Below are 115,343 nucleotides of genomic sequence, written 5' to 3' on the forward strand. Positions count from 1 at the left end.
TACCAGGTGGAAGGACTGTTCATGAAGAACTGGGAAGAGGACGACGGCACCGAGTACTGCACCGCCATGACCGACCTCGCTGACGCCCAGGCCGTCTGCGACCGCATCGGCGTCAAGCTGCACACCGCCAACTTCGCCGCGGAATACTGGGACAACGTCTTCGAGCACTTCCTCGAAGAATACAAGGCCGGCCGCACGCCGAACCCGGACATCCTCTGCAACCGCGAAATCAAGTTCAAGGCCTTCCTCGACTACGCCGTCGCCCTGGGCGCCGACCTGATCGCCACCGGCCACTACGTGCGCCGCCGCGACATCGACGGCCGCAGCGAACTGCTCAAGGGCCTGGACCCGAACAAGGACCAGAGCTACTTCCTCCACGCCGTGGGCGGCGAGCAGATCGGCAAGACCCTGTTCCCGGTCGGCGAACTGGAAAAGCCCGAGGTCCGCGCCATCGCCGAGAAATACGGCCTGGCCACCGCGAAGAAGAAAGACTCCACCGGCATCTGCTTCATCGGTGAACGACGTTTCAGCGACTTCCTCAAGCAGTACCTGCCAGCCCAGCCGGGCAACATCGAGACCACCGACGGCACGGTCATCGGCAAGCACGTCGGCCTGATGTACCACACCATCGGCCAGCGCCAGGGCCTGGGCATCGGCGGCCTGAAGAATGCCGACGACAGCCCCTGGTACGTACTGGAGAAGGACCTGGTGCGCAACGTCCTGGTCGTCGGCCAGGGCAACGACCACCCATGGCTGTTCTCCCGCGCCCTGCACGCCTCGCACATCTATTGGGTCAACCCCATCGACCTGGACCAGCCCAAGACCCTGCGCGCCAAGGTGCGCTACCGCCAGGCCGACCAGGACTGCGTGCTTGAACGCACCGGGAACGGCTACCGCGCCGTCTTCGACGAGCCGCAGCGCGCCGTCACCCCTGGCCAGTCCGTCGTCTTCTATGACGGCGAAGTCTGCCTCGGTGGCGGCGTCATCGAATCCGCTGAACCCGCGTTCGCTAAGGACCGTAAATGAGCGATCTGCACGACCAGATCATCGCCCTCTCCGGCGTCTTCGAAGCCGCCTCCCTGGTAGACCGCCTCGCCCGCACCGGGCAGATCCCCGAGGCGCCACTGGGCTGCATGCTCGGCAGCCTGCTGGTACGCGACCCGAAGACCACCCTCGACGTCTACGGCGGCGACACCGCCAACCTGCGCGAAGGCTTCCGCGCCCTGGTCAGCGCCCTCGAGCGTGACCCCAACAGCCTGCAACGCGAGCCCCTGCGTTACGCCCTGTCGCTGATCGGACTGGAACGCCAGCTCAACAAGCGTCCCGACATGCTCGACATCATGGGCACGCGCCTGGATCAGGTTCAGCAGCAGGTGCAGCACTTCGGCCTGGTCCATGAGAACGTCATCGCCTCCTGCGCCGGCCTCTACCAGGACACCCTGAGCACCTTCCGCCAGCGCATCCAGGTGCACGGCGACATGCGCCACCTGCAGATCAACGCCAACGCCGCGCGCATCCGCGCCCTGCTGCTGGCTGGCATCCGCTCCGCGCGCCTGTGGCGACAGCTCGGCGGCAACCGCTGGCAGATGCTGTTCAGCCGGAAGAAGATGCTGAACGAACTGCGCCCGCTGCTGCGCGGCTGAAACACGCCCTTCCGGTCGTCGCAAGGGCGACCGGCTCGCGCCATTCATGTATGATGTGCGCCCTTTTCGTTGACCGACAGCTACGAGAACGCCCCATGCAGCTTTCCTCCCTTACCGCGGTATCCCCCGTTGACGGCCGTTACGGCAGCAAGACCAGCGCCCTGCGTCCGATTTTCAGCGAATACGGCCTGATCCGTTTCCGCGTCCTGGTGGAGGTTCGCTGGCTCCAGCGTCTCGCCGCCCACGCCGGCGTTCCTGAAGTCGCGCCCTTCTCCGCCGAAGCCAACGCCCTGCTGAACCAACTGGCGGACGACTTCCAGCTGGAGCACGCGCAGCGCATCAAGGACATCGAGCGCACCACCAACCACGACGTCAAAGCCGTGGAGTACCTGCTCAAGGAACAAGCCGCCAAGCTGCCGGAACTGGCCAAGGTCAGCGAGTTCATCCACTTCGCCTGCACCTCCGAGGACATCAACAACCTGTCCCACGCCCTGATGCTGCGCGAAGGCCGTGACACCGTACTGCTGCCGCTGATGCGCCAGATCGCCGACTCCATCCGCGAGCTCGCGGTGAAGTTCGCCGACGTGCCGATGCTCTCGCGCACCCACGGCCAGCCGGCCTCCCCGACCACCCTGGGCAAGGAACTGGCCAACGTCGTCTACCGCCTGGAGCGCCAGATCAAGCAGGTCGCCTCGGTAGAACTGCTGGGCAAGATCAACGGCGCCGTGGGCAACTACAACGCCCACCTGTCGGCCTATCCGCAAGTGGACTGGGAAGCCAACGCCCGCGAATTCATCGAAGGCGATCTCGGCCTGAACTGGAACCCCTACACTACCCAGATCGAGCCGCACGACTACATCGCCGAGCTGTTCGACGCCGTGGCGCGCTTCAACACCATCCTCATCGATTTCGACCGCGACATCTGGGGTTACATCTCCCTGGGCTACTTCAAGCAGAAGACCGTCGCTGGCGAGATCGGCTCCTCGACCATGCCGCACAAGGTCAACCCGATCGACTTCGAGAACTCCGAAGGCAACCTGGGTATCGCCAACGCCCTGCTCCAGCACCTGGCCAGCAAGCTACCGATCTCCCGCTGGCAGCGCGACCTTACCGACTCCACCGTGCTGCGCAACCTGGGCGTCGGTTTCGCCCACAGCGTCATCGCCTACGAAGCCAGCCTCAAGGGCATCGGCAAGCTGGAGCTGAACGCTGCGCGCATCGCCGACGACCTGGACGCCTGCTGGGAAGTCCTCGCCGAGCCGGTACAGACCGTCATGCGTCGCTACGGCATCGAGAACCCCTACGAGAAGCTCAAGGAGCTGACCCGCGGCAAAGGCATCAGCGCCGAGGCCCTGCAGGTGTTCATCGAAGGCCTCGACATGCCGGCAGAAGCCAAGGCCGAGCTGAAGAAACTGACCCCCGCGAACTACATCGGTAACGCTGTCGCCCAGGCCAAGCGCATCTGAGATTCGCCCTGACTTTGCACGCCCGGCTGTGCCGGGCGTTTTTGTTTCAAGGACTTAACCATGAATCCTGCTATTCCTCTTCAGCTTTTGGGCGGCATCAGCGCCGAAGAATTCCTCCGCGATTACTGGCAGAAAAAGCCCCTGCTGGTGCGCCAGGCCATCCCCGATTTCAAGAGCCCGCTGGACCCTGACGAACTGGCCGGCCTCGCCCTGGAAGAGATGATCGAATCGCGCATCGTCCTCGAACACGGCGACAGCCCGTGGGAGCTGCGCCGCGGCCCCTTCCAGGAAGACACCTTCAGCCAGATGCCCGAGCGCGACTGGACCCTGCTGGTGCAGGCTGTCGACCAGTTCATCCCGGAAGTCGCCGAACTGCTGGAACACTTCAAGTTCCTGCCCAGCTGGCGTATCGACGACGTGATGATCAGCTACGCAGCCCCCGGCGGCGGCGTTGGCCCGCACTTCGACAACTACGACGTGTTCCTGCTGCAGGGCCATGGCCGCCGCCGCTGGAAAGTCGGCCAGACCTGCGACGCCAGCAGCCCGATGCTGCCCCACGCCGATCTGCGCATCCTCGCCGAATTCGAAGAGAGCGCCGACTGGGTGCTGGAACCCGGCGACATGCTCTACCTGCCGCCGCGCGTGGCCCACTACGGCATCGCCGAGGACGACTGCATGACCTACTCGGTCGGCTTCCGCGCGCCCAGCGCCGCCGAAGTGCTGACCCACTTCACCGACTTCCTCGCCCAGTTCCTCTCCGACGAGGAGCGCTACAGCGATGCCGGCATGGCGGCGATGAAAGGCGACTTCGACCAGCACCAGATCCAGCGCGACGCTCTCGATCGCCTGAAGAACCTGCTGCAGGAGCACATGAGCGACGAGCGCCTGCTGCTCACCTGGTTCGGCCAGTTCATGACCGAGCCGCGCTACCCGGAACTGGTGGCTGGGGAAGAGATCGAGGAAGACGACCTGACCGCAGCCATCGAAGACGGCGAAGTACTGATCCGCAACCCCAGCGCCCGCATGGCCTGGAGCGAAGTGGACGTCGGCCTGCTGCTGTTCGCCAGCGGCCAGACCGTGGTCCTGCCGGAAAAGCTGCGCGACCTGCTCAAGCTGGTGTGCTCGGCGGAGTCGCTGCACGAAGGGAATCTCGGCCAATGGCTGGCCGACGACGATGGGCGTAAGCTCATCGGAGAACTGATCAAACAGGGCAGTCTGGAGTTTGCCGATGAGTAGCAAGATCAGGGTTCGCGTCGCGGACTGGCAGAAGGATAATGCCGATCTGCGGCGCATTCGCGAGGCGGTGTTCATCGCCGAGCAATCGGTCCCGCCGGAACTCGAATGGGACGCCGAGGATGTCGAAGCCGTGCACTTCCTGGCCTTCGAAGGCGACTACGCCATCGGTACCGCCCGCCTCCTGCCGGACGGGCACATCGGCCGGGTGTCGGTCCTCAAGGACTGGCGTGGCCTGAAGGTCGGTGACCTGCTGATGCGCGCCGCCATCGAGCAGGCCGAGAGCCAGGGCCTGCAGCGCCAGTTGCTGACGGCGCAGGTCTACGCCATTCCCTTCTACGAACGGCTAGGCTTCCAGGTGGCCAGCGGCGAATTCCTCGACGCCGGCCTCCCCCACGTGGACATGGTGCGCGAGAGCGCCTGAGCAACGACTCAAAGGAGCGACATGGAAAACGCCCCGGACCAAGACGATCTCCCGGTAGAACTGCCGGACATCGAGTTTCAGTCACCGGGGCGTTTTGCCGTCCACAACCCGCCCAGCGAAGCGCTGTCGCCCGAAGCCCTGGAGCCGGCGCCTTTCCGCCTCGGTGAGGGTGACCAGCTGCACCGTTTCAGCAAGCCGGATGACGCCCGCGCCCATGCGCTGGCACTGATCCAGCAGGCGCGCCGCACGCTCTACCTCTATACCCCCGACCTGGAGCCCTGGCTGTATCACCACAGCAGCATCCAGGAAGCCTGCACCCAGCTGCTACTGGGCAATCCGCGCAATCGCCTGATGATCCTGGTGCGCGACAGCACCCGCGCCGTGAAGGAAGGCCATCGCCTGCTCAACCTCAGCCGGCGGCTGTCCAGCTACTGCCAGATTCGCCGGATCAACCCCGACTACCCGAGCGACGAGCACGCCTTCCTCCTCGCCGACGATTGCGGCCTGCTGCTGCGCCCGGAGCCTGGCGAATACGCTGGTTACGCGCACTACAACAACGCCGGCCGCGTTCGCCAACTGATCGCGCAATTCGAACAGACCTGGAACACCAGTGTCCTCGACCCGAACCTGCGGAGTTTCCTGATTTGAGCCGACACCCTCTCGCCCTGATGCTCGCCTGCGCGATCAGCCTCACCGCCACCGCAGCGCCGCGCACCGAGATCATCCCGCTCAACTACCGCACCGCCGAAGACGTGCTGCCGGTGGCGCAGCAGGTACTGGGCAACGAAGGCCGGGTCAGCGCCTACGGCAACCAGCTGGTGGTGAACGCCGAGCTGGCGAAGATCCGCGAACTGCAGCAGGTGCTCGAACAACTGGATACGCGCCCGCATCAGCTACTGATCAGCGTCGACACGCTCGACGGCAGCCAGGGTAGCCAGAACGGCTACTCGGTGAATGGCTCGGTCAGTGCCGGCAATGTGGAAATCCAGGCCGGCCGCGGGGAGGTCAACGGCCGCGACCAGGTGCGCATTATCAACCGCTCCACCAATAGTCGCGGCGGCGGCACCCAGCAAGTGCGCACCACCGAGGGCTCTCCAGCCTTCATCCAGGTCGGCCAGAGCCAGCCGGTGACCAACGCCGGCATCGGCCCCTACGGCCAGGTCTACAGCCAGACCGAATACCGCGACGCCAACCAGGGCATGTACGTGACCGCCAGCCTCACCGGCAACCTCGTGCACATCACCCTGAGCACCCGCAACGACCGCTTCAACGGCAATTACCAGGGTTCGATGAACACCAGCTCAGCCGACACCAGCGTCAGCGGCCCCATCGGCCAGTGGATCGAGGTCGGCGGCGTCAGCCAGAGCAACCAGAGCACCCAGAACGGTTTCGCCCGCCAGTACAGCACCCAGGGACGCAGCGACAGCAGCCTGCGGGTGAAGGTCGAAGTGCTCGACTAATCCTTCCGTAGGTGACTCACCGGTCCTCGTTAGACCTTCGTGTAGTAGCCCAAAAAAAACACTACAAAACGTTTGACGAACGCTCGTTTGAAAGGGCATGATGGCCTCGCTCCCGCTAACCAGAGGGTCTCAAAGCCCTCCGGACCGAGCCTGTGGCCCACCCGCCGCGCTGGTCCGTGTTGTTAAGCCCACAAGGCGGATCGACGAGGTTGCGACTGGCAAGAGGTTGTCCTGAGGGACGGGGAAGCAAGCCTTAGCAACAGTACGAAGTGACGGATTCAGCCGTCCACCATCGCCCAACGGCTGCCACGAGCCGGCAAGCGATTCTGGATGTCACCGCTGCAGTCACCCGTCTGTACGCCGCTCTACCCCACTCCTCCAGCGTCACTCCTTCTTTCGGTCGTGCCTTCGCCATCCCGCGGCGAGCAATCCACAGTCAATTCCGTGCAGATACGGGCTTGAGTGGGGAAGTCGGTGCTCAACCACACACATACTTTGAAGGATTGACCATGTCCGCTTATCAAAATGACATCAAGGCCGTTGCCGCTCTGAAAGAGAAAACCGGTAACAGCTGGAGCGCTATCAACCCCGAGTCGGTTGCCCGCATGCGCGCTCAGAACCGCTTCAAGACTGGTCTGGACATCGCCAAGTACACTGCGGCCATCATGCGCAAGGACATGGCCGAGTATGACGCCGACACTTCCGTCTACACCCAGTCCCTGGGCTGCTGGCACGGCTTCATCGGTCAGCAGAAGCTGATCTCGATCAAGAAGCACCTGAAGACCACCAACAAGCGCTACCTCTACCTGTCCGGCTGGATGGTTGCCGCGCTGCGTTCCGATTTCGGCCCGCTGCCCGACCAGTCCATGCACGAGAAGACTGCCGTTTCCGGCCTGATCGAAGAGCTGTACACCTTCCTGCGCCAGGCTGACGCCCGCGAACTGGACCTGCTCTTCACCGCCCTGGACAGCGCTCGCGCCGCCGGCGACAAAGTCAAGCAGGACGAAATCCAGGCTCAGATCGACGGCTACGAAACCCACGTAGTACCGATCATCGCCGACATCGACGCCGGCTTCGGTAACCCTGAAGCAACCTACCTGCTGGCCAAGAAAATGATCGAAGCCGGTGCCTGCTGCATCCAGATCGAGAACCAGGTTTCCGACGAGAAGCAGTGCGGCCACCAGGACGGCAAAGTGACCGTTCCGCACGAAGACTTCCTCGCCAAGATCAACGCTGTTCGCTACGCGTTCCTCGAACTGGGCGTTGACGACGGCGTGATCGTTGCCCGTACCGACTCCCTGGGCGCCGGCCTGACCAAGCAGATCGCCGTGACCAAAGAGCCGGGCGACCTGGGCGACCAGTACAACTCCTTCCTGGACTGCGAAGAAGTGTCCGCTGCCGAACTGCAGAACGGCGACGTGGTGATCAACCGCGGCGGCAAGCTGCTGCGTCCCAAGCGCCTGGCTTCCAACCTGTTCCAGTTCCGCAAGGGCACCGGCGAAGACCGCTGCGTCCTGGACTGCATCACCTCGCTGCAGAACGGCGCCGACCTGCTGTGGATCGAAACCGAGAAGCCGCACGTTGGCCAGATCAAGGGCATGGTTGACCGCATTCGTCAGGTCATCCCGAACGCCAAGCTGGTTTACAACAACAGCCCGTCGTTCAACTGGACCCTGAACTTCCGCCAGCAGGTGTTCGATGCGTTCGTCGCCGAAGGCAAGGACGTCTCCGCCTACGACCGCGCCAAACTGATGAGCGTCGAGTACGACGAGACCGAACTGGCTCAGATCGCTGACGAGAAGATCCGCACCTTCCAGCGTGACGGCTCGGCCCACGCCGGCATCTTCCACCACCTGATCACCCTGCCGACCTACCACACCGCCGCGCTGTCCACCGACAACCTGGCCAAGGGCTACTTCGCCGACCAGGGCATGCTGGCCTACGTGAAGGGCGTTCAGCGTCAGGAACTGCGTCAGGGCATCGCCTGCGTCAAGCACCAGAACATGGCTGGCTCGGACATCGGCGACAACCACAAAGAGTACTTCGCTGGCGAAGCCGCTCTGAAAGCCTCGGGTAAAGACAACACCATGAACCAGTTCCACTAAGAACTGGCTCACCGGCCCCTCGGGGCCGGCAGGCACCGCAAAACCCCGGCCCCGGCCGGGGTTTTGCTTTTGCGCTTGGCCGAATCGCGCTTGGCCGAACCGCCAGCCAGCCCCTCCCCGCCCGCCAAGGGCAGAACCGCTTCGACGTGCCAGCCTCGGGCTTCCCTTATATGCACGGAACGCCTTCCTATGAACGGTACGCCCAAGCGAAACCGCCTCGCCCTCGCCGCCCACCTCATCCAGCGCCTGCCACGCCGCCTCCACGAGCCACTGCTGAGCCGCCTGTTCTGCTCCCAGGTGCGCTTTGCCGGAACCGCCGGCGTGCGCATCCAGAAGCTCACCAGCAATGAAGTGCGGATGAACCTGGCCAACCATCGCCGCGCCCGCAATCACATCGGCGGGGTTCATGCTGCAGCCATGGCACTGCTGGCCGAGTCCGCCAGCGGCTGCATGGTCGGCATGAACCTGCCGGATCACAAGCTGCCGTTGATCAAGACACTCAAGGTCGACTACCTGCGCCGAGCCAGCGGCAGCCTGCGCGCCATCGCCACGCTGACGTCGGAACAGCGCCGCGCCATGCAGGAAGACGATCGAGGCGAGGCACTGGTACAGGTGACTCTTCTGGACGACTCCGGGGCCGAACCGGTGCGCTGCGAGATGCACTGGGCATGGATTCGCAAGGGAAATTGAACCACCCGGAAGCGGGGGCGACCAACGAGTTCACAGAGGGATAATTCGAAGTCGGATACCCGGCGAAATAAAAGACGCGCCGCTTATATGTAGTAAAGTTACGGATATACGACACTGCAAATGATAATATTTATCATTTATAGCCTGCCGATTTATTGCGGCCAAATACCTCGAAAGTACTATTCGACCAAAGCCGAAGTGCCGTCACACTAGGCATCCAGAGCCCCGCAAACAGGGCGCTACGGGAAATGCAAAAGCCTTTTGCCCGAAATAGAAGCATCTGTTTGTGTTGGAAAAATTTACTTGCTGAAGGCTTTGGGCATAAAATTGGAAAGATGACCTGAACCCTTAGCTCACTATCCTTGAGTTGTCGGGTTCGCAGTAGTCGGGCGTTGCGCCCGAAACCCAAGACAATCGTTATTTGTAGGAAGGAGTATCGGCATGCCCAATCCAGCTGAACTTGCAGCTCAACACTGGGGACTCGCCGCCTTCCTTTTAGGAGTGCTGGGCCTGCTCGCCTTCATGCTAGGGGTTTCCAGCCTTCTTGGCAGTAAGGCATTTGGTCGCAGCAAGAACGAACCGTTCGAATCGGGGATCGTTCCTACCGGCAGCGCCCGCCTGCGTCTGTCGGCAAAATTCTATCTGGTCGCGATGCTCTTCGTGATCTTCGACGTCGAAGCCCTCTTCCTCTTCGCCTGGTCCGTGTCCGTCCGTGAAAGCGGTTGGGCAGGTCTGATCGAGGCAACCATTTTCATAGCAATTCTGTTGGCAGGTCTTGTCTACCTGTGGCGTATCGGCGCGCTCGATTGGGCGCCGGCGGCACGTCGCGCACGGCAGGCGAAGCTAAAACAATGAGGCTTTGGCGATGCAATACAAACTTACCCGGATCGATCCGGATGCGCCCAATGATCAATACCCGATCGGCGAACGCGAAACGGTAGAAGACCCGCTCATCGAAGGGCAGGTCCACAAGAACATCTTCATGGGCAAGCTCGAGGATGTTCTCAACGGTGCGGTGAACTGGGGTCGCAAGAACTCCCTGTGGCCGTACAACTTCGGGCTGTCCTGCTGCTACGTGGAGATGACCACGGCGTTCACCGCGCCGCACGACATCGCCCGTTTCGGCGCCGAAGTGATCCGTGCATCGCCACGCCAGGCTGACTTCATGGTCATCGCCGGCACCTGCTTCATCAAGATGGCTCCGGTCATCCAGCGCCTGTACGAGCAGATGCTGGAACCCAAGTGGGTGATCTCGATGGGGTCGTGCGCCAACTCCGGCGGCATGTACGACATCTACTCGGTCGTTCAGGGGGTCGACAAGTTCCTCCCCGTGGACGTGTACATCCCCGGCTGCCCGCCCCGTCCGGAGGCGTTCCTGCAAGGCCTGATGCTGCTGCAGGAATCCATCGGCCAGGAGCGTCGCCCGTTGTCCTGGGTTGTAGGCGATCAAGGCGTCTATCGCGCCGACATGCCTGCCCAGAAGGATCTCAAGCGCGAACAGCGCATTGCGGTCACCAACCTGCGCAGCCCCGACGAAGTGTGATCCGGCCCTCCACGAGAGGCCCGTTTTCACTCCACCGTTGACCGAGTGACTTAAAGACTATGAATGCAGACTCCGCTCTGTACATCCCGCCTTACAAGGCAGACGACCAAGATATCGTCGTCGAACTGAATTCCCGCTTTGGCGCCGAGACCTTCACCGTCCAGGCCACCCGCACCGGCATGCCGGTGCTCTGGGTTGCCCGTGAGCGCCTGATCGACGTCCTCACCTTCCTGCGCAATGTGCCCAAGCCGTACGTCATGCTCTATGACCTGCACGGTGTCGACGAGCGCCTGCGCACCCACCGTCGCGGCCTGCCGGGCGCCGACTTCAGCGTGTTCTACCACCTGATGTCGCTCGAGCGTAATAGTGACGTGATGATCAAGGTGGCCTTGTCCGAAGGCGACCTCAACGTGCCCACCGCCACCCGTATCTGGCCGAACGCCAACTGGTACGAGCGTGAGGTCTGGGACATGTACGGGATCACCTTCAATGGTCACCCGCACCTGACCCGCATGCTGATGCCTTCCACCTGGGAAGGCCACCCGCTGCGCAAGGACTACCCGGCGCGCGCCACCGAGTTCGACCCTTACGCGCTGTCCGCCGCCAAGCAGGACCTCGAGCAGGAAGCCCTGCGCTTCAAGCCCGAAGACTGGGGCATGAAGCGCCACGGCGAGAACGAGGACTTCATGTTCCTCAACCTCGGCCCGAACCACCCGTCCGCGCACGGTGCGTTCCGCATCATCCTGCAGCTGGACGGTGAAGAGATCCTCGATTGCGTTCCGGAGATCGGCTACCACCACCGTGGCGCCGAGAAGATGGCCGAGCGTCAGTCCTGGCACAGCTTCATTCCCTACACCGACCGTATCGACTACCTCGGCGGCGTGATGAACAACCTGCCGTACGTGCTCTCGGTCGAGAAGCTCGCCGGCATCAAGGTTCCGCAGCGCGTCGATGTCATCCGGATCATGATGTCGGAATTCTTCCGCATCCTGAACCACCTCCTCTACCTGGGCACCTACATCCAGGACGTGGGCGCGATGACCCCGGTGTTCTTCACCTTCACCGACCGCCAGCGCGCCTACAAGGTCGTCGAAGCCATCACCGGCTTCCGCCTGCACCCGGCCTGGTACCGCATCGGCGGCGTCGCCCACGACCTGCCGCGCGGCTGGGACAAGCTGGTCCGCGAGTTCCTCGACTGGATGCCCAAGCGCCTGGACGAGTACGAAACCGCCGCCCTGAAGAACAGCATCCTGCGTGGCCGTACCATCGGCGTTGCCCAGTACAACACCAAGGAAGCGCTGGAATGGGGCACCACCGGTGCCGGCCTGCGCGCCACCGGCTGTGATTTCGACCTACGTAAAGCCCGCCCCTACTCCGGCTATGAGAACTTCGAGTTCGAAGTGCCGCTGGCGGCCAACGGCGACGCCTACGACCGCTGCATGGTCAAGATGGGTGAGATGCGCCAGAGCCTGCGCATCATCGAGCAGTGCCTGAAGAACATGCCCGAAGGCCCGTACAAGGCCGACCACCCGCTGACCACGCCGCCGCCCAAAGAGCGCACGCTGCAGCACATCGAAACCCTGATCACCCACTTCCTGCAGGTTTCCTGGGGCCCGGTCATGCCGGCCAACGAAGCCTTCCAGATGGTGGAAGCGACCAAGGGCATCAACAGCTACTACCTGACGAGCGATGGCAGCACCATGAGCTACCGGACCCGCATCCGGACGCCCAGCTTCCCGCACCTGCAGCAGATTCCGTCGGTGATCAACGGCAGCATGATCGCTGACCTGATCGCCTATCTGGGCAGTATCGACTTCGTTATGGCCGACGTGGACCGCTGATCATGAGTACCCTTATCCAGACTGATCGTTTCGAACTCAGCGAAACCGAGCGCTCGGCCATCGAGCACGAAATGCATCACTACGAGGACTCCCGCGCGGCGTCCATCGAAGCCCTGAAGATCGTCCAGAAGCAGCGCGGCTGGGTGCCGGACGGCGCCATTCCGGCCATCGCCGACATCCTCGGCATTCCGGACAGCGACGTCGAAGGCGTGGCTACCTTCTATAGCCAGATCTTCCGCCAGCCGGTCGGCCGCCACATCATCCGCGTCTGCGACAGCATGGTCTGCTACATCGGCGGCCACGAGTCCGTGGTTGGCGAGATCCAGAAGCAACTGGGCATCGGCCTCGGCCAGACCACCGCCGACGGCCGCTTCACCCTGCTGCCGGTGTGCTGTCTGGGCAACTGCGACAAGGCCCCGGCGATGATGATCGACGACGACACCTTCGGTGACCTGCGTCCCGACGGCGTCGCCAAACTGCTGGAGGCCTACGCATGAGTCGCCTCACCTCCTACGGCACGCCCAACCGCACTGCGCGCGCGGCCGAAACCCACCCGCTGACCTGGCGCCTGCGTGACGACGGCGCCCCGGTCTGGCTGGAGGAGTACCAGTCGAAGAACGGCTACGCCGCCGCGCGCAAGGCGCTGGCGCAGATGGCCACCGACGACATCGTCCAGACCGTCAAGGACTCCGGCCTCAAGGGCCGCGGCGGTGCGGGCTTCCCCACCGGCGTGAAGTGGGGCCTGATGCCCAAGGACGAATCCCTCAACATCCGCTACCTGCTGTGCAACGCGGACGAGATGGAGCCCAACACCTGGAAGGACCGCATGCTCATGGAGCAGCTGCCGCACCTGCTGGTGGAAGGCATGCTGATCTCTGCACGCGCCCTCAAGGCCTACCGCGGCTACATCTTCCTGCGCGGCGAGTATGTCGACGCCGCCCGCAACCTGAACCGCGCCATCGATGAAGCCAAGGCCGCCGGCCTGCTGGGCAAGAACATCCTCGGCAGCGGCTTCGATTTCGAGCTGTTCGTGCACACCGGCGCCGGTCGCTACATCTGTGGTGAAGAAACCGCGCTGATCAACTCGCTGGAAGGCCGCCGCGCCAACCCGCGCTCCAAGCCGCCCTTCCCCGCCGCCGTTGGCGTCTGGGGCAAGCCGACCTGCGTGAACAACGTCGAGACCCTGTGCAACGTGCCGGCGATCGTCGAGCACGGTGTCGACTGGTACAAGGGCCTCGCCCGTCCGGGCAGCGAAGACATGGGCACCAAGCTCATGGGCTTCTCCGGCAAGGTGAAGAACCCCGGCATCTGGGAACTGCCCTTCGGCCTTCCGGCCCGCGAGCTGTTCGAGGACTACGCCGGCGGCATGCGCGACGGCTACAAGCTCAAGGCCTGGCAGCCGGGCGGTGCCGGTACCGGCTTCCTCCTGCCGGAACACCTGGACGCCCTGTTCTACGCCGGCGGCGTCGCCAAGGTCGGCACCCGTATGGGCACCGGCCTGGCCATGGCGGTGGACGACAGCGTCAACATGGTTTCCCTGCTGCGCAACATGGAAGAGTTCTTCGCCCGCGAATCCTGCGGCTGGTGTACTCCGTGCCGCGACGGCCTGCCGTGGAGCGTGAAGGTCCTGCGCGCACTGGAGAAAGGCGAAGGCGCCCAGGGCGACCTGGAAACCCTCGAGCAGCTCGTCAACTTCCTCGGCCCAGGCAAGACCTTCTGTGCCCACGCACCGGGTGCCGTCGAGCCGCTGGGCAGCGCACTGAAGTATTTCCGTCCCGAGTTCGAAGCGGGCATTTCCCGCCAGGCTCAGGCCGTACAAGCACCGCAGACCGTCGGCGCTTGATGCTTTGATCGTCGGGCGCGAGCCGCCCGGCGTTGTTTCGTTGCAGTGCCGCGGCGTGCCGCCGGCCCGATGAAACCGTGATTTCTATTAGCCACGCCCGCTGACAACGGGCCAACGAAGACTTAGACCCATGGCCACGATCCACGTAGACGGCAAGACGTTAGAAGTCGACGGAGCGGACAACCTGTTGCAGGCCTGCCTCTCCCTCGGTCTCGACATCCCCTACTTCTGCTGGCACCCGGCGCTCGGTAGCGTCGGCGCCTGCCGCCAGTGCGCGGTCAAGCAGTACACCGACGAGAACGACACCCGCGGTCGTATCGTCATGTCCTGCATGACTCCCGCCACCGACAACACCTGGATTTCCATCGAAGACGAAGAATCCAAGGCATTCCGTGCCAGCGTCGTCGAATGGCTGATGACCAACCACCCGCACGACTGCCCGGTCTGCGAGGAAGGCGGTCACTGCCACCTGCAGGACATGACGGTGATGACCGGCCACAACCAGCGCCGGTACCGCTTCACCAAGCGCACCCACCAGAACCAGGAACTCGGCCCGTTCATCGCCCACGAGATGAACCGCTGCATCGCCTGCTACCGCTGCGTCCGTTACTACAAGGACTACGCTGGCGGCACCGACCTGGGCGTCTATGGCGCGCACGACAACGTCTACTTCGGCCGTATCGAAGACGGTGTGCTGGAGAGCGAGTTCTCCGGCAACCTGACCGAGGTCTGCCCGACCGGCGTGTTCACCGACAAGACCCACTCCGAGCGCTACAACCGCAAGTGGGACATGCAGTTCGCCCCGAGCATCTGCCATGGCTGCTCCAGCGGCTGCAACATCAGCCCCGGCGAGCGTTACGGTGAAATCCGCCGCATCGAGAACCGCTACAACGGCTCGGTGAACCACTACTTCCTGTGCGACCGCGGCCGCTTCGGCTACGGCTATGTCAACCGCGAAGACCGCCCGCGCCAGCCGCAGCTGATGCTGAGCAAGCAGAAGCTCTCGCTGGACGGCGCCCTGGACCAGACCGCAGCGCTGCTCAAGGGTCGCAAGGTCATCGGCATCGGTTCGCCGCGCGCCAGCCTGGAAAGCAACTACGCCCTGTCCGCACTGGTCGGCGCGCAGAACTTCTACAGCGGCATCTCCGCTGACGAACTGCAACGCCTGCAGCTGGTCCTGAAAGTGATGCAGGACGGCCCGCTGCCGGTGCCGACCATCCGCGACATGGAAGACCACGACGCCGTATTCGTGCTCGGCGAAGACCTGACCCAGACCGCCGCCCGTATCGCCCTGGCCCTGCGCCAGTCGGTGAAGGGCAAAGGCGAGGACATGGCCGCGGCGATGAAGATCCAGCCGTGGCTCGACGCCGCGGTGAAGACCATCGCCCAGCACGAGATGAACCCGCTGTTCATCGCCAGCCTGGATGAAACCCGCCTGGACGACGTCGCCGCCGAGTGCGTGCACGCCGCTACCGAAGACCTGGCGCGCCTGGGCTTCGCCGTGGCCCACGCGATCGACTCGAGCGCTCCGGCCGTGGCCGGTCTCGACGCCGAAGCCGCCGCCCTCGCCCAGCGCATCGCCGATGCCCTGGTCGCCGCCAAGCGTCCGCTGGTCATCTCCGGCACCTCGCTGGGCAGCAACGCCCTGATCGAAGCCGCGGCCAACATCGCCAGCGCGCTGAAGAGTCGCGAGAAGAACGGTTCCCTGAGCCTGGTCGTGCCGGAAGCCAACAGCCTGGGCCTGGCCCTCTTCGGTGGTAACTCCGTCGAAGCCGCCCTGGAACAGCTGACCTCCGGTGCCGCCGATGCCGTGGTGATCCTGGAGAACGACCTGTACCGCCGCGCCGACGCTGCCGTTGTCGACGCCGCCCTGGCCGCCGCGAAGATCGTCGTCGTCGCCGATCACCAGCAGACCGCCACCAGCGCCAAGGCCACCGTCCTGCTGCCGGCCGCCAGCTTCGCCGAAGGCGATGGCACCCTGGTCAGCCAGGAAGGCCGCGCCCAGCGCTTCTTCCAGGTCTACGATCCGACCTACTACAACGCCGACAACCTCGTTCGCGAAGGCTGGCGCTGGCTGCACGCCCTGCACAGCACCCTCGAAGGCAAGCGTGTCGACTGGACCCAGCTGGACCACGTGATCGATGCCGTCGTCGCTGCCAAGCCGCAACTGGCGGGCATCAGCGAAGCCGCGCCGAACGCTGCATTCCGCATCAAGGGCCTGAAGCTGGCGCGCGAACCGCACCGCTACTCCGGCCGTACCTCGATGCGCGCCAACATCAATGTCAGCGAGCCGCGTCAGCCGCAGGACATCGACTCCGCGTTCGCCTTCTCCATGGAAGGCTACGCCGGCAGCGCCGAACCGCGTCAGCAGATTCCGTTCGCCTGGTCCCCGGGCTGGAACTCCCCGCAGGCCTGGAACAAGTTCCAGGACGAAGTCGGTGGTCATCTGCGCGCCGGCGATCCGGGCGTGCGCCTGATCGAAGCGAAGGGCGAAGCCCTGTGGTTCAGCGAGATTCCCGCGCCGTTCCACACCGCCGCCAGCCAGTTCAAGGTGGTGCCCTTCTATCACCTGTTCGGCAGCGAGGAGAACTCCTCGAAAGCCGCCCCGGTGCAGGAGCGCATCCCGCAGACCTACGTCACCCTGGCCAAGGCCGAGGCTGACCGTCTGGGCGTCAACGAAGGCGCGATCATCCGCCTGACCGTCAAGGGCCAGGAGCTGCGCCTGCCGCTGCGTGTGAGCGAAGAGCTCGGCGCCGGCCTGGTCGCCCTGCCGATCGGTCTGCAAGGCATTCCCGCCGGTGTCATCGGCGCCGTCGCTGAAGGTCTGCAGGAGGCTGCGCAATGAGTTTGATGAGCATGAGCTGGCTGACCCCCGCCGTCGTCGACATCATCATCGAAGTCATCAAGGCCATCGTCATCCTGCTCGCCGTAGTCGTCTGCGGCGCGCTGCTCAGCTGGGTCGAGCGTCGTCTGCTCGGCCTCTGGCAGGACCGCCACGGTCCGAACCGGGTCGGCCCCTTCGGTGCCTTCCAGCTCGGCGCCGACATGCTGAAGATGTTCTTCAAGGAAGACTGGACCCCGCCGTTCGCCGACAAGATGATCTTCACCCTCGCGCCCATGATCGCCATGGGTGCGCTGCTGGTGGCCTTCGCTGTCATCCCGATCACTCCGACCTGGGGCGTGGCGGACCTGAACATCGGCATCCTGTTCTTCTTCGCCATGGCGGGCCTGACCGTGTACGCGGTGCTGTTCGCCGGCTGGTCGAGCAACAACAAGTTCGCCCTGCTCGGTGCCTTGCGCGCCTCGGCCCAGACCATCTCCTACGAGGTGTTCCTGGCCCTGTCGCTGATGGGCATCGTCGCTCAGGTCGGCTCGTTCAGCCTGCGCGACATCGTCGAGTACCAGGCCCAGCACGTGTGGTTCATCATTCCGCAGTTCTTCGGCTTCATGACCTTCTTCGTCGCCGGCGTCGCCGTGACTCACCGTCACCCGTTCGACCAGCCCGAAGCCGAACAGGAACTGGCCGACGGTTACCACATCGAGTATGCCGGCATGAAATGGGGCATGTTCTTCGTCGGCGAGTACATCGGCATCGTGCTGGTGTCCGCGCTGCTGGCGACCCTGTTCTTCGGCGGCTGGCACGGTCCCTTCGGCATCCTGCCGCAGATCCCGTTCATCTGGTTCGCCCTGAAAACCGGCTTCTTCATCATGATGTTCATTTTGCTGCGGGCCTCCATCCCACGCCCGCGCTATGACCAGGTGATGGCCTTCAGCTGGAAGTTCTGCCTCCCGCTGACCCTGATCAACCTGCTGGTGACCGGCGCTATCGTGCTGGCCAGCCAGTAAGGAGTAGGACCATGATCAAGTACATTTTCGACGTGGTGCACGGCACCTACACCCAGCTGCGCAGCCTGGTGATGATCTTCGGTCACGCCTTCCGCAAGCGTGACACCCTGCAATACCCGGAAGAGGCCGTGTACCTGCCGCCGCGCTACCGCGGCCGCATCGTCCTCACCCGCGACCCCGACGGCGAAGAGCGCTGCGTAGCGTGCAACCTGTGCGCAGTAGCCTGCCCGGTCGGCTGCATCGCCCTGCAGAAGGCCGAGGCTGAAGACGGTCGCTGGTACCCCGAGTTCTTCCGCATCAACTTCTCCCGCTGCATCTTCTGCGGCCTGTGCGAAGAAGCCTGCCCGACCACCGCGATCCAGCTGACCCCGGATTTCGAGATGGGCGAGTTTAAGCGCCAGGACCTGGTCTACGAGAAGGAAGACCTGCTGATCTCCGGCCCCGGCAAGAACCCGGACTACAACTTCTACCGCGTTGCCGGCATGGCCATCGCCGGCAAGCCGAAAGGCGCCGCGCAGAACGAGGCCGAACCGATCAACGTCAAGAGCCTGCTGCCGTAAGGAGACGTCGCGTGGAATTCGCTTTCTACTTCGCCGCCGGCGTCGCCGTGCTGGCAACCTTCCGGGTCATCACCAACAGCAATCCGGTGCATGCCCTGCTCTACCTCGTCATTTCGCTGCTCGCGGTATCGATGACCTTCTTCAGCCTCGGCGCTCCGTTCGCCGGCGCCCTGGAAATCATCGTCTACGCCGGCGCGATCATGGTGCTGTTCGTCTTCGTGGTGATGATGCTGAACCTCGGTCCGGCCATCACCGAACAGGAACGCAAGTGGCTCAAGCCCGGCGTCTGGATCGGCCCCGGCGCCCTGGCTGCCGTGCTGCTGGTCGAGCTGCTGTGGATGCTCTCGCGCACCCCGAGCGGTGTCGGCATCGGCCACACCACCGTGGACGCCAAGGCCGTGGGCATCAGCCTGTTCGGCCCGTACCTGCTGGTCGTCGAATTGGCCTCGATGCTGCTGCTGGCAGCACTGGTCGCCGCCTACCACCTCGGCCGCCACGAAGCGAAGGACTAACACCATGAATGCAATCCCTCTCGAACACGGACTGGCACTCGCCGGTGTGCTGTTCTGCTTCGGCCTGGTGGGCCTGATGGTACGACGCAACATCCTGTTCGTACTGATGAGCCTGGAAGTGATGATGAACGCCGCCGCTCTGGCCTTCGTGGTCGGTGGCGCCCGCTGGGGCCAGCCTGACGGCCAGGTGATGTTCATCCTGGTGCTCAGCCTGGCTGCGGCCGAGGCCAGCATCGGCCTGGCGATCCTGCTCCAGCTGTATCGCCGCTTCCATACCCTCGATATCGACGCTGCCAGCGAGATGCGCGGATGAACCTGCTGCCCCTTACTTTCCTGTTCCCTCTGGTCGGCTTCCTGCTGCTCTCGTTCTCCCGTGGCAAGTGGTCGGAAAATCTCTCGGCACTGGTGGGTGTCGGCTCCGTGGGCCTGGCGGCTCTCTCCGCCTTCTGGGCGATCTGGAGCTTCCACAGCAACCCGCCCGAAGGTGGCGCCTACAGCCTGGTGCTGTGGCAATGGATGAGCGTTGGCGACTTCAAGACCAACTTCACCCTGTATCTGGACGGCCTGTCGGTCACCATGCTCGGCGTGGTCACCGGCGTTGGCTTCCTGATCCACCTGTTCGCCTCCTGGTACATGCGCGGTGAAACCGGCTACTCGCGTTTCTTCGCGTACACCAACCTGTTCATCGCCAGCATGCTGTTCCTGGTGCTGGGCGATAACCTGCTGTTCATGTACTTCGGCTGGGAAGGCGTGGGTCTCTGCTCCTACCTGCTGATCGGTTTCTATTACAACCACGTACCCAACGGCAACGCAGCGCTGAAGGCCTTCATCGTGACCCGCGTGGGTGACGTGTTCTTCGCCATCGGCATGTTCATCCTGTTCCAGCACCTGGGCACGCTGAACATCCAGGAGCTGCTGGTCCTGGCTCCGCAGCACTTCGCCAAGGGCGACCTGTGGATCAACCTGGCTGCCCTGATGCTGCTCGGCGGCGCCGTCGGCAAGTCCGCCCAGCTGCCGCTGCAGACCTGGCTGGCCGACGCGATGGCAGGCCCGACGCCGGTCTCCGCACTGATCCACGCCGCTACCATGGTGACCGCGGGCGTCTACCTGATCGCCCGCTGCCACGGCCTGTTCGAGCTGGCTCCGAACGTCCTCGAGCTGGTCGGCGTCATCGGTGCCGTGACCCTGGTCCTGGCCGGCTTCGCCGCCCTGGTGCAGACCGACATCAAGCGTATCCTCGCCTACTCGACCATGAGCCAGATCGGCTACATGTTCCTGGCCCTGGGCGTTGGCGCCTGGGATGGCGCGATCTTCCACCTGATGACCCACGCCTTCTTCAAGGCCCTGCTGTTCCTTGCTTCGGGTGCGGTGATCGTCGCCTGCCACCACGAGCAGAACATCTTCAAGATGGGTGGTCTGTGGAAGAAGCTGCCGCTGGCCTACGCGAGCTTCGTGGTCGGTGGTGCCGCCCTGTCTGCCCTGCCCTTCCTGACCGCCGGCTTCTACTCCAAGGACGAGATTCTCTGGGAAGCCTTCGCCAGCGGTCACCAGAACCTGCTGATTGCCGGTCTGGTCGGTGCGTTCATGACCTCGCTGTACACCTTCCGCCTGATCTTCATCGCCTTCCACGGCGAAGCGAAGACCGAAGCGCACGCTGGCCATGGCGTCAGCCACTGGCTGCCGCTGGGTGTCCTGATCGTGCTCTCCACCTTCATCGGCGCACTGATCACTCCGCCGTTGGCCGGCGTCCTGCCGGAAAGCGCCGGTCACGCCGGTGGTGAAGCCAAGCACAGCCTGGAAATCGCCTCGGGCGCCATCGCCATCGCCGGTATCCTGCTGGCGGGCCTGCTGTTCCTCGGCAAGCGCCGCTTCGTCACTGCCGTCGCCCAGAGCGCACCGGGCCGCTTCTTCGGTACCTGGTGGCTGCACGCCTGGGGCTTCGACTGGCTGTACGACAAGCTGTTCGTGAAACCCTATCTGCTGATCTGCCGCCTGCTGGCCGCGGACCCGATCGACAAGACCCTGGTCCTGGTCCCGCTCACCGCCCGCGGTGGTCACAAACTCCTCAGCCTCACCGAGAACGGCCGCCTGCGTTGGTATGCCGCTTCCCTGGTGGGTGGCGCCGCGCTGCTCCTCGGCGCGCTGCTGCTGGCTTAATGAATTCACGAAAGAGATTGAGCCCGACATGATTCTGCCCTGGCTAATCCTGATCCCCTTCATCGGCGGCTTCCTTTGCTGGATCGCCGAGTACACCAGCAAGACCCTGCCCCGCTGGGTCGCCCTGGGATCGATGGTCCTCACCCTGGCGCTGAGCCTGTGGGTGTGGCACACCGGTGACTTCCAGCTCGCCCCGGCACCCGGTGGCGAGCCGCAATGGACCCTGCAATTCCAGGTACCCTGGATCTCGCGCTTCGGCATCAGCGTGCACCTGGCAATGGACGGCCTGTCCCTGCTGATGGTCGCGCTGACCGGCCTGCTCGGCGTGCTGTCCGTCCTCTGCTCGTGGAACGAGATCCAGCGTCGCATCGGCTTCTTCCACCTGAACCTGCTGTGGATCCTGGGCGGTGTGATCGGCGTGTTCCTCGCCGTCGACCTGTTCCTGTTCTTCTTCTTCTGGGAAATGATGCTGGTGCCGATGTATTTCCTCATCGCACTCTGGGGTCATAGCTCGGACGACGGCAAGAAGACCCGCATCTACGCCGCCACCAAGTTCTTCATCTTCACCCAGGCCAGCGGCCTGGTGATGCTGGTGGCGATCCTGGGCCTGGTGTTCGTGCACTACAACAGCACCGGCGTGCTGACCTTCAACTACGCCGACCTGCTGAAGACCCAGCTGCCGCCGCACACCGAATGGCTGCTGATGCTCGGTTTCTTCGTCGCCTTCGCGGTGAAGATGCCGGTTGTACCGGTGCACTCCTGGCTGCCGGACGCCCACGCCCAGGCGCCGACCGCCGGTTCCGTGGACCTGGCCGGCATCCTGCTGAAGACCGCCGCCTACGGCCTGATCCGCTTCGCCTTGCCGCTGTTCCCCAACGCCTCGGCCGAGTTCGCCCCGATTGCCATGACCCTGGGTCTGATCGGCATCTTCTACGGCGCCTTCCTGTCGTTCGCACAGACCGACATCAAGCGCCTGGTGGCCTACTCCTCGGTGTCGCACATGGGCTTCGTGATGATCGGCATCTACTCCGGCAGCCCCCAGGCGCTGCAGGGTGTCGTCGTGCAGATGATCGCCCACGGCCTCTCCGCCGCCGCACTGTTCATCCTGTGTGGCCAGCTGTACGAGCGCCTGCACACCCGTGACATGCGCAAGATGGGCGGCCTGTGGTCGCGCATCCCGTACCTGCCGGCCGTGGCCCTGTTCTTCGCCACCGCGTCGCTGGGTCTGCCGGGCACCGGTAACTTCGTCGGCGAGTTCCTGATCCTGCTGGGCAGCTTCAAGGTCGTTCCGGTAATCACCGTGATCGCCACCTTCGGCCTGGTGTTCGGCTCGGTCTACTCGCTGATCATGATCCATCGTGCCTACTTCGGCCCGGCCAAGTCCGACACCGCCATCGCCGGTCTGAACTTCCGCGAGCTCTCCATGGCGCTCGGCCTGGCGGTGCTGCTGATCGTGCTCGGCGTCTACCCGCAGCCGGTCCTCGACACCTCCGCGGCAACCATGCACGGCGTCCAGCAATGGCTGGGTGCCGCCCTCTCCACTCTGGCAGCACGGTAAGCGCGAAATGACCTTTACGATTCAACACTTCATCGCGCTTCTGCCACTGCTCATCACCAGCGCCACCCTGGTGGTGGTGATGCTTGCGGTAGCCTGGAAGCGTAACCACTCGATGGCCGCCACCCTCTCGGTGATCGGTCTGAACCTGGCCCTGCTGTCGATCATCCCGGTGCTGAAAGTCACCCCGATCGAAGTCACCCCGCTCATGGTGGTCGACAACTTCGCCTGCTTCTACATGGCCCTGATCCTGATCGGCGCCCTGGCCTGCACCACTCTCGCCCACGCCTACATGGAAAGCTTCCCGGGCAACCGCGAGGAACTGTACCTGCTGCTCCTGCTCTCCACCGCAGGCGGCCTGGTACTGGTCAGCGCGCAGAACCTGGCCGGCCTGTTCATCGGTCTGGAGCTGCTGTCGGTGCCGGTCTACGGCATGGTGGCCTACGCCTTCTTCAACAAGCGCACCCTGGAAGCGGGCATCAAGTACACCGTACTGTCCGCCGCCGGCTCCGCGTTCCTGCTGTTCGGCATGGCCCTGCTCTACGCCGAGTCCGGCAACCTGGGCTTCTCCGCCATCGGCGCGTCGCTGGCCGAAGGCACCAGCCACGGCCCGCTGCTGGCCATCGGCGTCGGCATGATGGTCGTCGGCCTGGGCTTCAAACTGTCCCTGGCGCCGTTCCACCTGTGGACCCCGGACGTCTACGAAGGCGCCCCGGCTCCGGTCGCCACCTTCCTGGCCACCACCGCCAAGGTCGCCGTGTTCGCCGTGCTGCTGCGCCTGTTCCAGATCGCTCCGGCGGCCCTGAACAACGGCCTGCTGCATGACGCCATCGCGGTCATCGCTGTCGCCTCGATCCTGATCGGTAACCTGCTGGCGCTGACCCAGAGCAACATCAAGCGCCTGCTCGGCTACTCGTCCATCGCCCACTTCGGCTACCTGCTGATCGCCCTGGTGGCGAGCAAGGGTCTGGCCGTGGAAGCGGTCGGCGTCTACCTGACCACCTATGTCGTCACTACCCTGGGCGCCTTCGGCGTGGTCACCCTGATGTCCACCCCGTACAGCGGCCGCGATGCCGACGCGCTGTTCGAGTACCGCGGCCTGTTCTGGCGGCGCCCGGTGCTGACCGCCGTAATGACCGTGATGATGCTGTCCCTGGCCGGCATCCCGCTGACCGCCGGCTTCATCGGCAAGTTCTACATCGTCGCCACCGGTGTCGAGTCCCAGCACTGGTGGCTGGTCGGCGCCCTGGTACTGGGCAGCGCCATCGGCCTGTTCTACTACCTGCGTGTCATGGTGACCATGTTCCTGGTCGAGCCGAACATGAAGCGCCACGACGCTCCCCTGGACTGGGCCCAGCGCGCTGGCGGCATCATGCTGGTAGCCATCGCCCTGCTCGCCTTCTTCCTCGGCGTCTACCCGCAACCGCTGCTGGACATCCTCCAGCACAGCGGCCTGGTAGCCGTCGCCGGCTAAGGTCGACAGGCAATAAAAAACCCCGCTTCGGCGGGGTTTTTTATTGGGCGGTATCGAGTTTTCGTAGGGCGCATAACGCGCCAGCGTTATCCGCCGCATTGCCGACGGCGGATAACCTGTACCAGGTTATTCGCCCTACCCTCCTGCCCTATTCTACCGGCTTGGGCGCTTCACCTTCGCGGCCGGTGAACAGGTCCCATGAGGCCATGAACAGCGCGGCGATCAGCGGGCCGATAACGAAGCCGTTGAGGCCGAACAGCGACATGCCGCCGAGGGTGGAGATCAGCACCACGTAGTCGGGCATCTTGGTGTCCTTGCCCACCAGGATCGGGCGCAGGATGTTGTCCACCAGGCCGATCACCACCACGCAGAACAGCGTCAGCACCACGCCCTGCCAGATCGCCCCGGTGAGCAGGAAGTAAGCCGCCACCGGCACCCAGATCAGCCCCGCGCCAATCGCCGGCAGCAGCGAGAGGAAGGCCATCAGCGTGCCCCAGAGCAGCGAGCCCTGGATGCCGAGGAACCAGAAGATCAGCCCCCCCAGCGCGCCCTGGGTCGCAGCGACGGCAATGTTGCCCTTCACCGTGGCGCGGATCACCGTGGTGAACTTGGCGAACAGGTGTTGCTTGTGCTCCACGCTCAGCGGCACCGCCTGCTTGATGCGACGCCCCAGCGTCGGGCCATCGCGCAGGAGGAAGAACAGCAGGTACAGCATGATGCCGAAGCTGATGACAAACTCGAAGGTGTTCTGGCCGATGCTGAAGGCCTTGGTGGCCACCAGTTGGCTGGCCTGCATCGCGCCTGCCGAGAGCTTTTCCTGCAGGCTGGACAGGTCCGCCAGGTCGAAGCGCTCCAGCAACTGGTGCGCCCAGCCCGGCAGCGCGGCGACCGCCTGCTGGTAGTAGGCGATGAAGTTCAGCTCACCCGACTTCAACCGCTGGTAGACGGTCGCCCCCTCCTGCACCAGCGCCCCGGCGATGAAGGTCACCGGCAGGATCACGATCAGGAAGCACACAGCGAGGGAAAGCAGCGCGGCGAGGTTGTTGCGCCCGTTGAGTTTCACCCGCAGGCGGCGCTGCAGCGGCGCGAAGATGATCGCCAGGATGGTGCCCCAGAAGACCGCCCCGTAGAACGGCAGCAGGATCCAGCCGAAGGCGAGCGTCACCACCAGCAGCAGGGCGAGGAACGTCCGGTATTCCAGTTTCGATTCGAACATGAGCGGGTCCATGGATGGATAAACCTGCTCATTAGTCAGCAGTTGCCCCGCCAAGTGCAACTTTCAGCGCGCGTTCCGTGCGCGCGAGCGCTCTAGAGCACCATTGCGGCCACCCAGCCGAATACCAGCAGTGGCAGGTTGTAGTGCAGGAAGGTCGGCACCACGGTATCCCAGATGTGGTTGTGCTGGCCATCCACGTTCAGGCCGGAGGTCGGGCCGAGGGTGGAGTCCGACGCCGGCGAGCCCGCGTCGCCCAGCGCGCCCGCAGTCCCCACGATGCTGACGATGGCCAGCGGGCTGAAACCCAGGTGCACCGCCAGCGGCACGAAGATCGCCGCGATGATCGGCACCGTGGAGAAGGACGAGCCAATGCCCATGGTCACCAGCAGGCCCACCAGCAGCATCATGAAGGCGCCCAGCGCCTTGCTGCTGCCGATCCAGCCGGCGGCGCTGTCCACCAGGCTGGCGACCTGCCCGGTGGCGGTCATCACCGCAGCGAACCCCTGAGCGGCGATCATGATGAAGCCGATCATGGCCATCATCTTCATGCCTTCGGTGAACAGGTCGTCCGCTTCCTTCCAGCGCACCACGCCGGACAGCGAGAACACCAGGAAGCCCACCAGCGCGCCGAGGATCATCGAATCCAGCAGCAGCTGCACGGCAAAGGCCGCCGCGACCGCGACCCCCGCCACCACCAGGCTCATCCTGCTGTACGGCGTATCGACCCGCTCGGCCTGCTCGATGCGTTCCAGGTCGTAGTCACGCTTGCGCCGGTAGCTGAACAGCACCGCGATCAGCAGGCCGCAGACCATGCCCAGCGCCGGGATGAGCATGGCGTGGGTGACGTTGATGCCCTGCACGTCGACGCCCGCGCGGGCCACGTTGGCCAGCAGGATCTGGTTCAGGAAGATGTTGCCGAAGCCCACCGGCAGGAACATGTAGGGGGTGATCAGGCCGAAGGTGATGACGCAGGCGATCAGCCGGCGGTCGATCTGCAGGCGCGTCAGCACATAGAGCAGCGGCGGCACCAGCAGCGGGATGAAGGCGATGTGGATCGGCAGGATGTTCTGCGAGGAGATCGCCACCACCAGCAGCAGGCCGACCATCATCCACTTGAAGCCATTGGAGCCGTTCGCCTCATGCCGGCCGAGCATTGCCAGGGCGCGATCGGCCAGGGCGTGCGCCATTCCGGAGCGCGCGATGGCCACGGCAAAAGCGCCGAGCATGGCGTAGGACAGCGCCACTGTCGCACCGGCGCCCAGGCCTTCGTTGAACGCCTTGAGCGTGCCGTCCATGCCCAGGCCGCCCAGCAAACCACCGGCCACCGCGCCGGCGATCAATGCGACCACCACATGCACGCGACACAGGCTCAGCACCAGCATCAGGCCAATGGCGATCAGCACCGCATTCATCTTCACCACTCCTCTCACGGGTCGCCCTGCCTGCGCGCGGGCAAAAGGCGCGCACTCTGCCAAACCCCTGGCGGGGTGTCAAAACCCGTGTCGAATCAAGACGTTTCTGAAATCACCGGGGCGGGATTTTCACCGTAGTGCGCACGTTTTTTGCCTTAAAGTCGCCGCCCGTCGTAACGGCACGCCAGAATCGCCTGTTTTCCGGCGTTTCTCCCCGTCACGGGTCAAGAAGATGCGGGAAAGGCCGATATATCGGGCATCCCAGGGCTTAGTTCAAACAAGGATTCCCCTCCATGCTGCTGCGCCGTCTCTCCATCCAGTGGAAGATCACGTTGCTTGCCGGGCTGTGTCTGCTCGGCGTCGTCTCGCTGCTCTCCGGCCTGTCCGTCTACCGCACGCAAACCAGCACCGCGCTGGTCAAGCAATCGAGCACCGAAATGCTCGATGAAGCAGCCAAGGCCCGCCTGCAATCACGCGGCGAAGTCCAGGCCATGCGTATCCAGCGCTACATCATGGATGCCTACCAGTACGGCAAGGGCTTCTCGCGGCAGGTCCTGTTCCTGCGCGACCAGGCGCAGAAGCGTTTTCTCGACGCCTACGACCTGCGCGAGGACCTGACCCGCCAGGTGAAGACTGCGCTGGAAGGCAACCCGGAACTGCTGGGCCTCTACGTCGCCTTCGAACCCGACGCACTGGACGGCAAGGACAAGCTCTTCGCTGGCCAGGGCGAGCTGGGCAGCAACGACACCGGTCGCTTCTCCATCTACTGGTCGCAGGCCACCCCGGGCCACCTGGAATCCGAAGCCATGGCCGAGTCGCTGCTGCAGGACACCAGCCCCGGCCCGAGCGGCAGCGCCTACAACGCCTGGTTCACCTGCCCCAAGACCACCGGCCAGCCCTGCGTACTCGACCCGTACTTCGACGACGTCGGCAACAAGCGCATGCTGATGACCAGCATCGCCTTCCCGCTGGAGCTGGACGGCAAGGTCATCGGCGTCATGGGCCTGGACATCAGCATGGAGAAGCTGCAGGAAATCAGCGTCGAGGGCAGCCAGGAGCTGTACGACGGCCAGGGCCGCGTCAGCATCGTCAGCGCCGCCGGCCTGCTCGCCGGGCACAGCGCGGATGCCTCCAAGCTGAGCAAGAACCTCAAGGAGGTCTACCCCAACCAGGGCGCCGACCTGCTGCAGGCCATCGCCGCCAACCATGAGCAGGTATTCCGCCAGGACGACCAGCTGCGCGTGGTCGAGCCGCTGCAACCGATCCCCGGCTCCAAGCCCTGGGGCGTGCTGCTGGAAGTCCCGCAGAACGTCCTGCTCGGCCCGGCCATCGAGTTGCAGAACGAGCTGGACAACCAGCGCGTGCAGGGCACCGTCTCGCAACTCGGCTTCGGTTTGATCGCCATCCTGATCGGCCTGTTCGCCATGTGGCTCACCGCCCGCGGCGTAACCCGTCCGATCCTCAATGTCGCCGCCATGCTGCGTAACATCGCCAGCGGCGAAGGCGACCTGACCAGGCGCCTGGACTACAGCGGCAAGGACGAACTGGGCGAACTGGCCGGCTGGTTCAACCGCTTCCTCGACAAGCTGCAGCCGATCATCCGCGACGTGAAATCCTCGGTGCAGGACGCCCGCGCCACCGCCGACCAGTCCTCAGAAATCGCCAGCCAGACCAGCGCCGGCATGCAGCAGCAGTTCCGCGAAGTCGACCAGGTGGCCACCGCTTCCCAGGAAATGAGCGCCACCGCCCACGACGTCGCCAACAGCGCCGCCATGGCCGCCGATGCCGCACGTGGCGCCGACGGCGCGACCCGTGATGGCCTCAACGTGATCGACAACACCACCCGCCTGATCGACGAACTGGCCAGCGACATGAGCAGCGCCATGAGCCAGGTGGAAGGCCTTGCCGCCAGCAGCGAGCAGATCGGCTCGGTGCTGGAAGTGATTCGCGGCATCGCCGAGCAGACCAACCTGCTGGCTCTCAACGCCGCCATCGAAGCGGCCCGCGCCGGTGAAGCCGGGCGTGGCTTCGCGGTGGTCGCCGACGAGGTGCGCAACCTCGCCAAGCGCACCCAGGATTCGGTGGAGGAAATCCGCCAGGTCATCGAGGGCTTGCAGAACGGCACCCGCGATGTGGTCGGCGCGATGAGCAACAGCCACCGTCAGGCGCAGGACAGCGTTTCCCAGGTTGAGCAGGCCGTGGCCGCGCTGAAGCGCATCGGCGACGCCGTGGGTGTGATCACCGACATGAACCTGCAGATCGCCAGCGCCGCCGAGGAACAGAGCGCGGTGGCCGAGGAGATCAACCGCAACGTCGCCGGCATCCGCGACGTGACCGAATCGCTGTCCAGCCAGGCGCAGGAATCGGCGCAGGTCAGCCAGTCGCTGAACAAGCTGGCCAATCATCAGCAGGGGCTGATGGATCAGTTCCGCGTTTGAGCCCCGCAGCAGGATCGGTCGCGGGCATGGCCCGCTCCTACAGGTGAACGCCGAGCGATAACGGACCTTGTAGGAGCGGGGCATGCCCGCGATCCGCCGGCAAGGCCGGCGTCAGTTCAGGCCGTGCGGCGCGGCAGCTCCACCACCACTCGCAACCCGCCCAGCTCGCTGCTTTCCAGCGTCAGGCCACCGCCACAGGCCGCCGCGATATCCCGCGCGATGCCCAGGCCCAGGCCATGCCCGGCCACCTGTTCATCCAGCCGCGTGCCACGCTCCAGCACGCTGTCACGCTGGTCCTCGGCAATGCCGGGGCCATCGTCATCCACGCTCAGCCGGTAGGCATCAGCGCCCTTCTCAACCGTCAGGCGCACCTGGGCATCGGCCCATTTGCAGGCGTTGTCCAGCAGGTTGCCAAGCATCTCCAGCAGGTCCTCCCGGTCGTACGGCAGGCGCGTAGCAGGTGGCGCCTGCCAGTCGATGGCGAGGTGGTCGCCATGGATGAGCTTGAGCATGTCGCACAGGCTGGGCAGCTCCGCATCGCAATCGAAGTGGGCGCCGGGCAACGCCTCGCCCACCAGTCGCGCGCGCCCCAACTCGCGGGCCAGGCGCTGCTCGATCTGCTCCAGCTGTTCCTGCAGCACGCGCCGCAACTCGGGGTGCTCGCGCAGCTCCTCACGGTCGGCCAGGCTGATCAGCACGGCCAGCGGCGTCTTCAGTGCGTGACCGAGATTGCCCAACGCATTGCGCGAACGACGCAGCGTGTCCTCGGTATGCTGCAACAGGTGGTTAGTCTGCTCCACCAGCGGCTCCAGCTCGCGCGGCACCTGGCGGTCCAGCTGGCTGCGCTGGCCTTCCTGCAACTGCGCGATCTGCTGGCGAACGCGCTCCAGCGGACGCAACGCGCGGCGCACGGCGAAGCTCTGGAACACCAGGATCAGCAGCAACGCCAGCGCGCCGGCCCCAAGGCCGATGTTGCGCAGTCGGTTGAAGCTCTTGAGGACGGGTGTGTAATCCTGCGCGACGACAATGCTGAGCTTCTTGCCGTAGCGCTTGTAATCGCCGCGGAAGACCAGCAGGCGCTGGTCCTCCGGGCCTTTTTCCAGCTTGCTGGCCAGGCCCTTGTGCGAGGGCTGCTTCAGCTCGTTGTCCCATAGCGAGCGTGAACGCCAGGTCTGGTCATCGAAGCGGATCACGAAATAGCGCCCGGAGAACAGTCGCTCATAGGCCGCATCGACACGCTGGCCATCCAGTTGCAGCCCGGCCGGGCCGCGGGTGATCCCCACCAGCAGGCTTTCCGCCTCGTCCTGCAGGCCGTTCACCAGGTAACGGCGCAAGCCCTGGTCGAACAGCCAGAGCCCCGCCTGGGCCAGCACCAGGCCGACCACCACCAGTACCACGCCAAGCCCGAGTCCGAGCCGGCGCTGGATCGACATCAACGGCCGACACCGTTGCCGGTGAAACGGTAACCCTGGCCACGGCGGGTCTCGATGATTTCGCGGCCGAGCTTGCGGCGCAGATGATTGATATGTACCTCGATGACGTTGGAATCGCGTTCGCTTTCGCCGTCGTACAGGTGCTCGGCCAGGTGCGATTTCGACAGCAGCTGGCCGGGGTGCAGCATGAAGTAGCGCAGCAGGCGGAACTCGGCGGACGTCAGGTCGACCTCCTTGCCGCCCTGCTGCACGCACTGGCGCGACTCGTCCAGGCTCAGGCCGGCCACTTCCAGCTGGCTCTGGTTAGCCAACCCGCGGGCGCGACGCAGCAGCGCCTGGATGCGCAGCAACAGCTCCTCGGGATGGAACGGCTTGGTCAGGTAATCGTCCGCACCGGCCTTCAGGCCATCGATCCGCTCGGCCCAGGAGCCACGTGCGGTGAGGATCAGCACCGGTATCGAAAGCCCCATGCCGCGCCACTCCTGCAGCACTTCCAGGCCGGGACGACCCGGCAGGCCGAGGTCGAGGATCACCAGGTCGTACGGTTCGCTGGCTCCCTGTACGGCGGCGTCGCGGCCGTCGGCCAGCCAGTCCACCGCATAGCCCTGGCGGGTCAGGGTCGCCAGCAGCTCATCGGCCAGGGGTACGTGGTCTTCCACCAGCAGCAGGCGCATCAGTCGTCTTCCTTATCCTTGAGGATGCGGCCGTCGCGGGCATCCAGTTCCAGTTCGCGCACCACGCCTTCGGTGGTCAGCAGTTCCACCTCGTAGATATAGGTGTCGTGCTCCTTCTCCAGCTCGGCTTCGAGCAGGCGCGAGCCGGGGTAGCGACTCAGCGCGGCGGGGAGGATTTCCTCGAAGGGGCGGATCACCCCTTCCTTGCTCAGGCGCAGGGCTTCGTCCTGGCTCAGGTCATGGGCCTGCGCAACGCCAGCAATGGCGGCAAGCGCCAGGCCGAGCAGCGCTACGCGCGGCAGAACGGTCTTCATCAGTCATCCTGGTGATCGGTGAGGACTTCGCCGGTGACCGCATCCAGCTCGACATCCCACTTCACGCCCTGGGCGTCCTTGAGGTCGACCTTGTAGAGATAGCGGCCATGTTCCAGCTCGAGCTCGCTATCGTACACCGAACCACCGGCATGCTTGGCCAGCGCGGTGCGGTTTAGCTCCTCGAAGTTGCGGATGGTGCCGGCATCGCGCAGGCGCAGCGCCTCGTCCGGGCCGATGTCGTGGGCCGTGGCTACGCCTGCGCCCAGCAGCAGGGCGGAGAGCGCGGTCAGGATCAGCAGCCATTTCATGAGCGTACCTCGTCAGAATCTTCTTACCTCCAGATTAAGGTGAAGGACTTAATTCAAGCTGAATCGGCAACGATCATTCACCCCGTGAAGTATCATTGCTGCCTGCGTACAGGCTCTATAATCGCGGCCTGCCACAGCGAGGCCCGCATGACCGCCATCCAGATCAAGACCCCCGCCCTCACCCTCAAGGCCGGAAGCCGCGCGCTCCAGCACATCCGCGAACAGGGGCTGGCCCCCGCCGATGTAGGCATCCTCCCCGGCGCCGCCGGTGGCCCGAAGGCGCTGGGCATTCAGGGCCTGGACCTCGCCCTGTTCGGTGAATGGCTGCCGCGCGCGCCGCGCGAGCGCTCGCTGATCGGCGCCTCCATCGGTTCCTGGCGTTTCGCCAGTGCCTGCCTGCCCGACCCGGCCGCGGGAATCCGCCGCCTCGGCGAGCTCTACACCCAGCAACGTTTCGCCCGCAACGCGAGCATCAGTGACGTCTCGAAAAGCTGCGCGAAGATGCTCGACGATCTGCTCGATGGCCACGACGCCAGCGTGCTGGACAACCCCTGGTACCGTCTCAACGTGGTGGTGGTGAAGAGCCACGGCCGCCTCGCACAGGACGGCAAGGCCAACCTGGGCCTGGGCCTGGGCGCGGTGATCCGCGACAATCTCGTCGGCCGCCGCCACCTGCACCGGCACTTCGAGCGGCTGATCATCCACGACGCCCGCCGCGCACCGCCGCTGCAGGCGCTGTCGGACTTCCCCTCGCGCTACCTGCACCTGGACCTGGCCAACCTGCGCCACGCCCTGCTCGCCTCCGGATCCATCCCCATGGTCATGGAAGGCGTGCGCGACATCCCCGGCGCCGGCCCCGGCACCTACCGCGACGGCGGGCTGCTGGACTACCACCTGGACCTGCCCTATCAGCCCGAGGGCGTGGTGCTCTACCCGCACTTCACCGACAAGGTCATCCCCGGCTGGTTCGACAAGGGCCTGCCCTGGCGCCGTGGCGACGCCGGCCGCCTGCAGGACGTGCTGCTGCTTGCGCCGTCGAAGGAATACCTGGCACTCCTGCCGCACAACAAGCTGCCGGACCGCAAGGACTTCCACCGCTACCTCGGCGACGACGCAGGCCGCGAGCGCTACTGGCGCAAGGCAATGGATGAAAGCCGGCGAATGGGCGACGAGTTCCTTGAACTGGTAGACAGCGGCCGCCTCGGCGAACGCCTGCAGCCGCTGACATAATCGGCAGCTTCACGCCTGCGGCAAGGAATCGCTATGTCTCACTCCCGAAAGCTTCGCTCGCTTCTGGTCACTCTCCTGCTTGTCGGCACGGGCGCGCAGGCAGCCATGGACGCCAAGGCGCAGCAGGAAATCAGCCAGTTGCTGGACTTCGTCGAGCACAGCGGCTGCCAGTTCATCCGTAACGGCAGCGAGTACCCGGCCCCTGAGGCGCGCGCGCACCTGCAGAAGAAGCTGGACTACCTGGAAAACAAGGACATGGTGAGCAGCGCGGAAGACTTCATCGAGCGCGCCGCGACCAAGAGCAGCATGAGCGGCCAGCGCTATCAGGTGGATTGCCCGGCGGGCAAGCAGGACTCCAGCGCCTGGCTGGGCGATGAGCTCAATCGGTTGCGTCAGCCCCATTAAGGCTATCCCGCAAGTTCGTAGGAGCAACTGTCTTTCCCCAGATAGCTCCGTGTTTGCGCTTTCCCCCTCACCCCAGCCCTCTCCCTCAGGGAGAGGGAGCTATCCGTGCCGGCTGACGCTGTGGTTTCATCCTGCACCACACAGACCCCTCTCCCTCTGAGCGGGGCGCGCAGCCAGGGTTAGGGTGAGGGCCGATCCGTGCGCATAACCCGGAACGGGTTATGCGCCGATTGCTTCACGGCGCACAACGCTGGCGCGTTATGCGCCCTACGATTACTTCGCTGCTCTAACCCGGCTGCCCATCCAGCCGCGGCTTCCAGAACATCGGGCCGTAGTGCCAGGCGAACATCAGGAAAGCCACCACCCAGCACGCCGCCGCGATGCTCAGGCCTTCAAGCGGCCACCACATCACCAGCAGCACCCGCGCGACGACACCCAGGTTGAGCAGCGCGAAGGCCCAGGACATCACCTTCGGCGGTTGCAGCGGGCGACCGGTGTGGCCGAGGCTCACCCGTGCGACCATCGCCAGGATCAGCCCGCCGACGCCACCCACGGTGAGCGCATGGATCGCCAGGCTCACGTTGAAGCTCGGCGAGAAGTTCCACAGCGCCATGCCCGCCGGGGCGAGCATCATCCACAGGTAGGCCAGGTGCAGTGACCAGAGCAGCGGCACGCCCCAGTAGTCCCTGTCGTACCAGCGCCACAGGCGGATCAGGTGCCCCACCGCCAGCGCGGCGAACAGCAGGCCCACCAGCGGGTGCGGCGTCAGGCCGATGCCGACTGCGCTCAGCACCGCCACCAGCATGGTGCCGCCCAGCAGCGAATTGTCCAGCCAGTTCCAGGCCGGCACCTGGGCGGTGCGGCCCAGCCCGCGCTGGGTGAAGAAGGGAATCACGCGGCCGCCGATCAGGCCCATCAGCGCCGCCACCAGCCACAGCGCACCCAGCGCGCCGCCGCGCTGCCAGGCATCGTTGCCGGTCCAGACGCCGGCCATCACCAGCGCGTCGGCGAGCGTCAGCAGGCTGAGCACCGCGATGATCGGGTAGTTACGCTTCTGCCGGACCTGCCACAGGCTGCGGCCGATAAAGAAGGCCAGCGCCGGCATGAACGCCAGCTCCAGCAAGGTGACCAGCCACAGCGGCGCACCCACGAGCCAGCCCACCCGCGCCGCGAGCCAGACCAGCGACAGCACCATCAGCGGCTTGCCGCTGACGCCGGGGCGGCCGGTCCAGGTCTGCACCGCGGTCAGCAGGAAACCGGCGATGATCGCCGCCGCGAAGCCGAAGAGCATCTCATGACGGTGCCAGGCCAGCCAGCCGCCCAGCGGTTGCCAGGTCGGCAGCACACCGAGCAGCACCGCCGCCCAGGCCGCGATGGCGATCAGCGCGAACACCGCGCCACCGAGGAAGAACGGGCGGAACCCCAGGCGCCACAGGGGCGGTATGGTCAGCAGAGCCTTTCGATCAACCAGTAACACAGCAAGCCTCCCAGCCTTCCTTGCGCATCTGATGTTGGGCCACCAGCCGCAGCACGTAGCCCAGCTTCAATAGTGTCGGGCCGAGGATGGTGAAGGCATGCGCTGCGACAATGCTTTGCAGGTTCAGATGGCCATCGACGAAATAGGCTCCCACGACTCCCAACAGCAGTAGTACGAGCCCGCCGGTCAGCAGTGACCAGGACATCGACAGATTGCGTTGCGGGCAGGCGAACAGACTTTCCATCACACACCTCCTCGGGTTGCGCCGGCCCGCCATAGGGCCGGCGCTCAGGTTCAGGCCTCCAGCGCGCTGGCCGGGCCGAAGAACTCGTAGTGGGACTGTTGCTCGGGCACGCCGATATCGCGCAGGTGACGCTTCACCTGGGCCATGAACGGCTTGGGACCGAGGAAGTAGGCGTCCAGGTCACGGTCTTCCGGCAGCCAGTCCGCCAGCAGCTCGCGGCTGAGGAAGCCTTCGACGTGGGACGCGTCCTGCGCCCGCGGCTCGCTGTAGCAGAAGTAATGCTTGAGCTGCGGATGCACGTCGGACTGCGCCTCGACCCACTCGCGGAACGCATGCACGCCACCGTGGCGGGCGCAGTGGATGAAGTGCACTTCCCGACCGGACTCCAGAGCCGGCTTGAGCATGGCCAGTGCCGGGGTGATGCCGACACCGGCAGTAATCAGGGCCAGGGGCTTGTCGCCACCGCGCAGGACGAAATCGCCCGCCGGCGGGAACAGGTCCAGCTCGTCGCCCACGTTCAGGCGATCGTGCAGGTAGTTGGACACCTTGCCTGCGGGCTCTCGCTTCACGCTGATGCGGTACTCACGGCCGTTCGGCGCGTCGGATAGCGAATAGGTGCGGCGCACCTCTTCCCCGCCGATGTCGAGGGACAGGCCGATGTACTGGCCGGGCTGGAAGTCCAGCAGCGGCTCGCCATCCAGCGCCTGGAAGTAGAAAGAGGTGATTTCCTCGCTCTCGGCTTGCTTGCGTGCGATGCGGAAGCGCCGCGCGCCGCGCCAGCCGCCGTGTTGCTCGGCGTTCTGCTGGTAAACGGACTCCTCGGCGCCGATCAGGATATCGGCCAGCTGGCCGTAGGCGGCGGCCCAGGCGTCGATCACTTCCTGGGTAGCGATCTCCTCGCCCAGTACTTCGCGGATCGCTCGCAGCAGGCAGCTGCCAACGATCGGGTAATGTTCCGGCTGGATCTGCAGGGCAACGTGCTTGTTGACGATCTTCGCCACCAGCGGGCCGAGCTGCTCCAGCTCATCGATGTGACGGGCGTACATCAGCACGCCATTGGCCAGCGCGCGGGGCTGGTCGCCGGAAGCCTGGTGCGCCTGGTTGAACAGCGGACGAACTTCCGGGTACTCGCTGAGCATCATCTTGTAGAAGTGCTGGGTCAGGGTCTCTCCGCCGGTCTCCAGCAGCGGGACAGTGGCCTTGACCAGGGTACGGTGTTCGTTGGACAGCATGTGGATCTCCTCGGGTTGGCCAGGCAGTGAGTGGGGATGCCTGTGCTTTCTATTCGAGGTATTTCAGGAAGCGTGCCAACCCTGCAGCCCGGTATTTACGGGACTCTCGCCATAAGTTGAGTCATAATGACCCTAATTCTTCTGCGTCAAAATGACTACACAGAGGTCAGAATGACCCGTAACCCCCTGCTTGCCACTCTGCTTCCGCTGGTTGCCGACCTGTCCCGCGAGCTGCCGGAAAGCGAGCGCTATCGCCGCCTGCTCGAAGCCCTGCGCGGCCTGCTGCCGTGCGACGCCACTGCCTTGCTGCGCCTGGAAGGCGACCAACTGGTGCCACTGGCCGTCGATGGCTTGAGCCAGGACACTCTCGGTCGCCGTTTCAAGATCAGCGAGCATCCGCGTCTGCGCGCCCTCATCGAGCATCCCGGCCCGACCCATTTCGCCGCCGACTGCGGCCTGCCGGATCCCTATGACGGCCTGGTGGAAGGCCTGCACGGCCATCTGGAAGTCCACGACTGCCTGGGCTGCCCGCTGCTGGTGGACGAGCAGCCCTGGGGCTTGCTGACCCTGGATGCGCTGGACCCCGAGCGCTTCTCCACCGGCGACCTGGACAACCTGGAAGCCTTCGCCAGCCTCGCCTCCGCCACGGTGAAGGCCAACCAGCGCATGACCGACCTGGCCCAGCGCGCCGACCACGAGCAGCAACGTGCCGATGCCTACCAGCGCGCTTCCGGCGACCAGCCCAGGGAACTGATCGGCCAGAGCAAGTCGCACCAGGCGCTGATGAATGAAATCCAGGTGGTGGCCGGCAGCGACCTCAGCGTGCTGATCACCGGCGAAACCGGCGTCGGCAAGGAACTGGTCGCGCAGTCCATCCACGCCAATTCGCTGCGCCGCACCCAACCGCTGATCAGCCTGAACTGCGCGGCGCTGCCGGAAACCCTGGTGGAAAGCGAACTCTTCGGCCACGTCCGTGGCGCCTTCTCCGGCGCCGTGGGCGAGCGGCGCGGCAAGTTCGAGCTGGCCGACGGCGGTACCCTGTTCCTCGACGAGGTGGGCGAGCTGCCGCTGGCGATCCAGGCCAAGCTCCTGCGCGTGCTGCAGAGCGGCCAGTTGCAGCGCCTGGGCTCGGACCGCGAGCACCACGTGGACGTGCGCCTGATCGCCGCCACCAACCGCGACCTCGCCGAAGAAGTTCGCGCCGGCCGCTTCCGCGCCGACCTCTACCACCGCCTGAGCGTCTACCCGCTGCGCGTGCCGCCCCTGCGCGAGCGCGGCAACGATGTGTTGCTGCTGGCCGGCTACTTCCTCGAACAGAACCGCCCGCGCCTGGGCCTGCGCAGCCTGCGCCTGACCCGAGAAGCCCAGGCCGCGCTGGTCGATTACGCCTGGCCGGGCAACGTGCGCGAGCTGGAGCACCTGATCGGCCGCGCCTCCCTCAAGGCCCTGGCGAACCACTCGCAGCGCTCGCGCATCCTCAGCCTGGGCGTCGACGATCTCACCCTGAACGCCTTGCACAAAGGCGCGCCCGATGCCGATGCGAGCGAAAGCGACCATGCCGCCGACGGGGAATTGGCCGGTGAACTTCGCCCGGCCGTGGACGCCTTCCAACGTCGCATGATCAGCCAGAGCCTGGAGCGCCACGAAGGCAACTGGGCAGCGGTAGCCCGCGAGATGGGCCTGGACCGCGCCAACCTCAATCGCCTCGCCAGGCGCCTGGCGATCAAGTGAGCCGCCGGCCGGATCGGCCGGCCCGGCGGGTGCGTTGGTGGTAGACTGTGCGCCCATTTTCCGGCCGGCCCGTTCCAGGGCCGGCGATCGTCACAGAGCACGCTACTTTGGAATTGTTCAAGGAATTCACCTTCGAGTCCGCCCACCGCCTGCCCCATGTTCCCGCTGGGCACCAGTGCGGACGCCTGCATGGCCACTCCTTCCGGGCCGCCATCTACATCGAGGGCGAGGTCGATCCGCATACCGGCTGGATTCGCGATTTCGCCGAGATCAAGCAGATCTTCAAGCCGATCTACGACCAGCTCGACCACAACTACCTGAACGACATTCCGGGCCTGGAAAACCCCACCAGCGAAAACCTCTGCCGCTGGATCTGGCAACAGCTCAAGCCGCTGCTGCCGGAACTGTCCAAGGTGCGCGTGCACGAGACCTGCACCAGCGGTTGCGAATACCGCGGCGACTGATGCGCTCCAAGCCATGAAAAAGGCCGGCAAATGCCGGCCTTTTTCGTTTCGGCGCGTCAGGCCTCAGAACAACCCCATCTGCCGGTCGACCAGCGCGCTGAAATCATCGTCCACGAAAGGCAGGATGGCGTCGGCGATGGGTTGTAGCTGCCGGCTGACGTAGTGGTCGTAGTCGATCGGCGAACCGAGCGTTTCCAGCGGTTCCGGGCCGTTGACCGTGATCACGTAGCTTATCCAGCCACCGCGCTGGTACTGGCGCGGGCGGCCCTGGCGCTCGTTGTAGTCGTCGGCGATACGCGCGGCGCGCACGTGGGGCGGCACGTTACGCTCGTAATCGCCGAGCTGGCGGCGCAGGCGCTTGCGGAAGATCAGCAGGTCGTCCTGCTCGCCGGCCAGGGTGCGGTTCACGTAGTCACGCACATAGTCCCGGTAGGGCTGGCGCTGGAAGATGCGCAGGTACAGTTCCTGTTGGAATTGCTGGGTCAGCGGCGACCAGTCGGTGCGCACGGTTTCCAGGCCCTTGAAGACCATCTCGTCGCTGCCGTCGGCACGCCGCACCAGACCCGCGTAGCGCTTCTTGCTGCCCTCTTCGGCGCCACGGATGGTCGGCATCAGGAAGCGTCGGAAGTGCCGTTCGAACTGGATTTCCAGCGCGCTCTCCAGCCCGTACTCTTCGCGCAGGTGCTCGCCCCACCACTGGTTGACGTGGCGCACCAACGCATGGCCGATCTCGGCGGCGGCTTCCTCGTCATGGGCGCGGCCGAGCCAGACGAAGGTGGAGTCGGTGTCGCCATAGATCACCCGGTGACCCTGCCCTTCGATCAGCTCGCGGGTGCGGCGCATGATCTCGTGGCCGCGCATGGTGATGGATGACGCCAGGCGCGGGTCGAAGAAGCGGCAACCGCTGGAGCCGAGCACGCCGTAGAAGGCGTTCATGATGATCTTCAGGGCCTGGGACAGCGGCGCATTGCCGTCACGCTTGGCGGCGTCGCGGCCCTGCCAGACGCGTTCGACGATAGCTGGCAAACAGTGCTGCGTGCGCGAGAAGCGCCCACCACGGAAACCGGGAATCGACGCCTCGTCCGACGGGGCGCTCAGGCCCTCCACCAACCCCACAGGGTCGATCAGGAAGGTACGGATGATCGATGGGTACAGGCTCTTGTAGTCCAGCACCAGCACCGACTCGTAGAGCCCCGGCCGCGAATCCATGACGAAGCCGCCGGGGCTGGCCTCCGGCGCCTTGCCGCCGAGGTTCGGCGCCACGTAGCCCAGCCGGTGCATCGGCGGCAGGTACAGGTGGGTGAAGGCCGCCACCGAGCCGCCGCTACGGTCCGCTGGCAGTCCTGTGACGCTGGCGCGTTCCAGCAGGAAGTCGAGGATGCAAGTCTTGTCGAAGATGCGCGTGACCAGCTCACAGTCCTTGAGGTTGTACTTCGCCAGCGCCGGCTTGTCCTCGGCGAAGCGGCGATCGATCTCGGCCATCCGGTCGTAGGGGTTGTCGATGGACTTGCCCTCGCCCAGCAGTTGCTGTGAGACGCTCTCCAGGCTGAACGAGGGGAAACTCCAGAACGCCGAGCGCAGCGCCTCGATGCCGTCGATGATGAGCCGCCCCGCGGCCGCGGCGAAATAGTGGTTGCTGGAGGCGTGCTGCCGCCAGCCCATCTCGTCGCCGCCCCGGCCCAGGCGCAGGGGAATCTCCAGGCGCTTGGCGTGCTCCTGCAGCACACGCAGGTCGAACTGCACAAGGTTCCAGCCGATGATGGCGTCAGGGTCGTGCTCGGCCAGCCACTGGTTCAGGCGCTCCAGCAGTTGCGCGCGGCTGTCGCAGTACTCCAGCGCGAAATCGCGCTCGCCGTCGATACCGTTGGCCGGGCCGAGCATGTAGACCTGGCGCTGGCCGCAGCCTTCCACGGCGATGGAATAGAGGTCGCCACGGATGTTGGTTTCGATGTCCAGCGAGGCCAGTTTCAGCTTCGGTCGGTACTCCGGCGCCGGTCGCAGTTGCGCGGTGACGGTGCTGCCGCCCTCGCCCGGCTCGCCGCTGAAGGTGACCGGGGCGGTGATGAAGCGCTCCATCAGGTAGCGTTCCGGCGGGCGGATGTCCGCCTCGAATACCTCGACACCAGCCTCGCGCAGGCGCTTTTCAAGGTTCATCAGCTGGCGATGCTGCTGGCAGTAGAGGCCCAGCACCGGGCGTTGCTGGAAGTCGCGCAGGCCCAGCGGGCGCAGTTCGGCGCCGCGCTCGCCGGCCAGCAGCTTCTCGGCACGGGCGCGCTGTTCGGCCGGCACGAAGGCCACCGAAGTCTGCGGCGGCAGCAGCACATGCCGGGGCCCGTCATCGGTGGCCAGCCAGAAACCCACCTCGGTGCCTTCGGGCGTATCCCGCCAATGTCGGGTCAGGACGAAACCCTGCCTTGCCTCCACGCTCTAACCACCCGTCTGTCGAATCAGAACACCATTCTACCGGTCCGCCCGCGGATTCGTTGCAAGGCGTGTAAATCCGACCGATGCGTTTGACGCACGCCCCGCGTCTGCCCAAGCTAGCGGGCTTTCGTTTGCCTGCCAGGACTCGCCCGTGACCGATTCGTCCCGCCACTGGACCCGCCCTCTCCTCGCCACCCTGTGTTTTGCCACCCTGCTTTCCGGCTGCGGCCTGTTCGGCAAAAAGCCCGAAGAAGCCCAGGCACCCACCTATTCCAAGGCCGACTGGTCGGACCTGCCGCAGACCGCCGACAGCGATGTGCTGCAAGGTTTCAGCGCCTGGCGCTCGGCCTGCGCGGTGCGCCTGAAGAAGGATGACATCTGGGCCGCGACCTGCGCCGATGCCGCCAACGTGCCGGCCTCCGCCCCGGCGATCCGCCAGTTCATGCAGGCCCATCTGCAGCCCTACCAGCTTCGTTCCGGCGAAGGCAGCAAGAATGGCCTGATCACCGGCTACTACGAGCCGGTCTACCGCGGCAGCCAGCAGCGCGACGCCAAGCACACCGTGCCGGTCTACGGTGTGCCCAAGGACCTGATCACCGTGGCGCTGGACAGCGTCTATCCGGAACTCAAGGGCAAGCGCCTGCGCGGCAAGCTCGAAGGCAACACCCTGGTGCCTTACGCCGACGCCGCCGGCATCCGCCGTGATGGCGTCAATGCCCCCGTGCTCGCCTGGCTACCCGACCCGATGGACCTGCAGTTCCTGCAGATCCAGGGCTCCGGCCGCGTGGAACTCGCCTCCGGCCGCCAGCTGCGCCTGGGTTACGCCGAGCAGAATGGCCGGCCGTACAAGCCGGTGGGCCGCTGGCTGGTGGAACAGGGGGAGCTGAGCAAGGAAGAGGTCAGCATGGCGCGCATCCGCGACTGGGCGCGCGCGCACCCGCAGCGTGTCGACGAGCTGCTGGCGAGCAACCCCAGCTATGTGTTCTTCAGCCAGCGCCCGGACAGTAACGAAGGCCCGCGCGGCTCGCTGAACGTTCCGCTGACGCCCGGCTACAGCGTGGCCATCGACCGCAAGGTGATCCCGCTGGGCAGCCTGATGTGGCTTTCCACCACTCGCCCGGACGGCGCGCCAGTCGTGCGCCCGGTAGCTGCCCAGGACACCGGCGGCGCCATCGTCGGCGAAGTGCGCGCGGACCTGTTCTGGGGCACTGGCGACGCGGCCGGCGAGCTGGCCGGGCACATGAAGCAGGACGGCCAGCTGTGGCTGCTGTGGCCGAAGGACAAGGCACTGCCGGGCGTCTGACCGGCGCGTAGGAAACTAGAGGCAATTCCTACTCGCCCTACAGAGCTCCCTGAATCACCGGCGTCACTGCCGTTCGGACAATGGTCAGCGAATCCAGGCCCCCCTGGGTTCGCCAACCCTCAACCCGAACGCGGTGACCGCCATGAAGAACAACCAGCCTCCCCTCCGCTCGCAGCGCCAGCACCGTGGCTGGCCGCTGGACTACGACGTGCTCTGCTGGATCGGTGCCATCGCCCTGATCCTGCTGTTCTTCGGCGTCGATCAGTTCTTCGTGTCGAAACTGCCGGGCACTGGCGTCATCGAGCACCAGCACAGCGTTCCCCAGCGTCTGGACCTGCCCGCCGCTCAGGCGCTGGCAGCAGTGAGCCATAACCGTCAGTAAGCGGTTCAGTTGCCCTGACGGAACTGCCCCGGCGTCATCCCGCTCCAGCGGCGGAACGCCTTGGCGAAAGCGCTCTCGTCGGAGAAGCCCAGGCGCTCGGCCACCTCGCCCAACCTCGATGATTCGCGCAGCAGCTGCTCGGCCATGGCGTGCAACACCTGCTCGCGCAGCAGCTTGAAGCTGGTGCCCTCGTCGGCCAGCTTGCGGTTGAGATGGCGCCCGCTGAGCTCCAGCTGATCAGCCACCTTCTCCTTGCCCCAGCGCGGGTTCTGCCGCAGCAGTTGCTGCACGCGCGCGGCGAGGCTCTGCGCGCCCAGGCGTTCCAGCTGCGCATCGGCCAGCGCACGCAGGTGCTCGCGCATCAGCGCATTGGCCTGGATCAGCGGCACGTCGAGGTCGGCCACGGCGAAGCTCAGCGCGTACTCGGCCTCGCCGAAGGTCACCGGGCACTCCAGCACCTCGCCGTAGCGCGAGGGTTCGCCTCGCGCGGCATGGCTCAAGGCCAGTCGCCGTGGCTTCACGCGGTCGCCGGTAATCCAGCGGGTGAGGTGCACCAGGCTCGCCAGCGCCGCTTCGATCCGTTCCTCGCGGCGCACGGCGTAGCTCGGCCGGTAGACCAGGCGCACCTCGGCGGCATCCTGCTCGCGCTGGAACTCGCTGCCCTCGGCAATGATCGGGTAGTACTCGAGCAAGGCATCCAGCGCCTCGCCGTAATGCTCGCAGCTCATCAGCAGCGCGCCGACCATGTCCAGGTGCCCGACCTGCAGGGCGCTGCCCAGGTGCAGGCCCAGCAGCGGGTCGCCGGAGGCGGCGCAGAGGGCTTCCCAGAAGGCGTCCTGGCGCTGCAACGGGATGCGCGCCTCGAGGCTGGCGGCCTGCAGATCGGCAGGCACCGGCAGTCCCAGGCGCTGGGCAGCCTGCAGGAGTCCCTGGGCGTAATGGACGGTAATGGTGTGCGACATGGTCCCGAATTAACCGGCGAAGGTCCCGATTGAGCCGTTACCGGGCGGTAACGCTGCCCTATGCTTGCCAATTACAACGATAAATACAAACAAGAGTCGCCTTGCATGCTGATTGAAACCGGAGCCGCGCCCGTGCCGCCGGCTACTGCCCGTTCGCCATTCCCCGCCCTCCTGCTGCGGGAGAACGGCGATGCCTGAAGTCCATCTCGAGTTCTCCGGTGGTTCGATGATCGCGCTGAACGCCATCATCGCCCTGATGATGTTCGGCGTCTCGCTGGAACTGCGCCGCGACGACTTCACCCGCATCCTGCGCCAGCCCAAGGCGCCGGTGATCGGCATGCTGGTGCAGTTCCTGCTGCTGCCCGCCGCCACCTGCCTGCTGACCATCCTGCTGCCGATAGAACCGGAACTGGCGCTGGGAATGATCCTGGTAGCCACCTGCCCGAGCGGCACCTTCTCCAACATCATGACCTGGATGGCCCGCGGCAACGTTGCGGTGTCGGCCAGCGTCACCGCCGTCTCTGGCTTGAGCGCAGGCATCTTCACACCGCTGAACTTCGCCCTCTACGCGGGACTGAACCCGGCGACCCGCGACCGTCTCACGCAGATCCACATCGACCCGCTGGAACTGGTGGGCGTGGTGGTGCTGGTGCTGATCCTGCCGATGCTGCTGGGCATGGCCCTGGGCCGGCACCAGCCGAAGCTCGCGCAGCGCCTGGAGAAGCCGCTGCGGCAGTTGTCGCTGCTGGTGATGCTGGGCTTCGTCGGCATGGCCTTCGCCAAGAACTTCCAGCAGTTCATGGCCTACTTCCATCTGTTCTTCTGGCTGGTGTTGCTGCTCAACGGCACGGCGCTGCTGCTGGGCTACACCTGCGCGCGGCTGTGGAAGCTGCCGGACGCCGACGTGCGCGCGGTGACCTTGGAAAGCGGCATTCACAACTCGGCGCTGGGCATGGCGCTGATCCTCACATTCTTCCCGCAGGCCGGCGGCATGCTGCTGATCGCGGCGTTCTGGGGCTGCTGGCAGCTGTTCTCCGGGCTGGTGCTGGCGCAACTCTGGGCGCGCCGCGAACCCCGCGCCGCTGCGGTGACCGCGTCATGAATGCGCCCGCCATCGCCCTCGGCGGCTTCATCCTGCTGGCCTACACCCTGGAAGCCATCACCGGCTTCGGCAGCGTGGTGATCGCCCTGTCCCTCGGCGCGCTGCTGATGCCCATCGAGACACTGCTGCCGATCCTGGTGCCGCTGAACATCGGCATGACCGGCTACCTGTGCTGGCGCCACCGCCGCCTGATCGATACGCGCCTGCTGCTGCGCACCGTACTGCCGGGGATGCTCATCGGCATGCTGATCGGCTACCTGCTGCTGCCGCACCTGGACCCGCAACCGCTCAAGCGCGGGCTTGGCGTGCTGATCCTCTGGTTCGCCGGCCGCGAGCTGTGGCGACTGCGCGCCAGTGCCCCGGAGCGCGAACGCACGCCGAACTGGGTGGTGCGCCTGGCCACCGGCGCCGCCGGGGTCTGCCATGGTCTGTTCGCTTCCGGCGGGCCGCTGCTGGTCTACGCACTCTCGACCCGCCCGCTGGACAAGACCCGTCTGCGCGCCACCCTGGTCTGCGTCTGGTTCACCCTCAACGGCCTGCTGACCCTTGCCTTCCTCCTCGACGGCCGCCTGCGCCCGGCGCTGCCCCAGGTGCTCGCTTACGCGCCACTGCTGCTGCTCGGCGTATGGCTGGGCGAACGCCTGCACCACCGCTTCGAGGAACACCACTTCCGCCTCGCCATCCACTGCCTGCTGCTGGTCAGCGGCGTCCTGCTGCTGTCGCCCTGGAGCCTCCTGTGAGCTACGACATCATCATCAAGAACGGCCTGTACTTCGACGGCAGCGATGCCCCCGGCAGCCTGCGCCACGTCGGCATCAAGGACGGCCGCATCGACACCCTGAGCGTCAGCCCGCTGGACGAGAGCGGCTGCAAGCAGGTCATCGACGCCGCCGGCAAGTGGGTCACCCCCGGCTTCCTGGAAATCCACTCGCACTACGATGCCGAAGCCATCGCCGCGCCGGCGCTGAAGGAGTCGGTGCGTCACGGCGTGACCACCGTGTCGGTCGGTTCCTGCTCCATCAGCATGGTGCTGGGCGAGGCCGAGGATTGCTCCGACCTGTTCACCCGCGTCGAAGCCGTGCCACGCGAGCAGGTGCTGCCGATCCTGCGCGACAAGCGCACCTGGAAGGACGCCAGGGGCTACCGCGCCTTCTACGACCAGCAGCCGCTGGGGCCGAACCTCTGCTCCTTCCTCGGCCACTCCGAGCTACGTGTCACGGTGATGGGCCTGGAGCGCGCGATCAGCGGCGCCAAACCTACCGAAGCGGAGCTTTCGCGCATGGAGGAACTGCTGGAACAGGCGCTGGACGCCGGCTGCTTCGGCCTCTCGGTGATGACCACCCGGCTGGACAAGATGGACGGCGACCGCGCCTGGTCGAGCCCGCTGCCCTCCACCTTCGCCAGCTGGAAGGAGTTCTCCCGCCTGTTCGCCGTGCTGCGCCGGCGCAACGCGCTGATGCAGGGCGCGCCCAACGCGGTCACCAAGATCAACGTGTTCGCCTTCCTCTACCAGGCCCACGGCTGGTTCCGCCGCCCACTCAAGTGCTCGATGCTCACCGCGCTGGACCTCAAGTCCCAGCCCTTCATGCACCGCATCACCCGCGCCTCCGGTTGGGTCGCCAACCGCCTGCTGCGCGGCCGCTACCGCTGGCAGACCCTGCCCGCTCCCTTCGTCGTACGCATCGAGGGGCTGAACATGAACGGCTTCGAGGAATTCGGCGCCGGCGAGGTGCTGCGTGACATCAAGGACCCGGAAGAGCTCTACACGCGCATCCAGGACCCGGCGTTCCGCGAGCGCTTCAAGAAGGACATCAAGGCCACCCTCAGCCTCGGCCTGTGGCACCGCAACCTGTCCGACTGCTGGGTGCGCGAATGTCCGGATGCCTCAATGGTCGGGCGCAACTTCGAGGACATCGGCCGCGAGCGCGGTCTGGACCCGGTGGACGCCTTCTTCGAGCTGGCCGGCCAGTACCGCAACGAGCTCAAGTGGACCACCTGCTACGGCAACCACCGCCCGGAAATCATGGGCAAGCTGCTGGCCAGCCCCTGGACCCAGCCGGGCTTCGCCGACTCTGGCGCGCACCTGGCTTCCCACGCGCAGTACAACTTCCCGCTGCGTATGCTCAAGTACGTGCGCGATGCCGAACTGGCCGGGCAGAGCTTCATGGACACCGGCCGCGCCATTCACCGGCTGACCGGCGAGCTGGCGGACTTCGCCGGAATCGACGCCGGCTACATCCGCGTCGGCGACCGCGCCGACCTGGTGGTGGTCAACCCGGCAGGCCTGACCGACGAGCTGGATGACGTCTGCGAAGCGCCCATGGAGATCATCGGCCTGACGCGGCTGGTGAAGCGCAACGATGATGCGGTGGAGGCCACGCTGATCAATGGGCGCGTGGCTTATCGGCGCGAAAGCGGCTTCCCGGAGGCACTGGGCAAGGAGCGTGGTTTCGGGCGGTTTCTGCCGGGACGGGACGTGCTGAGCCGGCCGCAGGAAGTGCCGGCGGGGGAACCGGCATTCGGCCGGTAGTTGCGACGCGCTCGATTGGCGCCGGCCATGCTCGCGATCCGTAAGCAGGGCTTACGGTTCCGACGCACGACGCGATACCGCGCGGCTGGCCGAGATTGACGCCCTGCCGCGCACTCACTAGAGTGCGCGGTTTCCGCCAGCCCCGTAATACCTGCACCATGACCCCGTTCTACCGCTTCGCCGACCCGAGCCTCGCCCTGCTGCGAGAGCCTCCGCGCGTACGCAAGATTGATACGGTGCTGCGCCGTCGCCGCAGCGTGCTGTTCGCCTTCACCTTCTCCCCGCCCGCCGGCTGCTGAGCCGGACGCCGCGCGCTCGCGCCGGCATTTCCGCATTCCGATTCCGCCCACCGGCAGCCGCCGATGGGCGCGTATGCATTGGCACGCCCGGCGCTGGAGCGCCCGGGCAAGAGAAGGTTTCCATGAATACCCCGAGCCCCCTCAACAAGCCGCTTCTCGCGGTGCTGCTGTTCGCCGTCTCCATCGTCGGCCTGAGCCTGGGTGCGACTTTGCCGCTGGTGGCGCTGCGCCTGCTGGACAACGGCGCCAGCGCGCTGAAGATCGGCATCCTCTCGGCGGTGCCGGCTGCCGGCATGATCCTCGCCGCCACCCTGGTGGACCGCGCCTGCCAGCTGATGAGCCGGCGCCGCCTGTACCTGCTGTGCTTCGTGCTGTGTACCGCGAGCACCGCGGCCATCGAGTTCAGCGGCCACTCCCTCTGGCTGCTGGCCGCCGCGCGCCTGGCGCTGGGCGTCGGCATGGGCATCGCGATCATCCTCGGCGAGGCCTGGGTCAACGAGCTGTGCGGCGAGAAGAACCGCGGCACCATCGTCGCCCTCTATGCCACCAGCTTCACCGCCTTCCAGCTGCTCGGCCCGACACTGGTCGCGCTGCTCGGTGCGCAGACTCCCTGGGTGGTGCTGCTGGTCAGTGCCGGGCATCTCATTGCCCTGGCCACCGTGGCCTTCGCCATGCCCGAGGAAAGCATCCACGAACACGTCGAAGAACCGCGCAGCTTCTCCCTGGCGGGCTTCCTGCGAGTCGCACCGGCGCTGTGCATGGGCGTGCTGTTCTTCTCCTTCTTCGACAGCGTGGTGCTCTCGCTTTTCCCCGTTTACGCTTCCAGTCACGGCTACGCGGTGGGCATCGCTGCGTTCATGGCGACGGTGATCCTGCTCGGCGACATGATCTGCCAGCTGCCGCTGGGCTGGCTGTCCGACCGCCTCGACCGGCCCACCCTGCACCTCGCCTGTGGCGTCGCGGCGATGCTGATCGGCCTCGCCCTGCCCTGGCTGATCAGCCAGCCGTCGCTGCTGTGGCCGGCGCTGATGCTGCTGGGCGCGGTGGCCGGTGGCGTCTACACCCTGGCGCTGGTGCTGATCGGCCAGCGTTTCCGTGGCCGCGACCTGGTCACCGCCAACGCCGCCGCCGGCATGCTCTGGGGCGTCGGCAGCCTGCTCGGGCCGCTGCTCAGCGGCAGCCTGATGGATCTCGGCCCGCAGGGCGTGCCAGTGGCACTGGCGCTCGCCGCCGGGCTGTTCGTGGCCACCGCAGCCGCCTCGCTGCGGCGCACCGCCCTGCGCACCGCCTGATGCCTCAATAGAAGGCAAGGCGCATCGACTTGGTGCCGGCACGCTCAAGCCGGGCCCTCGCCCTGCACCGGGGATTTCAGCTAAGCGGTTGAAATCCCCGGCGGTTTTTCGGTTTCAGAAAAGCTGGCATTTCAATTGCTCTGTCCCCTGCAACGGGATGCATCACCCACGGCAAGGTAGCCACCGGGTGGGCGAACGCTGCAAGGCACACACTGGAGTTGCACCACAGGCGAACTAGGGTTCCGGTCCTTCGCGAGAAGGGCGTCTGGTCCGAGAGTTTTCCGGCCCTAGGGACAGGGCTACACGGCGGGAGAAAAGCCCGGGAGACGTGATGTCATCCCGTGCCGATTTCCAACCGTTAGGAGCAATGCCATGACCATGCCGCTTTCCCTGCGTTCTTTGCGCAAGACCCTGCTCGGTGCCTGTCTGCTTGCTGCCGCCGGGGTCGTGCCGCTGACGCTCCAGGCCGCCGAGAAGCTCAAGATCGGCACCGTCGTCTGGGCCGGCTACGCGCCCTTCTACGTCGCCGACAAGCTCGACCTCTACAAGCCCCACGGACTGAAGGTGGAGCTGCAGTTCTTCAACGACCCGGCGCTGATCCCCACGGCCATGACCGGCGGCGCCCTCGACGGCGGCATGCTCACCTACGACCAGGTGGTCGGCGGTGTCGCCAAGGGTCAGCCCTACCGCGTGGTGATGCCCATCGACTTCTCCAACGGCGGTGACGCCATCGTCGCCGACAAGTCGATCAAATCGGTCGCCGATTTCAAGGGCAAGAAGATCGGCTTCAACCCGCTCTCGCCGTCCGATTTCCTGCTCGCCTATGCGCTCAAGAGCCACGGCCTGAGCGACAAGGACATCAACCCGGTGAACATGACGCCCGAGGGCATCCCCGGCGCCATGGCCTCCGGCAGCCTGCCGGTGGGCGTGACCTACGAACCCAACGTCTCGCAGATCCTCGGCATGCCCGGCGACAAGTTCCACGTCGTGTATTCCTCCAAGGACGCGCCGGGGCTGATCACCGACGTGCTGGTGTTCAACCAGGAGGTCATCGGCAAACGCCAGAAGGCGATCACCGCGATGATCCAGGGCTACGCCGACGGCCTGGCCTACATGAAGGCGCACCCGGACGAGTCCGCCGAGATCATCGGCAAGGTGCTGGGCGTCAGCGCCGCCGAGGCCAGGGAGCAGATGGCCGGGGTCTACAACATCCCGCTGGCGGAGATGAACAGGAACTTCGAGAAGTCCGACGCCACCAGCTCGTTCTTCGGCAGCGGCGCAGTGATCGCCCAACTGCTCAAGGACAACAGCCAGATCCCGGCGATCCCCGACTTCGCCCAGACCTTCGACGCGCAGTTCGTCCAGGCCCTCGCCCAGTAAGGCGCCCACCCACCGTTCCCGCCGGGAGGGCGGGAACGCCTACGGAGGTTCTTCATGTCCGCGTCCCTGTACCGCTACGCCGATGGCCGGCTGCCCAACAGCCTGGCCCTGGCCTATGCCTTCGGTGGCTACGCCGCCGGCTTCGCCCTGCTGTTCGCCGAGAGCTGGCTGCTCAATGCCGCCGGCACCCTGTTGCTGGGCCACGCGATGATAGTCGCGGCCTACCTGATCCACGAGTTCGCCCACGGCACCATCTTCGCCAAGCCCGCGCACAACACCTGGGCCGGCGAGGCCTGCAGCTGGTTGTGCGGCAGCTGCTATGCCGGTTTCCAGGACCTGCGCCGCAAGCACATGCGCCACCACGTCGATCGTGCCGACGTGATCACCTTCGATACCAAGGATCTCCTCGCTCGCAGCCCTCGCTGGGTGCGCGCCGTGGTGCTGGCCGCCGAGTGGGCCTACGTACCGGCGGTGGAGCTGATCATGCATTACTACGTGATCCTGCTGCCCTTCATCACCGATAACCCGCGCCACCGCGCCAACCGCCGCCGTGTGGCGCTGACCCTGCTGGTGCGCGGCGCCTTGTTCGGCCTGGTCGCCGCGGTCTCGCTCAAAGCGTTGCTGCTCTACTTCGTCGCCTGGACGCTGATGATCATCGTGCTGCGCTTCACCGACGCCTACCAGCACACCTACGACGCCTTCGCGGTGCTGGAGGACGGCGGCAAGATCCCCGACGACAAGGCCCGCGACCGCACCTACGAGCAGATGAACACCTTCTCCAACGTGGTCTCGGTGCGCTGGCCGGTGCTCGACCTGCTGCTGCTCAACTTCGCCTACCACAACGCCCACCACGAGAAACCCGTGGCGCCCTGGTACCGCCTGCGCAAGCTGCACCACGAACTGTACGGCGACGGCTACGCCCAGGTGTTGCCGATGCACCTGCTGTTCAAGGGCTTCCACCAGCACCGCCTGCGCCGCGTGGTGGATGACAACTACGGCGAGGTCGCGCCCGCCGGCAACGACCGCGCCGACGGCTTCTACGGCGCCGTGGGCGTCTCTTTCCTGACGGCGGTCTGAGCATGATCGACTACCGGGGCAAACGCGTCCTCATCACCGGTGCCGCCAGCGGCATCGGCAAGGGCCTGGCGCGGGCATTCGCCGAACAGGGCGCGTCGCTGGAGCTGATCGACCGCAACGCCGAGGCACTACAAGGCGTGGCGGACGAACTGGCGGCTCTGTGCAACCTGCGCGCTGCCACCCTCGACCTGGGTGACAGCGCCGCTATCGCCGCCTTCGCCGACAGCCGCCAGGGCGCTGCGCTCGACGTGCTGATCAACAACGCCGGCGTCGAGTACGCCACGCCGCTGGAAGGCGGCAACGCCGAGACCGACCAGCGCTGGCAGGCGCTGCTGGATAACAACGTTGCCTCGATGCTGCGCCTGACCCGCGCCCTGCTGCCGCAACTGCACGCCGGCAGCAGCGTGATCAACCAGGCTTCGATCTGGGGCCTGAAAGGCGTGCCGGGCTTCTCCGCCTATGTCGCCAGCAAGCACGCGGTGATCGGCCTGACCCGCTCACTGGCGTGGGAACTGGGGCCAAGGCTCATTCGCGTCAACGCCGTGTGCCCCGGCTGGATAGCCACCGAAGCGGCCATGCGCTCGCTGCGGGTGATGGCACAAGCCAACGGCCACAGCGAGGAACACGAACTGGCGCAGATCCTCGCCGCCCAGGCGGTGCCGGAACTGCTCACGCCGGCCGATCTCGCCGGCACCTTCCTGTTCCTCGGCAGTCCGCTGGCCTCGGCGATCACAGGCCAGGCGCTATCGGTCAGCCATGGCGAGGTGATGCACTGATGAAACCACTCGCAGGACAGACCGCATTGGTCACCGGCGCCACCCAGGGCATCGGCCGGGCCATCGCCCTGGCGCTGGCGGAAGCCGGTGCGCACGTGTGGATCAACCACCTCGACCAGACGGAAGCTGCCACCGCCCTGGTAGCGCGCATCGCTTCCAGCGGGGGCCGCGCCTATGCCGTGCAGGCCAACGTCGCGGAGCCGGAACAGGTCGCCGAGATGTTCGCCCGCGTGCTCGCCGAAGGTGAACTGGACATCCTGGTGAACAACGCCGGGATCATCCTGGAAAAGCCCTTCCTCGACACCAGCGAAGACGACTGGGCGAACCTTCTCGGTGTCGACCTGCACGCCGTCTACCGCTGCTGCCGCCATGCCCTAACGCACATGCAGGCGCGCGGCAACGGCAGCATCGTCAATATTGCCTCGGAACTGGGCCAGCTCGGTCGTGAGCGCTACGCCGCGTACTGCACCGCCAAGGCCGGGGTGATCGGCCTGACCAAGGCGCTGGCGCGGGAATTCGCCCCGCACATCCGCATCAACGGCGTGGCGCCGGGCCCGGTGGAGACGCCGATGGTCTCGGTCGAGCACATGAGCGAGGCGATGATCGCCCGCGAAACCGCCATCCCCGCCGGCCGCCTCGGTCAGCCGGAGGAGATCGCCGCAGCGGTGCTGTTCCTCGTCTCGCCCAGCGCGAGCTTCTTCCACGGACAGATACTCGGCGCCAATGGCGGCGCCTGGATGGGCGCCTGATGCGCGCGGAAATCGTCCTGCTGCTGGGCGCCGCCATCTGGGGCCTGGGCTGGATGCCTCTGGCGCACTTCGCCGGCCAGGGCCTTGCCGGCATGCCGCTGGTGCTCTGTACCTACGGGCTGCTCTGCGCGCTGGCCGTGCCGCTGGTGCTGAGCCAGCGCCGGCAGTGGTGGCCGCAACGCGGCGCCCTGCTCGCCATCGGCGTGTTTGGCGGCTGGGCCACGGCCGGGCTGGTAGCGGCGCTGTCCGAGGGCGATGTGGTGCGCGCCATGCTGCTGTTCTACCTGGCGCCAGTCTGGGGCCTGCTCGGTGGCCGCCTGCTGTTCGGCGAACGCCTGACACCCTCGCGGCTCGGCGCCCTGGCCCTGGCGATGCTTGGCATTGCCCTGACCCTGGGTATCAGCCATGACACCTTCCGCCCGCTGGCTGCCAGCGAATGGCTGGCGCTCTCCGCCGGCTTCGCCTTCGCCCTCAACAACCTGGCCACCCGCGCCGCCGAGCAGGTGCCGCTGGCCAGCAAGGCGGTGGTCGGCTTCATCGGCAGCGCCGCGCTGGGCGGGTTGTTCTGCCTGCTGCAAGGCACGCCGCTGCCCACCGTCGACGCCCACCAATGGCTGCAACTGGCTGGTTTCGGCCTGTTCTGGCTGGCTGCCATGGGTGCCGCGCAATTTGGCTTCAGCCACGTCGAAGCGAGTCGCGCCGCGGTGCTGGTGGTGATCGAACTGCTGGTCGCGGTCCTCACCGCTGCGTGGTTCGGCGAGCGCGAGCTGGGCCTGCGCGAGTGGCTCGGCGGCTCCCTGGTTCTGGCGGCGGCGCTGATCGCCGCGCGCCCTTCTCCTGACCTTTCCCCCACTCTCTGCGAGGCCGAAACATGACTGTCCGCATGGACCAGCTCAGCTGGGTCGAATACGCGCGCCGGGTGCGCGAGCAATCCCCCGTGGTCTTCCTGCCCTGTGGCGCCACCGAGCAGCACGGCCCGCACCTGCCGCTGGGCACCGATGCACTGCTGGCCAGTGCGCTGTGCGAAGACGTCGCCCGCCAGGTCGACGGTCTGGTCGCGCCCGCCCTGTCCTACGGCTACAAGTCCCAGCCCAAGTGCGGCGGCGGCCAGCACTTCTGCGGCACCACCAGCCTCGACGGGCAGACCCTGATCGCCCTGGTGCGCGACGCCGTGCGCGAGTTCGCCCGCCACGGCGTCACCCGCCTCGTGCTGGTGGACGGGCACTACGAGAACCAATGGTTCGTCACCGAGGGCATCCAGCTCGCGCTGCGTGAGCTGGGGCCTTCCAGCCCGCTGGAAGTGATGCGTCTGGAGCACTGGGACTTCTGCAGCGAAGCCACGCTGAACGACGTATTCCCCGACGGCTTCCCCGGCTTCGCGCTGGAGCACGCGGCGGTGATCGAGACCTCGCTGATGCTGCACTACCTGCCCAACCTGGTGCGCCTGGACCTGATCCCCGACGACGGCCCGGCCGACTTCCCGCCCTACGACATGTACCCCAGTCGCTCCGAGTGGGTGCCGCCTTCGGGCGTGCTGTCCTCGGCGCGCGGTTCCAGCGCCGACAAGGGCCTGCGCATGGCGAAGGACATCGTAAAAGGCATCGCCGCTGCGGTACGCAAGGAGTTCGAGCTGTGAGCGTCGCCCTGATCGTCATCGACATGCAGCGCGACTTCTGTGCCCCCGGCGGCTACGCCGACCAGGCCGGGCTGGAGATCGGCCGCCTGCGCGCGCCGATCCCGGCCATCTCGCGCCTGCTGGACAGCGCCCGCGCCCTGGGCCTGCTGGTAGTACATACCCGCGAAGGGCACCGCCCCGACCTCACCGATCTGCACGAGAGCAAGCGCCGCCGTGCCGAGCATGCCGGCGCTCCCATCGGCGTACGCGGCCCATTGGGGCGATTGCTGGTGCGCGGCGAGTATGGCCACGACCTGATCGACGAACTGCGCCCGCTGGCCGACGAGCCGGTGATCGACAAACCGGGCTACAGCGCCTTCGCTTACACCGACCTGGACCTGCTGCTGCGTCGGCGCGGTATCGGCCACCTGGTGCTCTGCGGCGTGACCACCGAAGTGTGCGTTTCTTCCACCCAGCGCGCGGCGGTGGAGCTGGGCTACGCCTGTACGCTGGTGAGCGATGCCTGCGGCTCGCCGAGTGCGGAGCTGCACGCCGCCGCCCTGGCCATGGTCGAGGTGGAAGGCGGGCTGTTCGGTCGCGTACTGGACAGCCGTTCCGTGCTCGCCGAATGGGAGGAAAACGCATGCCTGGCCTGAACATCTCCGCAGTACCGCCCGCCTATCTCGGCGTCTGGCAGCGCACCCTGCTGACCACTACCGGCGGTACGCATGACATCAGCACCCGCGTCTACTGGCTGCAGACCGAGCGCCTGTTCGCCGACCTGCGCATTCCGCTGCCGGCCCCCGAAACGCCCGAAGAACTGGCCACCCAGGCCGGTTTCGCCGGCCTCACCGAGATCACCGGTGATATCTGCCAGTGGCACCGCGCAATCGACTTCCAGCCGCCCAACGGCGGCGAGGACATCGGCCGCATGCACTTCGTGGACAGCGAAAAGGTGCTGGAGGACGGCCTGGACGGCAGCTACCACGAAGTCTGGGAGCGCCTGCCCGAATCCCTCGGGCGCAACCGTGGCACCTGGCTGCTCGGAGCGGACGGCCGCCAGGGCTGCCTGCTGCTGGCCGGCGACTGCTTCCTGTTCGCCGCCGGGCGGCGCCTGCCGCAGCCCCACGCACCATCACTGGCCGCAATGCTGGATAGCGACAACCCCGAGCTGCTGGATTTCGAGCTGAGCTTCGGCCGTCACCAGGGCGGCATAACACCCTGGCGTATCGAACTGAGCACGCTGCCCGCACGCATCGGCACTCGCCTGCTACCCGTCGAAGCCGATCCCGACCACCCCGAACTGCTGCGCGACGCCAACTGGCTCAACAGCCTGGGCGCCACGCCGCCCGCCGGTGGCTGGCAACCCTGCGAGCTGCCCCTGTACCCCAATGAGGAGGTGACGCCATGACCGCTCACCAGCCCCTGCCCCGCCCCGTCGCGCAACCCGCCCGCCAGCGCTGGTGGGTGATCCGTGGCGAGCTGCCGCGCAGCGCCATCTGGACCCTGGCCGCCGCCGGGCTGCTGTTGCCGTTGCTGTTCTGGTGGGCCTACAGCGCTGCCGGTCTGGCCAACCCGATGTTCTTCCCCGGCCCGGACGCCGTGCTCAAGCGCATTGGCCACTGGTGGAGCGACGAAGGGCTGGTGGGCGACATCGCCATCAGCGTCTGGCGGGTCATGGCCGGCTTCCTCGCCTCGGCGGTGATCGCCCTGCCGCTGGGCCTCTACATCGGCACCTACCGCCCGGTGCAGGCCTTCCTCGAACCGCTCACCGACTTCATCCGCTACATGCCGGCGGTGGCGTTCATCCCGCTGGTGATGCTTTGGGTCGGCATCGACGAAGGCTCCAAGGTGCTGATCATCTTCATCGGCACCTTCTTCCAGATGGTGCTGATGGTCGCCGAGGATGTGCGCCGCGTGCCCATGGCACAGATCGAGGCGGCGCAGACCATGGGCGCCAGCCGCGCCGAGACCATCCGCCTGGTGGTGCTGCCCTCGGCGCGCCCGGCGCTGCTGGACACCCTGCGCATCACCTGCGGCTGGGCCTGGACCTACCTGGTGGTGGCCGAACTGGTCGCCGCCAACTCCGGCCTGGGCTACGCCATCCTGCGCGCCCAGCGCTACATGCAGACTGACAAGATCTTCGCCGGCATCCTGCTGATCGGCGTCATCGGCCTGCTCACCGACCAGGCCTTCCGCTGGCTCGGCCGGGTCGCCTTTCCCTGGATGAAGAGGTAAGCCTGATGAGCCAGAACAAGATCGCCATTCGCCACGTCGACAAGGTCTTCAGCAGCCAGGGCCGGCACGTGCAGGCTCTGCAGGACGTGAACCTGGAAATCCGTGCCAACGAGTTCGTCACCTTCGTCGGCGCCTCGGGCTGCGGCAAGTCCACCCTGCTGCGCAGCATCGGCGGGCTGGAACGCCACAGCGGCGGCGAAATCCTCGTCGATGGCCGCGCCGTGGACGGCCCCGGCATCGACCGCGCCATGGTCTTCCAGCACTACAGCCTGTACCCCTGGCTGCGGGTGATGGAGAACATCAAGTTCTGCCGCCGGCTCAAGGTGGTGTCCGACACCGTGCGCGGCGACGCCGACGTGGAAGTCGCCAGCGGCCGCGCCGACGCGCTGCTCAGCCTGATGGGCCTGTCGGCATTCGCCCAGGCCTACCCCAGCCAGCTTTCCGGGGGCATGCAGCAACGGGTGGCGATCGCCCGTGCGCTGATGCCCAAGCCGCAGATCCTGCTGATGGACGAGCCCTTCGGCGCGCTGGACGCGCAGACCCGCGAGGTGATGCATGACCTGATCCGCCACGTACACCGCCTGGAGAACAGCACCATCCTGTTCGTCACCCACGACGTCGACGAGGCAATCTACCTGGGCGGGCGCGTGGTGCTGATGGCGCCGCGCCCCGGCCGCATCGACAGCGTCTACGAGGTGCCGCTGCCGGCCGAGCGCAACCAGGACATGAAGATGGCTCCCGAATTCATCACCCTGAAGAAGGAAATCCTCGCGCGCATCCGCGAGACCTCGGGCATGAGCACTGACCTTGAACTGCTGGAGCAGCTGACCCGCACCGCGGCGCCGGTCTGAGTCGGAAGGAAAGGAATCGGCGGAGCGGATAGCCCCGCCGTTGTGCCGGGCGCTGGGCCCGAGACGGATTGCGCAGGAAGCGCGAGGGGAACGGCCTGCCGGGAGCGGGTAGCTCCGCCCGAGGGCTGGCGGGCCGCGTGGCCGCAGATGCAGCCGTAAAACTGGCCGGAAGCGCCCGGTAAGGCGCTTCCGGCACCGTCGTCAGCCGATGGTCATCAGGCTGGCGTTGCCGCCGGCAGCGGCGGTGTTGACGCTCAGGGCTCGCTCGATCAGCAGGCGTTCCAGCGGGATGTCGGTTTCCCCGCGGTTCAGCCCGGTGACGCCGACGATGGCGCCCTTGCGCTTGCTGGCCTGCTCGCAGACCGCACGCAGCTGGTCCGAATCGCCGTGGTGCAGGATGGCGTCGAACACCTTGTCGGTCACGCTCCAGTCGGCGACCAGCTCGATGCGCTGAGCGACTTCCTTGGGCAGTTCCTTGACCACGGCAGCGTTGGACTCGGCCACCAGCGGACGGCTGCCGACGCTGAGCACCGCAGCCAGCTGGGCCAGCAGGTCGGAGCGGTCTTCCGCCAGGCACAGCACGTGCTCGCGCGGCAGCAGGGTGTAGGTGTTGCGCTCGCCGGTAGGGCCGGTGAGTACCTGCTGGGTGAAGCTCTGTGCGAGTTCGCCGTAGCCGCCGAGCAGGGTCGCCAGGGCGGCGTCCTTCTGCCCTGCCCACTTGGTCAGCGCGTCCACGGCCTGCTGGGCATCCTTCGGACGCGGCAGCGCCTGGGCGCCGTCGCCCTTGAGCTGGTTGGCCACCGCATCCTGCGGACGGGTCGACAGCAGGCGATACAGGTACAGCGGGCCGCCAGCCTTCGGACCGGTGCCGGACAGGCCTTCACCACCGAAGGGCTGCACGCCGACCACCGCGCCAACCACGTTGCGGTTCACGTAGAGGTTGCCGACATGGGCGGTGCCCACCACCTGGGCGATGGTCTCGTCAATGCGGGTGTGTACGCCCAGGGTCAGGCCGTAGCCGGATTCGTTGATCTGCGCGAGCAGTTGGTCCAGGTCGGCGCGCTGGTAGCGCACCACATGCAGCACCGGGCCGAAGATTTCACGCTTGAGCTCGCTGAAGCTGTCCAGCTCGATCAGGGTCGGCACGACGAAGGTGCCGCGCTTGATTTCCTCGGCATCCACGCGGGCACTCTGGAACACCTTGCGGCCTTTGTCGCGCATGGTCTGGATGTGCTTGTCGATGTTGCCCTTGGCTTCCTCGTCGATCACCGGACCGATGTCGGTGTGCAGGCGTTCCGGCGCACCGACGCGGTATTCGGCCATGGCGCCCTTGAGCATCTGCACCACGCGGTCGGCGGCGTCTTCCTGCACGCACAGCACGCGCAGCGCGGAGCAACGCTGGCCGGCGCTGTCGAAGGCGGAGTTGACCACGTCGACCACCACCTGCTCGGCCAGGGCCGAGGAGTCGACGATCATTGCGTTGAGGCCGCCGGTTTCGGCGATCAGCGGGATGGTGCGACCCTGGGCGTCGAGGCGGCCGGCGATGTTGCGCTGGAGGATGCCGGCCACTTCGGTGGAACCGGTGAACATCACGCCACGCACGCGCTCGTCTCCGACAAGGCGCGCACCCACGGTTTCACCACGGCCCGGCAGCAGTTGCACGGCGCCGGCGGGCACGCCGGCTTCCAGCAGGATGCGCACGGCTTGCGCGGCGATCAGCGGAGTCTGCTCGGCGGGCTTGGCCAGCACGGTGTTGCCGGCGGCCAGGGCGGCGGCCACCTGGCCGCTGAAGATCGCCAGCGGGAAGTTCCAAGGGCTGATGCAGACCACCGGGCCCAGTGGGCGATGACTGTCATTGGCAAAGTGGGTGCTGGCCTGGGCGCCGTAGTAGCGCAGGAAGTCCACCGCCTCGCGCACTTCGGCGATGGCGTTGGCGAAGGTCTTGCCCGACTCTCGCACCAGCACGCCCATCAGCGACTGGATCTCGGCTTCCATCAGGTCGGCGGCGCGCTGCAGGATGGCGCCGCGCTCGGCCGGCTGGGTGGACTGCCAGATCTGCGCGCTGGACAGCGCGCCGAGGATGGCATTGTTCACGTCGGCTTCGCTGGCTTCACGCACGTGACCGACCACGTCACGCAGGTCGGCCGGGTTGCGTACCGGCTGCGGCTCGCCCGGAGCGGCATCGGCCAGGCCCAGCATCGGCTCAGCGATGTAGACGGTGTTGGTGCTCGACAGCAGCGCCGAGGACAGCGAACCCAGGCGGTGTTCGTTGGCCAGGTCGATGCCGGCGGAGTTCAGTCGGGAATCGCCATAGAGGTCGCGCGGCAGCGGGATGCGCGGGTGCGGCAGGCCCAGGGTGCCTTCCTGCGCGGCCATCTGCTCGACCTGCAGCACCGGGTCGAGCACCAGGTCCTGCAGCGAGATGCTGTGGTCGGCGATGCGGTTGACGAAGGAGGTATTGGCGCCGTTTTCCAGCAGGCGACGCACCAGATACGCCAGCAGGGTTTCATGGCTGCCCACCGGGGCGTAGATGCGGCACGGACGGTTGAACTTGCCGTCGGCGACCTTGCCCACCACCTGCTCGTAGAGCGGCTCGCCCATGCCGTGCAGGCACTGGAACTCGTACTGGCCCGGGTAGTAGTTCTGCCCGGCCAGCTGGTAGATGGCCGACAGCGAGTGGGCGTTGTGGGTGGCGAACTGCGGGTAGATGGATTCCGGCACGGCCAGCAGCTTGCGCGCGCAGGCCAGGTACGACACGTCGGTGTACGGCTTGCGGGTATAGACCGGGTAGCCTTCCAGGCCGTTGACCTGGGCCAGCTTGATCTCGCTGTCCCAGTAGGCGCCCTTCACCAGACGGATCATCAGGCGGTGGCGGCTGCGCTTGGCCAGGTCGATCACGTAGTCGATCACGTACGGGCAGCGCTTCTGGTAGGCCTGGATGACGAAGCCGATGCCGTTCCAGCCGGCCAGCGACGGCTCGAAGCACAGGCGCTCGAGCAGGTCGAGGGAGATTTCCAGGCGGTCGGCTTCCTCGGCGTCGATATTGATGCCGATATCGTAGTCGCGGGCCATCTTCACCAGGCCGAGCACGGTCGGGTACAGCTCGTCCATCACGCGGTCGTACTGCGCGCGGCTGTAGCGCGGGTGCAGCGCGGAAAGCTTGATCGAGATGCCCGGGCCTTCGTAGATGCCACGACCATGGGAAGCCTTGCCGATGGCATGGATCGCCTGCTCGTAGGAGGCCAGGTAGCGCTTGGCGTCCTCCTCGGTCAGCGCGGCTTCGCCGAGCATGTCGTAGGAGTAGCGGAAGCCGCGGGATTCCATGTTCGCCGCATTGGCCAGGGCCTCGGCGATGGTTTCGCCGGTGACGAACTGCTCGCCCATCAGGCGCATGGCCATGTCCACGCCCTTGCGGATCAGCGGCTCGCCGGACTTGCCGATGATGCGGTTGAGCGACGAGGACATGCCGGCTTCGGTGTGGGTCGCCACCAGCTTGCCGGTGATCAGCAGGCCCCAGGAGGCGGCGTTGACGAACATCGACGGGCTCTGGCCCAGGTGCTGGCTCCAGTTGCCGTTGCTGATCTTGTCGCGGATCAGCGCGTCACGGGTGGCCTTGTCCGGGATGCGCAGCAGCGCTTCGGCCAGGCACATCAGCGCCACGCCTTCCTGGGACGACAGGGAGAACTCCTGCAACAGGCCCTGCACCAGGCCCTGGCGGCCACCGGCGTTCTTCTGGTTACGCAGCTTCTCGGCAATGCCCAGCGCCATCTTGCTGGCGGCGCCGGCCTGTTCTTTCGGCAGGCGGGCCAGGTCCAGCAGCATCGGCAGCGCTTCGGTTTCCGGGCGGCGGTAGGCGGCGGTGATGGCCGCGCGCAGCACCGACTGCGGCAGGATGCTTTCGGCGAAATCGAGGAAGACCTGCAACCCTTGTTCGTTCAGCGAATCCAGCGATTCCTCGCCCGCCGCCGCTGCCAGCCCGGATTGCTCGGCCGGGGTGAGCCCGCCTTCCACCTGCTCCAGGTAGGAGAAGATGGCCTGCTTGATCAGCCAGTGCGGGGTACGGTCGAGTTGCTGGGCAGCCAGCTTGAGGCGCTCGCGGGTGGCGTCGTCGAGCTTCACGCCAAGGGTGGTGGTGGCCATGGGGCTTCCTGTTGTTAGAAGGTGTGCCTGAAAACGGCGCAAGGTTATACCGCCGAATCGCAAGGTGCAACCAGGTGCAACCCAATAAAAACAAGCCTTTGGTCTTACGCGCAGATCCGGTGCAACCGGTGACATTTCCCCCACACGGCGCTACCAAACGGAGCATGACCACGGGCTCGCCCAGCTACAACCCGCAGGGGTCGGCCGGACGACAGGAAGAAAGCAGTGTTCGTGCCAGAGCTGGAAAAGGTGCAACCCGGAATTCGCGGGGAAACAACCTGTAGGAGCGAGCCATGCTCGCGATCGGCCGGCAGGGCCGGCGCTGGCAGCGGCACAACCGCCAGCGGTAGCGACCAAGCGCGCCTTCAGGGGCGCTTCGTGGGGCCAGGTGTCCTCGCCCTACAGCTCCGGACGGGCCTTGAGCCAGAGTCCGAAGGTCTTCACCACCTCCACCACCGGCCGCAAGCGGTCACCGTCATAGCTCAGGCAGTACTCCACCCGCGGCGGAACCTCGGGATACACGGTACGAATCACCATCCCCGCCTCCTCCAGCGCCCGCAGCTCGGCGGTCAGCACCCGCTGGGAAATCTCCGGCATGTCACGGCGCAACTCGTTGAAGCGCTTGCTGCCGTCGAGCAGATACGACACCAGCAGCAGCCGCCAGCGACCGCCGATCATCCGCATGGCCTCCTCGACCGAGCAGCCCGAAACGTTCTTCTTCATCTTTGCTTCCCGGTAACCTTTTTGTGCCCAGCGCACAAAAAAGTGCGTTCTTACGCGCCGCATCGGGGTCGGGAATACTGGCCACCCATTTCCGACCAGAGTCCGCCCGATGAAGCTCTACTTCGCCCCCAACGCCTGCTCCCTCGCCCCGCACATCGTCCTGCGCGAGCTGGGCCTGCCATTCTCGCTGGTACGCGTGAACAACCAGACCAAGCGTACCGCCGACGGCGGCGACTTCTACCGGATCAACCCGAAAGGTTATGTCGCGGCGCTGGAACTGGAAGACGGCACGGTGCTGACCGAAGGCGCGGCGATTCTACAGTACCTCGCCGACCTGCAGCCCGAGGCCGGCCTTGCGCCGGCCAACGGCAGCCTGGCGCGCACACAGCTGCAGGCCCAGCTGAACTTCATCGGCAGCGAATTGCATGCCGGCATGAGCCCGCTGTTCAGCAGCGAGATTCCGCAAGACGTGAAAGCTGTGCTGCGCGGCAAGCTGGCGAAACGGCTGGGCTACATGGAACAGGTGCTGGGCGAGAGCGGCCACTGTTTCGGTGAGGGTTTCAGCATCGCCGATGCCTACCTGTTCACCGTGCTGGGCTGGGCGGAACACCTGAAGGTAGACCTCTCGCCCTTCCCCGTCATCCGCCGTTTCCGCGACACAACCGGCGCGCGGCCGGCCGTCATCGCGGCGCTGCGCGCGGAAGCCGAATCAGCCGCCGTGGCGTAGCTGCGGGAACGGGCCATGCCCGCGGCTACAGATCGATGGCATCGCCCGCCGGGCGCAGTATCAGGCAGCCCAGCGGCGGCAGGTCGAGCGCCAGGGACTGCGCCTGCCCGTGGGACTCATGCGGGTCACTCTCCAGCATCCCACGGCTGCCCGCGCCAGAGCCGCCGAAGCTGTCGGCATCGCTGTTGAGCAGCACCTGCCAGTGCCCCGCCAGCGGCACGCCGATGCGGTAGTGCGGGCGCGGCAGCGGGGTGAAATTGTGCACCACCAGCAGCGGCGCGCCGTCGCCGGCCAGCCGCAACCAGGCGTAGACGCTGTTGCGCTGATCGTCGCCGATCAACCAGTGGAAGCCTTCGGCTCGGTCATCGAAGGCATGCAGTGCGGGCTCGTCACGCAACAGCTGGTTCAGCTCGCGAACCAGCGCCTGGACGCCGAAGTGCTCGGCGTAGCGCAGCAGGTACCAGTCCAGCTGGCCGTCGTGGTCCCACTCGCGCCACTGGCCGAATTCGCAGCCCATGAACAGCAGCTTCTTGCCCGGATGGGTCCACATCAGCGAGAGGAACAGCCGCAGGTTGGCGAATTGCTGCCAGCGGTCCCCCGGCATCTTGCCCAGCAGCGAGCCCTTGCCGTGCACCACCTCGTCGTGGGAGATGGGCAGGATGAAGTGCTCGGAGAACGCGTAGAGCAACCCGAAGGTCAGCTTGTGATGGTGGTAGCCGCGGTTGATCGGGTCCTCGCGGATATACGAGAGGCTGTCGTGCATCCAGCCCATGTTCCACTTGTAGGCGAAGCCCAGGCCGCCCTCCTCCGTGGGCCGGCTGACGCCCGGCCAGGCGGTGGACTCCTCGGCGATCACCAGTGCGCCCGGCGCCTCGGTCAGCACCACAGCGTTGAGGTGGCTGAGGAACTCGATGGCTTCTAGGTTCTCCCGGCCGCCGAGGCGGTTGGGAATCCACTCACCATCCTTGCGCGAATAGTCGCGGTAGAGCATCGAGGCCACCGCATCCACTCGCAATCCGTCGATGTGGTACTCGCGCAGCCAGTGCAGCGCCGAGGCCAGCATGAAGCCGTGCACCTCGTTACGGCCCAGGTTGTAGATGAAGGTATCCCAGTCCTGGTGGAAGCCCTCGAACGGGTGCGCGTACTCGTACAGCGCGGTGCCGTCGAAGTGCGCCAGGCCATGGGCATCAGTGGGAAAATGCGCCGGCACCCAGTCGAGGATCACGCCGATCCCGGCCTGGTGGCAGCGATCGACGAAGCGAGCGAAATCCGCCGGACTGCCGTAGCGCGCAGTGGGCGCGAACAGCGACAGCGGCTGGTAGCCCCAGGAGCCGCCGAAGGGGTGTTCCATGATCGGCATCAGCTCGATGTGGGTGAAGCCCAGGTCGTTGATATAGGGAATCAGCCGGTCAGCCAGCTCGTCCCAGGTCGGCGCGCGGTTTTCCACCCACTGCCAGGAGCCGGCTTGCAGTTCGTAGATGGACAGCGGCCGGTCGAACCCCTGATGCTCGCCGCGCTGCAGCATCCACGGGTCGTCCTTCCAGGCGAAAGGCGTCGGGTCAGGCACCCGCGAGCCGGTGGCCGGCGGCATCTCGGTGGCCAGCGCCATGGGGTCGGCCTTGAGCGGCAGCAGGCCTTCCTGGCCCAGCAGTTCGTATTTGTAGACTTCTCCCGGCTGCAAGCGCGGGATGAACAGCTCCCAGACCCCTGCCGGGTAGCGCAGGCGCATCAGATGCCGGCGGCCGTCCCAGCCGTTGAAGTCGCCCACCACCGATACTCGTCGGGCATTGGGCGCCCACACGGCGAAGCGCACGCCGGGCACGCCCTCGTGCTCAATCACCTGTGCGCCGAAGCATTTGCCCAGCTGGCGATGATTGCCTTCGGCGAACAGGTAGAGATCCAGCTCACTCAGGGACGGGCCGAAGGCGTAGGAGTCCTCGGTGACCTGCTCGTGCTCCGGCCAGTGGATGCGCAGACGGTAGAGCGTTCGCTGCGGCAGGCGCGCCATGAACAGCCCGCCGGCATCCAGCGGCTCCATGGCGGCGAGGAACTCGTCCTGCGGCGACAGCAGCTCCACCGCCAGCGCGCCAGGCAGCCACGCACGCACCAGCTCGCCGTCTTCATCCCGGTGCGGACCGAGGAAGGCGAAGGGATCGGCGTGGTCGGCACGCTGCAGATGGTCCAGGTCGCGGGGCGGGGTCATGTACGTCCTCCAATCAGGTGTCGCGCCAGTTCAAAGAGTCCCTGCAGGGGTACGTCCAGCCAGTCGGGGCGGTGCCCGGCTTCGTAGAGCACTTCGTAGGCAGCCTTCTCCAGGCTGAACAGGGCCAGCGCCGCGCCCTCGCCTTCACGACCATGCCATTCATGGGGCAGGTCCACCGCCGCCGCTCGGTAGGCCTCGAGGAAAGCGTCGCGAGCTTCGCGGCGATAGCGCAGCGCCAGCTCAGCGCGGGCCGCCTGCACCTCCGCCGGCGCCTCGGTGCCCTGGGCGCTGCGCAGGGCCATGGCAGCGGCGTAGTCGAAGGAGCGCAGGACGCCGGTCACGTCCTTGAGCGGGCTGTGGCGCCGGCGGCGCTCGGCCAGCGGGCGATTCGGCTCGCCCTCGAAGTCAATGAGGAAGGCATCGCCCTGCACCACCAGCACCTGGCCCAGGTGCAGGTCGCCGTGGACGCGGATCATCACCCCGCCCTCCGCCAGCCGCGCGAGATTGCCCACGGCCTGCAGCAGTTCGCTGCGTTTTTCCAGCAACCAGTCGACCATCACGCCGCCGCGCTCATCCAGCTGGCCGCGCGAGCGTTGCAGGGCTTCCAGCGCCTGTTCGATCTGCGCGCTGATACTGCTGGTCCATGCTGTGCTATCGGCGGCGGCACTGCGGTGCAGGCCGAAGTCCGGCACCTCGGTCGCCTCGGCGAGCAACTGGTGCATTTCGCCCAGGCGCAGGCCGAGCTTGCCGGCGAACAGGCGTAGCTCCTCCATCGCATCGAATTCCGGCTCGGCGGTTTCCACGCCCGGCAGCAGGCCGTCGCGCATGGCGCGCTCCAGCTGGTTCAGCGACCAGTTCCAGGCGTCGCCCTGGTTGCTCAGGTAGCCCTGCAGCAGCATCAGTGTATGCGGGTGCCCAAGGGCGTCGATGCGGCGCACTTCGCCCAGCAGTGGAGCGATATTGGCGAAGCCGCGCCGGCTCAGGTAGCCACCCATTTCCGCTTCCGGGTGTACGCCGGGGAACACCCGGCGCAGCAGCTTGAGCAGCAGCCGGTCGGCGATCAGCGCGGAGCTGTTGGACTGGTCGACGCTGAGTACCCGCACCTCTGCGTCTTCACCGATCTCGCTGTACTGCAGCAGCCCCGGTTGCGGCAGGAACTGCAGCTCGCCGGCGGGGCCTTGCAGGGTTGCGGTCTCGCGCAGCAGGCGCAGCACCAGGCGGCTGAATGCCGGCAAGGCGAAGGCATCGGTCAGCAGGCCGACCTTGCGCCCGCGGCGCAGTCGGGCCATGGCCAGCTGTTGCGGCAGGTCGTGGCCGGTGCTGGCCTTCTCCGGCACGGCAGCCAAGGGCAACTGGTAATGCTCGGCGCCCTCGGCCCCGGCAACCTCCACCTCCGCCAGCATCGGCGCCGCATCGTCTTCGGTCAGCGGCATGGCGTAGAGCAGATGGGCGCTGCCCGTCTCCAGGCGGCCGGCGGCGAACCAGCGGCGCTTGGGCAGGTAGCGCGGCAACGAGTCGTTCTCCAGCAGCTCGCGCGGCGCGCCCTGCATGATCTCGCCCAGGCGCTGCGCCAGCACCAGGGTCGGCAGTTCGGGCATGCGCTCTACCGGCTGCACGTGCCAGGCCGGCATCTGCTGGCTGTCGGCCAGGTAGAACCAGTAGAAGCCGTAGGGCGGCAGGGTCAGCAGGTAGGTCAGTCGGCCAATGGGCGGGAAGGACGCACCACCGAGCATCTCCACCGGCACCCGGCCGTCGAACGCGGAGAGGTCCAGCTCCACCGCCTGGGCGGCGTTGGACAGGTTGGCGACGCAGAGGATGCTCTCATCACCCGCGTCCTCACCCTCCGGCCGGTACTGGCGCAGGTAGGCGAGGATGCGCCGGTTGGGCGGCGACAGCATGCTGATGCTGCCGCGACCGAAGGCCTTCTGCTGCTTGCGCACGCCGAGCATGCGGCGCATCCAGTTGAGCAGCGAGTGCGCGTCGCGGGCCTGGGCCTCGACGTTGACGCTCTGGTAGCCATACAGCGAATCGAGGATCGGCGGCAGCACCAGGCTCGCCGGGTCCGCGCGGGAGAAGCCGCCGTTGCGGTCCGCCGACCATTGCATGGGCGTGCGCACACCATCGCGGTCGCCGAGGTAGATGTTGTCGCCCATGCCGATCTCGTCGCCGTAGTACAGGGTCGGCGTGCCGGGCATGGACAGCAGCAGGCTGTTGAGCAGCTCGATGCGCCGGCGGTCGCGCTCCACCAGCGGTGCGAGGCGCCGGCGAATCCCCAGGTTGATGCGCGCGCGGCGGTCGGCGGCGTAGTAGTTCCAGAGGTAGTCACGCTCGTCGTCGGTGACCATCTCCAGCGTCAGTTCATCGTGGTTGCGCAGGAAGATCGCCCACTGGCAGTTGTCGGGGATGGCCGGGGTCTGGCGCAGGATGTCGCTGATCGGGAAGCGGTCTTCCTGGGCGATGGCCATGTACATGCGCGGCATCAGCGGGAAGTGGAAGGCCATGTGGCATTCGTCGCCGGGGCCGCCGTCCGTCCCTCCAAAGTACGGGCGGGTGTCTTCCGGCCACTGGTTGGCCTCGGCCAGCAGCATGCGGTCCGGGTAGTGGGCATCCAGCTCGGCGCGGATGCGCTTGAGCACCACGTGGGTCTCGGGGAGGTTTTCGTTGTTGGTGCCGTCGCGCTCGATCAGGTACGGGATGGCGTCCAGGCGCAGACCGTCGACGCCCATGTCCAGCCAGTAGCGCATGACCCCGAGCACCGCGCGCAGCACCTGCGGGTTGTCGAAATTCAGGTCCGGCTGGTGCGAATAGAAGCGGTGCCAGAAGTACTGCCCGGCGACCGGGTCCCAGGTCCAGTTGGACTGCTCGGAGTCGATGAAGATGATCCGCGTCTGGTCGTACCTGCCGTCGTCGTCGGACCACACGTACCAGTTGCGCGCCTGGGAGCCCTTCTTCGCCCGCCGCGCGCGCTGGAACCAGGGGTGCTGGTCGGAGGTGTGATTGATGACCAGCTCGGTGATCACCCGCAGGCCGCGCTCGTGCGCCGCATCGATGAAGCGGCGGGCATCGGCCAGGGTGCCGTAGTCCGGGTGCACGCCCTTGTACATGGCAATGTCGTAGCCGTCGTCGCGCCGTGGCGAGGGGTAGAACGGCAGCAGCCAGAGGGTGTTCACGCCCAGTTCGGCGATGTAGTCGAGCTTCTCGATCAGCCCGCGGAAGTCGCCGATGCCGTCGTTGTTGGCGTCGAAGAAGGATTTGACGTGCAGCTGGTAGATGACCGCGTCCTTGTACCAGAGCGGGTCATCGAGAAAGGGGCGGGTCTTGCGCTTGGCCATGGGTCGCGCTCCTGTACGGGTCAGGTCTCGGGATGCAGGCGCCAGATGCCGAACGGCAGGTGCCAGGGCTCGATGCGCATCCACTGGCGCTTGCCGCGCCAGGTCCAGCGGTGGCCGTTCATCAGGTCCTCACCGCCCATGGACGCATCATCGGGCAGGCCGAACTCCCACAGCGGCAGTTCGAAGTCCGCCTCCTGGGCGTTCTCCGGGTCGAGGCTGACCGCCACCAGGATGAAGTTGGAGAGGTCGGCGGTGCGCTTGCCGAACAGCAGGATGTTGTCGTTGAACGCGTGATAGGCCTGGAAGCCGAGGTGGCTGTGCAGCGCCGGGTTCTCGCGGCGGATGCGGTTGAGCCGGGTGATCTCGCCGACGATGTTGCCGTGGGCGTGGTAGTCGCGCTGGCGCAGCTGGTACTTCTCGGAGTCGAAGTACTCCTCCTTGCCCGGTACCGGGTCCGCCTCGCACAGCTCGAAGCCCGAGTACATGCCCCACAACCCCGAGCCCATGGTCGCCAGCGCGGCGCGAATGAGAAAGCCAGCACGCCCGGAACGCTGCAGAAAGTACGGGTTGATATCCGGCGTGTTGACGAAGAAGTTCGGCCGGTAGCAGTCGCGCAGCGGCGGCTGGTTCAGCTCGCTGAAGTACTCCTCCAGCTCCTGTTTGGTGTTGCGCCAGGTGAAGTAGGTGTAGCTCTGGCTGAAGCCGACCTTGCCCAGGCGCGCCATCATCGCCGGGCGGGTGAAGGCCTCGGCGAGGAAGATCACCTGCGGGTGTTCACGGCGCACCTCGGCGATCAACCATTCCCAGAACGGCAGCGGCTTGGTGTGTGGGTTGTCGACGCGGAACAGGTTGACGCCCTGCTCCACCCAGCCCAGCACCACCTGCAGCAGCCCCATCCACAGATCAGGCACGGCGTCCGGCGCATAGAAGTCGACATTGACGATGTCCTCGTACTTCTTCGGCGGGTTCTCCGCGTGGCGGATGGTGCCGTCGGCGCGCCAGCTGAACCAGCCGGGATGCTCGCGCAGCCAGGGGTGGTCCGGCGAGCACTGGATGGCGAAGTCCAGGGCGACTTCCAGGCCGTGCTCGCGTGCGGCCTCGACCAGCTCGCGGAAGTCCTCCAGGGTGCCCAGCTGCGGGTGCACGGCTTCGTGGCCGCCCTCCTCGCTGCCAATGGCATAGGGGCTGCCGGGGTCGTCCGGGCCGGCCTGCAGGCTGTTGTTACGGCCCTTGCGATGCTGCCGGCCGATGGGATGGATCGGCGGAAAATAGAGGACGTCGAAACCCATGGCGGCGATGTCCGGCAGCCGCCGGTGAACGTCGGCGAAGGTTCCGTGCTGGCCCGGCACGGGGCTCTCCGAGCGCGGGAACAGCTCGTACCAGCTGGCAAACTCGGCCAGCGGGCGCTCCACGTCCAGCTCGAAGGTCAGGCTGCGGGTGAGGTACGGGCGGTGCTCGGCGCGTTGCATCACGGCCAGGGTGCGCGGTGCCATGAACAGGCCGAAACGCTCTTCGCGCCCGGCCTTGCCCTGCAGGTCGCGGACGATCTCCGCGAGCTCCGCTTCGCAGTCCTCCGGCGCCGTCTGCAGCACGTTCTGCAGCAGCTCGATGCCCTCGCGGAACTCCAGGTCCACCACCTGCCCGGCGGCGTACTTCTTCTCCAGCTCGTAGCGAAAGCTCGCGTAGCTGTCGATCCAGGCCAGCACGATGAATTCGCTGCGGCCGACCTGGGTCGGGGTGATGAGCGCCTCCCAGTGGTCATTGCCCAACGGCTGCAGCGGCGTCTTCTGCCACGGCTGGCCCTTGCCCTCGCGCCAGGCGACCTCGGCGGCCAGCTTGTCGTGGCCATCGCTGAAGATGCGCGCATGGATGCGCGATGCGCGGTGGCTGATGGCCTTGGCGGCGAAGCGGCCGCTTTCCAGGCGCGGTTCCACGTCCTCGATGACGATCCGCGCCTCGTTGGCGGCGGCCTCGGCCCGGCTGGCCGGATTCTCCAGTTCCATTGCGGCGCCCTCCTCGCGGCGGTGCGCGCCCCTGGCGCGCTCGTGGTGGATTGGCGAGCTACAGGGGTTGGGAACGGCTGCGATCCGGCAAGTTCAGGCTAATTGCGCTAGCGGTTGTGCTCGAAGCGACGGGGCAGGCAGTGCAGCACCAGCAGGGCGAGCACGGTGCCGAGCACCGCGGTCGCCGAATGCCCGAGACCCACGCTGATGCCGATGGCGGTGCTCAGCCAGAGCCCGGCGGCGGTGGTCAGACCCTTCACCTCCGAGACCTGGCTGCCCTTGAGGATGGTGCCCGCGCAGAGGAAGCCGATGCCTGCGGCGATGCCCTGGATCACCCGGCTGACCGCATCGGCCTGGGCACCGCCCTCGCGGATCGCCATCACGAACAGCGCCGCGCCCAAGGTCACCAGCATGTGCGTGCGCAGGCCGGCGGCCTTGCCCTGGCTCTCGCGTTCGAAGCCCAGCACGCCGCCGAGGAACGCGGCGAGACTCAGGCGCAGCGTGGCGCGGGTGATCTGCTCGACGTCGCTGAGGTCGGAGAACTCCGCGACCAGCGTCAGCCAGATGCGCTCGAGTGTGTCCATGGCCGGCTCTTGTGGTGCCCCTGATAGGAGTCCAGACCGGCACGAAGGCGATTTGGTTTGGACGAATTCGCCAGCGGCGGCCAACCGCTCGGCGGAAACTCACCCGATACATCGTGAAAGCCGCGTGTTCCGTGGTCCATCACTCAACCCCGGCCGCCCGCAGGCCAGGCATCGTGCAATCAGCACAGGAGACCATGGATGAGCGATGACCCCGAGAGTTTCGCCAATGCCTACCAGAGTGCCCTGGTGGAGGTGGCCCTGCCGGCCTTCGCCCGCGCCAGCGAATTTGCCCGCGAACACGGCCTGGAATGCAGCGTGGAATTGCTGGATGGCCGCCGCGACCTGCCGGAGTTGAGCCTGAAGGTCCGCAACTCCTGCTACGACGCCGAGTGCATCTGCCGTATCAGCGCTGACCCGCAGACCCAGCGCCTGTGCCACGAGAACCGCTGCGGCGAGACCGAAGCCGACGTGCAGCAGGTCATCGGCTCGCTCGCTTCGCTCAACGAGATGGTGCTGGATACCCGGCTGCTGGAATTCTTCCAGAGCTCCTTCGCCCTGCACCTGGACTACGCGTCCAGCCGGCACGCCGGAGGCTTCTGGTAGCCATCGAGCCTGAACGACGATGCCCCTTGCCCGTCAGCGGGCAAGGCCAGATTGTCTTGCGTTATGGTACCCTCCCCAGCCCCACTTCACGATCAACTGCCGGCCCTAGGCATCCCCGAGCAGTATCCATCTGACGTATTCGGGGCCGACGGCGACCTTTTTCGGGAGAGGCCAAAGGCGAGTCTCACGACGTTCGAGCACCAGCGTCGGCAAGGTGTCGCCTTGCTGGAAGCGGCGCAGGGTCTTGCCTTCAACGGTGATCCAGGAGAAGGACACATCCATGGCCTGCCAGTAGCCGCTGCGTGGGCAGGCTTCGCCGCTGACGCAGATGGGTGGGTCAGGGAATGACGGAAGGCGAACGAAGTTGGGAGACTCGGGAGTTGGCCGACCGGTGGCGGGATCGAGGTGTTTGTCCTTGGCCAGTTGCTGGATCAACGCTTCGCTGGGCTTGGGCGGCGGGATATTGGCCTTGCGTTCTTCCAGCCATTGCAGCTTGCCGTCCCACGGCGGCAGCTTGGCAGGTGGCAGCGGGAGAATGTCGTTGATCTCAGGGACTTTTGGGGAGGCATAGGAGTAATTCCCGAGTACTTTGCCTATTTCTTTATATCGTTCAGCGCGCTCAGTATCTATGTGTTGATCCAGATAGTTCAGTCGATCATCTGCACTTGGACCACGGAACCCCTGATCTAAAGCATAAGCAGCCGTTTCGTTACCCGCCTCGACGCCTAGCTGGAATACCTCCAGCGCCTCACGGTAGAGCCCGCTGATTTGAAGGGAAATTCCAAGGGCCAGTGCGGCTTTCCCCTCTCCCTGCTCGGCAGCACAACGAAACATCTGCACCGCCACTTGTGGAGCTGCAGCCTTGGGCTCTAGTTTCTCACCTACATAGAACTGCGCCTCGGGGCTGCCCATATCGGCAGCCTTGCGGTAATACCGCAGCGCCATGTCCTTGTCTGCCTTCAGCCCCAGTGCCCCCTGTTGCAGGGCGATGGCGATAAAGGCATAACCAGCACCGACCTTGGCATCAATCAACTCCTCGGCCAGGCGTAGGTGTTCGGCGGTGCGTAGCTTGAACGTGCCCTGCATGGAGCCGTTCTGCAGGTTGATACTGGCCTTGGCATGGCCATGTTCGGCTGCAATGCGGTAGAGGCGTTCCACCTGAACATCCACGGCTGGGTCTTCGTTGAGCTGGTTGTTCTTCTGCAACCAGCGGGCGTAATGGAACAGCAAGTCGCTGTCCGCCGTGGGTGTCGGGAACTCTTCGTGCTTGCAGGTGAAGGCCAGGTTGGCGCGAGTCTGGGTGAGCGGGTCCACGGCGATTTCCTTTGGTGGGGCATTGACGGTGCTGCTGCCCGAATCACAGGCAGCAAGCAACAGGCAGGCGAGCAGGAGAAGACGGTGCATCAGTCCTTGTTCTCCAGTTCGATGGGGTCGAAGAAGAACTCGATGATGGGGGCTTCAGTGGGAAGGCTGGCTGCTTGAAGCCTCTTGTTTGTCGCCATGATCCGTTCCCAAGCCTTAAACGCCTCTCCAGGATCATCCTGCGCCCCCTTCCCATTGGTATGCAGATCCCACAATCGCCGCCGCATGGGTTGCGTCACGCCCATTTCCTCGTGGGCGATATTCATCTCGCTGTCCACCTGCATGCTGCGGGTGTTGATGTTGGCCGAGCCGTGGGTGGTGAAGACGTCGTCGATGATCATCAGCTTGGAGTGGATGTACACCGGCATCCAGGCGCCGGGAGGCGAGTCCTTGGCGACCAGGGAGCAGATATGGATTTTCAGGCCGGGCCGTTCCGGTGGGCGCTTGATCTCGCTGCGGATGATGGCGTCGATTTCCTCCTCAAGGTCTTTCTTGCGTTGGGGTGCCTGTTCGTCGGCCTGGCGTTGGGCGTCCCGCGCTCTCCCGCCCAGATCCGTCCCCTGCAAGGCATCGGGCAGTGCCGTCACCAGTTCGGTGACCTTGCCTTCGAGGCGCTCATGCCAGGCCGGCTCCAGTTCGGCGGCGCGTTGCTTGGCCTGTTCGATGCGGCGTAGCTTGGTCACGATCGGCATGCCGTCTTCGCGGCCCAGGCGTTCGAGCATGCGCTGGGTGTTGGCGATGCCGGGGCCCACACCTTCCTTGTTGGCGTTGGTGACCACGAACAGGTGCAGCGCGCCATGTTCGCCGGGCTCGCGGCCTTTTTTGGTCTGCTTCTTTGCGGTTTCCAGAATGACATCGGCCAGTGCCGGCCAACGGAAGTACTGGTTTTCGATGTAGATGAACTGGGTGGCGTTGTTGACCGTTTGTAGGTAGAGCTTCTCGATATCGCGCTTTGGCTTGTCCTCCTGGGCCTGGGTGCGCAGGAGCTGGGCCATCAGCAGCGCTTCATCGCGGGCAGGAGCAGGCCGCAATTGACGGGCGACCAGGGTGTCGTTGCGTTGTACAAACAGATCCTCGCCAGTCTGCCGACGCCAGGCAGAAGCGAAGTTGTGGTGCAGGTGAGCGAGTATCGGGCCGGTGACGCGGCTGGAAATATCCTGCCGTGGTAGCGATCCTCTCGGCCCTTTGTTTGGTGCAGGCACATCGGAGGTGCGGCCCTTGGCCGAGTGCTGGTCGGTATCCCAGTATTCATCGAGCATGTTGTGGCCCATGACGAAGCCAACGGCGCGCTCGGGGATTTCGTAGTCGACCAGGACAGTCTTCTGATGATGGGTGGTGGCTACACCCAGCGAAACCAACGTCATTTTGCTGAGGTCAGGGTCGAGGCTATGCAACTTGGCTTGGTAGACGATTTCAGCGCGTTGCAGCAGGTTAAAGCCACGACTGGCAAAAACCGGACAGGCTTTGGTCCAGGACGCTGCCTCAATGCCCACTGCGGAGCATTCCTGAAACCAACTCCGGTCGTACGCATATTGCTCGTCCGAGGATGTTTGTCCCGCGCGATCCTTTATCCCTATCACGTGCTTATGCGGCAGGTTGGATTCTCCAAAGGCACCTGCAAGGTTGTAAGGCGCCTCCCAGCCCAAAATACGCACCCGAACCGGGTTGTTCTTGTCCTTCGCCTTGGCCATCAACAGCTCCCCGATACTGGGAGCATTGCCATCTCGAATGAAATACATCGACGGCTGGAAGCCCCAGCAGATGATGTCGACCGACCTGGTTGCCTTGGCAATGGCCTCATGCACGGCGCGGAAGGCCTCTTCGCCATTGATCAGCGGTTTGTAGCTGGCAGGTCTGGGCTTGTACTCGGTGCCTGTGACGAACCAGGGAGAATTGCAGGTGATTTCATTGCCGTATTGCAGTGCCAGAGGCACGACGATTTCGCAGGTTGTCATGACTGGTCTCCCGCTCGTTTGGCGATGTCTTTCAGCAAGTCGGCGTAGTCGGTGCGATGGTCGGTATGCTGCGAGGGCGGGCCGATCTCGGGATCATCGGAAGGCGACGGGTGATTCTGCAGACCGAGGCTGGCCAGCCGTCCCTGTTCCGGATTGCTGTAATCGTCGGGCACCGGAATTCGGTAGCTGACGCCGTTGGCCAGCTCCAGGCGGTACTGCCGGGTAACGACCTGGTGCTCGAAGGCGAGGTAGCCGGTCTTGTCCAGTACGCCTTGCTGCAGTGGCGCCCCATCGGCAAACAGGGTGTAGGGCATGCCGGCCCAGGTTGACTGCGTTGCGGTGGGTGCTCGTGAAATACGCAGTTTTACGCGCGCCACGGACTGGAGCTTCGGGTAGTCCGGATGGGTTGCCGGCATACTGGCGGGCCCACGCAGGGAGAAGTGCGCGGCCTTGATGTTGAAGTCACCACGGGTGCCCGATTCGATGCGGTACGGGTCGAGAGTGATGTAGCTGCCGCCTGCGTTGAGGGTGATTTTCTTCTTCGCGACGATATGCACCTCATCCTCGGTGCTGGTGATTTCCAGGCCGTGGCGGGCGAGCAGTTCCAGCTTGTCGTTCTGCGCCTGCACGATCACCGGGCCCTGGTTGGCGAAGAGCTTCATGCCCATCTTCCTGGCGAACAGTCCGATGCCTTCGCCGACTGCCGCGGTGAAACGCCTGGCGACGCTGATATCCATGTTGGCGCCAGCGGTGGCGATCAGGTTTTCCCCTGCCGCCAGTTGCAGGTGTCCGCCGCTGGTGGCGGCGATGCCGTCGGGTGCCGACGCGAGGATGCCCGGTTCGCGAAGCAGTTCGAGCGCGGCCTTGAGTTGTTCCGGGGCGTATTGGTCGGGCTCGTGTGTCACGGCCAGCGCGGCGTCGCGGGCCATGGCGCGGACCTGCTCCAGGGCTTGTTCCAGCTCACGAACGGCCGCCTGCATGTCCAGCGTCTGACCCTGTGCGCCGGGCTGGGCGTCGGCGCTGATGAACAGGCCCTTGCCGGCGCGCACCGTGCCCCAACCGTCGGTGCGCAGTTCGAAACCTTCGCCGCGCTGCTGCCGTTGCGCATCCACCAGATGGCCGAGATTCAGCTGGCTCTTGCCGCTGTATTCGGTGGACAGCTTGATGTGCTCTTTGCCGCGCGAGTCATCCAGGCGCAGCTTGTTGTTGGCCGGTGTGCGCAGGACATTGCGCTTGTAATTTTTCAGCGTGACATGGTCCGGGCGCCGCGAGTCGTGGAAGGCGTAGGCGATATACGGGCGGTCGGGGTCCCCGTTGCCGGCGAACGCCACGCGCACCTCCGTGCCCTGGATCAGTGGCAGGTGCAGGCCATAGGTGTCGCCCGAATAGGGGCGTGCTAGGCGCAACCACATTGACTCCCGGCCTGCGGGCCAGGTATCGCGATCGAACAAGAAGTGGACCTTGTAGCGGCCTTCCATGTCGATGTGGGCATAGAGGTCATTCGGCTCGGGGCTGGTAATGCGGGCCGGTATGGTGCCAGCGATCACCGGCTTGGCCGGTACTTCCGGGCGGAAGCAGACCTGCTCGTCGTAGGGGATGGCTTCGAACTGCACTTCGAAGCTGCGGTCGCGGGCGGCGCTGCTGTGCAGGCGGACGATCACCGCGCCCGGTGCGAAGTTCTTGTCCACGCCGTCGAGCTTGAGTATCTGCCCGGGTAGCAGCGCGGGGCTGCTGGTGTGGCCGGTTAGACGCGTGCGTTCGTTGAGGTAGCGTTCATGGGCGAGGCGAGCGTAGAAGTAGCCGCTTTCGCTTTCCAGGTCTTCGTCCTGGGCGTAGGCGTCGCCGAGTTTCTGGTGGGGCTCGCCGTAGTGGTAAGCCTCACCGTAGGTGGTTTTCGGCGACTTGAGCAGATCGACGTTGGCGTCCAACTCGGCGCCGGCATCGCGGTAGTAGTAGGCGCGGTTGCTGACTCTCTGCACGACCCCTTCATGGTTGTCTTGCAGGCCCCAGACGGCATCCTGGCCGCTCGACTCCAGCGCTGACAGCGGGCGCAACGGCAAGGGTGGCGCGGGCAGGTAATGGCGCTGGTCGTCGTGAAATTGCACGACCTCGATGCGCAGGCGCTCGTCCATGCTGAAGCCGTACCAGATGCCCACTTCGGCGGTCAGGCGCTGGATGAGCGCCAGATCATCCTCGTCGTACTGCATCACCTGTTCGCGCTGGGGGTACTCGCGGGTCAGTTCGAAGAGGAAGTCCTGCCCTTCGAACTGGTTACGCCGCAGCACCTGCTCGACGATCTCCGGCACGCTCTGGTTCTGGTAAATGCGGTACTGGCGGGCGAGGCCCAGCAGCTTCAGACGGGGAACGAAAGTCACCTCGTAGCGGGATTCGTCCCGTGACATGGACAGCAGGGAAAAGCGGCTGATCGTGCCGTACAGCGTGCGCAGGGGCAGAGCGATCGGCGGCGTGTAGCCGGGAATGCCCAATTGCTCGGGCGGTGCGCGCAGGCTGAAGCTGGCGTCCTTGCAGAGGAAGGCGTCGGCGTCGAGGTCGCGGTGAGTGCTGGTGAACTCGATGCGGTAGGTGAAGGGCTGGCTGAGCGCTTCATCGCCGCTGAAGGCCAGGATATCGAGCGGCGCGTCAACGTCCCTGACGCTGAGGGTATGACGACTGTGATCGAAGAAGCGGTGGGCGGCATCGATGAGCATGGCGGGCGTCCGTTCCGGGGAGAACGTCGATCCCACCAGTTAGGCTGCGGCCTTGTCAGTCAGCCCCGTCCGTAAAGTCCGTGTGAACTTGCGCCAAACCACTGACTACCATGCAGGTCAGGTAGCTTGGCTGTACTCGCTGGTGCTGCATCTTGCGATGCAGCACCAGCGAGTGTCCGTGAGGACACATTCTCGGATTCCTGTCTTTAAGGCAGTAATGCAGGTCAGGCAGTCAGGCGCGGGTAATCGATGAGGCCGTGGGCACCGCCGCCGAACAGGGTTTCGCGCTGGTGCGTGTTGAGCGGTGCGCCCAGGCGCAGGCGTTCGGGCAGGTCGGGGTTGGCGACGAAGGGCCGGCCGAAGGCGATCAGGTCCGCCCAGCCTTCATTCAGCGCGGCGGTCGCACGCTCGGCGGTGTACTTACCGGCGTAGATCAGCGCGCCGGGGAACACTTCGCGCAGGCGGCGCTTGAACTCCAGCGGCATGTGCGGGGCGTCGTCCCAGTCGGCTTCGGCGATGTGGATGTAGCCCACGCCGATCTCGCCCAGCAGGCTTGCGGCCGCGAGGTAGGTGGTTTCCGGGTCGGCATCGGAACAGCCGTTCAGGGTGGTCAGCGGTGCCAGGCGGATGCCGACGCGGCTCTTGTTGCCGGTACCTTCCACTAGCGCCTGGGCCACTTCAGCGAGGAAGCGCAGGCGGTTCTCCAGCGAGCCGCCGTACTGGTCGGTGCGGTCGTTGGCGCTGGAGTCGATGAACTGGTTGACCAGGTAGCCGTTGGCGGCGTGCAGCTCGACACCGTCGAAACCGGCGGCCATGGCGTTGCGTGCGGCCTGGCGGTACTCGTCGACGATGGTGTGGATTTCCTCCACCTTCAGCGCGCGGGGCTTCGAGGCCTGGACGAAACCGGGAGTGCCGTCGCTCTCGGCGACGAACACATTGACGCCCTCAGCCTGCATTGCCGAGGAAGACACCGGCGACTGGCCGTCGAGCAGGCTGATATGGCTGAGCCGGCCGACGTGCCAGAGCTGAGCGAAGATGCGCCCGCCGGCGGCATGCACCGCCTGGGTGACCTTGCGCCAGCCGGCAACCTGGGCCGGGGTGTGGATGCCCGGAGTCCAGGCGTAGCCCTTGCCCAGCGGGGAAATCCAGGTGCCCTCGCTGACGATCAGGCCGGCGCCGGCGCGCTGGGCGTAGTACTCGGCCATCAGCTCGTTGGGCACGTCGCCCGGCTGGCTGGCGCGGGAGCGGGTCATCGGCGGCATGACGATGCGGTTGGGCAGCTCAAGCCCACCCAGGGAACAGGACTGGAACAGCGGGGATGCGTTGGTGGTCATGGCGGGACTCCTTCAGCGGCAAGAGGCGCGATCGGGAAGTCCGTGGGAGCCTTGGTGCAGCGCCGCGAACCACTCGATCGGTCGAATGGAAAGCAGTCTGCGGGCTTTGCCGGCGCAGATTAAGACGCCGTTTCGGCAAAATCATTTGATTCCAGCTCACGAATGCAAGCCGGATTGCTTCCCTGGAAGTGGAGAAAGCTTCAGCCCCGGCTGGCGATGGCCTGGGCCACCTGCAGGTCACTCAAGGGCGATTGCGGGTGCTCGCTGCGGTACAGGCGCAGGGCCTGTTCAAGTTGGGCGCCGTGAATATGCCCAGCGGAAGCAACGTAGGCCAGCGCGTCATCGCGGGCCTGCTGGTAGGCGCGCGGCGCCTGGCTGCTGGACTCGCTGACAGCGGCCGTGCCGAGGCTGGAGCCCACGGTGAAGTGGTCGGAAGAGTTGCCCTTGCCATCCATGGCAGTGGCGGGGCCGGCAGCGGCCAGCAGCAGCGCGGCAGCGCTTCTCTTCAGCATCCGCAGACCGCCGGACGCGCGGTCCAGCCCATGCGCATCTCGGGATACCCGGTGTGCTCGTCCTGGCGTTCCTCCAGCACCTCGAACCCGTGCCGCCGGTAGAACGCCACCGCGCCGGCATTGGCCGAATAGACCGCCAGTTCCAGCATCGGCAGGTGAACCTTGGCATCGCTCAGCAGATGCGAACCCAGCCCCTGGCCCTGGCATTCCGGGGCGACGAACAGTGCGGCCAGCGCGCCGTCATGCAGGCTGTAGAACCCGCTCACGCAGCCGTCGTTCTCGACCACCCGCGATGCGGCGGCGGGAAGATAGACGTCGCGCATGTCCTGCAGGCGCTGCTGCCAGAAATCGCTATCGATGAAGTCGTGGGCCTGCTGCGAAGCGCGTAGCCAGATATCCAGCACCCGCTCCATATCCTCGTCGCGAAAGTCACGGATCAGCATCGGAGTCGTCTCCCGGTCTTTGAAGTGCTCATGGCGTGGCGGGCGGCATCCTACACAAAGCGATCACCGCTGCGCTCCCCCGCGAACTGCCACCAATCGTCGCACCTTCTTATTGTGGTCCCGCCGGTACCTTCCAGATGTCCTGGGCGTACTCGCGGATGGTGCGGTCGGACGAGAACCAGCCGACCCGCGCGGTGTTGAGCATAGAAGCTTTCCACCAGCGCGAGGGTTTTCTCCAGAGTTGCTCGACGCGCTGCTGGGCATCCCAGTAGGCATCGAAGTCCGGACAGACCATGAAGCGGTCATCATGGCGCAGGCTGTCGACCAGCGCGGTGTAGCGCTGCGGGTCGTCCGGCGAGAACACGCCGCTGCTGACCGCCATCAGGGCCTCGCGCAGGCGCGGCGAATCGGCGATCTCGTTGTGCATCGCCAGCTCCCCTGCCCGCTTGCGCGCCTCCACCTGCTGCGCCTTGAGGCCGAAGATGAACATGTTTTCCGGGCCGATGCGTTCGCACATCTCGACGTTGGCGCCGTCCAGGGTGCCGATGGTCAGCGCGCCGTTGAGCGCGAACTTCATGTTGCTGGTGCCCGAGGCCTCCAGGCCCGCGGTGGAAATCTGCTCGGAGAGGTCCGCCGCCGGGATGATCGACTCGGCCAGGCTGACGTTGTAGTTGGGGATGAACACCACCTTGAGCAGGCCCCGTACCGTCGGGTCGGCGTTCACCGTGCGGGCGATATCGTTGGCCAGCTTGATGATGAGTTTTGCCAGCACGTAGCTGGGCGCCGCCTTGCCGGCGAAGATCTTCACCCGTGGCACGCGCTCCCTGGCGGGATCGTTGCGGATGTCCTGGTAGAGCGCCACGGTGTGCAGCAGGTTGAGCAACTGCCGCTTGTACTCGTGGATGCGCTTGACGTGCACGTCGAACAACGCGTCCGGGTCGACACGCAACCCCAGACGTTCCTCGATCAGCACGGCCAGGCGCTCCTTGGCATTGCGTCGCTGCTGGGCGAAGCGCTGACGCACGGTTGATTTCTCGGCATGGGCGGCCAGGTCGCGCAGGCGGCTCTCGGGGTTGTCGAGCAGGTCGGCGCCGAGGGTGTCCACCAGTAGCTCGGTGAGTTCCGGGTTGGTCTGGAACAGCCAGCGGCGGAAGGTCACGCCGTTGGTCTTGTTGCTGATGCGGTTCGGGTAGAGCCGGTGCAGGTCGCGGAATACGGTCTCACGCATCAGTTCGGTGTGCAGCGCGGACACGCCGTTGACGCTGTGCGAACCGAGGAACGCCAGGTTCCCCATGCGCACGCGGCGGCCGTGGTCCTCCTCGATCAGCGAGACCGAGCGCAGCAGGGCGAAGTCGTGGATGTCCTTGGCGCGCAGGGCGTCGATGTGGAAGGCGTTGATCAGGTAGATGATCTGCATGTGCCGTGGCAGCAGGCGCTCCATCAGCCCCACCGGCCAGGATTCCAGCGCCTCGGGCAGCAGCGTGTGGTTGGTGTAGGACAGGGTCGCCACGGTGAGTTCCCAGGCGTCGTCCCAGTCCAGCCCGCGCTCGTCCAGCAGCAGGCGCATCAGCTCGGCCACGGCGATGGCCGGGTGGGTGTCGTTGAGCTGGATGGCCACCCGCTCGGGCAGGCCATGGACGTCCTCGCCCTTGCCCAGGTGGCGCTGCATCAGATCCTGCAGCGAGGCGGCGACGAAGAAGTACTCCTGGCGCAGGCGCAGCTCCTGCCCGGCCTCGGTGCTGTCCGCCGGGTAGAGCACGCGGGAGATGCTTTCCGCGCGCACGGTGTCGGCCACCGCGCCCAGGTGGTCGCCGGCGTTGAAGCGGTCAAGCTTGAGGGTTTCCTCGGCGCGGGCGCGCCACAGGCGCAGGGTGTTGACGCTGGCGGTCCGCCAGCCCACCACCGGCATGTCGTAGGCCACCGCGCGGACCCGCTCCAGCGGTTCCCAGCGCTGGCGCTCGACGCCGTTGGCGTCCGGCTCGCTGTAGACGCTGCCGCCGAAGCCGACGCTGTAGGCGGACTCGGGCCGTTCGAATTCCCAGGGGTTGCCGAAGTCCAGCCAGGTTTCGGTGTGTTCCTGCTGCCAGCCGTCGCCGATTACCTGCTTGAACAGCCCGTGCTCGTAGCGGATGCCATAGCCGTGGGCGGGAATATCCAGCGTCGCCATGCTCTCCATGAAGCACGCCGCGAGCCGCCCGAGGCCGCCATTGCCCAGCGCCGCGTCGGGCTCCAGCAGGCGGATGCGCTCCAGGTCCACGCCCAGTTCCGACAGGGCCTGGCGCGCCACGTCGAGCAGGCCGAGGTTGCTCAGGTTGTCGATCAGCAGGCGGCCGATGAGGAACTCCAGGGAAAGGTAATACACGTGCTTGCGACCGCTGCGGTCGATGGCACGGGTGGTCTCCTCCCAGTTGTCCACCTGGTACTTGCTGGTGGCCAGGGCCACGGCCTCGAACCAGTCGTGGTCGAAGGCGTCGGCCGGGTCCTTGCCCACCGCGTAGCGCAGGCGGGTCAGCACGGCGTGCTTGAAGGTCTCGACGTCCGATTGATCGGGAATGCTGTCCAGGGCCATTGCCGTCTCCTCTTGCTGTCGCTGACTGTTTGCCGGTGGCGGCGGGCGCAAAGCGCCCCAGTGCATCTGTCCGCGAGGGAAACGCCGAGTTCAGACCTTTTCCCCCACCGGCACGGCCCGTTCATCAGAAACGCCGAACGTTCGGCGACGAGCGGTTTCTCCCCACTGTGGCTCGCGTTTGCGGGCCAGGCGCTCGAAGAGCGCCGCAAAGCAGCAGAGTGACGCAGCAGAGAAAGGAGAACAGCCATGCCACGCGGCGACAAAGACAAGTACACCGACAAGCAGAAGCGCAAGGCCGAACACATCGAGGAAAGCTACGAAAGCCGGGGCGTCCCCAAGGACCAAGCAGAGGCCCGCGCCTGGGCCACGGTGAACAAGCAGTCCGGCGGCGGCGAACGCAGCGGCGGCTCGGGCCAGCAGAAAAGCGCACCGGCCAAGGCCGCCGCGCGGCGCAGTTCGGCCAAGCGGGCCGTGGCCACCCGGCATGGCGTGCCGCGCCCGGACCAGCCGCTGGAGTCGATGACCCGGGCCGAGCTGCTCAATCGCGCCCGCACCCGGCACATCGTCGGCCGCTCGGGCATGCGCAAGCAGCAGCTGATCGACGCGCTGCGCAAGGCCGCGTGATACCGGCATACCTGCCATTCCGAACCACAAGCAATCAAGGAGACATGCCATGGGCAGCTATCGATGGTTCCCTTCCCTCCACACCTCGACCCGCAACAGTGGCTTGCGGGAACTGCAAGCGCTGGTGAACGACCTGGAGGGCCTGCTGGAAAGCGGCCGCGACCTGACCGTCGACCAGCTACCGGACTTCAAGGCCCGGTTGCGTGACCTGGTGGACGAGAGCCGCGAGACCAGCGACCACCTGGTCCAGCGCAGCCGCCGGGCCATCCAGGCCAGCGGCGAATATGTTGGCGAACACCCCTGGCAGACCGCGGCGGTGCTGGCCGCTGCCGCCGGCATTCTTGCCGCGGCCTGTGCCTTGAGTCGCAACCACCACTGACGGCGGCGGGCGGTGCTCCACGGCCAGCCGTCGAGCACCGCCCCGTACAGCAGGTCAGCCGCGTGGCGGCTTCTGTTCGCCGCAATGGCAGTGCGTGTCCTGGCAGCGTTTTTCGCCGTCCGGGTGGCCGTCGGCGCAGGCCTGGCAGCAATAGGCGTGGCCTTCGCGGTAGACAGCCGTGGCACCCAGGCTGCAGGAGCAGCCGGGGCAGGAGCAGCGTTGAGCGTTCATGGGCACCTCCTCCGGGTCCGGGGTGGACTCCCTGGGTAGGCTGACGGCGACAGGGCTTGGTTCAGGCTATTTCACCGACGGCGCGCCGTCCTTTCGCACCTGGCGGCTCACTGCTCCTCGTCGGGGTCGCTGTCGTCCCAGGGCTTGCCGTCCAGCGGGCGCACGCGGCCTTCCTCGGCTTCATCGAGGCCGATGCCGCCGCCGATCTCGCTTTCGCGGCGGATGTGCAACTGCTGGTCCGCCGCGGTGCTGTCGGCCGGGTCCAGCGGCGATTCCGTGCCGTCCTCGTCGATCAGGGTTTCCGGTGCCAGGTCATCCATGCTCACGCCATCTTCCACGGCGCTGTCGCCGAGGGTCTCGCCACCGGTCAGACCCATCTCGCGACGGCGCTGCGCGGGAAACTCGCGTTCCACGTCCTCAGGCGAACGCTCGTCGCCGATGCGCCCTTCGGGGCCCTTCTCGAAATCCAGTTCACGCACGCTGCCCATGCGGTCTTCGGTATCGTCGATCTCGATGTGCTGCGGGTTGGGTTCGCTCTTGGCGGAATGGCTCATGACACTGCCTCCAGGCTGGATGGTCCTCTGTGCGTTCAGGCCGGTTGAACCGAGGCACAAGGCTGGAGTTCAGGTTTTCTGCCGGCGCGACCGTTGCGCTGCCGTTATTGGTCGATAAAGCAGTTGATCAGTTCGAGCCCCAGGCTGCGCACGCGCACGGCGTTGCTCAACTCGTCGCCGTGGATACCGACGACGGTGGTGCGCGGCATGTCCGCCAGCTGGCTGCCAAGGCTGATGGAGTAGCTTCCGCCGGCCTCGCGGAAGCAGGAGAAACTGAACAGCGGATAGGCTTCGTGGAGTACCGCCTCCACATCCAGGCGTCGGAACTGCGTCATGCTCACCTCCCGTCCCCACTGCCAACGTGCCCGCCCGGCCCCGCCGGGGAAATGCTGGCGATTGGCCCAGGCGCCTGGACTTTCCGCAGCCGGCGCGCGCATAGCCAGAGGTGGCAAGGATTGCCGACAGCGTAGCGGTGCCCGAACCCTGCGCGGGTTTCGGACGGAAGGCTTCCCGGCTGCATGACGGCGCGGTGGCTGATCCGTGACTGCGCGCGAAGCGTCTGGCCGTGCATTTTCCAGCGCATTGCCGGTGCAACCTTGCACTTTGCTGATGACCAGGGGCCAGTACGCCCCGTCGAATTCCTGCAATAACAACCTGTTAAGCCGGTGAGACAGTTCCGCACGGTCTGGAACGCATGATGCAGCGTACCTGGCTCGAGCCAGCGCGCTGGCTTTTGCCAACCACCGGGAGGGAGAGACATGTCCAGCTGCCGCGACACTGCCATCGAACACCTGAGCCACCTGTTCACCGACTACCGTCCGCAGTTCTTCAACCGCCCCGACGGCACGGTGCTGATCAACCTGCGCAACGCCAGGGGCAAGCGCCTGATCTCCCGCGTCATCCAGCAGGAGGAGCAATCCAGCGCCGTGCTGCTGAACAACCTGGTGGAGCGCATCCGCCGCGACCTGATGACCATCGAGGGACCGCTGGAGGAAGACAACGTGGACTGGTTCCTCAAGCGCATCGAACTGCAGACCTTCGTCCCGGTGAACCCCACCCACCGACCGCGCAAGGTGGTGGTAGCCGGCGCCCGCCTGCGGGCCCTTTCCGGCAAATAGGCGCGGCCAGCGAGGCAACCATGAAGACACCCGTGGATACACCCGACCCCGATCCGAAAGTGACCCGCGAGGAGTCGCTGGAGGAACTGGTGGATATCGAACCGGAGGACAGCCGGCAGGAGCCGCACCTGTCCGCCGCCCATCAGGACGGCCTCAAGGAAGGGCCGGCATAAGTCGATACAGGGAAAGGGAAGGTATTCCGGTGGCCGTCGTCAGTCCAAGCAGTCGGGCGGCCGCCGGTTCTCTTCCTGCAGATGGCGCACCACCGCGCGCCACGCTGCCATTTCCGTTTTACCTTCGTCCAGAGCCGCCTTGCGGACCGCGCGCTGTCGGTCAGCGCTGCTGCCTTCCGCGATGATCGTGGCCGCACGCGCGAACAGTCGCTCCCCTTCGTCGTCCAGCCAGTCGCCGACGGCGAACTTCGCCCGTTCCAGCCACTGCCGCGCGCTGACCACCTGATCCTCCGCCAGCAGAAAGTGCCCGGCGCAGCCATGCCGGCGCGCCTGCCAGAAGTTCTCCGCCAGCAGCGCGCGTTGCCAGTCAGGGTCCGCAACAGCAGCCGCGCCGCGTGCCTGGGTCACCAGCAGGCGGAACAGGCCGGCAATGCACAGCGCGTCGTCGATTCGCGGGCTGGCGTCGCTGATGCGTAGCTCCAGGGTCGGGTAGCGCACCGAGGGCCGCAGGAACCACCAGGTGTGGCCGGGTTCGTCCATCAGGCCGTACTGCAAGAGCAAGGCAGCGTAGCGCCGCCACTGCGACTCATCGGTGAATGACGGCGGTGGCCCCATGCGCGGCCACTCCCCGCACAGCGACTGCCGATAACTGGCGAGCCCGGTATCGCCGCCTCCCCAGAACGGCGAGGACGCGCTCAGGACGAGCAGCAGCGGCATCCAGGGCAGCACGCGATTCATCACCTGCACCCGGTCGATGCCGCGTACCTCCACATGCACGTGCAGCCCACTGAGCAGGCTTTGCCGCGCCACCGTACCCTCCTCCTCGAACAGTCGCCGGTAGCGTGGGCGGAAGGCTGCGGACTGAAGGTGCAGACGGGTGAAGGGATGGGCCGCTACGCAGAGGGTTTCCAGGCCGTGGGACTGTGCGACCGCGCGCAGGGAGCGGCGGCGGGCATCGAGAAACTCGGCGGCTTCGTCGATCCGGCGCAGCACCGGGCTGACCAGTTCGTACTGGCATTCGAAGATTTCCTCCGCCACCTCCTCACCCAGCACACCGCGACAGGCGTGGGAAAAGCCCAGCGGCACCGCGCGGGCCAGGTCCAGGCTGGCGGGTTCAAGCAGGAAGAACTCCTCCTCGATACCGAATCGGGGCAGCGCGGGGCGTGCTGGCATGGCGAACCTCGCGGCGTGGCAGATATGGCTGGGACGCGGCGCGGCAGGCGGCGTTCAGTCTTTCTCCCACCACCGGAGCCGACCTGTACTACGCACCTGTGCGAGATCTCGGGCATGGCCCGCTCTTACCGGGGGACATCGACGCAGGACAGCTCGGCGTTTACTTGAAACCTTTGCCGGCCAGCCCACTCGCAGAAGAAAGCCTCCCACTTTCTCGCACGAGGAGCCCCGCATGACGCCACCCGCCTCCCGGAATGCTGTCGCCTCGTACCGCGAGCACAGTTCCACCCGCGACCTCTATCACGCCCTGCTACGCGCGCCGGAAGATCATCTGGAAGGCGCCGCCAACTTTCTCGAAACCCAGCTGGACCGGGAGAACGCCCGCGACGACGAGTTGCCCGCCGACCCGCAGCGCTGGACCGACTGGCTGGCCAACCGTGTCGCGCGCAGCGCCCAGGGCTATGCCGCCTACCTGCGCGACCGCCGCGAAGGCGCGCCACGCCGGCACTTCACCAACCGCTCCCACGCCCTGTACTTCCTCCAGGCCAGCGCCCCGACCAAGCGGGTGGACGGCGCCTGGCTCTACGGCGTACTCGAACACTGGAGCGATCCGCGCCTGTTGCCGCTGGTGCACACCTGCCTGGAGGAAATGGGCCACGGGATTCCCGCGCGCAACCATGTACTGATCTACCAGCGCCTGCTCGGCAGCCTCGGCTGCGATGCGCCGCCCGAGCTGAGCGACGCGCACTTCGTGCAAGGCACCCTGCAACTGGCGCTGGGCTATCTCGCCGACGACTACCTGCCCGAAGTGCTGGGCTACAACCTGGGCTACGAGGTGCCGCCGCTGCATCTGATGATCACCAGCGGCGAGCTGCGCGAACTGGGTATTGACCCGGAGTACTTCCGCCTGCACGTAACCATCGACAACGCCGCCACCGGCCACGGCCGCAAGGCGTTGCAGGCGCTGGAGGCCAACCTGCCGCAGTTGGCCGATCGCGGCGCCTTCCTGCGTCGCGTGCACGCCGGTTACCGCCTCAATGACACGGGCCTTTCCAACCAGCAGTTGCTCGATGGCTTCAACCTCCACGCCGAAGTGGTCGCCATGCTCGAACGCAAGCGGCCCTTCGCCAGGCAGATGCACGACGACCGTGCGCGCATCGGCGGGCGCACGGTGAACCAGTGGATGGCCGGGCCCGGACGCATGGGCGAATTTCTCGCCGCGCTGCAACAGCTGGGCTGGATCAAGCGTCACCAGGACCCTGCCCACAGTCGCCTCTGGAGCCTGATAGCCGGAGACAGCGCCGCCATGTTCGGCGTGTTCAACCCGTATGAGCGGCAATTGCTGCACGACTGGATCGCCGGCGACTGGAGTGAGCCGGCGCCGCACAATCCATGGAGCGGCAGCGAGAAGGCCAGCGCGGCGCAACCGTCGGTGCGCTCGGAGTTCGCCACCGAGGAGCGCGCCCTGCTCAACGAGCTATCCACCCTCTCGCCGCGCAACCGCATGCATCGCCTGGTCGCCCTGATGGCCCCGCATCGCCACTGGACGCCAGCCGGGCTGCTGGCCACGCGCATCTACACCGACAAACTGGGGATCGAACCATGACTTCATTCTTCGACACACGGCTCGAGGCGCTGGTCCCTCTCGGCCAGGAGCTGCAGGCGCAGGACTATCGCTTCACCACCGTCACGCCGGCGACCCATGCGCGGGTCAACTCCCGGCCGGAGAACCATGTGGCCGATGACCTGCAAGGCGTCTTCGGCTGGAGCCGGCTGTTCCCCGACGCGGTGGTCAGCGAGCGCATGCTCGCCCTGCTGGAAACCGGCGGCCTGCTGCAACGCCAGGACAGCCAATGGCGCAGCGCGGTGCGCTGGTCAAGCCTTGACGATCAGTTGTTCGCCCACTCCGCCTACCCGACGCTGGAGACCGACGCGGTGTTCTTCGGCCCGGACACCTACCGCTTTGCCCACGCCCTGCACCAGTACTTCCAGAGCGGGGAAGCCGGCAACGTGCGCCGCGCCGTGGATATCGGCTGCGGCGCCGGCCCCGGAGCCATCCTCATTGCCCAGGCCTTCCCGGAGGCGGAAGTCACCGCGGTGGACATCAACCCACGCGCGCTCGACTTCACCCGCGCCAATGCCTACCTCGCCGGCATCGATGACCTGCAAATCCGCCAGAGCAACCTGCTGGAGCGCATCGCCGGGCAGTTCGACCTGATAGTTGCCAACCCGCCCTACCTGCTCGACCCGGACGAACGCACCTACCGCCACGGCGGTGGCGAGTACGGCGGCGGGCTGTCGCTACGCATCGTCGAGACGGCGCTGCAACGTCTGAATGTGGGCGGCACGCTGCTGCTCTATACCGGCGCGGCCGTGATCAACGGCGATGCACCGCTGCGCCTGCAACTGGACGCATTGCTGGCCAACCGGCCGGTCAGCTGGCGCTACGAGGAAATGGACCCGGACGTCTTCGGCGAGGAACTGGACAGCTCCGCCTACCAGCAGGCCGAACGGATCGCCGCGGTGACGCTGACGGTCAAGCGGCTGGGCTGACTTGTAGGAGCGGGCCATGCCCGCGAACACTATTGCCGCGCATGCCGGAATGGCCGGTGTACACCACGGCAATCGCAGGCATGGCCCGCTCCTGCAGTCCAAGAGGCTCCGCGCGGCCGGCTACCCCTCACCCCAAAGGAGAGGGAGCCGATCGGCGTGCGAGGGAAGTACGAAGTCAGCTAGCCAACACAGGTAGTCCAGAACGCTCGGAACAGTCCCCTCTCCCGCTTGCGGGAGAGGGTTAGGGAGAGGGGCCTTTGTTCCCGCATGATCAAGCCGGAATCTTCGCCACCTGCGCCTCCCGTGCCCAGATGCGATGCTGCTTCAGCGCCGTCTCGAAGCCGGCGAACACCTCCGCCGCCGAGCCACCCTGAACGACGCCCTCGTCAGGCGACAAGCCGAGCTGCCCTGGCAGCGCCTGCGCATCGCCGGTGAAGGCCAGCGGCTTGAGGTGCTTGTAGGCCTCCAACAGGTAATGCAGCGCACGCCCATCACCACCTATCTGCTGGGTCGCCTTGACGCCACCGGGCACGAACACCGCATCGAACGCCACTGACGGCAGCCCATCCCAGCTCGCGTGGGGTACCAGCTGCGCTCCGCCCTCCGCCTTCACCGGCGAAGTGCTCGGCGCGACCAGCCTGGCGACTGCGCCGGCTTTCTCCAGCGCATCACGCAACTCGTTCACGTCGCGCTCGCTGACGCCATCGGCGATCAGGATCGCCACCTTGCGCGAACGGATATCACCGGCCAGCAGGTTGGCCTGGCTCAGTGCCGGGGAGGTTTTCGGCTGCGGCACCCTGGCGGCCTTGTGGGTCACCTTCACGCCAATCTGGCTGGCGACTTTCTCCGCCAGCTTCGGGCAGATGTTGGCAAGAATTTCGTTCACCTCGCGCTCGCGGATCGCCATGCGTTCCACCTTCGACAGCTCGAACACATAGGCCGAAGCGACGTGCCCCTGCTCCGACGCGCTGAGGCTGTGATAGAACAGCGCCGCCTGGGTGAAGTGGTCGGCGAAGGAGTCGGCGCGCACCCGCACCTTGGTTCCCGTCATCAGTTCGTGGTAGCTGCTGAAACCGCCCTGCCGCGCCGCCGCTGGCGTCTCCCTGGGCCAGCCGCCGTCGATGGAGTTCGGCTCATAGGCCGCGCGGCCCTTGTGCACAATGTGCTGGTGCAGGCCGTCGCGCTGGTTGTTGTGGAACGGGCACAGCGGCTGGTTGATCGGAATCTGGTTGAAGTTCGGCCCGCCCAGGCGCAGCAACTGGGTGTCGGTGTAGGAGAACAGCCGGCCCTGCAGCAGCGGGTCGTTGCTGAAGTCGATGCCGGGGACGATATGACCGGGGTGAAAGGCGGCCTGCTCGGTCTCGGCGAAGAAGTTGTCCGGGTTGCGGTTGAGCACCATGCGTCCGAGCAGCTTCACCGGCACCAGCTCCTCGGGCACCAGCTTGGTCGGGTCGAGCAGGTCGAAGTCGAACTTGTCCGCATCGGCCTCGGGGATCACCTGTACGCCCAGCTCCCATTCGGGGTAGTCACCGCTCTCGATGTCATCCCACAGCGCGCGGCGGTGGAAGTCCGGGTCCTTGCCGGCGAGCTTCTGCGCCTCGTCCCAGAGCAGCGAACAGACGCCGGACTTCGGCCGCCAGTGGAACTTCACCAGCGAACTTTCCCCGGCGGCATTGATCAGCCGGAAGCTGTGCACGCCAAAGCCCTGCATGCTCCGCAGGGAGATGGGAATCGCCCGGTCGGACATGGCCCACATGACCATGTGCGCGGACTCCGGGGTGAGCGAGACGAAGTCCCAGAAGGTGTCATGGGCCGAACCGCCGGTAGGCATCTCGTTGTGCGCCTCGGGCTTCACCGCATGGACGAAGTCGGGAAACTTGATGGCGTCCTGGATGAAGAACACCGGCATGTTGTTGCCCACCAGGTCGTAGTTGCCCTCGTCGGTGTAGAACTTCACCGCAAAGCCGCGCACGTCGCGCACGGTGTCCGCCGAGCCACGCGGGCCCTGCACGGTGGAGAAGCGCACGAACACCGGCGTCTGCTTGCCGGCCTTGCCGAGGAAGGACGCCCTGGTCAGCGCGCTGCAGTCCTCGTAGCACTCGAAGTAGCCATGGGCCGCTGCGCCACGGGCATGGACGATGCGCTCGGGAATCCGCTCGTGATCGAAGTGGGTGATCTTCTCCCGCAGGATGAAATCTTCCAGCAGCGAGGGCCCGCGCTCACCGGCGCGCAGGCTGTTCTGGTTGTCGGCGATGCGCACGTTGGTGTTGGTGGTCAGCGCCTTGCCGGTGGCGTCCTCGCGGTAGCGCTCCAGCTGGTCGAGCTTGTCGTTGTGGTTGCCGCGGTCGATGGTGTCGGTGCCCGCCAGTTCGCTGTGCTTGCCGGCTTCTTTGCCAGCTTCTCTGCCATGTTGTTTGGCCATGAAGGTTCACTCCTCATCTCAGGTAAAGGGCCTCCGCGCGCTGGTGCTGCCAACGCGGGCCACCTCGGACTTGCATCTACCTGTTGGGACAGGAGCACCTCGATGAGTTCAGGGTTTTTTACCGGCGGGTCACCGCGGGCGCGCCATGAAAAAAGCCCCGGAGCCAAAGGCGCCGGGGCTTTGCGGGACGCTGGCGATCAGCGCGCGAGGAACGGTGGCGGCGCGTCGATCACGCCGGTCTCGTTGACGTATTGCTTGTAGTGCTCGATCAGCGCATCCAGCTTCGCCGGCTCGCTCTTGGCCAGGTCCCGCGTCTCGCCGGGGTCGCTCGCCAGGTCGTAGAGCTGCCAGGTCGCCGGGCCGACCGGCGCGGGCAGGTACACCGCTTTCCAGTCCCCCTGGCGAATGGCGCGCATGCCGAACAGCTCCCAGCCGGTGACGGTCTTCTCGTCGTGGGCCTGCTCGGTTTCGCCGGAGAGCCAGCCCAGCCACGACTTGCCGCGCACCTCGGCCACTTCACGGCCATGCCACTGCTTGCCCGGATGGCGCACGCCGGCCAGGTCGAGGATGGTCGGGGTGATGTCCATCACCGTGGAGAACCCGTGGCTGATCTCGCCCTGGCGCTGCAGCGCCGGGTAACGCACCAGCGCCGGCACGCGGATGCCGCCCTGGGTAGTGAAGGCCTTGTACAGCCGCGACGGCGCGGTGGCCGCCTGGGCCCAGCGCGGGCCGTACCAGATGTAGGAGTTGGCGCGGCCAATGTTCTCCAGGCGGTTGTCGTAGTGCTGGTCGAGGAAGCTCAGCAGGTCCGGACCGAAGCGCGGGAAGGCTTCCAGCAGCGCGCCCTCGGCGCCGTTGTCGGACATGAACAGGACGAAGGTGTTGTCCAGCTCGCCCTGCTGGCGCAGGTACTCGACGACACGGCCGACATTCCAGTCCAGGCGCTCGACCATCGCCGCGTAGACCTCCATGGCCCGCGCCGATTTCGCCTTTTCCTCCTCGGTGAGGCGCGCCCATTCCTTGCTGATTGCCAAAACCGGATGCGCCTTCACGTCGGCGTCGATCAGGCCCAGCTGCTTGAGCCGTTCCAGGCGTTCCAGGCGCAGCGCCTCGGGGCCGGCGTCGTAGCGGCCCTGGTACTTGTCGACCACTTCTTTCGGCGCCTGCAATGGCCAGTGCGGCGCGGAGAACGGCAGGTAGGCGAAGAACGGCCGGCTCTGGTCGCGCTCCTTGAGGTAGTCGATCAGCTTGTCGCCGAAGGCATCGGAGGAATAGAAGTCCGCCGGCAATTCCTCGATGAACTGGTCGTCCTCGACATACAGCGCCGGTGTGCTCTTGAGGATGCGCGGCGTGCTCTCGTCATAGGGCGGCTCGAAGCCGTAGTGGTTGGCGGCGCCCGGCAGCAGCGAGAACGAGCGTTCGAAGCCGCGCGCATGGGGCGCCTGCTCCAGCTTCAGGCCCAGGTGCCATTTGCCGGCCATCAGTGTCTGGTAGCCGGCCTCGCGCAGCAGCTCCGGCAGCGCCACCACGCGGTCGTTCAGATAGCCCTCATAGCCCGGCTTGCCTTCCAGCTCCGGGGTCAGCGCCTCGGCCATGGTGCCGATGCCGGCGATGTGGTGGTCGGTACCGGTGAGCAGCATCGAGCGCGTCGGCGAGCAGGTCGGCGCGGTGTGGAAGTCGGTCAGGCGCAGGCCGTCGAGGGCCAGGGCGTCCAGGTGCGGCGTGGCGATCTCGCCACCGAAGGCGCCGAGGTCGGAGAAGCCGAGGTCGTCGGCGACGATGACGAGGAAATTGGGGCGTTTGCTCATGGTGGCTCTCGTTCTGATGGTCAGTGTTTCCAGAGCGCCCTCACCCTAACCCTCTCCCGGAGGGAGAGGGGACTGATCGGCACGAGGATCAACTCCGTGCTTCCCGGTTGGCAAAGGACGGCTCCCTCTCCCTCTGGGAGAGGGCTGGGGTGGGGGTTCTTCAGGTCAGCAGGCAATGAACTCGAACGGCAGGTCTTCCACCCGCTTGAGCTGCGGCGCGACGTAGTCACCCTCGCCCGTCAGCTCGTGCAGCAGCGCCTCGCGCTGGCGCAGGAAGTCGTAGCCACCGCGCTCGCGCGGATGCTTCAGCGGCACCTCGACGATGCGCTTGATGCGACCCGGGCGCGGCGCCATCACCACCACGCGATCGGCGAGGAACAGCGCCTCTTCGACGTCGTGGGTCACCAGCACGGTGGTAATGCGTTCGCGCTGGCGGATACGCAGCAGCTCCTCCTGCAACTGCTGGCGGGTCAGCGCATCCAGCGCGCCGAAGGGCTCGTCCAGCAGCAGGATGCGCGGGCTGGCCACCAGGCCGCGGGCGATCGCCACGCGCTGCGCCATACCGCCGGAAAGCTGGTGCGGATAGGCGCGGGCGAAGGCGGTCAGGCCCACCAGCTGCAGGTAATCGGCGACACGTGCGGCCTTGCCGGTCTCGCTCAGCGGTTCGTTGACCAGACCGAGGGCAACGTTCTGCTCCACGCTCAGCCAGGGAAACAGGCGATGCTCCTGGAACACGATGCCGCGCTCGCCGCCAATACCGTCGATGAGCGCGCCGTCGATGCGGATCTCGCCCTGGAACTCGCGGTCCAGTCCCACCAAGAGCCGCAGCAGCGTGGACTTGCCGCAACCGCTGGCGCCGACGATGGCGATGAACTCGCCGTCGGCGATTTCCAGGTCGAAACGCTCGATGGCCTGAAGTTCGCGGCCGTCCACGGGGAAACTCTTGGCGACCTGGCGAAAGCTCACCAAAGCCTGGGATGCGAAAGCGTTCATGCGTGTCTCCAGCGCGTCACCCGCGCTTCGATGCGCTGGCCGAAGGCGGCCAGCAGAGCTCCGGTGAGGCCGACCAGCAACATGCCGGCGCCGACCAGGTCCATGCGGAAGAGTTGTTGCGCGCCGATCATCAGGCTGCCGATGCCACCGTCCGAGGGCATGAAGTACTCGGCGCCGATAGTCCCGAGCCAGGCGTAGATCAGCGCCAGACGCACCCCGGCGAACACCGAGGGCGCAGCCCCCGGCAGCACCAACCGATGCAGCCGCTGCCAGGGCGAGAGGCGCAGCGCGATGGCTGCTTCGCTCAGTTGCGCCGGCAGGCTGGCGATGCCGCGCTGGGTAGCCAGCAGTAGCGGGAAGAAGGCAGCCAGGCCGACGAACACGACTTTCGCCAGCTCACCGAGGCCAAACCAGGCGGTGAGTAGCGGCACCCACGCAAATATCGCCACCTGCCGCAGCGCGGCGAAAGACGGGCCGAGCAAGCGTTCCGCCGGGCGCCACAAGCCCAGGCCAAGCCCGAGCAGGAAGCCCAGCGAGCCGCCCAGCAGCAGGCCGGCGAGCGTGCGTTGCAGGCTGGCCAGCAGTGCGGTGGTCAGGCTGTTGTCCAACAGGCCGTTCCACAGCGCGATGGCTACCGACGCGGGGCTGGCGAGGATCGCCGGATCGACCCACTGCAGTGCGCTCGCCGCCTGCCAGATCGCCAGCAAGGCCAGCGGCAACAGCCAGGGTTGCAGGCGTTCCCAGCCCTGCCCCGCCGTGCTTCTCCGGAACTCTCCTGCGGCCTGTTGCGGCCAGTGCACCAGACGCCGGTCCAGCGCCTGGATGCCACGGTCCATGGCCGCGCCCACCAGGCCGATGACCAGGATGCAGACGAACACGATGTCGAGCATGAACAGCTGGCGCGCCTGCACCATCAGGTAGCCGACGCCTTCGCTGGAAGCCAGCAGTTCCACGGCCAGCAACGAGGTCCAGCCCTGCGCCAGTGCCAGGCGCACACCGGTGAGGAACGCCGGAAGTGCCGCCGGTAGGATCAACCGCCACAGCAACAAACGGCGCGGCAGGCGCAGCACGGCGGCGGCCTCGCGCAGACGCGGCTGGGCATCGCGCACGCCGACCAGGGTGTGCAGCGTCACCGGCACGATGATCGCCTTGATCAGCACCACCAGCTTGAGCAGCTCGCCGATGCCGAAGAACAGCATGAACAGCGGAATCCAGGCGAGGGTCGGAACCTGCGCCAGGGCACTGAAGGTGGGCAGCACCAGACGCTCGGCGCGGCGGCTGAAGCCGAGCCAGGCGCCCAGTGCCAGCCCGCTGAGGATGCCGGCCAGCAGGCCCCAGAGCAGACGTTTCAGGCTGATGCCCAGTTGCTGCCAGAGCTCGCCGGCGAGCAGCTCGCGGCCGGCCTGCAGCACCAGTTCGGGCGTGGGCAGGATCTGCGCGGACATCCAGTGACGGTGGCTGGCGGCCCACCAGAGCACGGCAATGGCCATCGGCACCAGCCACGGCAGGATGGGGTCAAGCCCGCGCCAACCGAAGGTGGAAGGCCTCAGGCGGGGGCTGGGAAGAGCAAGGCGATAGGGCTTCGTAATATTCTTCATTGGAATATAAATAGTTATATCAATGCATTTATGAGCTAACACAGGTCATTTAAGGGAAGGTGCCGGTGCTCATCCAATGCATTCGCCGAATATTTTTTATGCCCGCCGGGCATCTGCCCGCGAAGCCCTGTAATCCCTCGCTTAGCTCGAACAGTTTCTAAAAAATGCATTTTTATTATTTTGTTGATGAACAGCCCCATGCCTTTAGTGCGCTCGCCGGAGCCACACGCGCTCCCCCACTGCAGGAGGCAGGCGCCATGAAGGCCCTCACTACTCAATTGCTGTCCCTCTTCGCCGCGCCGGTGCTGGCCGGCCTCCTCGGCGCCTACCCGCTGGTCACCCAGGCCGCCGACCCGGTGAAGGAAATCCGCATCGCCGTGCCCGACGTCAGCGCCGGGCAGAACCACTCCGGCGGCGGCGTGGTGGACATCCTCTACACCCGCCAGTTGCTGGAGAAGGAATTCGCCAAGGACGGCATCCAGGTGAAATGGAGCTTCTTCAAGGGTGCGGGCCCGGTGGTCAACGAAGCCTTCGCCAACGGCCAGGTGGACTTCGCCTACCTGGGTGACCTGGCGGCGATCATCGGCAAGTCCAGCGGCCTGGACAGCCGCGTACTGGCCGCCACCGCGCGCGGCGTGAACCATTACCTGGGCGTGCAGCCGGGCTCGGGGATCAAGACCCTGGCCGACCTCAAGGGCAAGCGCGTCGGCATCTTCCGCGGCACCGCCAGCCAGCTGTCGTTCGACAACGCCCTGGCCAGCGCCGGCCTGACCGAGAAGGACCTGAAGGTGATCAACCTGGACTTCAGCGCGGCCCTCGCGGCATTGGCGGCCAAGCAGATCGACGCCACCTGGGGCCTGGCCGGCCTGTTCGCCCTGCGCGACAAGGGCCTGGCGGAAATCCCGCTGAACACCCGCGACCTCGGCGGCGCCGGCACCCTGCAGGCGCTGCTGGTGGGCAACGGCGAATTCGTCGACGCCCACCCGGACATCACCGAGCGCCTGCTCAAGGTGCAGCTGCAGGCCGTGCAATGGGCCAGTGCGGAGGCCAACCGCGATGCCTATATCGAGCTGGTATCGAAGCAGGCCAGCTACCCGGCGGTGATCTTCAAGAGCGAATACCAGGACCGGCCGCTGGTGGAAGTGCTGTCACCGAAGCTGGATGCCGATTTCCTCGGCCGCCTGGATGCGTCCATTACGGCCGCGAAGAATTACGGCCTGATCCGCCGCGACTTCAAGGCCGCCGACTGGGCCAACCCCGCTCCACTGGAGGCAGCGAGCCGGCAGTTGGCCGCGCAGCCGGTGGCGGCGATTCAGTGATTTGTTTGACCGCGCCTGTCGGCGCCGTTCGCGGGCATGGCCCGCTCCTACAGGGAAACGTCGGTGTTGGGCGGTTCGCGAGCAAGCTTGCTCCTACAACCGCTCTTCGCTCTCTGAAGACTTCCAGAGAAACATCCGCGCACGCCGGCGGAGGAAACCGCCGGCCCTGCCGGCGGATCGCGGGCATGGCCCGCTCCTACAGGTTGAAGTCGATGATCCGGGTTATGCAGCAGCAGGCCGCCGGCTTACCAACGGGCAGCGAGGAACTCGGCCACGCGCCGGTAATACCCCTCCACCTCCGGCACCAGGTTGCCCATGCGCAGGAAGTCGTGGGTCATCCCGCAGCAGCGCTCCGCCTCCACTTCCACGCCCTGCTCCACCAGCGCGTGGGCGTAGGCCAGCCCTTCGTCCAATAACGGATCGAACTGGGCGGCAAACAGCAGTGCCGGCGCGCTACCTTGTAAAGCAGCGCCTGCATGGACCGGCGAGCAGCGCCAATCACTGCGCTGCTCAACGTCAGGCACATACTGCTGGTAGAACCAGTCCAGGCTCGCCGTTTCCAGTAGATAGCCCTCGGCGAACAGCTCCTCGGACTCGCTGCGTGCGCTGGCATCCGCCGCCGGATAGAACAGCAACTGCGCGCAGGGCTGCTCCGCCCCCTCGCCTGCCAGCTCGGCGCAGAGCACGGTGGCCAGCGTGGCACCCGCACTGTCGCCGCCAACGGCAAGGCGACGCGGACTCAGGCCGAGGCTGGCAGAGGACTCCAGCAACCAGTTCCAGGCATCCCGCGCATCGAAGGTCGCCGCCGGGAATGGTGCTTCCGGCGCCAGGCGATAACCCACCGAAATCACCGCGCAAGCGCAGTGCTTGGCCAGCCACCGGCACAGCCCATCATGGGAATCCAGGCTGCCGACCGTGTAGCCGCCGCCGTGGAAGTACAGGATCGCCGCGTCGCTTGCATCTACTGGCCGATACAGGCGCACCGGCAGCTGCCGGCCCTCACGCGCCGGGATCAGCAGCGCTTCCACCGGCATCGACGGCGCCCCGGCCTTGAGTGATTCCGAGGAGGCCTCGAAGTCCTGCCGCGCCTGCTCCAGCGGCAATTCGTGCAACGCCGGGCGCCCCGTGCGGCGGCCGTCGTCGACCATGTCCAGGAAGGCGGAAATCTCCGGGTGCAGCATGCCGACCTCTTTAATCAATGCGTTCATACCGTGGCTTGCTCCTTGCGCGCGCCGCTTTCCACCTGGGCGCAGCAATGGCCGATCATCCCTTCCAGTTCCGTGCGCAGCTGCGCCATCAGCGACTCGATGCGCGACGGGCGGAACACCCGGCGACTGAACATGCAGCGCAGGGTCAGCTCGCCGTCATAGACCTGGCCGACGATCTCCAGCCAGTTGTTCATCGGCGTGCTGGCGGCGTAGGTGTCGCCGGGCTTCTCCTGCAGCGGTACGAACAGCGCCTTGTCGTCGAAGCTCTGGTCGAACTGGCCGAGGTAGTTGAAGGTCACGCGCGGCTCGGCGCGGGCGGCAAGCTGGCGGCGCAGCGCACTGTCACCCAGGTAGCGCAAGGCGCCATAGCCGATGCCCTTGTCCGGCACCGCGCGCAGTTGCTGGCGAATCGCCGGGATGGCCTGGGCGTAGTCGCCCTGCCCCGGCGTCAGGCGCAGCGGGAACAGGCTGGTGAACCAGCCCAGGGTGCGGCTGTGGTCGACGGCGTCAAGGATGTCCTCGCGGCCGTGGCCTTCCAGGCCGATCAGCACCGACTCACTGTCGCACCAGTGGCATAGGGTGCGGCCGAGGGCAGTCAGCAGCAGGTCGTTGATCTGCGTGCGGTAGGCCTCTGGCGCCACCTTCAGCAGGCGCTGGGTCTGCTGGCGGTCCAGGCGCAGGAACAGCTGCTCCAGGTGCGCCATGCGCTCGGCGCCGCGCGGATTGTCGCGCTGCGGCTCGCCGAGGCCGGCGCTGTCGGTCTGTTCCAGCCAATACGGTAGGTCGGCCTGGGCCAGTTGGCTGTCGGCGTAGTCGCGCAGGCCTTCGGCCCAGGCGCGGTAGGCGCTGGTGCGTTCGAAGATCGGCGCCGGCTCGCCAATGAGCTGCGCGGCATAACGCTGTTGCAGCTCCTCCAGCAGGATGCGCCAGGACACGCCGTCCACGCCCAGGTGGTGGATCACCAGCAGCAGACGCTGGCTGCCATCGGCCATGTCGGTGAGCACGCCGCGCAGCAGCCGGCCTTCGCCCAGGTCCAGGCTGCGCTGCGCCTGGTTGGCGATCAGCAATGCCTCCTCGGCGTTCGCCGCCTGCCGCTGCCAGAGCAGCGCACCGGTGATCTCGCTGGCCTCGCGATAGCGCTGCCGCCAGAGGCCGTCAGCCCCACGGGCGAACGACAGGCGCAGGCTGCCATGCTCGGCCAGCAGGCCCTGCAGCGCCGCTTCCAGCGCCTCGGCATCGAGACGCTGGCGGCACTCCAGCAGGACAGCCTGGTTGAAGTGGTTCGGCTCCTCCAACTGCTGCTCGAACATCCATTGCTGGATCGGCACCAGGCCAAAGGATTCGCCGTCATCCGCGACCGCCACGGTCGCTGTCGGCGCCGCCTCGGCCACGCTTTCGGCGCGCTCCAGCAGCCCGGCGATGGTCTGGTACTGCAGCAGGTCGCGCAGGCGGATTTCCACGCCATCGCCCAGTGCTTGGCGGGCGAGGGAGACAATCTGCAGGCTGAGGATGGAGTCGCCGCCCAGGTCGAAGAAGTTGTCGCGGATGCTGACGCGCTCCACTTGCAGCACGTCCTGCCAGATGACCGCCAGGGCGCGCTCGCGCTCGTTTCGCGGTGCCTCGTAGGCCTCGCCCTGCCAGGTCGGCTCGGGCAGCGCCTTGCGGTCGATCTTGCCGTTGGGCGACAGCGGGAAACGCTCCAGCCGGAGAATCTGCGCGGGCACCATGTAGTCCGGCACCTGCTCGCGGAGGAAGTTGCGCAGCGCATCGCCTTCCGCTTCGCCGACCACGTAGCCGACCAGCTGCTTGCCGCTGACGCCGTCGCGGGCCACCACCAGCGCCTCGTTGACCTGCGGGTGATCCTGCAGGCGCGCTTCGATCTCGCCCAACTCGATGCGGAAGCCGCGAATCTTCACCTGATGGTCGATGCGCCCGACGTAGTCGATCACGCCATCGGCGCGTCCGCGCACCAGGTCGCCGGAGCGGTACAGGCGGCCACCGCTCGCATCGAACGGATCGGCAACGAAGCGCTCGGCCGTCAGGCCGGCACGCTCGTGGTAACCACGCGCCAGGCCGTCGCCGCCGATGTACAGCTCGCCGGCCACACCCAACGGCACCTGGCGCAGCTGCTCGTCGAGGATGTACAGCTTGCGCGCACCGACGCCCTTGCCGATGGGCGCATAGGCCGCATCGCAGGCCGTTGCGCGGTCAGCCTTCCACAGCAGCGGCGTGACCACGGTTTCCGTGGGGCCGTAGCCGTTGATCAGATGCTCGGCCCGCAGCGCGCGTTTGGCCAGTTCGAAGCTGGCGTTGGGCACCGCGTCGCCGCCGAAGCAGTAGATGCGCACCGGCGGCGGGTTGCCGTCACGCAGCGCATGTTCGGCCAGTTGCTGCAGGTACACCGGCGGGAAGGCCGCCACGCTCACCTGCTTGTCGTGCAGTACGCGGTAGGTCTGCTCCGGCGTCCACAGCTCGTCGCCGCGCAGCACAAGGCTGCCGCCATGTACCAGGGTAGTCAGCCAACGCTCGTGGGCGCCGTCGAAGGCGAAGGACATGAAGTGCAGCTCGCGGGTCGCAGCATCCATCTGGTACAGCTCGCCGATGGCCGCACAATGCATGGCCAGCGGGCCATGGCTGACTGCAACGCCCTTGGGCTTGCCGGTGGAACCGGAGGTGTAGATCAGGTAGGCGAGGTTTTCCGGCTCCAGCGCCACCACCGGCAGATCGCTGTCCTCGCCAGAGACATCAAGGCCATCCAGCTCCAGGCAGGTCACGCCCGTCGGCAGCGGCAGGCGCTCGCGCAGGCGGCTGTCGGTGATCAGCAGCGCGATGCCGGCGTCGGCCATCTGGAATTCCAGGCGCTCGCGCGGGTACTCGGCGTCCAGCGGCACGTAGGCGCCGCCAGCCTTGAGCACCGCCAGCAGCGCCAGCGGAATGCGCACGCTGCGCGGCAAGGCCACGCCAACGCGGACTTCCGGGCCAACACCGAGGGCCATCAGGCGATGAGCCAGGCGGTTGGAGTCGCGCTCCAGCGCCGCGTAATCGATCTCCTCGTCACCACAGATCAGCGCCACCTCATCGGCACGCAGCGCAGCCTGACGGGCGATGGCCAGGTGCACCGGCTCGGCCGGCGGCAGCGACTGGTGCGGGCCACGACAGGCAGCCAGGACCGCACGGTCGCTGGCGGACAGGCATTGCAGTTCGCCGACGCGCTTGCCGGCGCCGTGCAGCAGGCTCTCCAGCACCTGTTCCATGTTGCCGCGAAGGCGTGCCACGGCGGGAGCGCTGAAGTGCGCGCGCAGGTACTGGTACTCGATTTCCAGGCGCTCGCCGACGCGCACGGCGAGGTCCATGGGAATGCTGGTCTCGTCCTTCGACTTCAGCTCGCCGAAGCGCGGCCCCTGGGCGCTGCGCAGCACTTCGTCGACCGGGTAGTTCTCGAACACGATGATACTGTCGAACAGCGCCTGCCCGGCCTGGCCGGCCCAGCGCTGGATGTCGTACAGCGGCGTGTGCTCGAACTCGCGGACGTCCAGGTTGTAGGCCTGCAGCTCGCGCAGCCAGTCGCCGAGATCGGCTTGCTCGGCCGGCGCCTGGACGATGGGCAACGTGTTGATGAACAGCCCCAGCAGGCTGTCGGCGCCGGCCAGCTGCGCGGGGCGCCCGGCCACGGTGGCACCGAAGGCCACGCGCTGCTGCCCGGTGTAGCGCTGCAGCAGAAGAATCCACGCCGCCTGCACCAGGGTGTTCAGCGTCACCCGCTGGCTGCGGGCGAACGCCTTCAGGCGCTCGGTGGCCGCCGCGTCGTAGCGGCTGTACTCCAGCCCGTGGCCATTGCCTTCGGCCGGGCGCGCCAGGCTGTCGGCGAGCACCGTGGGCTGGGCAAAGCCTTGCAGGCGAGCGCTCCAGAAGTTCTGGGCCTGCTGCTGGTCCTGCACCTGCAGCCAGTGGATGTAGTCGCGGTAACGGCCCTGCTCGGCGATGCTCTCGCCGTTGTAGCGGCGCAGTGCCTCGGCGAACAGCTGAGCGTTGCTCCAGCCGTCGAGCAGGATGTGGTGGTGGGTGTAGATCAGCTGGTGGCTGGCCTCGGCGCTGCGTACCAGCACCAGACGCAGCAGCGGCGGGCGTTCCAGGTCGAAGCTGCGGCTGCGCTCGGCGGCGGCCAGTTCGTCCAGCGCCGCGTCCATGCCTTCGCGGCCACGCCAGTCGAGCACTTCCAGCGGCAGCTCGACGTGCTTATGCACGGCCTGCACCGGCTGATCGAGGCCCTGCCAGTGCACGCCGGCACGCAGGTTGTCGTGGGCATCCAGTGCAGCCTGCCAGGCGGCGCGGAAGCGCTCCACGTCGAGGTCGTTCACCTCCACGCGCAACTGGTTGACGTAGACGCCACCCTCGCTGCCATCCACGCCGTGGAACAGCATGCCCTGCTGCATCGGCGACAGCGGGTAGAGGTCTTCGATCTGGTCTGGATTCAGACCGAGTGCGGCCAGCTGTGCGGCGTCCGGGGCTTCGAGAGCGGCGACGGCAACGGGTCCTTCGGCCGCAACGAAATCACCGGCCACGCGGGCCAGCGCCTGCAATGTCTGGTGCTGGAACAGGTCCTTCGGGCTCAGTTGCAGGCCAGCGGCACGGGCGCGGCTGACCACCTGGATGGAGACGATGGAGTCGCCGCCCAGCTCGAAGAAGTTGTCGTCCAGCCCCACCTGCTCAAGACCGAGCACGGCGCACCAGATGGCCGCCAGGGTCTGCTCGCGCTCGCTCTCGGGCGCCCGGTAGGTCTTCTGCAGCAGGCTGAAGTCCGGCTCCGGCAGCGCCTTGCGGTCGAGCTTGCCGTTGGGGGTCAGCGGCATGCGTTCGAGCTGGACGATCTGCGCGGGGACCATGTAGTCCGGCAGTTCCTCCAGCAAGGCGGCACGCAGGTCTGTGTCGATCTGGCCGGTGACATAACCCACCAGTTGCTTCACCTGCCCCGCGTCGCGGGCGATCACCACCGCCTCGCGCACGCCGGGCTGGCCGAGCAGGCGCGACTCGATCTCGCCCAGTTCGATACGGAAGCCGCGAATCTTCACCTGGTGGTCGATGCGCCCGAGGTACTCCAGCACGCCGTCTGCACGCCAGCGCGCGAGGTCGCCGGTGCGGTACATGCGCGCATTGCGCTCAGCGCTGAACGGGTCGGCGACGAAGCGCTCGTTGGTCAGCTCCGGGCGCCCGTGGTAGCCCCGCGCCAGGCCGTCGCCGGCGATGTACAGCTCGCCCGCCACGCCGATGGGTGCGGGTTGCAGCTCGCCATCGAGGATGTACAACTGGGTGTTGGCGATGGGCTTGCCGAGCAGCGCGCGGGCACCCTTGTCGATCTTCCAGGCGGCCGACCAGATGGTGGTTTCGGTGGGACCGTAGAGGTTCCACAGTGCTTCTGTTTGTGCAGTGAGCTTGTCCGCCAGCTCGGCGGACAGTGCTTCGCCGCCGCAGAAGAAACGGCAGCCGGTCAGGCGCGGGAAGTCCTCGTGGCCGCTGAGCAGAGTCCAGGTGCTGGGGGTCGCCTGGATCACCGTCACGCCCTGCTCCAGTGCCACGCCGAGCAGGCGCGACGGGTCGCGCGCGACGTCGCGGTCGACCAGCACCACGCGGCCGCCGACTAGCAGCGGCAGGTACAGCTCCAGCGCGGAGATGTCGAAGGACAGCGAGGTCAGCGCGAGCACTCGGTCCTGCGCACCCAGGCCCGGCTCGCGGGCCATGCTGAGCATGAAGTTGACCACGCCGCCGTGGCGCACGGCGACGCCCTTGGGCTTGCCGGTGGAGCCGGAGGTGTAGATCACATAGGCGAGATCGTCGGGCCTTGCGAGGTTCGCCGGGTCGCTGTCGGCGTAGCCGTCCAGCTGCGCCCAGTCACGATCCAGGCAGAAGGCATGGGCGCCCGTCTGCGGCAGCTCGCCGAGCAGATGCTGCTGGGTCAGCAGCAGGCGCACGCCGCCGTCTTCGAGCATGTGCGCCAGGCGTTCGGCGGGGAATTCCGGGTCCAGTGGCACGTAGGCGCCACCGGCCTTGAGCACCGCCAGCAGCGCCACCGGCAGTTCCACCGAGCGTTCCAGGGCGACGCCGACGCGGCTGTCCGGGCCGACGCCCTGCTCGCGCAGCCAGTGCGCGAGGCGGTTGGCGCGGCTGTTCAGCTCGGCGTAGCTGAAGCTGCGCTGGCCGTCGGTGAGCGCCACCTCAGCGGGCGAGCGCTGCACCTGCTGTTCGATCAGCTGGTGCAGGCAGGCATCGCGCGGATAGTCCATCGCGGTGGCGTTCCAGCCGTAGAGCAGTTGCTCGCGCTCGCTGCCATCGAGTAGCGGCAGGCGCGCCACCGGGCATTGTGGGTCGCGCACCAGGGCCTGCAGCAGATTGAGGAAATGCCCGCCGAGGCGTTCGATGGTTGCCGCGTCGAACTGGTCGGTGGCGTACATGAACTGTCCGCGCACCTGGCCGTCGCGGCTTTCCTCGGTGTTCAGGGTCAGGTCGAACTTGGCGATGCCGCTGTCCAGCTCCAGGCTTTCCAGCTGCAGGCCGCCGGGCAGCTCGCGCAAGGCGTCGCGGCGGCTCGGCTGGTGGTTGCAGGCCACCTGGAACAGTGGGTTGTAGCTAAGGCTGCGCTCGGGTTGCAGCGCATCCACCAGTTGCTCGAACGGCAGGTCCGGGTTGGCCTGGGCGCCCAACACGGCTTCGCGGGTACGGGCAAGGAAGGCGTTGAAGGATTCGTCGCCGTCGATGCGTGCCGACAGCACCTGGGTATTCACGAAGAAGCCGATCAGCCTTTCGCTTTCGGCACGGCCACGGCCGGCGATGGGCACGCCCACGCGCAGCTCGCGCTGGCCGCTGTAGCGCGACAGCAGCAGCTGGTAGGCCGCGAGGATCAGCATGAACAGCGTGGCACCCTGCCCCCGCGCCAGTTCGCGCAGGGAGTCGCCGAGCGCGCGGGGCAACTCGAAGTCCAGCGTTGCGCCGCGATAGCTCTGCACCAACGGGCGCGGCCGGTTGCCCGGCAGGGTCAGCAGCAGGGATTCTTCGCCCAGCTGTTCCTTCCAGTAGGCCAGCTGCCGCTCGCCCTCGCCGGCCGACAGCCACAGGCGCTGCCAGCGGGCGATGTCGCTGTACTGGATTGGCAGAGTGTCCAGTTCGGCCTGGGTGCCTTGCGCTTCGGCGCTGTAGAGAGTGGCGAATTCATCGATCAGCACGCCGATGGACCAGCCGTCGGCAATGATGTGGTGCAGGTTCACCAGCAGCAGCGCTTCGCCCGGCAGGCGTGCCAGGTGCAGGCGCAACAGCGGGCCTTCTGCCAGATCGAAGCAGCGTTGGGCGCACTCGTTGAGCCATTGCCGCGCCTCGGCTTCGCTGCCGAAATCCTTCGTTTCCAGATGCGCAGGGCCCGGAGGCAGGATGCACTGCATCACTTCGCCTTCTGCTGCCACTCCCGGCCCACCTTGCGGCGGATGACGCTGCGCGTCATTCGCCCTACCAGAGCGGTCCTCTGCCGTGCCAGCCGGCTCCCGTAGGGCGCATAACGCGCCAGCGTTATCCGCCGAGGCAGCGTGCCCGGACTGTGCCGCGCGGAACACGGTGCGCAGGCTTTCATGGCGCGCGATCAGCGCGGCGAAGGCGCGCTGCAGCGCACCCTCGTCCAGCGCGCCGCGCAGGCGCACGGCAGCGGGAATGTTGTAGGCGGCGCTGTGCGGCTCCATCTGCCAGAGGAACCACAGGCGCGCCTGGGCCGCCGAGAGCGGCGCGTGCTCGCGCCCCTCGCGCAGGATCGGCAGGCGCGACAGGCTCACGCCTTTCTCGCGCAGCTGGCGCAGGAAGATGATCTGCTTGTCTTCGGGCAGCGCGCCAAGGCGCTCCGCGACCTGTTTCAGCTGGGCGTCCATCGGGTGTGTCATTACAGATTCTCCAGCTCGCCGAGCAGTTCATCCATCAGGTCGAGTTCCTCTTCTGCGCTGGCGGAGCTTGCCCGCTGGGTTTCGATCCAGGCGGCCAGCGCCTCGATATTGCTCAGCTCGAACAGGCGGTGCAGCGGCAGTTCCAGACCGAGGCGCTGACGCAGGGTCAGGCCTACCTGGGTGAGCAGCAGCGAATGGCCGCCCAGCTCGAAGAAGTCGTCGTGCAGGCCGACGCGGTCCACCTGCAGCACGTGCTGCCAGATACCGGCCAGTTCGACTTCCAGGTCGCTGCGCGGCGCCACGTACTCGCGCAGGCTGTCGCCCAGCTGCGGGTCCGGCAGGGCCTTGCGGTCCAGCTTGCCGTTGGGTGACAGCGGCATGGCGTCGAGGGCGATGATCCGCGACGGCACCATGTAGTCCGGCAGCTCGCCTTGCAGCGCCTGGCGCAGGGCTTCGGGTTCGGCGCTGGCGACCACGTAGGCCAGCAGCACGCCGTCCCTGGCCACCACCACCGCTTCGCTCACCTGCGGATGGGCCTGCAGGCGCGCTTCGATCTCGCCCAGCTCGATGCGCAGGCCGCGAATCTTCACCTGATGGTCGAGACGGCCGAGGTATTCGATGGCGCCGTCTTCGCGCTGGCGAGCCAGGTCGCCGGTACGGTACAGGCGTTCGCCACTGCCAAATGGGTCAGCAACAAAGCGTTCGGCAGTCAGGCCGGGACGTGCGTGGTAACCGCGCGCCAGGCCCACGCCGCCGATGTACAGCTCGCCGGCCACGCCTTGCGGCACCGGTTCCAGGCGCTCGTCCAGCAGCACCAGGCGCAGGTTGTCGATGGGCCGGCCGATGGGCACGACCTGACGCGCGTTGTCCTCGTCACAGGCCCAGAAGCTCACGTCGATCGCCGCTTCGGTCGGGCCGTAGAGGTTGTGCAGCTTGGCACTGCTGCGCTGGCGGAACTGCTGTTGCAGCTCATAGGGCAGCGCCTCGCCGGAGCACATCACCTGCAGCAGCGACGGGCAACGCTCCAGCTCGCCGGAAGCGACGAAGGCCTGCAACATCGACGGTACGAAGTGTAGCGTGGTGACCTGCCCCGCTTCGATCACCTGGCGCAGCGCTGCCGGATCGCGGTGGGCGCCGGGTGCGGCAACCACCAGGGCGGCGCCGGTCAGCAGCGGCCAGAAGAACTCCCACACCGACACGTCGAAGCTGAACGGGGTCTTCTGCAGCACGCGGTCGGAGGCATCCAGCGCGTAGGCCTTCTGCATCCAGCTCAGGCGATTGACCAGTGCGCGATGGCTGTTGCCGGCGCCCTTGGGCTTGCCGGTGGAGCCGGAGGTGTAGATCAGGTACGCCAGGTTCTGCGGGCTGCCGGCGATGGCCGGGTTCTGCTCGGAGGCCATGGCGATTTCGCCCCACTGGCTATCCAGGCAGACCATCGCGGCATTGCTCGTCGGCAGGCGCTCCAGCAGGTGCTGCTGGGTCAGCAGCAGGCTCACGCCGCTATCGCTCAGCATGTGCTGCAGGCGCTCCTGCGGGTAGTCCGGGTCCATGGGCACGTAGGCACCGCCGGCCTTGACGATGCCCAGCAGAGCCACGACCAGCTCCACCGACCGCTCGGCGGCTACACCTACCAGTACGTCCGGGCCGACGCCCTGGCCACGCAGCCAATGTGCGAGCTGGTTGGCGCGGGCGTTGAGCTGGGCGTAGCTCAGGCGTTCGTCGCCGAACTGGAGAGCCAGCGCGTCCGGGGTCGCGGCGACCTGGTGCTCGATCAGCTCCTGCAGTTGCACGTCGGCCGGGAATGTCGCTTCGGTCTCGTTGAAGCGTTGCAGCAGTTCGTTGCGCTCGGCATGGGCCAATTGGCTGACCCGGCCCAGCGGGCGCTCGGCGTCTTCCACCAGGGCCAGCAAAAGGTGCTCGAAGTGCCCTCGCAGTTGCTCGATCTGGCTCGCGCTGAGGCGGTCGGTGCGGTAGGTGTAGCGCACATCCAGCTGTTCGCCGGCACTGGCCACCAGGGCCAGGGCGTAGTTGGTGCCGTCCACCGGGTGGTGGCCGAGGATGCGCAGGTCGTCCTCGCTGGAGGACGCCAGCGCCGCATCCATGGGGAAGTTCTCGAACACGATGATGCTGTCGAACAGCGCCTGCCCGCCGCGGCCAGCCCAGCGCTGGATGTCGTACAGCGGTGTGTGCTCGAACTCGCGCACGTCGAGGTTGAAGGCTTGCAGCTCGCGCAGCCAGTCGCCGACGCGCTGGGCGTCATCCGGCGCCTGGACAATCGGCAGGGTGTTGATGAACAGGCCGAGGCTCTCTTCCGCTCCCGGCAGCGTGGCCGGGCGCCCCGCCACGGTGGCGCCGAAGGTCACGCTGCGCTGGCCGCAGTAGCGTTGCAGCAGCAGCGCCCACGCGCCCTGCACCAGGGTGTTGAGGGTGATGCGCTGGGCCTGGGCGAAGCGTTGCAGCGGCGCGCTGTCGAGCCGGCTGTGCAGCTCGCGCAGCGGCTCCTCGCGGAAACCGGCGCTGCAGGCGGTGGCCAGCAGGGTCGGCTCGTCGAAGCCGTTCAGGCGCTCGCGCCAGAAACTCTCGCCCGCCGCGCCGTCCTGGGCGTGCAGCCAGCCGATGTAGTCGCCGTACTGCGCCGCCGGCGCCGGCAGTGCTTCGCCACGGTAGAGGGCGAGAACTTCGCCGATCAGCCGTGCGCTGCTCCAGCCGTCCAGCAGCAGGTGGTGGCAAGTCCAGATCAGGTGGTAGCGGCGCTCGCCCAGGCGCACCAGCGCCAGGCGTTGCAGCGGCGGCTTGGCCAGGTCGAAGCCGAGGTTGCGTTGGGCGTCAGCGACGTTCTCAAGCTGCTGCGCGCTCACCTGCTGGTCGCGCCAGTCGAAGGACTGCACCGGCAACTGCACGTCGCGCAGGACGAACTGCAGCGGCGCCGCGTCGGCGCTGGCGAGGAAGCCGGTGCGCAGGTTGGCGTGGCGGGCGATGACCGCGCGCCACGCATCGAGGAAACGCGCCTCGTCGAGGCCGTCCAGGTCGACCCGCAGCTGGTTGACGTAGAGCGAGGAGCCCGGCACGTCGAGGGCATGGAACAGCATGCCCTGCTGCATCGGCGACAGCGGATAGAGGTCCTCCACGCCGGCCGGCAGCGGCAGTGCGTCGAGCTGTTGCTGATCGAGACCGAGCAGCGGCAGGTCATTTGCGCCGAGCTTGTAGGGATGGCTCAGGCAGTAAGCAACCAGTGCTTGCAGCTCGGCGCGCAGCAGCGCTTGCAGCTCATCGATGTCCGCTGCATCGAACATGGCGCTGCTGTAGGTGACCTCCAGGCTCAGTTCGCCGCCGAGCACGCGGCCGGCGTAGACCAGCGCGTTACCCAGCGCAGCGTTCAGCGGTTGGCTGCGGCCCACGCCTTCGAAGGCCGGCAGGAAGTCGGCGTCGGCGAAGGCCTGGTCGAGCTGGCCGAGGTAGTTGAAGGTCACCTGCGGCGCCGGCAGGTCTCGCAGGCTGGCGGCGTGCTGGCTGAGGTAGCGCAGTTGGCCATAGCCGATGCCGGCGCGCGGCAGCTTACGCAGGTGTTCACGGGTAGCGCGCAGGTCTGCTCCCGGCTCGCCACCGGCTTGCAGGCGGACGGGATAGAGCGCGGTGAACCAGCCCACGGAGCGGCTCAGGTCCAGCGCCGCGTCGCCGTCGAAGGCGTCGCGGCCGTGGCCTTCCATCTCCACCAGTGCGGAGCTTTCGCCGGTCCAGGCGCACAGGGCGCGGGCCAGCGCGGTCAGCAGCAGGTCGTTGATCTGCACGCGCTGCGCCTTCAGCGCCGGGCCGAGCAGCTGGCGGGTGGTCTCGGCGTCGAGGCTGAAGCGCGCGTTGGCGGCTTCCTTCCAGGTTGCCGGGGCGCCGCTGCGGGCGCGGGTCAGACGCGGCGCATCGCGCAGTTCGGCCTGCCAGTAGCCAAGCTCAGCGGCAGCGCCATTGGCAGCCGCCTGCTGGCGGGCGCTCCAGGCCTGGTAGCTGTCGCTGCGCGGCAGTGCAGCGGGCGTGCGGCCGGCGCGCAGTTCGCGGTAGGCGTACTGCAGGTCTTCCAGCAGGATGCGCCACGACACGCCATCCACTGCCAGGTGATGGATGACCAGCAGCAGGCGCTCGCTACCGTCGGCAAGGCCGACCTGCATGGCGCGCAGCAGCGGGCCGTTGGCGATATCCAGGCTGGCCTGGGCGCCGTCGCACAGGCGTTCCAGGGTTTGCGCGTCGGCGGCGCGGCGGCGCCAGAGCAGCGTCATATCGAGCGGGCCAAGTTCTGCGTAACGCTGGCGGCTGCCGTCGAAACGCAGGCGTAGCGCGTCGTGCTGGCCGACCAGCCAGTGCAGCGCGCGAGCGAGCACGTCGCCGTCCAGTGCTTCGCGCGGTTTCAGCAGCAAAGCCTGGTTCCAGTGGTGACGCTGGGCACTCGGCACGCGCTCGAAGAAGCGAGCCTGCACTGGCGACAACGCCACCTCACCGCTGACAGTGGCCACCGGCGCGGGTGCTGCCGGGACTGCCGGGGCGCGGCTTTCCAGCCACTGCGCCAGCTGGCGGACGCTCTGCCGCTCGAACAGCTGTTTCGGGCTGAGCTTGTAACCGAGTTTGCGGATGCGCGCGATGATCTGCAGGCTGAGGATGGAGTCGCCGCCCAGCTCGAAGAAGTTGTCCTCCGCGCCGACGCGCTCGACCTTCAGCACCGCTTGCCAGATATCGGCGATGCGCTGTTCCAGCTCGCTCAGCGGCGCATTGTCCACGGCCTTGGCGACCACCTCGCCACGTGGCAGCGCCTTGCGGTCCACCTTGCCGTTGGCATTCAGCGGCAGGCGCTCCAGCAGCATCAGCTGGGCCGGCAGCAAGTATTCCGGGACGGCAGCGGCCAGGGCTTCGCGCAGGCTTTCCACGCTCTGTCCTTCGACCACGGCCCAGGCCAGCAACTTCATCGGGCCGTCGTTGTCACGCTCGGCCAGCGCTACGGCATCACGTACGCCGGGCAGGCGCTTGAGCGCTTGCGCCAGCTCACCCGGCTCGACGCGGTAGCCACGGATCTTCACCTGATCGTCCACACGGCCGAGGAATTCCACGACGCCACGACGGCTCAGGCGCACGCGGTCGCCGCTGCGGTACAGGCGCTCGCCTTCGATCTCCAAGAAGCGTTCGGCCGTCATTTCCGGCAGGCCGAGATACCCCAGCGCCAGGCCGGCACCGCCGATGTAGAGCTCGCCGGGCACACCCGGCAGCAGGTCTCGGCCGTTCTCGTCGAGCACGCGGATGGCGCTGTTGGCCAGCGGCGTACCGATGGGCAGGCTGCCCGCCGGCAGGTCATCCAGCAGCGACCATTCGTGAGTCAGCACGCCCACGGTGGATTCGCTGGGGCCGTAGTGGTTGACGATGCGCAGCTTGGGCGCAAGGTCGCGGATCGGTTGCAGCAATGCGCGGTCGCAGGCTTCACCGCCCACCACCAGCAGGCGACGCGGCAGCACGGCGGCGGCGTTGGGCGCGGCGGCCAGCAGGCCGGCGAGATGGCTGGGGACGATCTTCAGCACGTCCACGTCCTGCATGAACGCGGCGAAGCGCTCGGCATCGGCCACGGCCTGGGCATCCGCCAGGTGCAGGCGACCACCGCCGCACAGCGCACCGAACAGCGTGGTGTGGCCGAGGTCGGCCGCCACCGAGGAAACCATCGCCATGCCCAGGCCCCGGGCGCGGCCCTGGTCCAGTTGCAGGCGTTCGAGCACAGCCTGCACATAGTTGGCCAGCGCCGCGTGGCTGATGCGCACGCCCTTGGGCTGGCCGGTGGAGCCGGAGGTGAAGATCACATAGGCGGCCTGCTGCGGGTCGATGCCCCGCGCAGGAGCGGCATTGCTGCCCTGCTCCGGGCCACCGGCCGGGATCAGCGTTGCGGCGATGCCGAAGGTTTCCAGTAGCGCGGCATCGCTCACCAGCACGCGGCTGATGCCGTTGTCAGCGAGCAACTGGCGCAGGCGCTCGGCCGGTTGCGCCGGGTCCAGCGGCACGTAGGTGGCGCCGGCCTTGAGCACGCCCAGCAGCAGGAGCACCCACTGCGCGCTGCGTTCCTGGCAGATGGCGACGCACTCGCCCTGCTCCACCCCGCTGGCGATCAGCGCGTTGGCCAGGCGGTTGCTGCGCTGGTCCAGCTCGGCGTAGCTGTAGCGGATGCTGTCGTCCTGCACGGCGATGGCGTCCGGCTGCGCAGCGACCTGCGCGGCAAACAGGCCGAGTACGTCAGATTGCGGCCATTGCCGGGTCTCACCGCGACGGCGCGAGGCCACCGGGCGAGGCAGTTCGCCGAGGGCGCGTTGCGGCTCGGCGCACAGCTGTCGCAGCAGCGCTTCGAACTGACCGGCGATGGCGGCGACGCTGTCCTCGTCGAACAGGTCGCGGGCATAGACGAAGCTGCCGCGCAGCTCGTCGCCCGGCTGGCCGCTGGCGTCCAGCGCCTCGGCCATGTCCAGGGCGAGGTCGAAGCGCGCGCCGTACTGCTCTTCGCTGAACAGTTCCAGCTTCAGCGCGCCGGCATCGGGCAGGCGGCTGACGTCGAAGCCGAAGTTGAACTTCACCTGCACCAGCGGGTTGTAGGCCAGGCTGCGCTCGGGCTGCAGGGCTTCCACCAGTTGTTCGAACGGCAGGTCCTGGTGCGCCTGGGCGCCCAGTGCCAGCGGCTTGAGGCGGGCCAGCAGCGCGGCGAAGGATTCATCGTCGGCCAGCGCGCAGGGCATGACCTGGGTGTTGACGAAGAAGCCGATCAGCCCTTCGGTTTCCAGCTGCTGGCGGTTGGCGATGGGCACTGCGACACGCAGGTCGCGCTGGCCGCTGTAGCGTTGCATCAGCACCGCGTAGGCACCGAGCAGCAGCATGAACAGGGTGACGTCCTGCTCGCGGGCCAGTTGCTTGAGGCGGCTGCCGAGGCCGGCGTCCAGGCTGAAGCCGAGGCTGCCGCCACGATAGCTCTGCACCGCCGGGCGCGGGCGGTCGGCAGCCAGTTCCAGCACGGGCGTCTCGATGCTCAGTTGCTCGGTCCACCAGCCCAGCTGACGCTGGCCCTCCTCGCCTGCCAGCAGCTCGCGCTGCCACTGGGCGTAGTCGGCGTATTGCACCGGCAGCTCCGGCAGTTGCAGTTCTTCGCCTGCCGCGAAGGCGCCGTAGAGGCGGCTGAACTCGTCCACCAGCACGCGGATCGACCAACCATCGGAGACGATGTGGTGCATCGTCAGCAGCAGCACGTGGTCGGCGTCGGCCAGCTTGAGGAGGGTCAGGCGCAGCAACGGGCCGTTACGCAGGTCGAACGGGTGCTGCGCTTCTTCCTCGGCCAGTTTGCGTGCAGCGCTTTCGGCATCTTTCTCAGCGGACAGATCGACCCGCGCGAGGTTCAGGGGCTGCGCTGGCTGGATGCGCTGGAAGGCCTGGCCGTCCACCTCATCGAAGGTGGTGCGCAGGGTTTCGTGGCGCGCCACCAGGGCATCGAAGGCACGGCGCAGCGCGGACTCGTCGAGCTGACCGCGCAGGCGCAGCGCGCCCGGCACGTTGTAGGCGGCGCTGGCCGGCTCCATCTGCCAGAAAAACCACAGGCGGCTCTGGGCGGCGGACAACGGCAGGTCGCCGTCGCGGGCCACGGCGCGCAGTGCCGGGCGAGCGCTGGGCGCAAGAGCCGTCAGCCGTGCAGCGAATTCGTCCAGGCGGCTGGCTTCGAACAGGTCGCGCAGCGGCACTTCGCAGCCCAGGTCACGGCGCAGGCGGGAAATCACTTGCGTGGCCAGCAGCGAGTGGCCGCCCAGCTCGAAGAAGTCATCCTCGCGGCCCACCGCGGGCACGCCGAGCACTTCGGCCCAGACGGCGGCGACGCGGCTTTCCAGACCGTCGCGCGGGGCTTCGGTGGTGCTGGCGGCTTCCTGCGGTTCGGGCAGCACCTTGCGGTCGATCTTGCCGTTGGCATTGAGCGGCATCTGCTCCAGCACCAGGATGCGCGACGGCACCATGTAGTCCGGCAACTGCGCGCGCAGGGCGGCTTTCAGTGCATCTTCGGCGAGGCTGTCGCCACAGACGTAACCCAGCAGGCGCTTGCCGCGTTCGCTGTCGCGGGCGATCACCGCCGCTTCGCGCACACCGGGCAGCGCGCGCAGGCGGGCTTCGATCTCGCCCGGT

The 115,343-nt window shown here is 66.5% G+C and carries 88 protein-coding genes and 1 riboswitch (2 of these 89 running past the window's edge); of the genes, 53 read left to right on the top strand and 35 right to left on the bottom strand.

Features of this window, described 5'->3' with window-relative positions; translation table 11 throughout:
• The 22 genes from mnmA to nuoN all read left to right on the top strand — a co-directional run.
• On the top strand, window positions 1-1,026 hold the 3' portion of the coding sequence (gene mnmA, locus ABKS89_RS16855; protein ID WP_348586192.1) for a tRNA 2-thiouridine(34) synthase MnmA. 102 nt of this gene lie to the left of the window's left edge; 1,026 of the gene's 1,128 nt are visible here — the last part of the coding sequence; its start codon lies beyond the left edge, outside the window; the stop codon is at window positions 1,024-1,026.
• Window positions 1,023-1,643 (top strand): high frequency lysogenization protein HflD, encoded by a 621-nt coding sequence (hflD, locus tag ABKS89_RS16860; protein WP_081520482.1) that lies wholly within the window; start codon window positions 1,023-1,025, stop codon window positions 1,641-1,643. The genes mnmA and hflD overlap by 4 nt, the downstream gene beginning before the upstream one ends.
• Window positions 1,644-1,738: 95 nt before the next feature.
• Window positions 1,739-3,109: an adenylosuccinate lyase gene (gene purB, locus ABKS89_RS16865; protein ID WP_192402398.1), complete on the top strand. Its 1,371-nt coding sequence runs from the start codon at window positions 1,739-1,741 to the stop codon at window positions 3,107-3,109.
• Between the two features lie 60 nt (window positions 3,110-3,169).
• Window positions 3,170-4,345: a ribosomal protein uL16 3-hydroxylase gene (locus ABKS89_RS16870; protein WP_138215500.1), complete on the top strand. Its 1,176-nt coding sequence runs from the start codon at window positions 3,170-3,172 to the stop codon at window positions 4,343-4,345.
• Window positions 4,338-4,766, top strand: coding sequence for a GNAT family N-acetyltransferase (locus ABKS89_RS16875; RefSeq protein ID WP_017517103.1), 429 nt, complete (start codon window positions 4,338-4,340; stop codon window positions 4,764-4,766). Before ABKS89_RS16870 ends, ABKS89_RS16875 begins: the two co-directional genes overlap by 8 nt.
• Before the next feature lie 21 nt (window positions 4,767-4,787).
• Complete coding sequence (locus tag ABKS89_RS16880; RefSeq protein WP_138215499.1) at window positions 4,788-5,414, top strand: DUF7931 domain-containing protein; 627 nt, start codon at window positions 4,788-4,790, stop codon at window positions 5,412-5,414.
• Window positions 5,415-5,434: 20 nt separating this feature from the next.
• Complete coding sequence (locus ABKS89_RS16885; protein ID WP_138215855.1) at window positions 5,435-6,226, top strand: secretin N-terminal domain-containing protein; 792 nt, start codon at window positions 5,435-5,437, stop codon at window positions 6,224-6,226.
• 509 nt (window positions 6,227-6,735) lie between these two features.
• Window positions 6,736-8,331 carry an isocitrate lyase gene (locus ABKS89_RS16890; RefSeq protein WP_348586194.1) on the top strand — a complete coding sequence of 532 codons (1,596 nt, stop codon included), beginning with the start codon at window positions 6,736-6,738 and terminating at the stop codon, window positions 8,329-8,331.
• Between the two features lie 189 nt (window positions 8,332-8,520).
• The gene (locus tag ABKS89_RS16895; protein WP_348586195.1) at window positions 8,521-9,021 is read left to right on the top strand and encodes a DUF4442 domain-containing protein; all 501 of its coding nucleotides are present in this window, start codon (window positions 8,521-8,523) and stop codon (window positions 9,019-9,021) included.
• A gap of 441 nt (window positions 9,022-9,462) precedes the next feature.
• Entirely contained in the window at window positions 9,463-9,876 is a 414-nt protein-coding gene (locus ABKS89_RS16900; protein WP_017517108.1) for an NADH-quinone oxidoreductase subunit A, read from the top strand.
• A 10-nt stretch (window positions 9,877-9,886) separates the two neighbouring features.
• Window positions 9,887-10,564, top strand: coding sequence for a NuoB/complex I 20 kDa subunit family protein (locus ABKS89_RS16905; protein WP_045214755.1), 678 nt, complete (start codon window positions 9,887-9,889; stop codon window positions 10,562-10,564).
• A gap of 59 nt (window positions 10,565-10,623) precedes the next feature.
• Window positions 10,624-12,405, top strand: coding sequence for an NADH-quinone oxidoreductase subunit C/D (gene nuoC / locus ABKS89_RS16910; RefSeq protein ID WP_138215495.1), 1,782 nt, complete (start codon window positions 10,624-10,626; stop codon window positions 12,403-12,405).
• A complete protein-coding gene (nuoE, locus tag ABKS89_RS16915; RefSeq protein ID WP_169887231.1) occupies window positions 12,402-12,902 on the top strand; it encodes an NADH-quinone oxidoreductase subunit NuoE in 501 nt (166 codons plus the stop codon). The genes nuoC and nuoE overlap by 4 nt, the downstream gene beginning before the upstream one ends.
• Window positions 12,899-14,248: an NADH-quinone oxidoreductase subunit NuoF gene (gene nuoF, locus ABKS89_RS16920; RefSeq protein WP_081520490.1), complete on the top strand. Its 1,350-nt coding sequence runs from the start codon at window positions 12,899-12,901 to the stop codon at window positions 14,246-14,248. Before nuoE ends, nuoF begins: the two co-directional genes overlap by 4 nt.
• 130 nt (window positions 14,249-14,378) lie before the next feature.
• Entirely contained in the window at window positions 14,379-17,093 is a 2,715-nt protein-coding gene (gene nuoG / locus ABKS89_RS16925; RefSeq protein ID WP_348586197.1) for an NADH-quinone oxidoreductase subunit NuoG, read from the top strand.
• Window positions 17,094-17,104: 11 nt separating this feature from the next.
• Window positions 17,105-18,094 carry an NADH-quinone oxidoreductase subunit NuoH gene (gene nuoH / locus ABKS89_RS16930; protein WP_138215854.1) on the top strand — a complete coding sequence of 330 codons (990 nt, stop codon included), beginning with the start codon at window positions 17,105-17,107 and terminating at the stop codon, window positions 18,092-18,094.
• Window positions 18,095-18,105: 11 nt separating this feature from the next.
• Complete coding sequence (gene nuoI, locus ABKS89_RS16935) at window positions 18,106-18,654, top strand: NADH-quinone oxidoreductase subunit NuoI (protein WP_045214743.1); 549 nt, start codon at window positions 18,106-18,108, stop codon at window positions 18,652-18,654.
• A gap of 11 nt (window positions 18,655-18,665) precedes the next feature.
• Window positions 18,666-19,166 carry an NADH-quinone oxidoreductase subunit J gene (gene nuoJ, locus ABKS89_RS16940; RefSeq protein ID WP_348586198.1) on the top strand — a complete coding sequence of 167 codons (501 nt, stop codon included), beginning with the start codon at window positions 18,666-18,668 and terminating at the stop codon, window positions 19,164-19,166.
• 4 nt (window positions 19,167-19,170) lie between these two features.
• Window positions 19,171-19,479, top strand: coding sequence for an NADH-quinone oxidoreductase subunit NuoK (gene nuoK / locus ABKS89_RS16945; protein ID WP_017517116.1), 309 nt, complete (start codon window positions 19,171-19,173; stop codon window positions 19,477-19,479).
• The gene (gene nuoL, locus ABKS89_RS16950) at window positions 19,476-21,323 is read left to right on the top strand and encodes an NADH-quinone oxidoreductase subunit L (protein WP_138215493.1); all 1,848 of its coding nucleotides are present in this window, start codon (window positions 19,476-19,478) and stop codon (window positions 21,321-21,323) included. The genes nuoK and nuoL overlap by 4 nt, the downstream gene beginning before the upstream one ends.
• A 28-nt stretch (window positions 21,324-21,351) precedes the next feature.
• A complete protein-coding gene (nuoM, locus tag ABKS89_RS16955) occupies window positions 21,352-22,881 on the top strand; it encodes an NADH-quinone oxidoreductase subunit M (protein WP_348586199.1) in 1,530 nt (509 codons plus the stop codon).
• Between the two features lie 7 nt (window positions 22,882-22,888).
• A complete protein-coding gene (gene nuoN / locus ABKS89_RS16960) occupies window positions 22,889-24,352 on the top strand; it encodes an NADH-quinone oxidoreductase subunit NuoN (protein WP_138215491.1) in 1,464 nt (487 codons plus the stop codon).
• A 148-nt stretch (window positions 24,353-24,500) separates the two neighbouring features.
• On the opposite strand, the gene ABKS89_RS16965 is transcribed toward nuoN, so the two are convergent.
• Together ABKS89_RS16965 and ABKS89_RS16970 are read right to left on the bottom strand one after the other, a co-directional pair.
• Complete coding sequence (locus ABKS89_RS16965) at window positions 24,501-25,568, bottom strand: AI-2E family transporter (RefSeq protein WP_348586201.1); 1,068 nt, start codon at window positions 25,566-25,568, stop codon at window positions 24,501-24,503.
• Between the two features lie 92 nt (window positions 25,569-25,660).
• Window positions 25,661-26,980: a Na+/H+ antiporter family protein gene (locus ABKS89_RS16970; RefSeq protein WP_138215489.1), complete on the bottom strand. Its 1,320-nt coding sequence runs from the start codon at window positions 26,978-26,980 to the stop codon at window positions 25,661-25,663.
• A 293-nt stretch (window positions 26,981-27,273) separates the two neighbouring features.
• On the opposite strand from ABKS89_RS16970, the gene ABKS89_RS16975 reads away from it, so the two are divergent.
• The gene (locus ABKS89_RS16975; RefSeq protein WP_348586203.1) at window positions 27,274-29,418 is read left to right on the top strand and encodes a methyl-accepting chemotaxis protein; all 2,145 of its coding nucleotides are present in this window, start codon (window positions 27,274-27,276) and stop codon (window positions 29,416-29,418) included.
• A 116-nt stretch (window positions 29,419-29,534) separates the two neighbouring features.
• Here the strand turns inward: ABKS89_RS16975 and ABKS89_RS16980 are convergent, their stop codons facing one another.
• Genes ABKS89_RS16980 through ABKS89_RS16995 form a run of 4 tightly spaced genes read right to left on the bottom strand, consistent with a single transcriptional unit; the run spans window position 29,535 to window position 32,147 of the window.
• Window positions 29,535-30,854, bottom strand: coding sequence for an ATP-binding protein (locus tag ABKS89_RS16980; RefSeq protein WP_171039402.1), 1,320 nt, complete (start codon window positions 30,852-30,854; stop codon window positions 29,535-29,537).
• Entirely contained in the window at window positions 30,851-31,525 is a 675-nt protein-coding gene (locus ABKS89_RS16985) for a response regulator transcription factor (protein ID WP_138214295.1), read from the bottom strand. The genes ABKS89_RS16980 and ABKS89_RS16985 overlap by 4 nt, the downstream gene beginning before the upstream one ends.
• Window positions 31,525-31,839 carry a PepSY domain-containing protein gene (locus ABKS89_RS16990; RefSeq protein ID WP_081520499.1) on the bottom strand — a complete coding sequence of 105 codons (315 nt, stop codon included), beginning with the start codon at window positions 31,837-31,839 and terminating at the stop codon, window positions 31,525-31,527. The genes ABKS89_RS16985 and ABKS89_RS16990 overlap by 1 nt, the downstream gene beginning before the upstream one ends.
• Window positions 31,839-32,147 (bottom strand): PepSY domain-containing protein, encoded by a 309-nt coding sequence (locus ABKS89_RS16995; RefSeq protein ID WP_138214296.1) that lies wholly within the window; start codon window positions 32,145-32,147, stop codon window positions 31,839-31,841. Before ABKS89_RS16995 ends, ABKS89_RS16990 begins: the two co-directional genes overlap by 1 nt.
• 147 nt (window positions 32,148-32,294) lie before the next feature.
• On the opposite strand from ABKS89_RS16995, the gene ABKS89_RS17000 reads away from it, so the two are divergent.
• Window positions 32,295-33,377 (top strand): patatin-like phospholipase family protein, encoded by a 1,083-nt coding sequence (locus tag ABKS89_RS17000; protein WP_348586204.1) that lies wholly within the window; start codon window positions 32,295-32,297, stop codon window positions 33,375-33,377.
• Window positions 33,378-33,410: 33 nt separating this feature from the next.
• Window positions 33,411-33,782: a YfeK family protein gene (locus ABKS89_RS17005; protein WP_348586206.1), complete on the top strand. Its 372-nt coding sequence runs from the start codon at window positions 33,411-33,413 to the stop codon at window positions 33,780-33,782.
• Between the two features lie 286 nt (window positions 33,783-34,068).
• Here the strand turns inward: ABKS89_RS17005 and ABKS89_RS17010 are convergent, their stop codons facing one another.
• From ABKS89_RS17010 to hmpA, 3 genes are read right to left on the bottom strand one after another with little or no spacing between them, the layout of a single operon-like run.
• Window positions 34,069-35,259, bottom strand: coding sequence for an NnrS family protein (locus ABKS89_RS17010; RefSeq protein WP_348586207.1), 1,191 nt, complete (start codon window positions 35,257-35,259; stop codon window positions 34,069-34,071).
• Window positions 35,246-35,503: a transmembrane sensor/regulator PpyR gene (locus ABKS89_RS17015; RefSeq protein ID WP_138214299.1), complete on the bottom strand. Its 258-nt coding sequence runs from the start codon at window positions 35,501-35,503 to the stop codon at window positions 35,246-35,248. Before ABKS89_RS17015 ends, ABKS89_RS17010 begins: the two co-directional genes overlap by 14 nt.
• Before the next feature lie 50 nt (window positions 35,504-35,553).
• Window positions 35,554-36,735: an NO-inducible flavohemoprotein gene (gene hmpA / locus ABKS89_RS17020; RefSeq protein ID WP_348586209.1), complete on the bottom strand. Its 1,182-nt coding sequence runs from the start codon at window positions 36,733-36,735 to the stop codon at window positions 35,554-35,556.
• A gap of 171 nt (window positions 36,736-36,906) precedes the next feature.
• Between hmpA and norR the strand changes: the two genes are divergently transcribed.
• Both norR and queD read left to right on the top strand, forming a co-directional pair.
• Entirely contained in the window at window positions 36,907-38,466 is a 1,560-nt protein-coding gene (gene norR, locus ABKS89_RS17025; protein WP_138214301.1) for a nitric oxide reductase transcriptional regulator NorR, read from the top strand.
• A 107-nt stretch (window positions 38,467-38,573) separates the two neighbouring features.
• The gene (gene queD, locus ABKS89_RS17030) at window positions 38,574-38,930 is read left to right on the top strand and encodes a 6-carboxytetrahydropterin synthase QueD (RefSeq protein ID WP_017516521.1); all 357 of its coding nucleotides are present in this window, start codon (window positions 38,574-38,576) and stop codon (window positions 38,928-38,930) included.
• Between the two features lie 63 nt (window positions 38,931-38,993).
• Here the strand turns inward: queD and ABKS89_RS17035 are convergent, their stop codons facing one another.
• Window positions 38,994-41,354, bottom strand: coding sequence for a DNA polymerase II (locus ABKS89_RS17035; protein ID WP_348586211.1), 2,361 nt, complete (start codon window positions 41,352-41,354; stop codon window positions 38,994-38,996).
• 151 nt (window positions 41,355-41,505) lie between these two features.
• Between ABKS89_RS17035 and mltA the strand changes: the two genes are divergently transcribed.
• The gene (gene mltA, locus ABKS89_RS17040; RefSeq protein ID WP_348586213.1) at window positions 41,506-42,657 is read left to right on the top strand and encodes a murein transglycosylase A; all 1,152 of its coding nucleotides are present in this window, start codon (window positions 41,506-41,508) and stop codon (window positions 42,655-42,657) included.
• 142 nt (window positions 42,658-42,799) lie between these two features.
• Window positions 42,800-43,039 (top strand): hypothetical protein, encoded by a 240-nt coding sequence (locus ABKS89_RS17045; RefSeq protein WP_138214304.1) that lies wholly within the window; start codon window positions 42,800-42,802, stop codon window positions 43,037-43,039.
• Between the two features lie 5 nt (window positions 43,040-43,044).
• Here the strand turns inward: ABKS89_RS17045 and qhpR are convergent, their stop codons facing one another.
• Window positions 43,045-44,001 carry an AraC-like transcriptional regulator QhpR gene (qhpR, locus tag ABKS89_RS17050; RefSeq protein WP_348586214.1) on the bottom strand — a complete coding sequence of 319 codons (957 nt, stop codon included), beginning with the start codon at window positions 43,999-44,001 and terminating at the stop codon, window positions 43,045-43,047.
• Window positions 44,002-44,191: 190 nt separating this feature from the next.
• Here qhpR and ABKS89_RS17055 point away from each other — a divergent pair, with 190 nt between their 5' ends.
• From ABKS89_RS17055 to ABKS89_RS17125, 15 genes are all read left to right on the top strand, one after another.
• Window positions 44,192-45,103, top strand: coding sequence for a bile acid:sodium symporter family protein (locus ABKS89_RS17055; RefSeq protein ID WP_348586215.1), 912 nt, complete (start codon window positions 44,192-44,194; stop codon window positions 45,101-45,103).
• Window positions 45,100-45,843, top strand: coding sequence for a sulfite exporter TauE/SafE family protein (locus ABKS89_RS17060; RefSeq protein ID WP_138214307.1), 744 nt, complete (start codon window positions 45,100-45,102; stop codon window positions 45,841-45,843). The genes ABKS89_RS17055 and ABKS89_RS17060 overlap by 4 nt, the downstream gene beginning before the upstream one ends.
• Window positions 45,840-47,633 (top strand): N-acyl-D-amino-acid deacylase family protein, encoded by a 1,794-nt coding sequence (locus ABKS89_RS17065; protein ID WP_348586217.1) that lies wholly within the window; start codon window positions 45,840-45,842, stop codon window positions 47,631-47,633. The genes ABKS89_RS17060 and ABKS89_RS17065 overlap by 4 nt, the downstream gene beginning before the upstream one ends.
• A gap of 158 nt (window positions 47,634-47,791) precedes the next feature.
• Window positions 47,792-47,932: a hypothetical protein gene (locus ABKS89_RS17070; protein WP_167523196.1), complete on the top strand. Its 141-nt coding sequence runs from the start codon at window positions 47,792-47,794 to the stop codon at window positions 47,930-47,932.
• A gap of 122 nt (window positions 47,933-48,054) precedes the next feature.
• Window positions 48,055-49,224 (top strand): MFS transporter, encoded by a 1,170-nt coding sequence (locus ABKS89_RS17075; protein WP_348586219.1) that lies wholly within the window; start codon window positions 48,055-48,057, stop codon window positions 49,222-49,224.
• A 223-nt stretch (window positions 49,225-49,447) separates the two neighbouring features.
• Window positions 49,448-49,552: riboswitch (guanidine-I (ykkC/yxkD leader) on the top strand.
• A 44-nt stretch (window positions 49,553-49,596) separates the two neighbouring features.
• Window positions 49,597-50,604 (top strand): ABC transporter substrate-binding protein, encoded by a 1,008-nt coding sequence (locus ABKS89_RS17080; RefSeq protein WP_348586220.1) that lies wholly within the window; start codon window positions 49,597-49,599, stop codon window positions 50,602-50,604.
• 54 nt (window positions 50,605-50,658) lie between these two features.
• Entirely contained in the window at window positions 50,659-51,681 is a 1,023-nt protein-coding gene (locus tag ABKS89_RS17085; RefSeq protein WP_348586221.1) for a fatty acid desaturase family protein, read from the top strand.
• A 2-nt stretch (window positions 51,682-51,683) separates the two neighbouring features.
• A complete protein-coding gene (locus ABKS89_RS17090; protein WP_348586223.1) occupies window positions 51,684-52,457 on the top strand; it encodes an SDR family NAD(P)-dependent oxidoreductase in 774 nt (257 codons plus the stop codon).
• The gene (locus ABKS89_RS17095) at window positions 52,457-53,206 is read left to right on the top strand and encodes an SDR family NAD(P)-dependent oxidoreductase (protein ID WP_348586224.1); all 750 of its coding nucleotides are present in this window, start codon (window positions 52,457-52,459) and stop codon (window positions 53,204-53,206) included. The genes ABKS89_RS17090 and ABKS89_RS17095 overlap by 1 nt, the downstream gene beginning before the upstream one ends.
• Window positions 53,206-54,081: a DMT family transporter gene (locus ABKS89_RS17100; protein WP_348586225.1), complete on the top strand. Its 876-nt coding sequence runs from the start codon at window positions 53,206-53,208 to the stop codon at window positions 54,079-54,081. Before ABKS89_RS17095 ends, ABKS89_RS17100 begins: the two co-directional genes overlap by 1 nt.
• Window positions 54,078-54,842 carry a creatininase gene (locus ABKS89_RS17105; protein ID WP_348586227.1) on the top strand — a complete coding sequence of 255 codons (765 nt, stop codon included), beginning with the start codon at window positions 54,078-54,080 and terminating at the stop codon, window positions 54,840-54,842. The genes ABKS89_RS17100 and ABKS89_RS17105 overlap by 4 nt, the downstream gene beginning before the upstream one ends.
• A gap of 23 nt (window positions 54,843-54,865) precedes the next feature.
• Entirely contained in the window at window positions 54,866-55,477 is a 612-nt protein-coding gene (locus ABKS89_RS17110; protein ID WP_518301052.1) for an isochorismatase family protein, read from the top strand.
• Window positions 55,465-56,232, top strand: coding sequence for a hypothetical protein (locus ABKS89_RS17115; RefSeq protein WP_348586229.1), 768 nt, complete (start codon window positions 55,465-55,467; stop codon window positions 56,230-56,232). Before ABKS89_RS17110 ends, ABKS89_RS17115 begins: the two co-directional genes overlap by 13 nt.
• Window positions 56,229-57,059, top strand: coding sequence for an ABC transporter permease (locus ABKS89_RS17120; protein WP_348586231.1), 831 nt, complete (start codon window positions 56,229-56,231; stop codon window positions 57,057-57,059). Before ABKS89_RS17115 ends, ABKS89_RS17120 begins: the two co-directional genes overlap by 4 nt.
• 5 nt (window positions 57,060-57,064) lie before the next feature.
• Complete coding sequence (locus ABKS89_RS17125) at window positions 57,065-57,910, top strand: ABC transporter ATP-binding protein (RefSeq protein ID WP_348586233.1); 846 nt, start codon at window positions 57,065-57,067, stop codon at window positions 57,908-57,910.
• 201 nt (window positions 57,911-58,111) lie between these two features.
• On the opposite strand, the gene putA is transcribed toward ABKS89_RS17125, so the two are convergent.
• On the bottom strand, window positions 58,112-62,050 hold the full coding sequence (gene putA, locus ABKS89_RS17130) for a trifunctional transcriptional regulator/proline dehydrogenase/L-glutamate gamma-semialdehyde dehydrogenase (RefSeq protein ID WP_348586235.1): 3,939 nt from the start codon (window positions 62,048-62,050) through the stop codon (window positions 58,112-58,114).
• A gap of 399 nt (window positions 62,051-62,449) precedes the next feature.
• Complete coding sequence (locus tag ABKS89_RS17135) at window positions 62,450-62,773, bottom strand: winged helix-turn-helix transcriptional regulator (protein WP_348586236.1); 324 nt, start codon at window positions 62,771-62,773, stop codon at window positions 62,450-62,452.
• 109 nt (window positions 62,774-62,882) lie between these two features.
• Here ABKS89_RS17135 and gstA point away from each other — a divergent pair, with 109 nt between their 5' ends.
• Entirely contained in the window at window positions 62,883-63,500 is a 618-nt protein-coding gene (gene gstA / locus ABKS89_RS17140; RefSeq protein WP_348586237.1) for a glutathione transferase GstA, read from the top strand.
• A 25-nt stretch (window positions 63,501-63,525) separates the two neighbouring features.
• Here the strand turns inward: gstA and glgB are convergent, their stop codons facing one another.
• From glgB to ABKS89_RS17160, 4 genes are all read right to left on the bottom strand, one after another.
• Entirely contained in the window at window positions 63,526-65,703 is a 2,178-nt protein-coding gene (gene glgB / locus ABKS89_RS17145; RefSeq protein WP_348586239.1) for a 1,4-alpha-glucan branching protein GlgB, read from the bottom strand.
• Window positions 65,700-69,035 (bottom strand): maltose alpha-D-glucosyltransferase, encoded by a 3,336-nt coding sequence (treS, locus tag ABKS89_RS17150; protein WP_348586241.1) that lies wholly within the window; start codon window positions 69,033-69,035, stop codon window positions 65,700-65,702. The genes glgB and treS overlap by 4 nt, the downstream gene beginning before the upstream one ends.
• A gap of 20 nt (window positions 69,036-69,055) precedes the next feature.
• Window positions 69,056-71,038, bottom strand: coding sequence for an alpha-1,4-glucan--maltose-1-phosphate maltosyltransferase (locus ABKS89_RS17155; RefSeq protein ID WP_348586243.1), 1,983 nt, complete (start codon window positions 71,036-71,038; stop codon window positions 69,056-69,058).
• A 107-nt stretch (window positions 71,039-71,145) separates the two neighbouring features.
• On the bottom strand, window positions 71,146-71,622 hold the full coding sequence (locus tag ABKS89_RS17160) for an MgtC/SapB family protein (protein ID WP_348586245.1): 477 nt from the start codon (window positions 71,620-71,622) through the stop codon (window positions 71,146-71,148).
• Window positions 71,623-71,820: 198 nt separating this feature from the next.
• Here ABKS89_RS17160 and ABKS89_RS17165 point away from each other — a divergent pair, with 198 nt between their 5' ends.
• Window positions 71,821-72,225 carry a hypothetical protein gene (locus ABKS89_RS17165; RefSeq protein WP_138214324.1) on the top strand — a complete coding sequence of 135 codons (405 nt, stop codon included), beginning with the start codon at window positions 71,821-71,823 and terminating at the stop codon, window positions 72,223-72,225.
• 105 nt (window positions 72,226-72,330) lie between these two features.
• Here the strand turns inward: ABKS89_RS17165 and ABKS89_RS17170 are convergent, their stop codons facing one another.
• From ABKS89_RS17170 to ABKS89_RS17200, 7 genes are all read right to left on the bottom strand, one after another.
• On the bottom strand, window positions 72,331-73,629 hold the full coding sequence (locus tag ABKS89_RS17170; RefSeq protein ID WP_348586246.1) for an SEL1-like repeat protein: 1,299 nt from the start codon (window positions 73,627-73,629) through the stop codon (window positions 72,331-72,333).
• Entirely contained in the window at window positions 73,629-75,542 is a 1,914-nt protein-coding gene (locus tag ABKS89_RS17175) for a Tle5 family T6SS lipase effector (protein WP_348586248.1), read from the bottom strand. Before ABKS89_RS17175 ends, ABKS89_RS17170 begins: the two co-directional genes overlap by 1 nt.
• A complete protein-coding gene (locus tag ABKS89_RS17180; RefSeq protein ID WP_348586250.1) occupies window positions 75,539-78,250 on the bottom strand; it encodes a type VI secretion system Vgr family protein in 2,712 nt (903 codons plus the stop codon). The genes ABKS89_RS17175 and ABKS89_RS17180 overlap by 4 nt, the downstream gene beginning before the upstream one ends.
• 224 nt (window positions 78,251-78,474) lie before the next feature.
• On the bottom strand, window positions 78,475-79,584 hold the full coding sequence (locus ABKS89_RS17185) for an alkene reductase (RefSeq protein WP_348586252.1): 1,110 nt from the start codon (window positions 79,582-79,584) through the stop codon (window positions 78,475-78,477).
• A gap of 200 nt (window positions 79,585-79,784) precedes the next feature.
• Window positions 79,785-80,096, bottom strand: a complete 312-nt coding sequence (locus tag ABKS89_RS17190) for a DUF2388 domain-containing protein (protein WP_348586254.1) — start codon at window positions 80,094-80,096, stop codon at window positions 79,785-79,787.
• Window positions 80,090-80,536, bottom strand: coding sequence for an N-acetyltransferase (locus tag ABKS89_RS17195; RefSeq protein ID WP_348587591.1), 447 nt, complete (start codon window positions 80,534-80,536; stop codon window positions 80,090-80,092). Before ABKS89_RS17195 ends, ABKS89_RS17190 begins: the two co-directional genes overlap by 7 nt.
• 112 nt (window positions 80,537-80,648) lie before the next feature.
• On the bottom strand, window positions 80,649-83,108 hold the full coding sequence (locus ABKS89_RS17200) for a glycogen/starch/alpha-glucan phosphorylase (protein WP_348586255.1): 2,460 nt from the start codon (window positions 83,106-83,108) through the stop codon (window positions 80,649-80,651).
• Window positions 83,109-83,354: 246 nt separating this feature from the next.
• Between ABKS89_RS17200 and ABKS89_RS17205 the strand changes: the two genes are divergently transcribed.
• Both ABKS89_RS17205 and ABKS89_RS17210 read left to right on the top strand, forming a co-directional pair.
• A complete protein-coding gene (locus ABKS89_RS17205) occupies window positions 83,355-83,732 on the top strand; it encodes a Rho termination factor N-terminal domain-containing protein (protein ID WP_138214328.1) in 378 nt (125 codons plus the stop codon).
• A gap of 49 nt (window positions 83,733-83,781) precedes the next feature.
• Window positions 83,782-84,111: an ElaB/YgaM/YqjD family protein gene (locus ABKS89_RS17210; protein ID WP_138214329.1), complete on the top strand. Its 330-nt coding sequence runs from the start codon at window positions 83,782-83,784 to the stop codon at window positions 84,109-84,111.
• A 54-nt stretch (window positions 84,112-84,165) separates the two neighbouring features.
• On the opposite strand, the gene ABKS89_RS17215 is transcribed toward ABKS89_RS17210, so the two are convergent.
• The 3 genes from ABKS89_RS17215 to ABKS89_RS17225 form a co-directional block, all read right to left on the bottom strand.
• Window positions 84,166-84,342 (bottom strand): metallothionein, encoded by a 177-nt coding sequence (locus ABKS89_RS17215; RefSeq protein WP_138214330.1) that lies wholly within the window; start codon window positions 84,340-84,342, stop codon window positions 84,166-84,168.
• 107 nt (window positions 84,343-84,449) lie between these two features.
• The gene (locus tag ABKS89_RS17220; RefSeq protein ID WP_138214331.1) at window positions 84,450-84,896 is read right to left on the bottom strand and encodes a phosphotransferase system, HPr-related protein; all 447 of its coding nucleotides are present in this window, start codon (window positions 84,894-84,896) and stop codon (window positions 84,450-84,452) included.
• Between the two features lie 104 nt (window positions 84,897-85,000).
• Entirely contained in the window at window positions 85,001-85,231 is a 231-nt protein-coding gene (locus ABKS89_RS17225; RefSeq protein WP_138214332.1) for a hypothetical protein, read from the bottom strand.
• Window positions 85,232-85,654: 423 nt separating this feature from the next.
• Here ABKS89_RS17225 and ABKS89_RS17230 point away from each other — a divergent pair, with 423 nt between their 5' ends.
• Together ABKS89_RS17230 and ABKS89_RS17235 are read left to right on the top strand one after the other, a co-directional pair.
• Complete coding sequence (locus ABKS89_RS17230) at window positions 85,655-86,014, top strand: DUF3509 domain-containing protein (protein WP_138214333.1); 360 nt, start codon at window positions 85,655-85,657, stop codon at window positions 86,012-86,014.
• A 20-nt stretch (window positions 86,015-86,034) separates the two neighbouring features.
• Window positions 86,035-86,187, top strand: a complete 153-nt coding sequence (locus ABKS89_RS17235) for a hypothetical protein (protein ID WP_171039405.1) — start codon at window positions 86,035-86,037, stop codon at window positions 86,185-86,187.
• 39 nt (window positions 86,188-86,226) lie between these two features.
• On the opposite strand, the gene ABKS89_RS17240 is transcribed toward ABKS89_RS17235, so the two are convergent.
• Window positions 86,227-87,360, bottom strand: a complete 1,134-nt coding sequence (locus tag ABKS89_RS17240; RefSeq protein ID WP_348586257.1) for a YbdK family carboxylate-amine ligase — start codon at window positions 87,358-87,360, stop codon at window positions 86,227-86,229.
• A 232-nt stretch (window positions 87,361-87,592) separates the two neighbouring features.
• Here ABKS89_RS17240 and ABKS89_RS17245 point away from each other — a divergent pair, with 232 nt between their 5' ends.
• Complete coding sequence (locus ABKS89_RS17245; RefSeq protein ID WP_348586258.1) at window positions 87,593-88,966, top strand: iron-containing redox enzyme family protein; 1,374 nt, start codon at window positions 87,593-87,595, stop codon at window positions 88,964-88,966.
• The gene (locus ABKS89_RS17250) at window positions 88,963-89,913 is read left to right on the top strand and encodes a methyltransferase (protein WP_348586260.1); all 951 of its coding nucleotides are present in this window, start codon (window positions 88,963-88,965) and stop codon (window positions 89,911-89,913) included. Before ABKS89_RS17245 ends, ABKS89_RS17250 begins: the two co-directional genes overlap by 4 nt.
• A gap of 271 nt (window positions 89,914-90,184) precedes the next feature.
• Here the strand turns inward: ABKS89_RS17250 and katE are convergent, their stop codons facing one another.
• The 4 genes from katE to ABKS89_RS17270 form a co-directional block, all read right to left on the bottom strand.
• The gene (katE, locus tag ABKS89_RS17255; RefSeq protein ID WP_348586261.1) at window positions 90,185-92,335 is read right to left on the bottom strand and encodes a catalase HPII; all 2,151 of its coding nucleotides are present in this window, start codon (window positions 92,333-92,335) and stop codon (window positions 90,185-90,187) included.
• 197 nt (window positions 92,336-92,532) lie between these two features.
• Window positions 92,533-94,143: an arylsulfatase gene (locus ABKS89_RS17260; protein ID WP_348586263.1), complete on the bottom strand. Its 1,611-nt coding sequence runs from the start codon at window positions 94,141-94,143 to the stop codon at window positions 92,533-92,535.
• Between the two features lie 165 nt (window positions 94,144-94,308).
• A complete protein-coding gene (locus ABKS89_RS17265; RefSeq protein ID WP_348586264.1) occupies window positions 94,309-95,136 on the bottom strand; it encodes an ABC transporter ATP-binding protein in 828 nt (275 codons plus the stop codon).
• Entirely contained in the window at window positions 95,133-96,734 is a 1,602-nt protein-coding gene (locus ABKS89_RS17270) for an ABC transporter permease subunit (RefSeq protein ID WP_518300946.1), read from the bottom strand. Before ABKS89_RS17270 ends, ABKS89_RS17265 begins: the two co-directional genes overlap by 4 nt.
• A gap of 257 nt (window positions 96,735-96,991) precedes the next feature.
• Here ABKS89_RS17270 and ABKS89_RS17275 point away from each other — a divergent pair, with 257 nt between their 5' ends.
• Window positions 96,992-98,053 (top strand): ABC transporter substrate-binding protein, encoded by a 1,062-nt coding sequence (locus tag ABKS89_RS17275; protein WP_348586267.1) that lies wholly within the window; start codon window positions 96,992-96,994, stop codon window positions 98,051-98,053.
• Window positions 98,054-98,298: 245 nt separating this feature from the next.
• Here ABKS89_RS17275 and ABKS89_RS17280 read toward each other — a convergent pair whose 3' ends face one another.
• The 3 genes in view from ABKS89_RS17280 to ABKS89_RS17290 are tightly spaced (each overlapping or abutting the next) and all read right to left on the bottom strand, a layout consistent with a single transcriptional unit that may run on beyond the window.
• A complete protein-coding gene (locus tag ABKS89_RS17280; RefSeq protein WP_348586268.1) occupies window positions 98,299-99,261 on the bottom strand; it encodes an alpha/beta hydrolase in 963 nt (320 codons plus the stop codon).
• Window positions 99,258-107,174: a non-ribosomal peptide synthetase gene (locus ABKS89_RS17285; protein ID WP_348586269.1), complete on the bottom strand. Its 7,917-nt coding sequence runs from the start codon at window positions 107,172-107,174 to the stop codon at window positions 99,258-99,260. The genes ABKS89_RS17280 and ABKS89_RS17285 overlap by 4 nt, the downstream gene beginning before the upstream one ends.
• Window positions 107,174-115,343, bottom strand: partial view of a non-ribosomal peptide synthase/polyketide synthase gene (locus ABKS89_RS17290; protein ID WP_348586270.1) — the 3' portion only. It continues 4,598 nt past the right edge of the window; only the last 8,170 of its 12,768 coding nucleotides appear in the window; its start codon lies off the right edge, out of view; it ends in the stop codon at window positions 107,174-107,176. The genes ABKS89_RS17285 and ABKS89_RS17290 overlap by 1 nt, the downstream gene beginning before the upstream one ends.

Source organism: Pseudomonas sp. LABIM340 (assembly GCF_040017195.2).
Taxonomy (GTDB): Bacteria; Pseudomonadota; Gammaproteobacteria; order Pseudomonadales; family Pseudomonadaceae; genus Pseudomonas.

Excerpts from the sequence above, each read along its gene's own strand:
- purB (WP_192402398.1), top strand. The coding sequence starts at position 1,739 with ATGCAGCTTTCCTCCCTTACCGCGGTATCCCCCGTTGACGGCCGTTAC.
- nuoF (WP_081520490.1), top strand. The coding sequence starts at position 12,899 with ATGAGTCGCCTCACCTCCTACGGCACGCCCAACCGCACTGCGCGCGCG.
- ABKS89_RS17100 (WP_348586225.1), top strand. The coding sequence starts at position 53,206 with ATGCGCGCGGAAATCGTCCTGCTGCTGGGCGCCGCCATCTGGGGCCTG.
- ABKS89_RS17110 (WP_518301052.1), top strand. The coding sequence starts at position 54,866 with ATGCAGCGCGACTTCTGTGCCCCCGGCGGCTACGCCGACCAGGCCGGG.
- ABKS89_RS17165 (WP_138214324.1), top strand. The coding sequence starts at position 71,821 with ATGAGCGATGACCCCGAGAGTTTCGCCAATGCCTACCAGAGTGCCCTG.
- ABKS89_RS16905 (WP_045214755.1), top strand. The coding sequence starts at position 9,887 with ATGCAATACAAACTTACCCGGATCGATCCGGATGCGCCCAATGATCAA.
- qhpR (WP_348586214.1), bottom strand. The coding sequence starts at position 44,001 with ATGTCGCACACCATTACCGTCCATTACGCCCAGGGACTCCTGCAGGCT.
- ABKS89_RS17210 (WP_138214329.1), top strand. The coding sequence starts at position 83,782 with ATGGGCAGCTATCGATGGTTCCCTTCCCTCCACACCTCGACCCGCAAC.
- ABKS89_RS16875 (WP_017517103.1), top strand. The coding sequence starts at position 4,338 with ATGAGTAGCAAGATCAGGGTTCGCGTCGCGGACTGGCAGAAGGATAAT.
- ABKS89_RS17250 (WP_348586260.1), top strand. The coding sequence starts at position 88,963 with ATGACTTCATTCTTCGACACACGGCTCGAGGCGCTGGTCCCTCTCGGC.
- ABKS89_RS16880 (WP_138215499.1), top strand. The coding sequence starts at position 4,788 with ATGGAAAACGCCCCGGACCAAGACGATCTCCCGGTAGAACTGCCGGAC.
- ABKS89_RS17085 (WP_348586221.1), top strand. The coding sequence starts at position 50,659 with ATGTCCGCGTCCCTGTACCGCTACGCCGATGGCCGGCTGCCCAACAGC.
- ABKS89_RS17005 (WP_348586206.1), top strand. The coding sequence starts at position 33,411 with ATGTCTCACTCCCGAAAGCTTCGCTCGCTTCTGGTCACTCTCCTGCTT.
- katE (WP_348586261.1), bottom strand. The coding sequence starts at position 92,335 with ATGGCCAAACAACATGGCAGAGAAGCTGGCAAAGAAGCCGGCAAGCAC.
- ABKS89_RS17000 (WP_348586204.1), top strand. The coding sequence starts at position 32,295 with ATGACCGCCATCCAGATCAAGACCCCCGCCCTCACCCTCAAGGCCGGA.
- ABKS89_RS16985 (WP_138214295.1), bottom strand. The coding sequence starts at position 31,525 with ATGCGCCTGCTGCTGGTGGAAGACCACGTACCCCTGGCCGATGAGCTG.
- ABKS89_RS17240 (WP_348586257.1), bottom strand. The coding sequence starts at position 87,360 with ATGCCAGCACGCCCCGCGCTGCCCCGATTCGGTATCGAGGAGGAGTTC.
- nuoM (WP_348586199.1), top strand. The coding sequence starts at position 21,352 with ATGATTCTGCCCTGGCTAATCCTGATCCCCTTCATCGGCGGCTTCCTT.
- ABKS89_RS17220 (WP_138214331.1), bottom strand. The coding sequence starts at position 84,896 with ATGAGCCATTCCGCCAAGAGCGAACCCAACCCGCAGCACATCGAGATC.
- nuoI (WP_045214743.1), top strand. The coding sequence starts at position 18,106 with ATGATCAAGTACATTTTCGACGTGGTGCACGGCACCTACACCCAGCTG.
- ABKS89_RS17175 (WP_348586248.1), bottom strand. The coding sequence starts at position 75,542 with ATGACAACCTGCGAAATCGTCGTGCCTCTGGCACTGCAATACGGCAAT.
- ABKS89_RS17260 (WP_348586263.1), bottom strand. The coding sequence starts at position 94,143 with ATGAGCAAACGCCCCAATTTCCTCGTCATCGTCGCCGACGACCTCGGC.
- ABKS89_RS17200 (WP_348586255.1), bottom strand. The coding sequence starts at position 83,108 with ATGGCCCTGGACAGCATTCCCGATCAATCGGACGTCGAGACCTTCAAG.
- nuoG (WP_348586197.1), top strand. The coding sequence starts at position 14,379 with ATGGCCACGATCCACGTAGACGGCAAGACGTTAGAAGTCGACGGAGCG.
- ABKS89_RS17230 (WP_138214333.1), top strand. The coding sequence starts at position 85,655 with ATGTCCAGCTGCCGCGACACTGCCATCGAACACCTGAGCCACCTGTTC.
- ABKS89_RS16965 (WP_348586201.1), bottom strand. The coding sequence starts at position 25,568 with ATGTTCGAATCGAAACTGGAATACCGGACGTTCCTCGCCCTGCTGCTG.
- ABKS89_RS17280 (WP_348586268.1), bottom strand. The coding sequence starts at position 99,261 with ATGAACGCATTGATTAAAGAGGTCGGCATGCTGCACCCGGAGATTTCC.
- putA (WP_348586235.1), bottom strand. The coding sequence starts at position 62,050 with ATGGCCACCACCACCCTTGGCGTGAAGCTCGACGACGCCACCCGCGAG.
- ABKS89_RS17090 (WP_348586223.1), top strand. The coding sequence starts at position 51,684 with ATGATCGACTACCGGGGCAAACGCGTCCTCATCACCGGTGCCGCCAGC.
- nuoC (WP_138215495.1), top strand. The coding sequence starts at position 10,624 with ATGAATGCAGACTCCGCTCTGTACATCCCGCCTTACAAGGCAGACGAC.
- ABKS89_RS17185 (WP_348586252.1), bottom strand. The coding sequence starts at position 79,584 with ATGACCACCAACGCATCCCCGCTGTTCCAGTCCTGTTCCCTGGGTGGG.
- ABKS89_RS17285 (WP_348586269.1), bottom strand. The coding sequence starts at position 107,174 with ATGACACACCCGATGGACGCCCAGCTGAAACAGGTCGCGGAGCGCCTT.
- ABKS89_RS17115 (WP_348586229.1), top strand. The coding sequence starts at position 55,465 with ATGCCTGGCCTGAACATCTCCGCAGTACCGCCCGCCTATCTCGGCGTC.
- nuoK (WP_017517116.1), top strand. The coding sequence starts at position 19,171 with ATGAATGCAATCCCTCTCGAACACGGACTGGCACTCGCCGGTGTGCTG.
- glgB (WP_348586239.1), bottom strand. The coding sequence starts at position 65,703 with ATGACCCCGCCCCGCGACCTGGACCATCTGCAGCGTGCCGACCACGCC.
- ABKS89_RS17215 (WP_138214330.1), bottom strand. The coding sequence starts at position 84,342 with ATGAACGCTCAACGCTGCTCCTGCCCCGGCTGCTCCTGCAGCCTGGGT.
- ABKS89_RS17205 (WP_138214328.1), top strand. The coding sequence starts at position 83,355 with ATGCCACGCGGCGACAAAGACAAGTACACCGACAAGCAGAAGCGCAAG.
- ABKS89_RS17235 (WP_171039405.1), top strand. The coding sequence starts at position 86,035 with ATGAAGACACCCGTGGATACACCCGACCCCGATCCGAAAGTGACCCGC.
- ABKS89_RS17265 (WP_348586264.1), bottom strand. The coding sequence starts at position 95,136 with ATGAACGCTTTCGCATCCCAGGCTTTGGTGAGCTTTCGCCAGGTCGCC.
- ABKS89_RS17225 (WP_138214332.1), bottom strand. The coding sequence starts at position 85,231 with ATGACGCAGTTCCGACGCCTGGATGTGGAGGCGGTACTCCACGAAGCC.
- ABKS89_RS16885 (WP_138215855.1), top strand. The coding sequence starts at position 5,435 with ATGCTCGCCTGCGCGATCAGCCTCACCGCCACCGCAGCGCCGCGCACC.
- ABKS89_RS17125 (WP_348586233.1), top strand. The coding sequence starts at position 57,065 with ATGAGCCAGAACAAGATCGCCATTCGCCACGTCGACAAGGTCTTCAGC.
- ABKS89_RS17055 (WP_348586215.1), top strand. The coding sequence starts at position 44,192 with ATGCCTGAAGTCCATCTCGAGTTCTCCGGTGGTTCGATGATCGCGCTG.
- ABKS89_RS17075 (WP_348586219.1), top strand. The coding sequence starts at position 48,055 with ATGAATACCCCGAGCCCCCTCAACAAGCCGCTTCTCGCGGTGCTGCTG.
- nuoN (WP_138215491.1), top strand. The coding sequence starts at position 22,889 with ATGACCTTTACGATTCAACACTTCATCGCGCTTCTGCCACTGCTCATC.
- ABKS89_RS17015 (WP_138214299.1), bottom strand. The coding sequence starts at position 35,503 with ATGGAAAGTCTGTTCGCCTGCCCGCAACGCAATCTGTCGATGTCCTGG.
- ABKS89_RS17080 (WP_348586220.1), top strand. The coding sequence starts at position 49,597 with ATGACCATGCCGCTTTCCCTGCGTTCTTTGCGCAAGACCCTGCTCGGT.
- ABKS89_RS17095 (WP_348586224.1), top strand. The coding sequence starts at position 52,457 with ATGAAACCACTCGCAGGACAGACCGCATTGGTCACCGGCGCCACCCAG.
- treS (WP_348586241.1), bottom strand. The coding sequence starts at position 69,035 with ATGGCCAAGCGCAAGACCCGCCCCTTTCTCGATGACCCGCTCTGGTAC.
- ABKS89_RS17070 (WP_167523196.1), top strand. The coding sequence starts at position 47,792 with ATGACCCCGTTCTACCGCTTCGCCGACCCGAGCCTCGCCCTGCTGCGA.
- ABKS89_RS17120 (WP_348586231.1), top strand. The coding sequence starts at position 56,229 with ATGACCGCTCACCAGCCCCTGCCCCGCCCCGTCGCGCAACCCGCCCGC.
- ABKS89_RS17155 (WP_348586243.1), bottom strand. The coding sequence starts at position 71,038 with ATGGAACTGGAGAATCCGGCCAGCCGGGCCGAGGCCGCCGCCAACGAG.
- ABKS89_RS17135 (WP_348586236.1), bottom strand. The coding sequence starts at position 62,773 with ATGAAGAAGAACGTTTCGGGCTGCTCGGTCGAGGAGGCCATGCGGATG.
- ABKS89_RS17060 (WP_138214307.1), top strand. The coding sequence starts at position 45,100 with ATGAATGCGCCCGCCATCGCCCTCGGCGGCTTCATCCTGCTGGCCTAC.
- norR (WP_138214301.1), top strand. The coding sequence starts at position 36,907 with ATGACCCGTAACCCCCTGCTTGCCACTCTGCTTCCGCTGGTTGCCGAC.
- ABKS89_RS16900 (WP_017517108.1), top strand. The coding sequence starts at position 9,463 with ATGCCCAATCCAGCTGAACTTGCAGCTCAACACTGGGGACTCGCCGCC.
- ABKS89_RS17180 (WP_348586250.1), bottom strand. The coding sequence starts at position 78,250 with ATGCTCATCGATGCCGCCCACCGCTTCTTCGATCACAGTCGTCATACC.
- ABKS89_RS17160 (WP_348586245.1), bottom strand. The coding sequence starts at position 71,622 with ATGGACACACTCGAGCGCATCTGGCTGACGCTGGTCGCGGAGTTCTCC.
- ABKS89_RS16995 (WP_138214296.1), bottom strand. The coding sequence starts at position 32,147 with ATGAAATGGCTGCTGATCCTGACCGCGCTCTCCGCCCTGCTGCTGGGC.
- ABKS89_RS16890 (WP_348586194.1), top strand. The coding sequence starts at position 6,736 with ATGTCCGCTTATCAAAATGACATCAAGGCCGTTGCCGCTCTGAAAGAG.
- hflD (WP_081520482.1), top strand. The coding sequence starts at position 1,023 with ATGAGCGATCTGCACGACCAGATCATCGCCCTCTCCGGCGTCTTCGAA.
- ABKS89_RS17045 (WP_138214304.1), top strand. The coding sequence starts at position 42,800 with ATGAAGAACAACCAGCCTCCCCTCCGCTCGCAGCGCCAGCACCGTGGC.
- ABKS89_RS17270 (WP_518300946.1), bottom strand. The coding sequence starts at position 96,734 with ATGAAGAATATTACGAAGCCCTATCGCCTTGCTCTTCCCAGCCCCCGC.
- nuoH (WP_138215854.1), top strand. The coding sequence starts at position 17,105 with ATGAGCTGGCTGACCCCCGCCGTCGTCGACATCATCATCGAAGTCATC.
- ABKS89_RS17170 (WP_348586246.1), bottom strand. The coding sequence starts at position 73,629 with ATGCACCGTCTTCTCCTGCTCGCCTGCCTGTTGCTTGCTGCCTGTGAT.
- ABKS89_RS17190 (WP_348586254.1), bottom strand. The coding sequence starts at position 80,096 with ATGCTGAAGAGAAGCGCTGCCGCGCTGCTGCTGGCCGCTGCCGGCCCC.
- ABKS89_RS17245 (WP_348586258.1), top strand. The coding sequence starts at position 87,593 with ATGACGCCACCCGCCTCCCGGAATGCTGTCGCCTCGTACCGCGAGCAC.
- hmpA (WP_348586209.1), bottom strand. The coding sequence starts at position 36,735 with ATGCTGTCCAACGAACACCGTACCCTGGTCAAGGCCACTGTCCCGCTG.
- nuoL (WP_138215493.1), top strand. The coding sequence starts at position 19,476 with ATGAACCTGCTGCCCCTTACTTTCCTGTTCCCTCTGGTCGGCTTCCTG.
- ABKS89_RS17275 (WP_348586267.1), top strand. The coding sequence starts at position 96,992 with ATGAAGGCCCTCACTACTCAATTGCTGTCCCTCTTCGCCGCGCCGGTG.
- ABKS89_RS16870 (WP_138215500.1), top strand. The coding sequence starts at position 3,170 with ATGAATCCTGCTATTCCTCTTCAGCTTTTGGGCGGCATCAGCGCCGAA.
- ABKS89_RS16970 (WP_138215489.1), bottom strand. The coding sequence starts at position 26,980 with ATGAATGCGGTGCTGATCGCCATTGGCCTGATGCTGGTGCTGAGCCTG.
- ABKS89_RS16975 (WP_348586203.1), top strand. The coding sequence starts at position 27,274 with ATGCTGCTGCGCCGTCTCTCCATCCAGTGGAAGATCACGTTGCTTGCC.
- ABKS89_RS16990 (WP_081520499.1), bottom strand. The coding sequence starts at position 31,839 with ATGAAGACCGTTCTGCCGCGCGTAGCGCTGCTCGGCCTGGCGCTTGCC.
- ABKS89_RS17105 (WP_348586227.1), top strand. The coding sequence starts at position 54,078 with ATGACTGTCCGCATGGACCAGCTCAGCTGGGTCGAATACGCGCGCCGG.
- gstA (WP_348586237.1), top strand. The coding sequence starts at position 62,883 with ATGAAGCTCTACTTCGCCCCCAACGCCTGCTCCCTCGCCCCGCACATC.
- ABKS89_RS16895 (WP_348586195.1), top strand. The coding sequence starts at position 8,521 with ATGAACGGTACGCCCAAGCGAAACCGCCTCGCCCTCGCCGCCCACCTC.